The 115343-nt window shown below is 38.9% G+C and carries 95 protein-coding genes (2 of these 95 running past the window's edge); 58 read left to right on the plus strand and 37 right to left on the minus strand.

Translation table 11 applies throughout. The features are described from left to right. From ACIQXP_RS08125 to ACIQXP_RS08150, 6 genes are all read right to left on the minus strand, one after another. A protein-coding gene (locus ACIQXP_RS08125; protein WP_387505174.1) for a hypothetical protein crosses the window boundary here: on the minus strand, nt 1-514 show its beginning. The gene continues 617 nt to the left of window position 1, outside the view; only the first 514 of its 1131 coding nucleotides appear in the window; it begins with the start codon at nt 512-514; its stop codon lies beyond the left edge, outside the window. After that, entirely contained in the window at nt 511-1449 is a 939-nt protein-coding gene (locus ACIQXP_RS08130) for a hypothetical protein (protein WP_387505175.1), read from the minus strand. The genes ACIQXP_RS08125 and ACIQXP_RS08130 overlap by 4 nt, the downstream gene beginning before the upstream one ends. Before the next feature lie 3 nt (nt 1450-1452). Then, complete coding sequence (locus ACIQXP_RS08135; RefSeq protein WP_387505176.1) at nt 1453-3258, minus strand: type VI secretion system Vgr family protein; 1806 nt, start codon at nt 3256-3258, stop codon at nt 1453-1455. Nucleotides 3259-3291: 33 nt separating this feature from the next. Continuing rightward, nucleotides 3292-4008, minus strand: coding sequence for a hypothetical protein (locus ACIQXP_RS08140; RefSeq protein WP_387505177.1), 717 nt, complete (start codon nt 4006-4008; stop codon nt 3292-3294). A gap of 5 nt (nt 4009-4013) precedes the next feature. Then, complete coding sequence (locus ACIQXP_RS08145) at nt 4014-4583, minus strand: hypothetical protein (protein WP_387505178.1); 570 nt, start codon at nt 4581-4583, stop codon at nt 4014-4016. Between the two features lie 787 nt (nt 4584-5370). Beyond that, nucleotides 5371-6813: an APC family permease gene (locus ACIQXP_RS08150; protein ID WP_387505179.1), complete on the minus strand. Its 1443-nt coding sequence runs from the start codon at nt 6811-6813 to the stop codon at nt 5371-5373. Nucleotides 6814-7128: 315 nt separating this feature from the next. On the opposite strand from ACIQXP_RS08150, the gene ACIQXP_RS08155 reads away from it, so the two are divergent. The 4 genes from ACIQXP_RS08155 to ACIQXP_RS08170 all read left to right on the plus strand — a co-directional run bounded on the left by ACIQXP_RS08155 (nt 7129) and on the right by ACIQXP_RS08170 (nt 13040). Next, nucleotides 7129-9375 carry a sodium-translocating pyrophosphatase gene (locus ACIQXP_RS08155; RefSeq protein ID WP_387505180.1) on the plus strand — a complete coding sequence of 749 codons (2247 nt, stop codon included), beginning with the start codon at nt 7129-7131 and terminating at the stop codon, nt 9373-9375. A 130-nt stretch (nt 9376-9505) separates the two neighbouring features. Further along, nucleotides 9506-10963 carry an amino acid permease gene (locus tag ACIQXP_RS08160; RefSeq protein ID WP_387505181.1) on the plus strand — a complete coding sequence of 486 codons (1458 nt, stop codon included), beginning with the start codon at nt 9506-9508 and terminating at the stop codon, nt 10961-10963. Between the two features lie 99 nt (nt 10964-11062). Then, complete coding sequence (locus ACIQXP_RS08165) at nt 11063-12394, plus strand: porin (protein WP_387505182.1); 1332 nt, start codon at nt 11063-11065, stop codon at nt 12392-12394. Nucleotides 12395-12473: 79 nt separating this feature from the next. Next, the gene (locus tag ACIQXP_RS08170; protein ID WP_029274105.1) at nt 12474-13040 is read left to right on the plus strand and encodes a MarC family protein; all 567 of its coding nucleotides are present in this window, start codon (nt 12474-12476) and stop codon (nt 13038-13040) included. A 489-nt stretch (nt 13041-13529) separates the two neighbouring features. Here the strand turns inward: ACIQXP_RS08170 and ACIQXP_RS08175 are convergent, their stop codons facing one another. From ACIQXP_RS08175 to ACIQXP_RS08195, 5 genes are all read right to left on the minus strand, one after another. After that, nucleotides 13530-14696, minus strand: a complete 1167-nt coding sequence (locus ACIQXP_RS08175) for an RsmB/NOP family class I SAM-dependent RNA methyltransferase (RefSeq protein ID WP_387505183.1) — start codon at nt 14694-14696, stop codon at nt 13530-13532. 28 nt (nt 14697-14724) lie between these two features. Then, complete coding sequence (locus tag ACIQXP_RS08180) at nt 14725-15936, minus strand: type 1 periplasmic-binding domain-containing protein (protein WP_387505184.1); 1212 nt, start codon at nt 15934-15936, stop codon at nt 14725-14727. 119 nt (nt 15937-16055) lie between these two features. Next, nucleotides 16056-17585 carry a glutamine-hydrolyzing GMP synthase gene (gene guaA / locus ACIQXP_RS08185; RefSeq protein ID WP_145860314.1) on the minus strand — a complete coding sequence of 510 codons (1530 nt, stop codon included), beginning with the start codon at nt 17583-17585 and terminating at the stop codon, nt 16056-16058. A 151-nt stretch (nt 17586-17736) separates the two neighbouring features. Next, a complete protein-coding gene (locus ACIQXP_RS08190) occupies nt 17737-18195 on the minus strand; it encodes a deoxycytidylate deaminase (protein WP_293744353.1) in 459 nt (152 codons plus the stop codon). 64 nt (nt 18196-18259) lie between these two features. Beyond that, the gene (locus ACIQXP_RS08195) at nt 18260-19696 is read right to left on the minus strand and encodes an MFS transporter (RefSeq protein ID WP_293744352.1); all 1437 of its coding nucleotides are present in this window, start codon (nt 19694-19696) and stop codon (nt 18260-18262) included. A 143-nt stretch (nt 19697-19839) separates the two neighbouring features. On the opposite strand from ACIQXP_RS08195, the gene ACIQXP_RS08200 reads away from it, so the two are divergent. After that, nucleotides 19840-20466 (plus strand): LysE family translocator, encoded by a 627-nt coding sequence (locus ACIQXP_RS08200; protein ID WP_387505185.1) that lies wholly within the window; start codon nt 19840-19842, stop codon nt 20464-20466. Nucleotides 20467-20838: 372 nt separating this feature from the next. Here ACIQXP_RS08200 and ACIQXP_RS08205 read toward each other — a convergent pair whose 3' ends face one another. Continuing rightward, entirely contained in the window at nt 20839-22740 is a 1902-nt protein-coding gene (locus tag ACIQXP_RS08205) for an amidophosphoribosyltransferase (protein ID WP_293744351.1), read from the minus strand. A 222-nt stretch (nt 22741-22962) separates the two neighbouring features. Here ACIQXP_RS08205 and ACIQXP_RS08210 point away from each other — a divergent pair, with 222 nt between their 5' ends. From ACIQXP_RS08210 to ACIQXP_RS08225, 4 genes are read left to right on the plus strand one after another with little or no spacing between them, the layout of a single operon-like run. Next, nucleotides 22963-25743 carry a TonB-dependent receptor domain-containing protein gene (locus ACIQXP_RS08210; RefSeq protein ID WP_387505186.1) on the plus strand — a complete coding sequence of 927 codons (2781 nt, stop codon included), beginning with the start codon at nt 22963-22965 and terminating at the stop codon, nt 25741-25743. Between the two features lie 3 nt (nt 25744-25746). Continuing rightward, the gene (locus tag ACIQXP_RS08215; RefSeq protein ID WP_293744349.1) at nt 25747-27078 is read left to right on the plus strand and encodes a DUF4876 domain-containing protein; all 1332 of its coding nucleotides are present in this window, start codon (nt 25747-25749) and stop codon (nt 27076-27078) included. A gap of 35 nt (nt 27079-27113) precedes the next feature. Then, the gene (locus ACIQXP_RS08220; protein ID WP_387505187.1) at nt 27114-28673 is read left to right on the plus strand and encodes a DUF6850 family outer membrane beta-barrel protein; all 1560 of its coding nucleotides are present in this window, start codon (nt 27114-27116) and stop codon (nt 28671-28673) included. A 2-nt stretch (nt 28674-28675) separates the two neighbouring features. Then, nucleotides 28676-29815, plus strand: coding sequence for a cytochrome-c peroxidase (locus ACIQXP_RS08225; protein ID WP_293744347.1), 1140 nt, complete (start codon nt 28676-28678; stop codon nt 29813-29815). Nucleotides 29816-29996: 181 nt separating this feature from the next. Here the strand turns inward: ACIQXP_RS08225 and murI are convergent, their stop codons facing one another. From murI to ubiE, 13 genes are all read right to left on the minus strand, one after another. After that, nucleotides 29997-30812: a glutamate racemase gene (murI, locus tag ACIQXP_RS08230; RefSeq protein WP_293744346.1), complete on the minus strand. Its 816-nt coding sequence runs from the start codon at nt 30810-30812 to the stop codon at nt 29997-29999. 218 nt (nt 30813-31030) lie between these two features. Next, a complete protein-coding gene (locus tag ACIQXP_RS08235) occupies nt 31031-31609 on the minus strand; it encodes an OmpH/Skp family outer membrane protein (protein ID WP_293744345.1) in 579 nt (192 codons plus the stop codon). A gap of 64 nt (nt 31610-31673) precedes the next feature. Beyond that, the gene (locus ACIQXP_RS08240; protein WP_090986068.1) at nt 31674-32204 is read right to left on the minus strand and encodes an OmpH/Skp family outer membrane protein; all 531 of its coding nucleotides are present in this window, start codon (nt 32202-32204) and stop codon (nt 31674-31676) included. A gap of 187 nt (nt 32205-32391) precedes the next feature. Next, a complete protein-coding gene (bamA, locus tag ACIQXP_RS08245) occupies nt 32392-34935 on the minus strand; it encodes an outer membrane protein assembly factor BamA (protein WP_293744344.1) in 2544 nt (847 codons plus the stop codon). 149 nt (nt 34936-35084) lie between these two features. Next, nucleotides 35085-35825, minus strand: a complete 741-nt coding sequence (locus ACIQXP_RS08250; protein WP_090986071.1) for an isoprenyl transferase — start codon at nt 35823-35825, stop codon at nt 35085-35087. 19 nt (nt 35826-35844) lie between these two features. Further along, the gene (gene porG / locus ACIQXP_RS08255; RefSeq protein WP_387505188.1) at nt 35845-36657 is read right to left on the minus strand and encodes a type IX secretion system protein PorG; all 813 of its coding nucleotides are present in this window, start codon (nt 36655-36657) and stop codon (nt 35845-35847) included. A gap of 2 nt (nt 36658-36659) precedes the next feature. Further along, nucleotides 36660-37541 (minus strand): NAD kinase, encoded by an 882-nt coding sequence (locus ACIQXP_RS08260; RefSeq protein ID WP_293744342.1) that lies wholly within the window; start codon nt 37539-37541, stop codon nt 36660-36662. A 9-nt stretch (nt 37542-37550) separates the two neighbouring features. Then, on the minus strand, nt 37551-38213 hold the full coding sequence (locus tag ACIQXP_RS08265; protein WP_387505189.1) for a CBS domain-containing protein: 663 nt from the start codon (nt 38211-38213) through the stop codon (nt 37551-37553). Then, nucleotides 38214-38978, minus strand: a complete 765-nt coding sequence (locus tag ACIQXP_RS08270) for an alpha/beta fold hydrolase (protein ID WP_090986078.1) — start codon at nt 38976-38978, stop codon at nt 38214-38216. A gap of 173 nt (nt 38979-39151) precedes the next feature. Then, complete coding sequence (locus ACIQXP_RS08275) at nt 39152-39598, minus strand: GatB/YqeY domain-containing protein (RefSeq protein WP_145860293.1); 447 nt, start codon at nt 39596-39598, stop codon at nt 39152-39154. Nucleotides 39599-39682: 84 nt separating this feature from the next. Then, nucleotides 39683-40450: an SDR family NAD(P)-dependent oxidoreductase gene (locus tag ACIQXP_RS08280; RefSeq protein ID WP_293744340.1), complete on the minus strand. Its 768-nt coding sequence runs from the start codon at nt 40448-40450 to the stop codon at nt 39683-39685. A gap of 89 nt (nt 40451-40539) precedes the next feature. Next, the gene (gene porT / locus ACIQXP_RS08285) at nt 40540-41337 is read right to left on the minus strand and encodes a type IX secretion/gliding motility protein PorT/SprT (RefSeq protein ID WP_387505190.1); all 798 of its coding nucleotides are present in this window, start codon (nt 41335-41337) and stop codon (nt 40540-40542) included. Next, nucleotides 41334-42065, minus strand: coding sequence for a bifunctional demethylmenaquinone methyltransferase/2-methoxy-6-polyprenyl-1,4-benzoquinol methylase UbiE (gene ubiE, locus ACIQXP_RS08290; protein WP_208864415.1), 732 nt, complete (start codon nt 42063-42065; stop codon nt 41334-41336). The genes porT and ubiE overlap by 4 nt, the downstream gene beginning before the upstream one ends. 154 nt (nt 42066-42219) lie before the next feature. Here ubiE and yihA point away from each other — a divergent pair, with 154 nt between their 5' ends. From yihA to ACIQXP_RS08305, 3 genes are all read left to right on the plus strand, one after another. Beyond that, nucleotides 42220-42843 carry a ribosome biogenesis GTP-binding protein YihA/YsxC gene (gene yihA, locus ACIQXP_RS08295; RefSeq protein WP_387505191.1) on the plus strand — a complete coding sequence of 208 codons (624 nt, stop codon included), beginning with the start codon at nt 42220-42222 and terminating at the stop codon, nt 42841-42843. Between the two features lie 84 nt (nt 42844-42927). Continuing rightward, entirely contained in the window at nt 42928-43785 is an 858-nt protein-coding gene (locus ACIQXP_RS08300) for a UbiA-like polyprenyltransferase (protein ID WP_293744338.1), read from the plus strand. Nucleotides 43786-43880: 95 nt separating this feature from the next. Continuing rightward, nucleotides 43881-45584, plus strand: coding sequence for a M3 family oligoendopeptidase (locus ACIQXP_RS08305; RefSeq protein WP_293744337.1), 1704 nt, complete (start codon nt 43881-43883; stop codon nt 45582-45584). A 442-nt stretch (nt 45585-46026) separates the two neighbouring features. On the opposite strand, the gene ACIQXP_RS08310 is transcribed toward ACIQXP_RS08305, so the two are convergent. Beyond that, on the minus strand, nt 46027-47250 hold the full coding sequence (locus ACIQXP_RS08310; protein ID WP_387505192.1) for an MFS transporter: 1224 nt from the start codon (nt 47248-47250) through the stop codon (nt 46027-46029). A 292-nt stretch (nt 47251-47542) separates the two neighbouring features. Between ACIQXP_RS08310 and ACIQXP_RS08315 the strand changes: the two genes are divergently transcribed. Further along, nucleotides 47543-49492, plus strand: coding sequence for an amino acid permease (locus tag ACIQXP_RS08315; protein WP_387505193.1), 1950 nt, complete (start codon nt 47543-47545; stop codon nt 49490-49492). Nucleotides 49493-49502: 10 nt separating this feature from the next. Beyond that, entirely contained in the window at nt 49503-50054 is a 552-nt protein-coding gene (locus ACIQXP_RS08320) for a hypothetical protein (protein WP_387505194.1), read from the plus strand. A gap of 155 nt (nt 50055-50209) precedes the next feature. Here ACIQXP_RS08320 and ACIQXP_RS08325 read toward each other — a convergent pair whose 3' ends face one another. Further along, a complete protein-coding gene (locus tag ACIQXP_RS08325) occupies nt 50210-50362 on the minus strand; it encodes a hypothetical protein (RefSeq protein WP_387505195.1) in 153 nt (50 codons plus the stop codon). 3 nt (nt 50363-50365) lie between these two features. Continuing rightward, a complete protein-coding gene (locus ACIQXP_RS08330; RefSeq protein WP_293744333.1) occupies nt 50366-52324 on the minus strand; it encodes a KUP/HAK/KT family potassium transporter in 1959 nt (652 codons plus the stop codon). A 368-nt stretch (nt 52325-52692) separates the two neighbouring features. Here ACIQXP_RS08330 and ACIQXP_RS08335 point away from each other — a divergent pair, with 368 nt between their 5' ends. The 13 genes from ACIQXP_RS08335 to ACIQXP_RS08395 all read left to right on the plus strand — a co-directional run bounded on the left by ACIQXP_RS08335 (nt 52693) and on the right by ACIQXP_RS08395 (nt 63804). Beyond that, nucleotides 52693-53034: a T9SS type A sorting domain-containing protein gene (locus ACIQXP_RS08335; RefSeq protein WP_387505196.1), complete on the plus strand. Its 342-nt coding sequence runs from the start codon at nt 52693-52695 to the stop codon at nt 53032-53034. A 73-nt stretch (nt 53035-53107) separates the two neighbouring features. After that, nucleotides 53108-53719: a fumarylacetoacetate hydrolase family protein gene (locus tag ACIQXP_RS08340; RefSeq protein ID WP_293744331.1), complete on the plus strand. Its 612-nt coding sequence runs from the start codon at nt 53108-53110 to the stop codon at nt 53717-53719. Nucleotides 53720-53722: 3 nt separating this feature from the next. Next, on the plus strand, nt 53723-55456 hold the full coding sequence (locus tag ACIQXP_RS08345) for a M23 family metallopeptidase (RefSeq protein ID WP_387505197.1): 1734 nt from the start codon (nt 53723-53725) through the stop codon (nt 55454-55456). A gap of 122 nt (nt 55457-55578) precedes the next feature. After that, on the plus strand, nt 55579-56043 hold the full coding sequence (gene bcp / locus ACIQXP_RS08350; protein WP_145860265.1) for a thioredoxin-dependent thiol peroxidase: 465 nt from the start codon (nt 55579-55581) through the stop codon (nt 56041-56043). A gap of 57 nt (nt 56044-56100) precedes the next feature. Then, entirely contained in the window at nt 56101-56946 is an 846-nt protein-coding gene (locus ACIQXP_RS08355; protein WP_293744329.1) for a transketolase, read from the plus strand. Between the two features lie 88 nt (nt 56947-57034). Further along, nucleotides 57035-57991, plus strand: a complete 957-nt coding sequence (locus ACIQXP_RS08360) for a transketolase family protein (RefSeq protein WP_057932755.1) — start codon at nt 57035-57037, stop codon at nt 57989-57991. Between the two features lie 77 nt (nt 57992-58068). Continuing rightward, entirely contained in the window at nt 58069-58629 is a 561-nt protein-coding gene (locus tag ACIQXP_RS08365; RefSeq protein ID WP_090986117.1) for an RNA polymerase sigma factor, read from the plus strand. A gap of 15 nt (nt 58630-58644) precedes the next feature. Continuing rightward, nucleotides 58645-59322 (plus strand): hypothetical protein, encoded by a 678-nt coding sequence (locus tag ACIQXP_RS08370; RefSeq protein WP_391527761.1) that lies wholly within the window; start codon nt 58645-58647, stop codon nt 59320-59322. A gap of 7 nt (nt 59323-59329) precedes the next feature. Further along, nucleotides 59330-59770: a hypothetical protein gene (locus ACIQXP_RS08375; RefSeq protein WP_387505199.1), complete on the plus strand. Its 441-nt coding sequence runs from the start codon at nt 59330-59332 to the stop codon at nt 59768-59770. Between the two features lie 69 nt (nt 59771-59839). Further along, nucleotides 59840-61030, plus strand: a complete 1191-nt coding sequence (locus tag ACIQXP_RS08380; protein WP_387505200.1) for an aspartate aminotransferase family protein — start codon at nt 59840-59842, stop codon at nt 61028-61030. A 58-nt stretch (nt 61031-61088) separates the two neighbouring features. Further along, nucleotides 61089-61766 carry a response regulator transcription factor gene (locus ACIQXP_RS08385; protein WP_293744321.1) on the plus strand — a complete coding sequence of 226 codons (678 nt, stop codon included), beginning with the start codon at nt 61089-61091 and terminating at the stop codon, nt 61764-61766. 108 nt (nt 61767-61874) lie between these two features. Next, the gene (locus tag ACIQXP_RS08390) at nt 61875-63185 is read left to right on the plus strand and encodes a sensor histidine kinase (protein ID WP_387505201.1); all 1311 of its coding nucleotides are present in this window, start codon (nt 61875-61877) and stop codon (nt 63183-63185) included. A gap of 145 nt (nt 63186-63330) precedes the next feature. Then, a complete protein-coding gene (locus tag ACIQXP_RS08395) occupies nt 63331-63804 on the plus strand; it encodes a hypothetical protein (protein ID WP_387505202.1) in 474 nt (157 codons plus the stop codon). A 171-nt stretch (nt 63805-63975) separates the two neighbouring features. Here the strand turns inward: ACIQXP_RS08395 and ACIQXP_RS08400 are convergent, their stop codons facing one another. Beyond that, a complete protein-coding gene (locus ACIQXP_RS08400) occupies nt 63976-64662 on the minus strand; it encodes an RluA family pseudouridine synthase (RefSeq protein ID WP_387505203.1) in 687 nt (228 codons plus the stop codon). 158 nt (nt 64663-64820) lie between these two features. Next, complete coding sequence (panB, locus tag ACIQXP_RS08405; protein WP_090986131.1) at nt 64821-65636, minus strand: 3-methyl-2-oxobutanoate hydroxymethyltransferase; 816 nt, start codon at nt 65634-65636, stop codon at nt 64821-64823. 272 nt (nt 65637-65908) lie between these two features. Between panB and carA the strand changes: the two genes are divergently transcribed. The 5 genes from carA (at nt 65909) to ACIQXP_RS08430 (ending at nt 71213) form a co-directional block, all read left to right on the plus strand. Continuing rightward, nucleotides 65909-67021 carry a glutamine-hydrolyzing carbamoyl-phosphate synthase small subunit gene (gene carA, locus ACIQXP_RS08410; protein ID WP_293744318.1) on the plus strand — a complete coding sequence of 371 codons (1113 nt, stop codon included), beginning with the start codon at nt 65909-65911 and terminating at the stop codon, nt 67019-67021. 417 nt (nt 67022-67438) lie between these two features. Further along, nucleotides 67439-68203 (plus strand): ABC transporter ATP-binding protein, encoded by a 765-nt coding sequence (locus ACIQXP_RS08415; RefSeq protein ID WP_293744317.1) that lies wholly within the window; start codon nt 67439-67441, stop codon nt 68201-68203. 77 nt (nt 68204-68280) lie between these two features. Continuing rightward, entirely contained in the window at nt 68281-69402 is a 1122-nt protein-coding gene (locus ACIQXP_RS08420) for an ABC transporter permease (RefSeq protein WP_387505204.1), read from the plus strand. A gap of 115 nt (nt 69403-69517) precedes the next feature. Continuing rightward, nucleotides 69518-70474, plus strand: a complete 957-nt coding sequence (locus ACIQXP_RS08425) for a Fic family protein (RefSeq protein ID WP_387505205.1) — start codon at nt 69518-69520, stop codon at nt 70472-70474. A gap of 55 nt (nt 70475-70529) precedes the next feature. Next, the gene (locus ACIQXP_RS08430; protein WP_293744314.1) at nt 70530-71213 is read left to right on the plus strand and encodes an XAC2610-related protein; all 684 of its coding nucleotides are present in this window, start codon (nt 70530-70532) and stop codon (nt 71211-71213) included. Nucleotides 71214-71445: 232 nt separating this feature from the next. Here the strand turns inward: ACIQXP_RS08430 and ACIQXP_RS08435 are convergent, their stop codons facing one another. The 4 genes from ACIQXP_RS08435 to kbl all read right to left on the minus strand — a co-directional run bounded on the left by ACIQXP_RS08435 (nt 71446) and on the right by kbl (nt 74809). Next, nucleotides 71446-72021, minus strand: coding sequence for a TetR/AcrR family transcriptional regulator (locus ACIQXP_RS08435; protein ID WP_090501759.1), 576 nt, complete (start codon nt 72019-72021; stop codon nt 71446-71448). Between the two features lies 1 nt (nt 72022). Continuing rightward, complete coding sequence (locus tag ACIQXP_RS08440; RefSeq protein ID WP_293744313.1) at nt 72023-72433, minus strand: Rieske (2Fe-2S) protein; 411 nt, start codon at nt 72431-72433, stop codon at nt 72023-72025. After that, entirely contained in the window at nt 72433-73473 is a 1041-nt protein-coding gene (gene pheS / locus ACIQXP_RS08445; RefSeq protein ID WP_387505206.1) for a phenylalanine--tRNA ligase subunit alpha, read from the minus strand. The genes ACIQXP_RS08440 and pheS overlap by 1 nt, the downstream gene beginning before the upstream one ends. 148 nt (nt 73474-73621) lie before the next feature. Further along, on the minus strand, nt 73622-74809 hold the full coding sequence (kbl, locus tag ACIQXP_RS08450) for a glycine C-acetyltransferase (protein ID WP_293744311.1): 1188 nt from the start codon (nt 74807-74809) through the stop codon (nt 73622-73624). A gap of 244 nt (nt 74810-75053) precedes the next feature. Between kbl and ACIQXP_RS08455 the strand changes: the two genes are divergently transcribed. The 11 genes from ACIQXP_RS08455 to ACIQXP_RS08505 all read left to right on the plus strand — a co-directional run bounded on the left by ACIQXP_RS08455 (nt 75054) and on the right by ACIQXP_RS08505 (nt 95997). Next, nucleotides 75054-77501 (plus strand): DUF5686 and carboxypeptidase regulatory-like domain-containing protein, encoded by a 2448-nt coding sequence (locus ACIQXP_RS08455; protein WP_387505207.1) that lies wholly within the window; start codon nt 75054-75056, stop codon nt 77499-77501. 233 nt (nt 77502-77734) lie between these two features. Next, entirely contained in the window at nt 77735-78670 is a 936-nt protein-coding gene (gene trhO, locus ACIQXP_RS08460; RefSeq protein WP_387505208.1) for an oxygen-dependent tRNA uridine(34) hydroxylase TrhO, read from the plus strand. A gap of 389 nt (nt 78671-79059) precedes the next feature. After that, nucleotides 79060-81939, plus strand: a complete 2880-nt coding sequence (locus ACIQXP_RS08465; RefSeq protein ID WP_387505209.1) for a triple tyrosine motif-containing protein — start codon at nt 79060-79062, stop codon at nt 81937-81939. Nucleotides 81940-82310: 371 nt separating this feature from the next. Then, entirely contained in the window at nt 82311-85334 is a 3024-nt protein-coding gene (locus ACIQXP_RS08470; RefSeq protein WP_387505210.1) for a SusC/RagA family TonB-linked outer membrane protein, read from the plus strand. A 13-nt stretch (nt 85335-85347) separates the two neighbouring features. Beyond that, complete coding sequence (locus ACIQXP_RS08475; RefSeq protein ID WP_293744306.1) at nt 85348-86832, plus strand: RagB/SusD family nutrient uptake outer membrane protein; 1485 nt, start codon at nt 85348-85350, stop codon at nt 86830-86832. A gap of 20 nt (nt 86833-86852) precedes the next feature. Then, nucleotides 86853-87677, plus strand: a complete 825-nt coding sequence (locus ACIQXP_RS08480; RefSeq protein WP_293744305.1) for a LamG domain-containing protein — start codon at nt 86853-86855, stop codon at nt 87675-87677. 66 nt (nt 87678-87743) lie between these two features. Then, the gene (locus ACIQXP_RS08485) at nt 87744-89408 is read left to right on the plus strand and encodes a glucoamylase family protein (protein WP_387505211.1); all 1665 of its coding nucleotides are present in this window, start codon (nt 87744-87746) and stop codon (nt 89406-89408) included. Between the two features lie 15 nt (nt 89409-89423). Further along, entirely contained in the window at nt 89424-90797 is a 1374-nt protein-coding gene (locus tag ACIQXP_RS08490) for a glucoamylase family protein (protein WP_293744303.1), read from the plus strand. Nucleotides 90798-90812: 15 nt separating this feature from the next. Further along, nucleotides 90813-92552 carry a discoidin domain-containing protein gene (locus ACIQXP_RS08495; RefSeq protein ID WP_387505212.1) on the plus strand — a complete coding sequence of 580 codons (1740 nt, stop codon included), beginning with the start codon at nt 90813-90815 and terminating at the stop codon, nt 92550-92552. A gap of 171 nt (nt 92553-92723) precedes the next feature. Further along, nucleotides 92724-95021 (plus strand): beta-glucosidase BglX, encoded by a 2298-nt coding sequence (bglX, locus tag ACIQXP_RS08500; protein WP_387505213.1) that lies wholly within the window; start codon nt 92724-92726, stop codon nt 95019-95021. 196 nt (nt 95022-95217) lie between these two features. Next, a complete protein-coding gene (locus ACIQXP_RS08505; RefSeq protein WP_387505214.1) occupies nt 95218-95997 on the plus strand; it encodes a carboxylesterase family protein in 780 nt (259 codons plus the stop codon). Between the two features lie 510 nt (nt 95998-96507). Here the strand turns inward: ACIQXP_RS08505 and ACIQXP_RS08510 are convergent. Further along, nucleotides 96508-97236 carry a YebC/PmpR family DNA-binding transcriptional regulator gene (locus tag ACIQXP_RS08510; protein ID WP_090986162.1) on the minus strand — a complete coding sequence of 243 codons (729 nt, stop codon included), beginning with the start codon at nt 97234-97236 and terminating at the stop codon, nt 96508-96510. 66 nt (nt 97237-97302) lie between these two features. Then, nucleotides 97303-98247: an NAD-dependent epimerase/dehydratase family protein gene (locus tag ACIQXP_RS08515; RefSeq protein WP_293744299.1), complete on the minus strand. Its 945-nt coding sequence runs from the start codon at nt 98245-98247 to the stop codon at nt 97303-97305. A gap of 494 nt (nt 98248-98741) precedes the next feature. Here ACIQXP_RS08515 and ACIQXP_RS08520 point away from each other — a divergent pair, with 494 nt between their 5' ends. The 15 genes from ACIQXP_RS08520 (at nt 98742) to ACIQXP_RS08590 (ending at nt 114190) form a co-directional block, all read left to right on the plus strand. Continuing rightward, nucleotides 98742-99329 (plus strand): gluconate 2-dehydrogenase subunit 3 family protein, encoded by a 588-nt coding sequence (locus ACIQXP_RS08520; protein WP_293744298.1) that lies wholly within the window; start codon nt 98742-98744, stop codon nt 99327-99329. Between the two features lie 18 nt (nt 99330-99347). Then, on the plus strand, nt 99348-101048 hold the full coding sequence (locus ACIQXP_RS08525) for a GMC oxidoreductase (protein ID WP_293744297.1): 1701 nt from the start codon (nt 99348-99350) through the stop codon (nt 101046-101048). A gap of 84 nt (nt 101049-101132) precedes the next feature. Then, nucleotides 101133-102290, plus strand: coding sequence for a Gfo/Idh/MocA family protein (locus ACIQXP_RS08530; RefSeq protein WP_090986169.1), 1158 nt, complete (start codon nt 101133-101135; stop codon nt 102288-102290). Nucleotides 102291-102299: 9 nt separating this feature from the next. After that, nucleotides 102300-103352 (plus strand): sugar phosphate isomerase/epimerase family protein, encoded by a 1053-nt coding sequence (locus ACIQXP_RS08535; protein WP_293744295.1) that lies wholly within the window; start codon nt 102300-102302, stop codon nt 103350-103352. A gap of 28 nt (nt 103353-103380) precedes the next feature. Further along, nucleotides 103381-103767 carry a c-type cytochrome gene (locus ACIQXP_RS08540; RefSeq protein ID WP_090986173.1) on the plus strand — a complete coding sequence of 129 codons (387 nt, stop codon included), beginning with the start codon at nt 103381-103383 and terminating at the stop codon, nt 103765-103767. A gap of 32 nt (nt 103768-103799) precedes the next feature. Then, on the plus strand, nt 103800-105257 hold the full coding sequence (locus tag ACIQXP_RS08545; RefSeq protein WP_293744294.1) for a Gfo/Idh/MocA family protein: 1458 nt from the start codon (nt 103800-103802) through the stop codon (nt 105255-105257). A gap of 53 nt (nt 105258-105310) precedes the next feature. Next, a complete protein-coding gene (locus ACIQXP_RS08550; protein WP_090986178.1) occupies nt 105311-105991 on the plus strand; it encodes a 3-keto-disaccharide hydrolase in 681 nt (226 codons plus the stop codon). Nucleotides 105992-106143: 152 nt separating this feature from the next. After that, nucleotides 106144-107376 (plus strand): nucleoside permease, encoded by a 1233-nt coding sequence (locus ACIQXP_RS08555; RefSeq protein WP_293744293.1) that lies wholly within the window; start codon nt 106144-106146, stop codon nt 107374-107376. Nucleotide 107377: 1 nt separating this feature from the next. Continuing rightward, nucleotides 107378-108268 (plus strand): hydroxypyruvate isomerase family protein, encoded by an 891-nt coding sequence (locus ACIQXP_RS08560; RefSeq protein ID WP_387505215.1) that lies wholly within the window; start codon nt 107378-107380, stop codon nt 108266-108268. 8 nt (nt 108269-108276) lie between these two features. Further along, the gene (locus ACIQXP_RS08565; RefSeq protein WP_293744290.1) at nt 108277-109152 is read left to right on the plus strand and encodes a sugar phosphate isomerase/epimerase family protein; all 876 of its coding nucleotides are present in this window, start codon (nt 108277-108279) and stop codon (nt 109150-109152) included. An 8-nt stretch (nt 109153-109160) separates the two neighbouring features. Then, nucleotides 109161-110030 carry a sugar phosphate isomerase/epimerase family protein gene (locus ACIQXP_RS08570; RefSeq protein ID WP_387505216.1) on the plus strand — a complete coding sequence of 290 codons (870 nt, stop codon included), beginning with the start codon at nt 109161-109163 and terminating at the stop codon, nt 110028-110030. Nucleotides 110031-110648: 618 nt separating this feature from the next. Further along, on the plus strand, nt 110649-111638 hold the full coding sequence (locus ACIQXP_RS08575) for an aspartate-semialdehyde dehydrogenase (protein WP_293744286.1): 990 nt from the start codon (nt 110649-110651) through the stop codon (nt 111636-111638). Nucleotides 111639-111697: 59 nt separating this feature from the next. Then, a complete protein-coding gene (locus tag ACIQXP_RS08580) occupies nt 111698-112300 on the plus strand; it encodes a CDP-alcohol phosphatidyltransferase family protein (RefSeq protein WP_387505217.1) in 603 nt (200 codons plus the stop codon). Nucleotides 112301-112405: 105 nt separating this feature from the next. After that, the gene (gene dacB, locus ACIQXP_RS08585) at nt 112406-113815 is read left to right on the plus strand and encodes a D-alanyl-D-alanine carboxypeptidase/D-alanyl-D-alanine endopeptidase (RefSeq protein WP_387505218.1); all 1410 of its coding nucleotides are present in this window, start codon (nt 112406-112408) and stop codon (nt 113813-113815) included. A 15-nt stretch (nt 113816-113830) separates the two neighbouring features. Next, nucleotides 113831-114190 (plus strand): hypothetical protein, encoded by a 360-nt coding sequence (locus ACIQXP_RS08590; RefSeq protein ID WP_387505219.1) that lies wholly within the window; start codon nt 113831-113833, stop codon nt 114188-114190. Nucleotides 114191-114266: 76 nt separating this feature from the next. Here ACIQXP_RS08590 and ACIQXP_RS08595 read toward each other — a convergent pair whose 3' ends face one another. Beyond that, on the minus strand, nt 114267-115343 hold the 3' portion of the coding sequence (locus ACIQXP_RS08595) for a hypothetical protein (protein WP_387505220.1). The gene runs 54 nt beyond the window's last position; the window shows 1077 of its 1131 coding nt (coding positions 55-1131); its start codon lies beyond the right edge, outside the window; the stop codon is at nt 114267-114269.

The following is a 115343-nucleotide window of genomic DNA, read 5'->3' on the forward strand; positions in this document are numbered from 1 at the left end:
TAATTTCTTTTGCGGCTGCCATTGCAATAACCGGATCTATAATAATAGAAACCACACCTCCCTTAGGGCAGTTCATCAATGATTGATTAAGTAAAGCTTGTTTTTTATCAATTTCAACCCCTCCATGGGGCAGCATCCACTTTCCTTCTAAAGTAGCATCACAATCGTGCGCCATCTTATACAAGCCAGTCACTCCAGCGCCGATACTTGTTGCCGCAGCCGCAAACATCACCCCTGCCGCCACCAATGCCAGCCCACCGGTTGCTACTGTTGCAACGGCAAGTGCAGCTACGGCAATTACTGCCGTTAAAATCTGCAGGCCACCCCAAAATTTACCTGCAACTTTACACGAAAAAGTATCACTAATTTTTTTATCATCGATATTTAGTAACGGCGCTTTTTTGCTTGATAATATTACCGTGGAGACCCTCGTAATACCTATTTGAAGAGGTTTCCCATTAGTCATATTGGTACAGATAACATTGGCACCCTCATGCACATAAGAATAACTCATTCTATCCTCCTTAATTTATAATCTACAACAATTTCAACATTGTTTTTAACTTCTTCAGCCAAAAAAACATCAGCTTCTTCAATCAACGACAAATCTGTATTAATAACTTGCCTTACCTGGTATTGAAAGTCATAACTAGAAAACTTATATCCAACAATGGGCTGAAATTTCTGATGATATTGCTTTTTTATAGTGTTAGTATCAATTTCTTTAAGATCAATTTTACTTTGTTTTTTAAGTTCAACAAACTCAGGTTTTTCAAAAACAATTTCTGAAGAAACATGTAGAGGAACCGAAACGCCTTCAAAAAGCTGAGAATTGTAATTTAAAGTGTAAGGTTTGTAAACTTCAGACAGATTTACCAGATACCTATCGAAAAAAAGATCAAAAAATAGCTTTGTATGTATATCTTCAATGAGAAGTTTTTCGTCTCTAATTTGCGCTTCTGCTAAATAAATAAATTTTTGAAGCTCAATCTCAGCATTGCCAGATCTTAAAAAAGAATATCGCTCTTTGATATTGTTTTTAAAGCTTTCCCAATTTTTTAGCACTTCCTCGTAGTTTAATATCTTGTTTATTTTCCCTGTCTCACTATCAACACGTACAGTTACATTACACTTAATGAGATCCAAAGATGAAAACAAGTCCATTGCTTCAGAAAGATTAGAAGGATTTATCTGAATAATATTATCGAAAAGCAAAACCTCTACAACTAAATCCCCATTTTTAATCTTATTTTTAACATGAAACTCACGCTTTGTGGTTGCATGGTTAGTAATCACGTTATTAAATTTAGTCGCAACAGTTTGTTCGCAACGATACTTCAAGATAATTGGCTCAGCCTGCTCATTATCAATTACCTCATCAATCTTTACATCAACTTTATTTTCTAAATGGACAGGCTCATCCTCATCAAAAAATTTAAATCTGCTCATATTTTAATTAATTTTAACTGGACTACCTGTTATTTTTTGTTCACTTCCCGAAGTTTGAGAAATGGTGGCATCAGAACATACTACAATAGCATCCTGCGATTCCAAATTATAAGTTTTGCTACCTACATTTACCCCGGTTGTTGCAACTGTACCAATATTCACCGCTGTACCTGGTTTTTCACTCGCATTGGCATTAATTTTTTCCGTACCCTGAATATTAATCACTTTACCAATAATATCAATCGTTCCATCGTTTTTTAAGGTGATGCTACTTTGACCGGTTTTAATCACAATTGTCTCAGCAGATTGCGCGGTAATTGATCCCGGACCGTTTTCTATTTTAACGAAATTTGCCGCATTGGTACCAAGATTTAATGCATGGTTAAGGTCATCAAAACTTAAACTACTTCCCTTTCTCGAAGTAAGCCCTTTGGTATTGCTGTTTTTAAAGCCACTGCTATCTCCACTGTTACCGTGGTACACACTCCCCATTACCACCGGCCTCGCCACGTTCCCCTCTTCAAAGGCAATAACTACCTGGTCGCCTTTTTCCGGTATAACATGAAAACCTCTGTTCTTCCCGGTATCACCACTACCGGCATTAGGGCTTACGACCCTCAGCCATTCAGTAGGATCGTTTGTTTGGCACTCCCATTTAAATTTAACTTTCACCCTGCCCTGCCCTTGCGGATCATCATTATCAATTACATCGGCCAGTTGCATGTCTGATTGTGGCTTTTGGTAATTTTTAACCATTATACGCTCGGTGGTGGCCACTAAACCTTCAAAACTATTGCTGTATTTACCCGTACCATCTATCTGGTGATTGATGTTGGTAATCAAAAATTTACCCAGGCTCTCTGTTGCAAAAGCAAGCTCTTTCCTGATACTCATGGTAATCTCAGCAATACTACCGATACTAAGCTGTGCATTATCGCCACTGGCATTAATTTTTAATAGTTCGCTGATTTGCGCTTTCTCTTCGTTTTCTACATGGCTTTTGATATCGCTGCTGTTATCAACCCTAATTAGAGAGGGCTGATTAAAGGTTTTACTGTACATCGTATTTGATGCCTTGATGGCATGTGCCAGATCTGGATTTCCGTCGGCTTTTCCTGTGCTTTCACTGTGAAGCATTTCATCCTGTTTCGGATTATAAGCAAAGCGTTTATATTTGATGGGCGAAACCTCCATCGCATACTGCAGGTTGAATACATCACGACCATAAAAAAGCGATACTTCTTTTTGCTTGTCCGGTTTACCAAAATTAAGCTGCTTACCATCATAGTAAAACCACTCATGATACTCGCCAGATAAACGGTTCAGAAACTCGAAATCACTTTCGCGGTACTGTATCAGGTAATCAATGGGTGCTTTTCTTGAGGCATTGCTTACTATGGTGAGGTCGTTAGCTGGCGTATCATTCGTAGCCAGCTTAATAATGGTATCAAGGTCTTTATCCAGATATGAACCCAAATCTGGTCCCCGGTCTATTAATATGGTAGGACTATAGCCACTTACAATAAGTATTCCATGGTAACCATGACTTTGCGAGAGTTCCACTTTTGTAACCAATCCTGCAAAATGCTGAAGGTTTTCTGGCGAATAGCCAAATGAAGCAGTTAAGGTTTTGCCTACAAAATCGCGACTATCGTCTAAACTGATCAAACCAGGTGCACCTAGTTGATCGTGATTAAAATGAAGCTCAAAATAATGGTGCTGGTTAAAAGCTTGTAGCAGATTAAAAGAAGCAAAATGAGCAATCGCTGCATCTTCTATACTGATTTCTACGATAAGTTTATTTTCCATAATATCATATTACTGTTGCAGTAGCATTCTTGGCTACATTGTTCTATAAACTGCAATTTTATAAAGGCCAGGGTAGAAATGCACTTCAAATTGCGTACCCGATGCATTTCTCTTAAAAGATGCGTCTATAACCTTTTTCGTATAGGGGTGCACTTCAATAGTATTGCCTTTTTTTAAATAACCATTGCCGATCATGGTATCAATATCCTTAGGCCTAACATGGATGCAACCATGTGATTCTGACAATAGAAAAGGCAAACCCGCAGCGGTTGCTGCTTCATCAGGCGGCGTAGTGTGGATAAAATCGCCCATAATATATTCCTTACCATTCATTTTACGGTCATTGTTCAGGTCTTTAAAATATTTAACCGATACATGCCCAAAATCATTAAAAAACCATTTTGTTGGAATAGGTGATTTGGGGTAAAGATCACGCTGGTATTTAAGAATAAAATTTTTGACGCCTTTCTGATCGTTTTTATATTTACCCCATGCTGCGTTTACATCAGTTAACTTTTTCCAGGTACCCATATGTTTCACCATCACAACGTCTCCATTTATTTTAACTTCGGTACCCCATGCTATTCCTGACCATTCGGCATATTTTCCATAACTCACATGTTTTTCTATACTTTTGATCACAAACCTACCCGTAGTTGTAGAGGTTTGTGCATGGCCATCATCTCCCATTTTAACGTTTGATGGTCCGCCATGCGCATCATATTCCTTAATTTTTACGAGCGTATTCATTGCTATTATCTATATTTTAAAACCTCAACCATGGTGACATGGGCAAGCGCTAACTTTTTATTACTATTAAACGTTAATTTTAGTGCGGTATTGGCATCAACAGTAATTTCAACCGGTAGCGGCGTTTCGGTATTGCCGATCAACGGTTTTTCTTTTTTGATATCCCCAAAGTACCTGGTAAAATCTCCTATGGTTAAGGAATCTGTAATCGACTGAGCTACCAATAATCTAATCGCTGCTTTAATGTTAGCCACTTCACTATTTTTATAGGGATGGACGATGATGCTATCATGCCCAATCGCTTCACCTTTGTAAATGCTGATGGGCAATTTATGGGCAAATGCTTTGTTAGTTGTAACAATACCCAGACTGTTAAATTTGCTTAAAGGCAATTTGGTTAAAGCATCTGTGTAAGCAAGAAAATTTTCGGTAGAACTGGCTTTCTCTACCAACTTATGGCCTTTTTGTTGATCTGGCTTTTGATCACCTCCACTACAGCCTGAAAAACACCAAACTATTGCAGCAGTTAAAACAAGAAATGAATAAAGGCGAACAGATAAGCGAATCATTTTCATTTAACTAATTTATGTTGAAGAAATAATGTAAATATTGAAGACAGGGATACAGAATTTTCGTAATCCTTGAGCCTGATTGATTAAAGTTTATATATTCCTTTTCCTGGGGCAGTTAGAAGCGCAGCACGGGGGGAAATCTATATTAAGTTGTAATATGTGGGCATACTGAAGTACCTGGTACCTTTTGCCTGAAAAATTTAAGCCAGCTTTGAAAGCCATAGTTTTAAAATTTAAAGGTTAAAATTTGATTAGTGCAGCGCCGGGCTACAATCTCATCAACCAAATATCAGGCCAATTGAAAGTCATAAGACTCATTAACAACCACTAAGGAAAATCTAAAAAGAGAAAAATAAATGAATATATATACTGAAGATGGTTTTAAACTAATCATAAAGGTTAATATGATTGCTTATTTTTTTACCAACACCCAACGCTAATATGCAGTTTTGCCACTATAAGTATACAAGATGATACAGTTTATGCTTAGGCTAGCATTAATGGGAACAAACCGTTCAAAAAGCATCATTATTGCAGGAAGGCTTGTTCATGCGATAGCCTTTTCCGATTTTCAGGAAAGCAATCTTTATAACAAGGATCAAAGCATGATGGATTGCTTCGTCGTTCCTCCTTATAATAACAACTTTTTTAAAGGGATGCTGTGAATGGCAATTTGTTTCAGGATTTCTCGGCGATTAAGATACTGCCTATATAGTAGCTACAAGACAATCAAAATGCTGTAGCTACCTTTAAAACGAGTTCGATAGCTATAGCATTCGCAAACTGAACGCTAATCCTTTTGTTCTTTTTTATTGATCAGAAAATAAACAGGAACTCCCAGCAAAACAATGATAAGTCCTGGCCAGGTATATTGTTGTTTATAAATTAAAAGCAGGATACAAAATGCTGCGCCGATTAAAAGGTAAATAATTGGCGTGACTGGATATAACCAGGTTTTGTAAGGTCTTTCGATTCCAGGTTTTTTTATCCTTAAGTAAATGACACCGAAAACGGTGATCATGTAAAAAAGCACGATCACAAAAGAAATCATATCTAATAGATTGCCGTACTGACCGCTTAAGCATAAAACTGCTGCCCAAATGCCTTGCATCCATAACGACCTTTCTGGAACACCATTTTTATTGTTTTTAAGTGCTGCCTTAAAAAACATACCGTCTTGTGCCATGGTCTGAAACACCCGTGCTCCCGCCAATACGATTCCGTTAACACAACCGAAAGTAGAAATCATCACCAGCAACGCAATAATTATTGTACCCGCACCACTACCAAAAATTTGCTCTGAAGCGGCAACCGCAACCCGATCATTAAGGGCGAAAGCAATACTATCTCTGTCTAAGGTATTAAGGTAAATAAAATTAACCAGTATATAAAGAATCATTACCGCAGATGTACCCAAAACCATTGAACGTACCACATTTTTTTTAGGGTTTTCGATTTCTCCGGAAACAAAAGTTACGTTTTCCCAGGCCACACTCGAAAATACCGAGCCTACCATTGCTGCTGCAATGCCACCCATTATGGTCATTCCTGAAATAGATTCCCATCCCGATTTCAGGAAATTACCGCCTGGATCTGTTTCCAGGTTATTGAAAGCATTCCATCCAAAGCTCATATTTCCAGACCAAAAACTATTTTTCACCAAAAGAAAACCTAAAATAATCAGACCGATCAAAGCAACAATTTTAGAACCTGTAAAAATATTCTGCAGTATCTTGCCACCCTCAACACCTTTTGTATTGATATAAGTTAACAGCAGGATCACACCAATGGCTAAGATCTGGATCCAGGTAATTTTATAACTCCCGGCTTGGAAAATCGGATCAGCATCGTTTAAAGCGGGAATCAGGTAGGCCGTAAATTTACCAAAAGCTACCGCTACTGCGGCAATTGTACCCGTTTGGATTACGGTAAAAAGACCCCAACCATAAAGGAACCCCATCATTTTACCAAATATCTCTTTCAGGTAAGTGTATTGTCCGCCTGCTTTAGGAAACATAGAAGAAAGCTCTCCATAAGAAATTGCGGCTGCAACTGTCATTATTCCTGTTATGATCCATACCACAATTAACCAATAACCAGAGCCTAAATTTCTCATGATATCGGCACTTACGATAAAGATACCGCTACCAATCATCGAGCCCATTACCAGCATTGTGGCATCAAAAAGGCTTAACTTTCTTTTAGCGGATCCACCTTCTTTTTCCATTTTCATCTTTTAGTTTGGTTTAGTCGGTGGCTAATTTATTTAAAAAAAAGAAATTAGGCGCGCTTCGCCTGTATTATTTTAATTGAATAAAATTTTATTTACGCTGGCCATGAAAATTTTAATCACTAGAAGAATATTTTATTAACTTGCTATAAATAAGCCAGAAGTATGTAGTTCTAAGTTTGAAGACATTAACGGATTAGCCATTTGTGGATTTTAGAGCAGGTGCCTATTCTAAATAAAACAGCTTAAACATTTAACAGATTCAAACAGTTGATCAATAAGTAAACACTAACCAAATATAAAAACCAGTTATTAACTATGAACTTTTTACAAAACAATTTAATTTACTGTATTCCGGCGCTGGGCCTTGTTGGCATTATAGTTATGATGATTAAAAGTGCCTGGGTAAACAAGCAAGACGCGGGTGACAAGAACATGCAGGAACTTGCGGGCCATATAGCCGATGGTGCCATGGCATTTTTAAAAGCTGAATGGAAGGTATTGAGTATTTTTGCTGTTTTTACGGCTGCGCTTCTGGCTTATTCGGGAACCATTACCGAGATTAAAGGCATCCCGATGCATTCGAGCTGGATTATTTCTATCTCTTTTATTATTGGAGCGGTATTTTCTGCTACAGCAGGTTATATCGGTATGAAATCGGCTACCAAAGCCAATGTAAGAACCACACAGGCGGCCCGGACGAGTTTAAAAAAAGCCCTGAAAGTCTCATTTACCGGAGGTACAGTAATGGGCTTGGGCGTTGCCGGCTTGGCTGTTTTAGGCTTAGGCGGCCTATTCATTATATTTCTTAAGCATTTTAATGTGGTTTCGGTTAACAGTGCCGAAATGAAAACTGCGATAGAGGTTTTAACCGGATTTTCTTTAGGCGCTGAATCCATTGCGCTGTTTGCACGTGTCGGCGGTGGTATCTATACCAAAGCTGCCGATGTTGGTGCCGATTTAGTGGGTAAGGTGGAGGCTGGTATCCCTGAAGATGATGTGCGCAACCCCGCTACCATTGCCGATAACGTGGGCGATAACGTAGGTGATGTTGCCGGTATGGGGGCAGATTTATTCGGCTCCTACGTAGCCACCATTTTAGCTACTATGGTTTTGGGCCAGGAAATTAATGTAACCGATAATTTTGGTGGAATGTCTCCTATTCTGTTACCGATGGTGATTTGTGGGCTGGGTATTATATTTTCGATCATTGGAACCTGGTTCGTCACGATCAAGGATGAAAAATCAAATGTTCAGAATGCATTGAACCTAGGTAACTGGTCATCGATTGTCATCACTGCTGTAGCTTCATTCTTTATCGTGAAATGGATGTTGCCTGAAACGCTTAATTTGCGTGGATACGAATTCTCAAGCATCAATGTTTTTTATGCCATTATAGTAGGCTTAGTAGTCGGAACGATTATGAGTGTTGTGACCGAATATTTTACGGCGATGGGCAAAGGGCCTGTAAACTCGATTATCCAACAATCGTCTACGGGACATGCTACCAATATTATTGCAGGTTTATCTGTTGGAATGAAATCTACTGTAATTCCTATTCTGGTGCTGGCCGGAGGAATTATGGCTTCCTATCATTTTGCAGGTTTATATGGCGTTGCCATTGCTGCAGCCGGAATGATGGCCACTACAGCTATGCAACTGGCTATTGATGCTTTCGGGCCGATTGCGGATAATGCAGGTGGTATAGCAGAAATGAGTCAATTACCTCCTGAGGTACGCGAACGCACTGATAATTTAGATGCTGTAGGTAATACCACCGCAGCAACAGGTAAAGGTTTTGCCATTGCTTCGGCTGCACTTACCTCATTAGCTTTATTCGCTGCCTTTGTTGGTATTGCCGGCATAACTGCGATCGATATTTATAAAGCACCTGTGCTGGCAGGTTTATTTGTTGGAGGAATGATTCCTTTCATTTTTTCTGCTCTGTGTATCCAGGCAGTTGGTAAAGCCGCAATGGATATGGTGCAGGAAGTACGCCGCCAGTTTCGTGAAATACCTGGCATTATGGAATACAAAGCAAAACCTGAATATGAAAAATGTGTGGCCATTTCTACCAAAGCCTCTATCCGCGAGATGATGATGCCTGGGGCTATTGCTTTGATTACCCCGGTGATTGTAGGCTTTACCTTTGGACCTGAAGTTTTAGGCGGTTTATTGGCCGGCGTTACCGTTACGGGCGTATTAATGGGGATTTTCCAGAGTAATGCCGGTGGTGCCTGGGATAATGCCAAGAAATCTTTCGAACAGGGGGTGATGATTAATGGCGAAATGCACTACAAAAAGTCAGAACCGCACAAAGCATCGGTAACAGGAGATACGGTTGGTGATCCTTTTAAAGATACTTCCGGCCCTTCAATGAATATTCTGATTAAATTAATGTCTATTGTTTCACTGGTTATTGCTCCTTACATCGCAGTTAAGGCAATTGAAGGCGAACACAAACAGGAAGTTCGGAAAGAAATCAGGATTGAACAAAAAACCGATGCTTTGGGAAACATAAAAACAGACACTTTGATAAATACAACCGATTCATTGAGCCGTTAGTTGTAAAATCATAGATATAAAGACTCATAAAAGGGATTTTAACAGAATCCCTTTTTGTTTTTGGTAATTTTTATTTAGGTTTACTGCTTATTATCATAAAAATCAACAAACATAAAAGACTAAACAACTTATGAATCTAAAAAAGCCTATTGATGTGCTTATAGCAGAATCTGCTGAAAGCGGTGAAGGCACGTTGAAACGGACACTGAGCAGTACAAGCCTCGTCGCGTTGGGCATTGGGGCTATTATTGGCGCAGGTTTATTTTCGTTAACGGGTATTGCTGCTGCCGATCATGCCGGACCTGCTGTAACTTTATCATTTGTATTAGCGGCAGTTGGCTGTGCTTTTGCCGGATTATGTTATGCCGAATTTGCATCAATGATACCGGTAGCAGGAAGTGCATATACCTATTCTTATGCTACCATGGGTGAATTTATGGCATGGGTTATCGGATGGGATTTGGTTCTCGAATATGCTTTAGGTGCCGCAACCGTCGGTGTTTCTTGGTCTGGATACTTTAATAAATTATTGCACGAGTTCGGACTCGAAATGCCCCTCTACCTAACTAAATCATTTGCAGAAGTAGATGGAGGAGGAATCAACCTTCCTGCTGTAGTAATTGTTTCCTTACTCTCTTTAATGTTAATCCGCGGTACCAAAGAATCGGCGAGTCTTAATAACATTTTAGTAATTGTGAAAGTAGCAGTAGTGATCATTTTCATTGCACTGGGATGGAAATTCATTAACCCTGCTAACCACACCCCTTATATTCCTGAAAACACAGGTGTTAAAGGAGAGTTTGGTATCTCAGGTATAGCAGCCGGTGCAGCATTGGTGTTCTTCGCATTTATCGGTTTTGACGCCGTTTCTACAGCTGCTCAGGAAGCTAAAAATCCTCAAAAAGGCATGCCAATTGGTATATTAGGATCACTTGTGGTTTGTACAATATTATATGTATTGTTTGCACACGTAATGACAGGATTAGTACCTTACACCGTTTTCAAAGGTGATGCCTCTCCTGCTGCTACAGCTTTTAAAGTAACCGGTTACAGCTGGTTGCAAATGGGTCTGATCATTGCCATTTTAGCAGGTTATACTTCAGTAATATTAGTGATGCTAATGGGCCAGTCAAGGGTATTCTATACCATGTCTAAAGACGGGCTATTACCAAAATTCTTCAGCACTATCCACTCTAAATTCAGAACACCTTTCAAAACCAATATCTTCTTTATGCTTTTTGTAAGCATCTTTGCCGGTTTTGTTCCGGTTACCGATTTAGGGCACATGGTTTCTATCGGTACCCTGTTTGCATTCTCTTTAGTTTGTATTGGTGTAATGTTATTGCGCAAAACAGATCCTGACCGGCCACGTCCTTTCAAAACGCCATTAGTGCCTTTCGTGCCGATTATGGGCATCATTGTTTGCGTTTATTTAATGTCATCACTTCCATTAGAAGCTTGGATCAGGTTAGCAATCTGGATGGGATTAGGTATAGCAATTTATTTCTTATATGGCAAAAAGAACTCGGTTCTTAGAAACAGCGGTAGTACGGTTAAACCTGTTGATCCTCCGAAACCAGAATTATAAAAAAAACTATCTTTTTTAATTAAAGCCCCGATCAAAAGTCGGGGCTTTTTTGTGTTAAATAATTGTTAATAAAGTTACCTTTGCAAAAAAATTAACAAAATGTACCGCCATCCTGCTAAACTTAAAAGCACTTATCTCTTTATCACTGCTTTTTTATTATTCATTTCCACATTGGTGCATGCCCAACGGACGATTAATGACGTAATGGATTCTACAACAGTAAATCATTTACTCATCATATCAAAGAAATACGGCTCATTATCATTTAGTGGATATTTGCAGCCACAATTTCAGGTTGCTCAATCAAATGGGGCACAGGCAGAATACCAGGGAGGTAACTTTGGCGAATTCACCAATAACCGGTTCAGATTGAGAAGGGGCAGATTACGGGCTGACTACATGATGTTAACAGAAGATGGTAGTCCATCTACCTATTTTGTACTCCAGTTTGATGGTACCGAACAGGGTGTAGCCATACGCGATTTCTGGGGCCGTTATTATGAAAACAAATGGAAAATATTAGCCGTAACGCTTGGCCTTTCAGGCCGTCCTTTCGGGAACGAGCTGCAGCTGTCTTCTTCTGTCAGGGAAGCACCGGAGCGTGGACGGATGTCGCAGATTTTAATGAAAACGGAACGTGACCTGGGGGTTACGTTTACGCTAAATCCACGATGGAAAGATGCAACACTTAAAAATCTGGTGTTTGATTTCGGTATTTATAATGGTCAGGGCTTGGCTGGTCCTGGTGAGTTTGACAATAGCAAAGATTTCATCTTCAGGTTAAGCCATAAAACTTATGCATTTAATCAGTTTACCATTGCAGGTGGCATTAGTACACTCCAAGGCGGTTTAAACCATCGTTTGCCTGTTAGCTATAAAATGAACAGGATCAACGATCAATGGAGAATGGAAAAGGATTCAACTGCTTCGACAGTTAATAAAGTAGCACCCAGAAGATATTATGGTGCAGATATCCAGTTGGCCACAAAAACCAAAAGCTGGAAATCAGAGCTTAGGGCAGAAGTAATTTCGGGCTTACAAACCGGCACTTCAACTACCTCGGCCACACCAGGTACCTATCCTGTTGATAATAAATCGGTAGCCTTGCCTTATTACACCAGAACTTTTAATGGTGCTTACCTCACGTTTGTACAAACTTTAAATAGTACCGATAACCAGCTCATTCTAAAATACGACTGGTATGACCCAAATGCTAAAGTTAAAGGCATGGAAATATCTGCCGATAAAGGACTCTCGCCTGCTGACGTTCGTTTTGACACTTTTGGTTTTGGCTTTTTACATCATTTTAACCCACACTTTAAAGCAGTATTGTATTACGATATCGTCAGAAATGAATCCACTCAGCTTTCGGGTTACACTGCTGATAGAAAAGATAACGTGCTTACCTTGCGTACGCAATTCTATTTCTAATAAATCACCTTACCATTGAGGAATTGATACAAATTCCACTACCTTTGCTTAAAATTGCGCTGCTATGAAATCTGATTTTATGACATTCAACTTAAGCCAGATCCTATCAACAACGATGGTGTTGTTTGCGATTATTGATATCTTAGGTGCGATACCAGTGGTGATCGAACTCCGTAGAAAGGCTGGTCATATCGAATCAGAAAAGGCTTCGCTGGTAGCAACAGGTCTAATGATCCTATTTTTGTTTGTTGGCGAGTCGCTCTTAAAAGTAATCGGTTTGGATGTTGAATCTTTTGCCATTGCTGGCTCTTTCGTTATCTTCTTCATCGCCATGGAAATGGTGTTGGGTTTAACCATTTTTAAGGAAGAAGCACCTGAAACAGTTTCCATAGTACCATTGGCTTTTCCTTTGATTGCCGGGGCAGGAACGATGACCACTTTACTTTCGCTAAAAACAGAATACCATACCCAAAATATTTTAGTAGGGATTATACTCAATATGTTGTTTGTTTACTTTGTATTGAAAAACACCAACAGACTGGAAAAACTTTTCGGTAAATCTGGTCTGAATATTTTACGTAAAGCCTTTGGCGTTATTTTACTGGCCATTGCCATTAAATTGTTCAGGAACAATACAGGACTTTAAGAAACCGTCAATTAAGCCGTTATTTCGCCTGAAGCTAATTAGTCTTCATGGGTAGCAAAATGGAGAAATTTATTGCTGTGCAATTAAAGATTTCGTTTCGAAGATCCTTATGGTTGTCCAATACAATGGAAGTGAAGGTCTATTTAGACAATTGACAATTCCCGCACTAATCTGTAACAATAATTTCGTATATTCATCTAAACATAAAGCTTACACAATGAACAGCTTTGAAGAATATACCCTGATTATCGGAGCAATAGCCGTTTTAATCGAAGCGGTTAAGTACGTCAAGAGGAATTTTGCATCCTGGTTTGAGCATACTTAAATTGTGGTCCTCGACCGCAGCAATGTGGAGCGGAGAGATCTAACCTGAGATAGATTTAGCTTCGCTGAGCGCTTCGTGGTTCTCGAATGCGTTGCACTCCGCTCGAAAGGATGGAGAGAACGATAAGCATCCAAATCTTAACAATCTTACAATCCAAAGACCTGTTATTCATTTTGCTTAATCAACCTGGCTACAAACATCGTATCGGCGTTATTTTCAAAGCCTTTTATCAATTCCATTTCTTCCAGTTCCAACGGCAATGTATCAATCATATGCTGTACAACAGCCTCATTTTCGGCTTCAAAAGCTGAACAGGTAATGTAAATTAAAGGTTTTCCTGGTTTAAGGTATTTTACGACGTTTTGGGCAATCCCCTTTTGTATCGATGCGAACTGATCAATCTTACGTTCTTCGAAAAAAGTGAGCATCTCAGGTGTTCTTCCCCATGTTCCTGAACCTGTACAAGGCGCATCCAAAATAATTCCATCAAACTGGTAATGGTGTAAAACCTGATCATTGTTCTTTAAAAGATCAAGCTCTTTTTTATGGTATTTTTTAATTCCTGCCGAGCGGAAACGTTCATCCAGATTTAAGAGCACGCTCTCCCGCAAATCTGAAACCAAAAGTTCAATTACCGGCTCCAAACTGTGCAGCAATAGAGTTTTTCCACCTGAAGCTGCGCAACAATCCCACCATTTATCCCATTTATTAGGCTTAAAATATAAACCTGTGTGTTGTGATGATAAATCCTGAACCTGGTAAGTCCCTTCCTTTAAAATGGTTTCAAGCTTGGTTCCATTGGGCAAAGCCAGGGCAGTATCCGTAATTACTTTAACAGCTATACTTTCAGCTTCCAGTTTGGCAGTCACTGCTGCTGAATCTTCAGCCTTTACCCTAATAAACAGATCTGGTTGTTTAAAAAACGATGCAAAAAAATTATTTTTATTAACGCCGGTAGAAAGTGCCTTATGAAAAGGATAAGCCTGTTCGACATCAAAGCCCGGATATTTAGCTTTAATCAGTGCTAATTTTTCTTCCAATGGCAAATTCATACTTTCCCTTAAATCTGGCAGGCTCTTTTCTACTAACAGGCTTAACGTATCGTGGCATAGAAAATCGGCAATACTTAACCTTTCTTCAGCAGGTAATGATGGTAAAGCCTTACCGAGTCTAAAAAAGCTGTAGATATATCTTGTTGCCCATCTCCTGTCTGATGAGCCCATCTGCTTGTGCTGTTTAAAATAAACAGGCAGAAAACGATGTAAAGGTAAATTTCCATCGTAACTGCTCAAAATTTGTTCAAAGGCCCTTAACTGGTGATCTGCTTTCATGCGATAATTTAAAAAGAAAAATTATTGATTACTCAACCGGGCTTAGTGCAAAGTTTTTATACTTCAATAACATTAAACTGGTATTAATGTAGCCTGATTTTTCATCAAGGATAAACGAAAAGTTATTATGCAAGCCTTTGTATTTATCTTTCACGATATAATCCCGATAATCTTCACCATGGGTTGCCAGTAACCTGCCAAAATAATAACCAACATCGAAACCTTTAAAAGCATACTCCCCAGGCTCAAAGCCATATTTATAGCGATACTTTTTGATAAAGGTGATCACATTGCCGTTTTTATAGTCGATTTTATAAGAAGAACTGATAATGGTGCTCAGATCCTGTAATTTATCAGCCGGATAATTCTGTTTTACCCAGTTAGGGTGACCAAAAAGCGAGATATTATATCCTCCGGTCCGGAGATGTTTTAGTTTGTATAGTTTTTCTACAGTTGGTAATACAAAAGCGCGGTCGGAAGAAGTCAGCACTACGGCATATTGTTTACCTTTGATCATCCTTGTTTCAAAAGCATAGGCTGATGCATATTCCTGTATAACAAATTTGCTATTGGCTTGAAGATAACTTCTTATCGGTGCTGCAAAAGCCTCGTCTTCTGTTTTTTTTGTGTTGATAAACACCACTATCGTATTAGCGGGATTGTAATTTTTAGCAATATAAGTGGCTATCTTTTTTCCATGTAATCCTATATTATTTACAATGGATACCAAATTGGGATTATTGAATTCAGTAGGTTCTGATGCCGCTAATGGAGATACAATAATTGCATTATTTTCTCTGGAATAAGCGGAGATAAATCTTAATCCTTCCGGAAAAACAGGGCCAATAATTAAGTTGCTTTGTTTAAAGCGTTCATTATTATATAGAAGTGATATATGCGCATTATCATCTTCTGTATCAAAGACATTTAGTTTAAAGTTTAAACCCTGTGCTGCGACAGAATCCAATCCCAGTTTAAAGCCCTGATAGAAATCGATAGGCATCGCATATTTTTCGATCTCAGCCTTTGTAGCAGTTTTTAAATTAAGCTGGTCGAGCTTAAATGGAACCAGCAGAGAAACGCTTGCCTGCGAAAACTTCTTGAGAGGTTTTTTATCTGTAGGTTTTTCTTTTTCGACCGGCTTACTGGTTTCAGGCTTAGGTGTCCTGATTTTAGGCGAACAAGCACCTAAAACAATCGTAAACAAAACCAGCAACCCATAAACTTTCTTCAAATTCATACCTATCTTTTTTAACAAAATATGCTAGCAAAGTTTATTCCACCTTGCTAGCATAAGCCTATTATTTATATTGTTTGGAATAAAAACTCCAAACTAAAAACTAACAACTCCAAACTGGGCTATTCCCATTCAATGGTTGCCGGTGGTTTAGAGCTGATATCGTACACTACCCTATTGATTCCCTTAACTTTATTAATAATTTCGTTTGATATTTTAGCCAATACCGGGTAAGGCAGGTGACACCAATCTGCAGTCATGCCATCAAGCGATTCTACAGCCCGTAAAGCAATTACATTTTCGTAGGTACGCTCGTCGCCCATTACCCCTACTGATCTTACAGGTAGAAATATAGCTCCGGCCTGCCACACTTTATCGTACAAACCCGCTTCTTTCAGATTATCAATATAAATTTTATCAGCATCCTGTAAAATGGCCACTTTCTCAGGAGTAACCTCTCCAATGATGCGAATGCCGAGGCCAGGACCTGGAAACGGGTGTCGACCTAAAATAAATGATTCTAAACCTAATGCCGTGCCTACTCTTCTCACTTCATCTTTGAACAGCGTTTTAAGTGGCTCTACCACTTTAAGCTTCATAAAATCTGGCAAACCACCAACATTATGGTGTGATTTAATGGTAGCTGACGGACCTTTTACCGATACTGATTCGATAATATCCGGATAGATAGTTCCCTGAGCCAGCCATTTTACATCCTGGATCAGGTGAGATTCTTCATCGAAAACTTCGATAAATACACGGCCAATGATTTTACGCTTAGTTTCAGGATCTTCTACGCCGGCCAACTGACCTAAAAATTTGTCTTTCGCATCAACGCCCTTAATATTTAAGCCAAAATCTTTATACTGTTCTAGAACACTTTCATATTCATTTTTGCGCAATAAGCCGTTGTCAACAAAGATACAGTGAAGGTTTGTACCAATAGCTTTGTGCAGAAGTACCGCAGCAACACTGCTATCCACACCACCTGAAAGTGCCAGAACAACTTTATCATCACCCACAGTGGCTTTAATATCTGCAATAGTTGTTTCAACAAAAGCAGCCGAAGTCCAGTCCTGGCTACATCCACAGATATCAACAAGGAAGTTTTCTAAAAGAATTTTTCCGTCAATACTATGCGTTACTTCAGGGTGAAACTGGATGGCATAAGTATCAGAATCTTTAATGTGGTAAGCAGCCACCCTTACGCTATCGGTACTTGCTATCAGCTCAAAGTTTTCAGGAATATCGGTAATGGTATCACCATGGCTCATCCAAACCTGCGAACCGATATTGATCCCTTTAAATAATTTGTTTTCCTGATTTACAAAATTCAGGTTAGCCCGGCCATATTCGCGCGTTGATGAAGGCTGAACGCTACCGCCTGAATGTTGGGCAATATATTGTGCGCCGTAACAAACAGCCAGTAAAGGATATTTTAAATGGTATTTTGATAAATCAATCTGAGGTGCATCTTCCTGGCGAACAGAGTAAGGGCTACCCGAAAAGATAACGCCTTTTACATCAGGTGTAACCTCAGGAAGATTGTTGTATGGATATATTTCACAGTAAATATTTAGTTCGCGAACCCGACGGGCAATGAGTTGTGTAAACTGCGAACCAAAATCGACGATAATGATTTTCTCTTGCATCCGCAAAAGTACCAATTAGATATGAGATTTGATATGGAAGATTAGAGATTTTTAGCGGAAAAATCAGAAGTAAACAGTTCGAAGTCGGCAGACACTTTTCGTTTAGCAGTTTGCGTGGTAACGAACCTATGGCAAATGAATCAATTAACCGCTAAGATTCCATCAAAAGTACTTCCACTCCAAATTTCCTTAAAAAATCAACCCCCTCATCACTTGGTAAACCTTTGTAAGCTGCATAAGATTTAGAGTAATATACCAGTTTGATCCCTGATGACAAAATAAGGCGGGCACAGGCAATACATGGCGACAAAGTAGTGTATAAAGTACATCCTTCTATTTTTGATCCGTTTTTTGACGCATATAAAATCGCATTTTCTTCAGCATGTAAGGCCAGAGAGCAACTTCCTTTGCTATCCCGAGTACAACCATGCTCCGGCCATTCCTCATCACAATTATGTGTGCCGGCCGGCGGGCCGTTGTAACCGATCGAAATAATGCGGGTATCTTTGGTTAAAACGGCACCAACATGCGCACGCACACAGTGTGAGCGGGCAGCCAAATCGGTTGCCAGGTTCATAAATATGGTATCGAAACTTGGTTTATCTGTCATGTGCTAAAATAAAAAAACCACAAAGAACTTAATCTTTGTGGCTGCTAAAATACTGGAATAAAAATTAATGTCCGCCAGAAATTTTCTGATCGAAATTAATTCCCTGCGATCTTAATATGGAAGCTACCCTCCAGGCGTAAAATGCCAGGTAAGCGAAGCAAATAATACCCACAATATAACTGTATTGAATGCCGGTGAATTCAGATACCAAACCTTGCAACCAGCTGATGATCCCACCGCCCATAATCATCATAATCAAGAAACTACTTCCCTGACTGGTATGTTTACCTAAACCACTAACGGCTAAAGTGAAGATACATGGCCATAAGGTACTGCAGAACAAACCAACACTGGTAATAGCATATACACTCGTCATGCCGGTAGTAAACATACCAATTAATAAAGCGGTAATGCCAATAGCAGAAAAAATCAATAACATTCTGGCCGGATTACCTTTGCTGGCCATATCGGCTAAAATTAGCACCAAAATAATTACTGCATAAATATAAAATGGTGCCAGATCGTGTTTTGCAATTGCATTTACAACCAGGAAAATACCAAAAGCCAAATAAGGTGCAATAAAGCGCAATACTTTTTGTGTGCTTACATTATCGGTAAAAGCTTCAACAGCACCTGTCCAACGGCCGATCATCATACTTGCCCAGTATAATGAAATATAGGGTGCAATATCTTTGATTTCAAAGCCTAAGTCTTTCTCCATGTAAGCCGGTAGGTTACTCGCTGTTGAAACCTCAACACCCACATAAACGAAAATGGCGATCATACCCAAAACCAGTTGTGGGTAATTCAAGGCTGATCCCTTAATCGATTTAGTGTCATCCGCCGAAGCTTCCACCAAAGCAGGTCGATCAGGCAACGACGACATTTTTAAGAAAATGGCAACGGCTATAAAAGCCACTCCTAAAATTAAATAAGGAATTTTAACGCTTTCTACGCTAATGTTGGTATTGGCATTCGCCGCCGAACCGAAAATGGCAAAACTTACAATAAGCGGCCCAATGGTTGTACCGAAGTTGTTGATACCACCCGCAAGTGTTAAACGTTGTGAACCTGTTTTAATCGGTCCTAAAGCAATGGCTAACGGATTGGCAACAGTTTGCTGTAAAGAGAAACCCAAGGCCACGATGAACAAACCGGAAAGCATTAATGGGAAAGAATGTAAATTGGCTGCCGGATAAAAAAGTAAGGTTCCTGCTGCCGAGATAACTAAACCAAGAGCTAATGAATTTTTATAACCAAGCTTATTTACAATATCTTTTCCCATAATAACTGAAATGAGGTTATAAATTAACGCCCCCACCGTATATGCGATGTAAAATGCCAATGAAACCAATTGACTTTCGGCCTGCGATAAATCGAATGCCTTTTTAAATACCGGGATGAGGATGTCATTACTGGCGGCTACAAAGCCCCAAAAGAAGAATACAGTGACCAGTGGAATAAACTGCGCCCACTTGGTTTGCGTTTGTTCTGAATTCATATTATAAATCTAGTTTTAGTGGGGCTAAACATAAATAAAAAAAACTAATAACCAGTATTTTTTATGCAACCTATGCAACAAAAATAAATGTTACATCTTTAGGTATAAAATTGCATATTCGCATATCATAAACAATACAATGCATGTTTGAAGCTATATTACTAGGTATAGGAGCAGGGATTATTTCATCGTTTTTAACAGGGCCGGTATTTTTTGCAATGATTAAAACCAGCATCGAACGGGGTTTCAAGGCTGGTTTCTCTTTAGCCATTGGCGTAATTATAAGTGATATTATTCTGATTGGACTGGTTCTTTTTGGTAGCCAGTTTTTTAATTATAAAGCAGAATTTGATAAATACGTAGGCAGTATTGGCGGTGTGTTTCTTCTGGCAGTGGGGATTTATTACCTGGTTTCAAAAATTACTGTGCATTACGATAGCAATACACTCCAAAAAGTAAGCAAAAGAGGTTACGTGCTCAAGGGTTTTTTAATGTGTATCCTCACTCCTTCTACCCTCATGTTCTGGATTATTGTGAGCGGAATCATCTCTGTCAAGCTCAACAATATGCTTAACGAAAAACTGGTCTGCTTTTTTATTGCCATGGCCACACAACTTGGCATTGATGGCGCCAAAAGTTTTTACTCTAGCAAACTGCGTTATAAAATAAAAGAGGACGCGCTTAAAAAGCTGAATAAAATTGCCGGTGTAATAATAATCTTTTTCGCCTTCTGGCTCATTATTAAGACTTACCTGAAGTTTTACACGTAAAACTTAACATTCTGGCAAATTAATACCCACCAGTGTCCTAAACACTTTAATGATTAGTAGCTTTTTTTTTGGAAAGCAATGCCAGTGCTGCTATTAAGGTCCGTCCTGCCAATGCTGCAAGTCCTCACCCGGTGAAAAACCGGGTTCCGGGCTTTCCGCTTATATCAGGTTTAGATGGGAAAAGTCTGTAACATCAAGAGACAACACTTTCATAACCAACTTACAATCAAAAATAACTGTTTCTTAGCGATCAATATTTGTTTTTACACGCCGCAGCCGTGTTCTCACGAACCGCAGCAAATAAACAAAAAATAGCCCATATCAGCGATATGAGCTATTTTATCTTGTTCCTCAAGGGAAATTTTGAAGCTACTAATAAGCCCTTTGGTTATTTCCTTCTTTCCAGTTCACAAAAGCTTTGTTAACTACCTTGTTTCCTCCCGGCGTAGGGTAATTTCCAGAGAAATACCAGTCGCCTTTATTTTTCGGACAAGCTTCGTGCAGGTTCTCTAAACTTTGGTAAATTACTTCAACCTCGGCTACAGTACCTTTAGGGGTAATGATCTGTGCAATCTTGGCCGAAATTTCTTCAGGCGTAAACGGCTTGTATATCTCTTTAACGTGATTTACAATTTCCTCTTTAGGCAACAATAACGAAGCTTTACATTTTGCGTAAACATCTTCTATTACCTGCCACATGCCGCGCTCAGTTAACAATTGAATAGCTGCATCAAAAGCCACAAACTGTCCCATCCGGCTCATATCTATACCATAACAATCGGGATAACGAATTTGAGGTGCAGAAGAAACAATAATAATTTTTTTAGGATGTAAACGGTCTACAATTTTAATGATACTCTGTTTTAAAGTGGTACCACGTACAATTGAATCGTCCAATGCCACCAAAGTATCCTGATGATTGTTGATAATACCATATGTAGTATCATAAACGTGTGCCACCATTTCGCTTCTATCTGCATCCTGCGTAATAAACGTACGCAATTTCACATCTTTAACCGCTAGTTTTTCCACCCTGGGCGCCATCGATAATAACTCGTCCAGCTGCTCGTCGTTTAGCTGCTCTTTTTTATGCAAAAGGGTGTCTTTCTGGTGCCTGCGTACATATTGCTGAACACCATCAACCATTCCGAAAAACGCAACTTCTGCTGTATTTGGAATAAACGAGAATACCGTATTCTTTAAATCGTAATTAACGGCCTGAAGAATTTTTTCACTCAATAAACGACCCAGCTGTTTACGTTCACGGTAAATCTCCACGTCACTTCCTTTTGAGAAATAGATGCGCTCGAATGAGCAAGATAGTCTTTCAGTAGGCTCGCGGAACTGCTCCATGCTTACCTCGCCGTTTTTCTTGATAATTAAAGCATGACCTGGATCGATCTCTTTAACATCTTTAAAAGGGATATTAAATGCGGTTTGTAAAGCAGGTCTTTCAGAAGCCGCAACCACGATCTCATCATCGTAATAATAATATGCCGGACGGATACCTGCCGGATCGCGCATGATAAACGAATCACCATTACCTACCATACCACAGATCGAATAACCTCCATCCCAGGTTTTGGCTGAGCGGCGAAGGATGTTGGCAATATCCAGGTTATCAGATATTTTGTGCGTAATGGCAACGTTATCGTGTCCTTCTTTTTTGTACTGATCAAAAAGCTCCTGGTTTTCATCATCCAAAAAGTGACCGATTTTTTCCAGTACGGTTACCGTATCTGCTTTTTCTTTTGGATGCTGCCCCAATTCGTACAACTGTTCCAATAACTCATCCACATTGGTCATGTTAAAGTTACCGGCAATAACCAGGTTGCGGGTCATCCAGTTGTTTTGCCTTAAAAAAGGGTGGCAATTTTCGATGCTGTTTTTACCATGTGTACCATAACGCAAATGGCCCAATAAAACTTCGCCAATAAAGCTGACATTGTTTTTGAGCCATTCTGTATCCTGCATTAATTCAGGCGTGTTTTCCTGTATATCAACAAATTTGTTCTGCACATATTCGAAGATATCGGCCACTGCATTAGAAGCCATGCTTCGATATCGGCTAATATACCTGCTGCCGGGTTTCATATCCAGTTTAATGGTGGCAATACCTGCGCCGTCCTGGCCCCGGTTATGCTGTTTTTCCATTAAAAGGTATAATTTGTTAAGGCCGTAAAGTGCTGTACCGTACTTTTGCTGGTAGTAAGAAAGTGGTTTTAACAGGCGAATAAAAGCGATTCCGCATTCGTGTTTTATCTGATCACTCATTATATGGATTTGAAGGCGCAAAGTTATCCTTTTAAATATTCAGAACCTAAACAAAAGTGTTTTCTTTTGTGATGATGAGTTTTATCTGACAGATGATACAAATAGACCACTTCTGCATTTCCCAAGTTAAAAACCTGTATTATTAATTAGAATAATTCTAAATAACTTGCAAAAACGAGTTGAAATTAACATTTTTGTGATATTATTAATATTTAGTCTAAATTGAAACAAATTTACACATCATTGTTATTATTCTTTATTTGTTCGTCGGCAATGGCGCAGGTAAGAAATGGGATAATTGGCACTGTAGTCGATCCGCAGAACAAGCCTTTGGAACTTGTTAACATTAAAATTTTAGAAACCAATCAATATACAATTACAGACAAAAATGGTTTGTTCAGGATTAACGGCTCTGAAACCAATAATATCCTAACCCTCGAATTTTCCTATATCGGTTATAAGAAGTTAAGCTTACCCGTAACCGTTAAAGCAGGAGGAACCAATCTTGGCAACATCCGGTTAGAGGTTTTAGATCTAAGTTTGGAGAACATTGAAATTAACGCCAAGCGGAATTATTCTGGTCAAACCAACTCTTCGCTGATTGTTACCAGGGATTTAATTGAACAAACTCCGGCATTGAGTGTAAACGATCTGTTGAATCAGATTCCGAACAGAAAAATCCAGCCGCCTTCTCTTCAAAATGTACAAAACATCAATTTAAGGGCTGCTTATGCACCTACTACTGATGGGAAAGGCGCTTTCGAACTAAATAATGCATTTGGAATTGCTATAGTTATGGATGGGAATACCATTAGTAACAACGCAAACATGCAAAGTTTTAATGCTGGCAGGGCCGGTGGCGTAGGCTCATCATTTGTAAAAAGTGGAAGTTACGGAATCAGGGGGACTGGGAATGATAAAACAGGTTATACTGGTGACTATACTTTTGGAGGTACCGATTTAAGGCAAATTCCAGCTGATAATATTGAAAGCATAGAGGTAATACCTGGGGTTGCACCCGCAAAATATGGTGACTTAACCGATGGAGCAATTATTATTGAACGACAAGCGGGTAAATCTCCAGCCTATATCAGAATGCAGTTGCGTGATAATGCCACGTCATATAGTTTCTCCAAAGGCTTTGAAATCAGTCCAAGATTCGGCGCTGTAAATGTGGGCGTTAATTATGTTAATTCCTTCGAGGATAACCGCGATAAATTAAAGGCTTACCGAAGGATCAATACAAATGCAATGTGGACAAATTCTTTTGGCAATACCAGGCAATTAAAAAACACCTTCAGCATAGATTATGGCAGAAACCTTGATGGCATAAAATTCGACCCGGATGACGAAAAAAGTACCCGAACAAAATTCGATAGCTGGAATTTTAGTGTTGCAAACAGAAGCAACTATCGTTTTAATAACTGTTTCCTAAAAAATATTGGACTAAATTTAAGATATGCAGAGGGACATCAGGTTAGTTATAAGGAAGAGTTAGTTAATGATGCATATGTATTATACAGTACGGCAACAACCACCGGAATACACGAAGGATACTACGATTCAGGTATCTACACTGCAAAATCATTAATAGATGGTCGTCCGATAAATGCAGCTGCTAATTTGGATTTTACCGGAGGGTTTGTAACAGGAAGTCTTGTGCACAACCTATCTTTCGGCACCAGTTTTAGCTACAGTGCAAACAAGGGATTGGGCCAAACGATTGATCCGAACGAGCCAAGGGGCACCACAAGAGTTGCAAACACATCGCTGGGCACAAAAAGCTCAGAACGTTATTATGACTTCAGATTGGCCCTGGCACAAAAAGACCTTGGTTTTTATATCGAGGATCTCTTTACAGCGACAGTACTAGGCAAGCCATTAAATGTAAGAGCAGGGATGAGAACTGATATACAAAATGGCTATACATCTTTTTCTCCACGAACAAACATCAATTACGAGGTTAATAAGAACTTAAGATTCGGTGTCGCCTATGGTTTATCATATAAATCGCCGGGCTTAGCACAGCGTTTTCCTGGACCAACCTTTTTTGAAATACCTTTACTAAACGCATATAACGGAAAGGTAAATGAAAGTACCTATTTGGTTTATGTAGAACGTTACGAACCTACAAGTGTGGGATTAAAACCGTCAAAAAGCGAGAGTATTGAGCTATCAGCCCAATTAAAAATCAATAAATTTAGTCTTTCACTGACAGCCTTCAACAAAAAATCCAGAGACGGAATATCTACTGTACAAAATTTACAGAGCATTTTCCTTCCTAGCTATACTGCAACCCTCAATGCGGATGCGAAGCCAACAATCAATCAAACAGGAACAAAAGCTTACGCAATTAATTATTCAACATTTAAAAACGATCTTTTATCTGATAATCAGGGATTTGAAGCCATTTTAAATACACCAGAAATCAGGGAGATTAAAACCTCTTTTAATATTAGCGGCGGACTTTTCAAAACTAAATCGCGTTCGGTTCATAATTTGTTAAGCAGTGAAATCCCCAACACAATTACAACAGACCCGAACTATGCTTATATTGGCGTTTATGAGCCAAAAAATACCAGAGCTTATTTCAGCAACGGTAGAATTACCAGCTTAACCCATATACCCAAATTAAGCCTCGTGGTTTCATTTATTGCCGAATTCCAACTACTGGATAAGGTTATCAATACCGAAAGTTCAAGAATCCCATTAGGTTATTACACCAGTACCAATCAGTATGTAGCCATTACAAATTTCGATAGGAATAACCCTTCTTATGGCCATTTGTATAAAACGCCAGAGCAACAGGCCGAAGCCAATCTTCCCCGTATATTCTCTAACTACCACATGAGCATTGCAAAAGAGATTAAGAAACGTTTCAAATTCGCATTTAACGTTTATAATGTGTTCAATTATCAGCCCTATTATGTTACTCCTGCGGGAACATATAACTATCCAAACAGCAGCCCGACTTTTGGTGCTGAATTATCGATTAAACTTTAGACGATGAAAAAAACTATATTCGCAATCGCTGTTATTGTATTTCTTTTCTCTGCCTGCAGAAAATACCAGGGCGATATACCGGAAATCCGTCCGGTTCAGTTTAAGGTGATCACCTCATACGCTTCAGATAACCTGGCAAAGGCTTTACCTTTAGCCAAAGTGAAGTTGACTTTCAAGAACAATAAAAATAACAAAGAAAATATTTATTCTACCCAAACTGATGGCACGTTTTCTTTAGATTCAATTTCACCGGGAAGCTATGATATTTCAGCCTCCATAGAAATTTCAGCTTCTGAATATTCTACTCTTACAGGAGAAACCGTATCTAAAAATGTGGTTTTTAATGCTTCAGAAAAAGCAAGGACTATTACCATTGAAAACGGTCAAAGTATTCATTTAAAACTTATCGCAGGCCCAACAGGCCCATGGGTAATCAAGCAAATCTATTTTGCAGGGTCTAATACCACAATCGGTGCTTCTTTTAGGGATCAATTTATTGAGATTTACAACAACTCTGATTCTGTATTATATGCTGATAGTTTGTATATCGGGGAAGCACTGGGCATCCAAAACTTCACTGCCGTAAATATTTACAGGCAACCGAACAGCCAGTATGACTGGAGTAAAGCGCAAGGTATGCCTACAAATATTGATGCCAATAATGATTATGTTTATACGAGAGCACTATTGATGATACCTGGAACTGGAAAGCAATATCCGGTTCAACCGGGCAAAAGTATTGTACTGGCACAAACTGCTGTAAACCACAAAGCACCTTTTACCGGTTCTGACGGAAAGGTAATTGCAGCGCGAGACCCCTCTTTAACGATCGATTTGAGTGGTGCAGATTTTGAAGCCTATTATGCCCCTTTCCTACCCCGACCTCTCGCTTCAGATATAGATAATCCCTTGGTGCCTAATGTTGACGTTTTATCTTACAACGGAACTGATCTGATTTTAGAAACAAGTGGCAGAATGGGGTACATCATATTTAAAAACCCTGGTACAACAGCTATTAAAGATTTACCAAAATACCCATATCCAACCATTGCTCCGCCAAGTGCTAGTGCTGACAGATATTATCAAATTCCCCGGTCCTTCATCATTGATGCTGTAGAGACGCAAACCAATGTAGCAACATCAAGAGTACCTAAAAAACTTATTGCAAGCCTTGATGCATTATATACCTACGTACCCAATGGGATATATTCTTCTCAATCTGTAATCAGAAAAACACAAGCCATCGTGAATGGCAGGATCATTTTAAAAGACACCAATAACTCAGCAGAGGATTTTGACTTCCTTCCACTTGCTAATCCCAGGGGATTTAAATAATTATTACATGGGTCAAAATAACCCACAACATAAAAATGAAGCACAACAATATTTTATATATACTTTTAATTTTTGGCACTGTATTCAGGGCATCAGCGCAAATTAACGATGCGCAGCATACCGCAACAGATGCCAAACAATTCTCTGCAGACTCAGTGCAATTTGGTGCCTATGATTTCGCAAAAATCAGCCCTTTTTTCATTAAAAAGTTAATGCCCGTAACTTTTAATAGTTTAAAGCTTAACCAGGTTTTTGAAAAAGGTACTTTGATGAAAGCCCAGGATGCATTAAAGGTAAGTACCACTTCGTTAAGCACGGAGGGAGTTTCACAACTTAATTCGATCACATTGTGGGGATTATTCTCATACAACAGATCGGTAGAAGACAGCACATCGTTTTCTCATCAAACCCGGAATAATTTGGCAAACCCTTATTATTTTGGTTCAGTTAAAAATTTAAATTATCAAAGAACAGTTTATAATCTGAAGGCTTCAGCAAGTAAAAATTTACTGAATGATCATTTAAGCGTTGGCCTAGGAACCGATTATAGGATAGGCAACCATTACTCTACGAATGATCCACGTGGAGAAATCAGCGACTACCAATTAAATTTACTTGCCTCAGTAGGTTATCATATTACAAAAGAACTAGCCCTTGGTACAGCTTACAGACATGGCTACGGATTGGAAAAGGTTAACGTTGCATATAAAAACAGTAGTCTTTCTCAAGGCAAAGTAATTCCTGAATTTACGAACTATTTAATAAACGGGTATGGTGAAGGCGAAGAGTATAATGAAAGAAGAACCGTTCAAAATAACCAGATAAGGAACGGCTTTGATGCTTATTTAAGCTTTGAAAATAAAAAGTTGGGGAGCTTTAATTTTATCTTCCAGACATCTAGGGAGAAACAAAAATTTGATTACAGAACTTCACTGGCGATTACTGAATATATCAATTTTAACCTGGTAAGTGAAAACTATCGTCTTTTTTGGTTAAAGAAAACAGCTTCAAATGCATTAAGTATAAACGTTAGTTATAAATCAAATACCGGCGATAATTACATTAATGTTTATTTAGCAAACAGTTACCTATTTAGGAACAAGTCATTGGGTACACAGGCTTACTACAGCATAAGAAAGAACCAATTTACCCATAACTTTGGTTTGGGTCTGAAACAGTATGAAGAACGTAAACAAGATGGCATTGCCGGAAATGATATTAGATTTAACCAGCTAAACTACTCACTTAGTTATGGTGTAAACCATCAAAACAAAAACAACCACAATTGGGGCATCAGCTTAACCGGTTTATACAATCAGTACCTTAATTCTGATTTCAGTGTACTGCTGGCTAACGAAGGTGTTTTTACTAAAAGTGTAATTTACTACGACTATGCCTATAATACGACCTCAAAATTTGGTGTTGGCTTATCAAGTGATTATAGTATCCCGATGTTCAAACAAATCCAGGCCGGAATTAAACTTGGGCTTAGCTATTGGAGAAGAGACGAGCTAAAGGATTTCGGTAGAATATTAACAAATACTCCCGGCAAAGACCGCTTTTCTTCCAACATCAGCTTAAACCTTTATTTTTAACCATGAATAAAATTTTTGTCATCCTTTCCTTAATCCTTAGTGGGTTGATCTTGTTTTCATTTCAATCGGCCAATTTTAATGATGACGATGAATTGAGTATTGATAGCCTGCGCAAAGTTTATTCAAAACCGACCAGCCAATGGCCCAAACCTACGGTAGATGCAGGCGCCGTTTTTCAGGAACTTGGTGAACTTCCTCCCTCGCCTGTCGATTTAAAAAACGATTCGGTGAAAAGTGTGGTGGAGTTAGGAAAAATTTTATTTTTCGATCCACGTTTATCAGGCTCAAACCAAATCTCCTGCTCGAGCTGCCATGCGCCAGATTTACACTGGACTGATGGCCGCCAGGTATCTATTGGACACGATCATTTGGCCAATATCCGCAATGCGCCGTCTTTAGAGAATGTTTGGTTTTACAAACGCCTGTTTTGGGATGGCCGTGCAAGCAACTTAGAAGAACAAGCTGGTAGTCCGGTAGCTGCACATAATGAAATGCACCAGGATATGAAAGCACTATCTAAAAAACTGAGTAAGATAAAAGGTTATCAACCTTATTTTAAATCTGCATTTGGTTCAAAAGAAATTACCAATAAACGTATCTTCGAAAGCCTGGCCACTTTTCAGCGTAGTATTGTAAGCCGCAGAACACCTTTCGACCGTTTTTTAGGAAAAGATAAAAAAGCGCTTACTGATCAGCAATTGGTGGGTTTACACCTGTTCCGTACTAAAGCACGTTGTATCAATTGCCATAATGGTCCCTTATTTACGGATAACGAATTTCATAATGACGGTTTAACTTATTATGGGCGTAAATACGAAGATTTAGGATTATATAACGTAACCAAAAAACCGGAAGATGTGGGCAAATTTAAAACCCCGGGTTTAAGAAATGTAATGAAAACTGCCCCCTGGTTCCACAATGGCCTATTTCCTGATATGGATGGCGTAATGAACATGTACAATGTGGGCATGCCGGTACAAAGGGTAAAGCCGGAACAGGTAAACGATCCGCTTTTGCCTAAAAACGATAAATTGTTAAAAGGTTTAAAACTGAGCAAAGCTGAGAAAGATGCTGTTGTTGCCTTTTTAGATGCCTTATCATCGCCAGCGGTATTGGTTAGGGTTGAGCAGTTACCGCAATAGTTGGTTTGGAGTTGGGAGCTTACAGTTAGCAGTTGACAATCTCTTAACCACTTTGAACAGTTGAAAAATTAACTCTCGCCTGAGTTAGCCCTTTAGCGTTTGGTACACGAAATAAACAACTTACCGATGAACTAATCACCCAATGGCCTAATGACTAATAACCAATGACCAATAAACTACCTTACATCTTACCCGATTTCAATGCTTCGCCAAAAAAGATAGAAGCATGCTCGTCGAATGCAACCGGATCTCCGCTGGTGTAAAAAGAACGCTCACCCTCTTTGCCCAGCTTTTGTTCAATTTCTGGATGCCTTGCCAAATAATCTACCAAACTATCGGCTACAATATCACCTTGTGCCAAAATGTTGATGTAATCAGGAAATATGGTCTTTAATTTAGGCAATAATAAAGGGTAATGCGTACAGGCCAGCAATACACAATCGATATCGGCCGATTGTTTTAGCAGCTGACTACAGTATTCATTGATAAAGAAATCGGCCCCTGGCTCTAAATGCTCATTATTTTCGATCAATGGTACCCACATTGGGCAACTTTGCTGGTACACTTCTATATCAGGAAAAAATTTATTGATTTCCAAAAGGTAGGATTTCGAATTAACGGTTCCTCTCGTACCCATTACACCTACTTGTTTGGTACTTGTGTACTGGTCTATTACTTCGGCTGTAGGTCGGATTACGCCGAGTACGCGCCGATCTGGATACTTAGCAGGTAGATCGCGCTGCTGAATGGTTCGAAGTGCCTTAGCTGAAGCGGTATTGCAGGCGAGTATTACTAAATGGCAACCTTTGGAAAAGAGCCATTCTACACATTCTAAAGTGTATTTATAAATGGTATCAAAAGCATGATCGCCATAAGGCGAACGGGCATTATCACCTAAATAAATATAGTTGTAATCTGGTAACTGATCGGCAATAGAGCGGAATACCGTTAAACCACCGTAACCTGAATCGAAAATACCTATTGGCGATGCCTGCATGGTTGAAAGTTAAATGGTGAAATGTTGTAAAGTTAATTGAAAACTGGAACTTTATAAAGGTAGCTTAAATGTTAGAAGGATGAATGTGGGAATGCTTTCGATGCCCTGAAATTCAGCCTTTCAACTTTACAACGTCCAACCTATGGTAAATAAAAAAGCGGAACTAAGTTACACTTAATTCCGCTTTGTCATTCCGACTAAAGACTTTTGACTGAAGACTATTTCTTAGGCGCAGCTGGTTTTGCAGCAGTAGCTGAAATACCTAATTTAGTTTTAACTGCAGCGGTAATATCATCGCCACCATCCCAGAATACTAAATTGTTACCACCTTGACCGTTTGCAATATCAAACACGTAAGCCAAACCTTTTTCTTTAGCGATAGCAGAAATTGCATTTGCAACTTTAGCCTGGATAGGTTGGAATAACTCACCTTGTTTGGTACCTATATCTTGTGATGCTTTAGTACGTGCATCGGTAATGCGTTTTTCTAAGTCCTGTAATTCCTGACCGGCAGCTTGTAATTCTTTACCTACTGTTTCTTTATTCGCCTCACTTAACGTTTTTTGTTTAGTCTCTGCAGCAGACATTTTAGTCTGATATTCTTTGATCATTGCATCAATATCAGCTTGCTTTTGTTTACCTAAAGTTTCTAAGGTAGTTTGAGCTGTTTTAGCTTCAGGTAAATTTGCAAAAACCTCTTCAGAATTAATGTGACCTAATTTTTGTTGTGCACTTGCCATATTCGCTGTAAACAATAACCCCGCTGCTACAAAGAATACGTTAATTAACTTTCTCATCGTTTTACTTTACTTTTTTTATTTTTTTCTGTTTGTTTTTCTTCAAAAATCAGGGACGAATATACTAATTATTTACGGTCCCTGGTTTATAACCTAATTTTACAATTACATCATTACTCACATCGTAACTGCTACTGGCATAAATCATCATTGTGGCCTCACTGCTTTTGTCGAAAATGAAGTCTAAATATTTAGATTTTGCAATTTGTTTAATGGCTTCAGCTACTTTATCCTGAATAGGCTTAATCAGTTTAACCCTGCTTTGAAATAGATCTCCGTCTGGCCCAAACTTAGAGCGTTGAAACTCTTTAGCTTGTTTTTCTTTTTCTATAATCTCGTTTTCACGACGTTTACGCATATCATCAGTTAATAAAACCTGATCTGCCTGATAAGCCTTATACATCCTGTCGATTTCTGAAAAATTCTGATCAACCTGCTGCTGCCATTGTTTAGATGCCACATCCAACTGGCTAAGTGCCGATTTATATTCTGGCAAATGTTTCAATATATACTCGCTGTCTACGTAAGCAAACTTTTGCGCAAAAGCACCAAAAGAAGTGCAAAGCAGGAATGCGATAAAAAGATACTTTTTCATCATATTAATGTTTTTTTAAAGGTGATTAAGCTATCATGATTTTATCTTCTTTATTGCCAAGTAGGCAAAATCCTGATGGTTTCATTTGTGTATGTGTTTTAATAATATAGTTAATAACCTAAGCTTTCTTTAAACTCTTATTGCAATGATTTATTGCATAATTAGTTATTTTTTTGTTCTTTATCAATTAAAATCCACCTAATTGTTGTGCGATACTGAAAGTAAAGTTTTGTTTACCGCCGTCCTGAACGCCAGGGATTCTATCAAATGCATGTCCGTAATCGATACCCAATAAACCAAATATAGGTAGGAAAATACGTGCACCAACACCAACTGATCTTCTCACATTAAAAGGATTAAAATCACCAAATCTATTCCAGGTATTACCAGCTTCAGCAAAGGCTAAAACGAAAGCTGTTGCCTGCTGACTCGCAATTACCGGATAACGGGCCTCCAATACATATTTGGTATAAATCGGGCTACCAGATTGTTGTGCAATTCTTGGGTCAGAACCATTTGGTATCACAGCGTTGTTGGCATAACCGCGCATAGCAATTAACTCAGACCCCTGTAAGAAATCGAATCCCTGCATACCATCACCCCCTAGTTTGAAACGTTCGAATGCAGACTGGCCAACGGCTTTGTTATACTGCCCCAGGAAACCAAATTGTGCCTGGGCCTTAACTACCAGGTTGCCCACTACTCTCTGATACCATTGCGAATCAAATTTCCATTTATGGTATTCTGTAAAACGGTATTTCTCTTTGTCAGATGCCGTAGCATAGTTTGTTTTATTCAACAATGAAAACGGTGGTGTGGCCTGAACGGTGAAACGTAAAAACGATCCTGATTTAGGAAAAATCGGCGAATCTCTTGAATCACGGCTAATCTCTTGTGACAAACTCAAGTTATAAGATGTACCTGTATTAAATAAATATCCTGAATAATTGTTCAAAATATACTGTTGTAAACTTACCGCATGAGACAACTGGAAATAGTTATCAGGCCAGTTTAATCTTCTTCCGAGACTCACGGTTACCCCGTTTAAACGGATTTTTTGAAATAGAGCGTCTCCGTTACTTAAACCGTTCGATTGCAATGAAGTAAATGCACTTACCCCAAAGCTTACCGGTTTCTCACCGCCAAACCATGGTTGCGAAAACGAGAAGCTATATGATTGGTAATATTTACCGTTGGTTTGCCCACGTAAGCTTAATTTCTGTCCATCGCCTTTTGGCAATGGTTTATATGCTTTTAAATTGAACAGGTTACGTAACGAAAAGTTATTGAAAGTTAAACCTAATGTACCAATGATCCGGCCGCCGCCAAACCCACCAGATAGCTCGATCTGATCCGAAGGTTTTTCTTCTACCGCATATTCAATATCCACAGTACCGTCAGCCGGGTTAGGGCGAGGTGTAGGTACCGTTTTAGACTCATCGAAGTTACCTAACTGACCAATTTCGCGAATGGTACGGATCAAATCACTTTTGTTAAATTTCTGTCCCGGTTTAGTACGGATCTCACGTAAAACAACTTTGTCATTTGTAATGGTATTTCCTTTCAGCGTGATGCGATTGTTGGTGTACTGCGGTCCTTCATACATACGTAATTCCACATCTACGGTATCTCCGTAAATTCGGGTCTGTACCGGATCGATATTAAAAGTTAAGTATCCGTTATCAGTATACATACTGTTAATGTCTCCACCGTTTTCACCACCCCCATTTAATTTTTTATTTAATCTTTCTTCGCTAAAAACATCACCTTTCTCAATCGTTAATACTTTATTTAAGATACTATCCGGATAGATGGCATTACCTGCCCAGGTAATGTTACCGAAATAATACTTTTTGCCTTCGTAAAGGTCCATTCTGATGTTAACCTTTTTATCATTATATTGGTAAATGGTATCTTTTAACAATTCTGCATCGCGATAACCTTTCTCGTGCATTTTAGCAACCATTTTTATCTTGTTCTCTTCATATTTCTCTTTTGAGAATTTTCCGGAACCCCAGAAACGCCACCAGGCAAATTGTTTAGGGTTTTTAAGGAACTTTCTGAGTTTTGCTGATTTGAAATCCTTATTTCCGGTAAAATCGATGTGTTGTACTTTAACACGGTGTCCTTTATCAATATAAGCTTCCAGGACTACACTGTTTTCTGCATTCGGATCCTTGCGCGTTTTGTAATCGATTTTTGTAAAGAAAAAGCCTTTATCCAATAAATATTTCTTAACAATAGCAGATGTGGTATTGTATAGGTTATCGTTTACGATTTTACCTGTTTTATCGTTAAGTTTTTCCTGAATGGCAGTTTTTTCAGATTTGCGAACACCTTTTAAATCGATAGAACTTAAACGCGGACGTTCTACTACTTCAATTTCAAAATAAACAGAATCCTGAACAAATTTTTCAACGTTAAGTTTAACATCATCAAACAGGCCCTGCGCCCACAATGTTTTAATCGCATCAGAAGTAGCTTCGCCAGGAAGAACGATTTTATCGCCTTTGGTCAACTTAGATAAGGTGATTAATACCTCTTTATCTAAATACTGGGTACCTGTTACAGTTGTACCTCCAATAATATACTCTTTCGGACTAAAATAATCGAGATCTAAGCCACCAACCTTTAACGAAGGGGTTACCGGAGCCTGACCTTGTGGACGTATTTGAGCGAAGGCCGGAGCGGCTAAAATGAGTAGGATTAAAACCTGAAATATTCTTTTCATTAAAATTATTTGTTCAGTAATGACCAAAAGGTAACGATGTTTTATAAAGCAGATTGACTTTATCTTGTTCCCTTATTATGGTTTCATTTATCGTATAAAAGTGGTGCTAAGTTAGTTTAAACGCTTGTTAAAAAGTGTTAAAAGAAAAATTAGTTTAACTGTTCACTAATTTTACCAAAACGGCGTTCGCGTTTTTGATAGTCAACAATAGCCTCGAAAAGATTTTCACGTCTGAAATCCGGCCATAAAACATCAGTAAAATAAAATTCGGTATAAGCCATTTGCCAAAGCAGGTAATTGCTGATCCGGTGTTCGCCACTGGTCCTGATCATGAGTTCAGGATCGGGTATATTTACGGTTGTGAGTTTAGATGCAAACAGGTCTTCGTTAATATCATCCAGTGAAATGACATTTTCTTTTACAGCTGATGCAATTTTTTTTGCGGCTTCGATAATCTCCCATTTTGCACTATAACTTAAAGCAAGTGTTAAAGTACATTTTTCATTATGGGCGGTTTTCTCCATCGCTTCTTTTAAATCATCAATACACTCCTGAGGCAAAGATGCAATATTGCCAATGGCATTCAGCTTAACATTGTTTTTATTAAGTGTTTCGGTTTCTCTGTTGATGGTTGAAATTAAAATCTGCATCAAAGCATCTACTTCTTCTTTGGGTCTGTTCCAGTTTTCGGTAGAAAAAGCATACAAGGTAAGGTATTCGATACCCACTTCCACACAACCTTCTACAATATCTTTTACAGAAAGTACACCATGCTCATGTCCGAAAACCCGCACTTTACCCTGGCCTTTAGCCCATCTTCCATTACCATCCATGATTACGGCAATGTGCTTTGGCAGGCGGCTATAGTCTATTTGTTCTTTAAATCCCATTAATTATGTCAAAATCAGCTTAAAAGGAATAGCATTTTGAGGATACAAAGGTAAAAGATATGCCAATACTAACAAATAGATAAGTATCCCTTTTTCTAAAATCGCCTCTTTGGGTGCCCGGCATTCCAATCTGGTTAGCTGAAGGATCAGATAAATTAACCCAGTAATCTCCACTTTTAACATAAGCTGGATTAGTTGGATATCTCCCGCTTACGTCATCAATATAATCTGTAAAAGGCGTTCTGTACCCCAATTCGGTAAAAACACTCCATGTAGATTTGTAATTATACCGTAGCCCAAGGCCATACGGAATAGTTAACACTGCATTATTATAGCCATTTTCCTGACCTTCGGTGGCTAATCGGTCTAACCGGTATTTTTCACCATAAACATTTACAGTTGGTTTAAACACAAGAAAACCCAGCCCAGTAAAAAGGTAGGGCGTAAACTGACGCGTTCCGCCGCCCAGGTTAAAATTAAAAAAATTGAAATCTACCAGTCCGCTAAACTCATTTAGCGTTGTTTTAAAACGCAGGTTTCTTTGGCGGAACTGTTCATTACGCGAATCGGCATCATCTGCCCTTATCTGTCCGTAGGTATAATTTAGGCGGATGCCAACATATTGATTAAAATTCCGTTTTACATAAGCACCGCCTGAGAAACCACTTACCTGCAAGGGATTATTCTGGTTAAGATCGCCCATATAACCTGCTCCGCCAACCATCATCCCAACTTCCCAGGAAGGGTCGCCCACCACTGTACGCTGTGCGCTAACCAGCTGCGTATTAACAATGAGAAGTAGAATAATTAACAGCTGTTTGCCTGGAGTCATACTCAATAGTTACGGGTATCTATACCCCACAATAATTTATTCCTTAACGTGTTTAAATAGGTTTCATTATTAAGGCGAATAAGATTTAAGCAAAAATCTGCCTTTTTAATGCTAATTTTTACTGAACGCTCTACGGTAACTGTCCGGCTATCACATGAAACCAAAAATTTTGATTCTCTGGCTTCTACCTCGAAAGAGAGCTTATTGCTATCCGGCACGACAACCGGCCGTACATTTAAATTATGTGGCGCAATAGGTGTAATGACAAAGTTTTTAGAATCCGGATAAATAATTGGTCCACCGCAACTTAAAGAGTAAGCTGTAGAACCTGTTGGGGTTGCAATAATTAATCCATCGGCCCAGTAAGAGTTGATGAACTCATTATTCATTGAGGCATGAATAATCATCATCGCCGAATTATCGCGGCGGTGAATGGTTATATCGTTCAAGGCAAAGTTCTCTTCACCAAATAAACCATTATCTGATTCTAGCCTTAAGAGCGATCTGGAATCTAAGGTATATTCTTTATTAATCAAGGCATGGAGTGCCGATCCGATTTCATTTTTATTGATACTGGCCAAAAAGCCAAGGCGGCCAAAGTTGATGCCTATTACAGGGATGCCTGAATTGCGAATCAATGATAAAGTATCAAGCAATGTACCGTCTCCGCCCAAGCTTAACAACACATCTGCACGTTCCTTTAGTTCGGTATGGTTATGAAAAATAATGGTATTGGCCGGAAGTTTTATCTTCCCATGTAGCGATGTTTTAAATTTAGCATATAAAACAGGCTGAATATGATGTTCGGCTAAATGATTAAAAACCTCTTGTACATAGGGCAAAACCGTATCATTAAAATCCCTTCCGTAAATTGCAATCCTCATAAAGCAGGTTTATACATTTAAATAGTTCATGAAAGAATCGTAACGCTCCTGCGATCCATCATCAATCTGGGTGTTATTGTATACCTCTTTAACCAGATAATCATATCTTTCGAAAGCGGCTACCAATGAAGTAATTTCTGTTTTATTTACTTTGAGCGTTACCTCTAAACGCGTAGAATCTTCGAAAGAATTTACATACGAAGAGAGCACCTGTGTATTATCGGCTTCAACAATCTGGGCAATGTGGGCCAATGAATTATCACGGTTACCGATTTCCAGAACAATAATTCCGCCTGCCTCGTTTACGGCATACTGTTCGGCCATGGCATTCACCATACTGATTACAGGGATTAAGCCGGCGTAGTTTTTATGCTGATCCAAAACCGGAACGGCTGTTAAATTTAACTGGTTGAACAACCGGAGTACATCGTAAGCATGAGCATTACTAAACACAAATACATGAAGTATGTTTATGGCATTATCGGTTAGAAGCGTATCGTGATTAACAATGTTCAACAAATCATCTTCAGCTACCAACCCCAATAAAGTTCCCTCGTTAACAACGGGCAAATGCTTTAGTTTAAAATCGTTCATACGATCTAAAGCTTTCTGTACCGTGTCATCGGCGCTTAATGATGGAATTGCATCTGATATGATTTCTGCTGCAAACATTTATTTTAACAATATTCTATCTAAAAACTTTTCTAAAAATGCATTAAATATCTGTGGGTGTTCCATCATAGGCGCATGCCCGCATTTATCAACCCAGTTTAATTCGGAGTTAGGCAACAGTTGGTGAAATTCTTCTGCCACTTCCGGTGGTGTAACTTTATCGTTTTTGCCCCATATCAATGAAACCGGTATGGTAATTTTGGAAAGGTCTTTAGCCATGTTGTGGCGTATTGCCGATTTTGCCATGGTCAAAATACGGATCACCCTTGATCTATCGTTAACTGTTTTAAAAACATCATCAACCAGTTCTTTAGTTGCCGTCGCAGGGTCGTAAAAAGTAAACTCTACTTTTTCCTTGATATAATCGTAGCTTTCTCTACGCGGGAAAGACCCTCCAAAAGCATTTTCATATAAGCCAGAACTACCTGTAAGTACCAACGCCTTAACAAACTCCTGATGTGCCACTGTAAACACTAAGCCAACATGACCGCCAAGCGAATTGCCGATAAGCACTACCTGGTTTAAATTTTTATATTTTAAAAAGCGGTGAAGGTATCTTGATAATGCTTTTACGCCCAATGTTAAAATGGGCAGTTCGTAAATTGGTAAAATTGGAATAATTACCCTATAACGATCTTTAAACTGTTCTATAACCTGCTCCCAATTGCTGAGTTCGCCCATTAGGCCGTGTAGCAATACCAGTGTCTCGCCTGTTCCAGCTTCAATGTATTTAAATCCGTCTTCTTCTTTTATCGGGTAAGTCATATCTATTTTAGATGGTATTGTAATACTAAGTTAGTAGAGTAAAATTAAATTTATGCATTTATCAGCCATTTTTCTGAAATAAAATCGAAAACGGTATAAAAACGTCTTTTGCACAGCGTAAAGCGATAAGCGTTGGCAATTGTTAACCTTCTGCCTTTAGACTTTTACCTTAATTAAGCGAGTTTTTCTTTAACGATCTCTGCAATTAATTTACCATCAGCTTTACCGGCAAGTGCTGCATTTGCCATCCCCATTACCTTACCCATATCTTTAACCGATGTGGCGCCAGATTGTTTGATTACCCCTTCAATAATTGAGGCTACTTCTTCCCGGTCTAATTGTTTTGGCAGGAATTGATTAATAACCTCAATTTCCTCGTTTTCTACCTGGTATAAGTCTTCACGGTTTTGTTGCTTATAAATATCAGCCGATTCACGGCGCTGCTTAATCAGTTTCTGAAGAATTTTAATTTCCGCTTCTTCTGTAATTTCTTCTGAAGATCCTTTTTCTGTTTTAGCCAACAGTAAAGCTGCCTTTATTGCTCTTAAGCCTCTTAACTGTGCATTATTTTTAGCCAGCATGGCTTTCTTAATTTCCTGATCTATTGTATTTGATATCATCTTTAACCCCAAACCCCTAAAGGGGCTTTCCTTTAATTAGTTATTAATTATTTAATTCATTAATACCCCATTTATAATCCCCCTTTAGGGGTTTGGGGTTCTATTTACTATCGTTGCGGTAGCTTGTGCAGTTGGCATAATGAGCATGTCGTTGATATTAACATGTTTTGGCCTGCTCACAACGTACCAGATGGCATCGGCAATATCATCGGCAATTAGTGGTTCCAGGTTTTCGTATACCTTTTTTGCACGGTCTTCATCACCTTTAAAACGCACTACCGAAAATTCAGTCTCTACCATACCGGGATTAATTTCAGTAACCTTTATGCCATGGGGCAATAAATCGATACGCATGCCTTTGCTCAAAGCATCTACCGCATGTTTACTGGCACAATATACGTTTCCGTTTGGATAAACTTCTTTACCGGCAATAGAACCAATGTTGATAATATGTCCTGACTGATTGGGAATCATCCAATTGGAAACAATTTTAGTTACATAAAGCAAACCTTTCACATTGGTATCAATCATGGTGTCCCAATCATTTGTGTTACCTTTATCAATAGGATCTAAACCCTGGCTTAAGCCCGCATTGTTGATCAGAACATCAACCTTTTTCCATTCTGCTGGCAAAGCTTCTAAAGCAGCCGTGAGGCTTTCGTTATTGCGGACATCAGACAAAACCTGCTGAATGTTAATGGCATATTTATCTGCTAAATGATGAGCAATTTTAGCCAGACGATCATTTCTGCGGGCCAGTAATATCAGGTTGTAACCTTGCTGAGCAAATATATGGGCACAAGATTCACCAATACCAGAGGTTGCACCTGTAATTAATGCGATTTTAGACATTTCTATGAATTTTAAGTCTCGGTAAAGCTTTTTAAAAAAAGCTTTAATTTACCTATACCAACAAAGGTAAGTTTTTTTGGATTGCCTGACTATTGAAAAATCAAACTGAATGTTAATTGACGTAATTTCAACTTATCTATCGGATTGGCATAAACGGTATTGTCATGCTGCAGCAAATCGTTGGCCGAATAGGAGAGTTTTATTTCGGGCGACATTTTAAAATACTCAAAATAAATATCAAAACCAATACCTGTTTCGTAGGACAGGTAATTTCTTTTATTTTTTAAAAACTTGTTTACGGCCGCCTCTCCTTCATCGAAGGTTTTCTTTTTCGAAGCGATATCAATTGAATATTTAGCTCCGCCAAGCCAATACACCCTCAAATTATTCAACCTGTTCGATTTAACCTTTATGCCTAAGGGAAATTCGAACATGGTTGCCTGTACTTTCTTGTCAACTACTGTCTGGAAGTTTTTAGTTTGCCCGTTGCCTACATCAATCGGGGCCATAGGCTCATACTCATAAGTGACTACCCGATCACTAAAAATAAGCGAAGGTGTTGCACGGATATCAAAGTTGTCTGATATCATTCTGTTCATCACAAACCCTAATCCAAAGCCTGGAGAGGGAGCACTGGAAATAGCATTTAAGTTTGGAGTAATTGGAATGCCCGAATTTGGATCATATGATGGATCAAGCGCGTTTGGCACTTCATAAAAAGGCGATCGCCAATTCGGCTTTTTAAGAATTTTGTATTCGGCCGATATGTACTGAAAATTAAAACCAAAACTCCAGTCTTCATCATCTATCCCCCCGCCCCAGTTTTGCGCAAAGGTGGCTGTAGAGACCATCAAAAGTGGAATAATGAAGCTTAATTTTCTGATCATTTAGTTCCTACATATATCGAACTTATTCCAAACGTTAAGATTCTTTGTTTGGTACTTTTAAACCCAACTTTTTCCATCAGGCTGGTAAAATCCTCTCCGTCTGGGAAAGCGGCTACCGATTCTGGCAGATAAGTATAGGCCCTATGGTCTTTCGAAAAAAGTTTTCCAAAAAAAGGCGTTACCTGCTTAAAGTAAAAACTATACAACTGTTTTACCGGAAAAACTTTTGGTTTCGAAAATTCCAGAATCACCATTTTACCGTTGGGTTTTAATACCCTGTACATATCGGCTAATCCCTTTTCAAGATTTTCGAAGTTGCGCACCCCGTATGCGCAGGTAATGGCATCGAACGTATCGTTTTCAAAATGCAGCCCCTCAGAATCGCCAACCTGAACGGTAAAAACCTCATTTAAAATGCGTTCGTTAATTTTCTTCCTGGCCACGTCTAACATGCCTTCCGAGATATCAACACCAATTACGCGTTCCGGATGAAGCTTTTTTATGGCCTCAAAAGCAAAATCACCAGTTCCGGTGGCCACATCAAGTAAAGTTCTTGGATGGATAGATACCAGTTCTTTAATGGCTTTTTTGCGCCATAACACATCAATCCCTAAAGAAAGAAAATGGTTTAAAAAATCGTAAGTACCAGAAATGTTGTTGAACATGGTTGCAACCTGCTCTTTTTTAGTTGCATCTTCTACCTGGTATGGAGTAATATTCTGATTCATGATATGAAGCAAAGATAGATAAAAGAGTTTGCAGTTGGGAGTTTAGAGTTTGCAGTTTAGCGATTCCTGTAAACTTTACGAATTGCTGACGACGGCAGATTTTCAACTCCGAACGCCCAACTCCCAACTCAAAACTAATTCATACCTTTGCATTATGATTATCAAAACGGCAACATTTGTTTGCAGCAACACACAGATTTCGGCATTACCGGCACCACTTATGCCTGAATATGCTTTTATTGGCCGCTCTAATGTGGGTAAATCTTCATTAATCAACATGCTGGTTAATCAACATGGATTGGCCAAAACTTCTCAGCGCCCCGGAAAAACACAGTTGATTAATCACTTTTTAGTTAACGAAGCCTGGTACATTGTCGATTTGCCGGGTTATGGTTATGCAAAGGTTTCTAAAACCAGCAGAGAGAAATGGGAGAAATTTATCCGGGCATACATCACTAAAAGAGAAAGCTTACAATGCGTTTTTGTTTTGATAGACAGCCGTTTAGAGCCGCAGGGAATTGATATTGAATTCTGCTACTGGTTAGGTGAAAAGCAAATTCCATTTTCACTGATTTTTACCAAAGCAGATAAACAAGGGATGACTACCACCCAGAAAAACGTTGCGGCCTTTAAGAAAAAGCTGGGCGAATTTTTTGAAGAAATTCCAGCTACTTTTATCACTTCTGCTGAAAAAGGAACCGGAAAAGATGGAGTTTTAAACTTCATTTATGAGGTAAATAAAGACTTCGTCGTTCCGACAGACTATAAGAAGTTTTAAACAGTTTCCAGTCTGCAGTACACAATTTCAGTTTAACGTCTAAAATCTGTGTAATCAAATAATCTGTGTAATCATCTTTAAAAAATGAAAAAATACTTTTCACTCGTATTATTCGCTCACTCTGTCTTTGCGCTGCCATTCGCCATGATCGGTTTCTTCTTAGGCGTAACTACAACAGAAAATCCATTTTCATGGTATAAACTTATTTTGGTTTTGCTTTGTATGGTTTTTGCCAGAAATTCGGCCATGGCTTTTAACCGCTACCTCGACCGGAATATTGATGCGAAGAACCCAAGAACCAAAATGCGCGATATCCCGGCAGGAAAAGTTTCGGCCAATGAGGCACTTACTTTTGTCATCATCAATTGCCTGCTATTTGCCATTACCACTTATTTTATTAATCCACTTTGTTTCTATTTATCTCCCGTGGCCTTATTTGTGGTTTTGTTTTATAGTTACACCAAACGTTTTACTGCACTTTGCCACCTGGTATTGGGCCTTGGACTCGCCCTTGCCCCTATTGGTGCCTATATAGCCGTAACCGGACATTTTGCACTGGTGCCTGTACTTTACTCGTTAACCGTATTGTTCTGGGTAAGTGGGTTTGATATCATATACGCGCTTCAGGACGAAGAATTTGACCGAGAAGAAAAATTACATTCCATCCCATCGGCACTTGGCATTAAAAATGCTTTGAATGTTTCTGTGCTATTGCATATACTTTCGGCTACCTGTGTTATTTTGCCTGTGTTTTTTTCATCCTTTAGCTGGGTTTATTACGTAGGTATTGTGTTTTTCTGTTCAATGCTTGTTTATCAGCATTTACTGGTAAAACCAAATGATATCAGCAAAGTAAACAGGGCATTTCAAACCTTAAACGGTTATGCCTCTGTAGTGTTTGCCATATGCTTTTTAATAGACGCGTATTTAAGACATAAATAATTGAGTGAATGATTGAATTTGAATGAGAGATTATAACATTGCGTCATAAAGCCATTCACGCCTTCAATCATTCCAATATCAAATAATTAATTACTATGATCACTAAGAAACCAAGAACATATATTCCTCAGGAACTAAACATTACCTGGGAAAATTTAGCACCACTTTTTACTGAACTGCAAAACCGCGAAATAAAAAGTACCATTGAGTTAGAGCAATGGTTAAAAGACCGTTCGGAACTGGAAGCTGCCCTGGAAGAAGATTTTGCCTGGAGATACATTAAAATGAGTTGTGATACGGCGAATGATGAATTGGTCAAAAACTTCCAATATTTTGCGACGGAGATTGAGCCAAAGATTTCTCCGCTATCGAACGAACTGAACAAAAAATTTGTCGAAAGCCCATTTATGGATGATCTGGACAAAGAAAAATATTTCGTGTACAGTCGTGCCATTAAAAAAGCCTTAGAACTTTACCGCGACGAAAACATTGAACTCTTTACCGAGCTTCAGGTAAAACAGCAAAAATACCAAAGTGTTACCGGCGCCATGAGTGTGGAGTTAAAAGGGCAAGAGTATACTTTGGAGCAAGCCTCTATTTTTATTAAAGATTTAAACCGCGAGGTGCGCGAACATGCCTGGAAGACGATCCAACAACGCCGTTTGGTTGACAAAGATGATTTAAACATTTTGTTTGATGAGCTGATCAGGCTGCGCAATCAGGTTGCTTTAAATGCAGGCTTTGAAAACTACCGCGATTATATGTTCCAGGCATTGGGACGTTTCGATTATACCCCACAAGATTGTTATGATTTTGCCAATGCAATTGAAAAGGAAATTGTCCCGATTTTAAAAGAACAGGCCGAAAAACGTAGAGAGGCACTAGGTTTAGAAACGCTAAAGCCCTGGGATCTGGAAGTTAGCGTAAGTGGTAAACCAGCCTTAAAACCGTTTAGCAACGGCGAGGAACTGATTGATAAAAGCATTGCCTGCTTTAATGCCATTGATGAAAAACTGGGTTCAAAATTGGCTACCATGAAAGCCAATAATCTTTTTGATGTAGAGAGCAGAAAAGGTAAAGCACCGGGCGGTTACAATTATCCACTGGCCGAGACAGGGGCACCATTCATCTTCATGAATTCGGCCAATTCTTTACGCGATTTGACGACTATGGTTCACGAAGGCGGCCATGCCATCCATACTTTTTTAACCGCAAATTTAGAGCTCAATGATTTTAAGCATTGTCCATCTGAAGTAGCAGAACTCGCATCTATGAGTATGGAGTTAATTTCAATGGACAAGTGGGATGTTTACTTTGATAATGAAGAAGATTTAAAGCGTGCCAAAAAAGAACAGTTGGCCGACGTTTTAAAAACATTGCCCTGGGTTGCGGTAATTGACCAGTTTCAGCATTGGATTTACACCAATCCTAACCATACAGCGGCCGATCGTGAAGAGACATTTAAACAGATTTACAGCCGTTTTGGTGCCGGTTTTGCCGATTGGACAGATCTGGAGCAGCAATTTGGAAACGTATGGCAAAAACAACTGCACTTATTTGAAGTTCCATTTTACTATATCGAGTATGCAATTGCCCAGTTAGGTGCCATAGCCGTTTGGAAAAACTATAAAGAAAATCCGGAAAAAGCTTTAGCACAGTATTTGGAAGCACTTTCTTTGGGTTATACCAAACCTATAAACGAGATCTATGAAACTGCAGGAATTAAATTTGATTTCCGTGCTGAATATGTAGAAGAACTGGCCGGTTTTGTGAAATCGGAACTTGAAAAATTAGGATAAGGAAAGGTAGAAGGTTTAAAGGTGGAGGATAGAAGGCTTCCCTTCAATAAATATAATAAAGGTCGTGGTATTTACCGCGACTTTTTTGGTTTATAACCACGGATAAAAAGGATGAACACAGATTAATACTTACCTTACCTGGTCTTAGCTTCTCGCTAAGACTTGATTGCGGTTCTTTGCCACGGAAACACAGAAGACACGGAACTAAACAACAATGCAGAACCTTAATGTATAAAAATGAGTTTTGAAGACTAAAATTATGTTTTACCCGATTTAACCAAGTAAACAGACTGGATGGAAATGGATTGCCTTTTGGAAAAGGATATTTATTTTTAGCCAAAACTTTCCAAAAGGATTGTAATATACAGCAGAATTAAAACATACCTATACCGCCCAGCCTTTGCTCTTCAAAAAATAAACTTCACATAAATGCAGATAATCATTAATCTACAGCCTGATCCTTTTTGCTGATCCTAAGAATCACAAACATCACTAAAACCGACAGCAAGATCATGATCAGATAACTATAACTCAGGTTACGTTCATCTTTTGCGGGGATCAGATTTACAATTCCGTAGCTCAAAAATGAAACAATTACATATGTGATGCCTCCCGTTAATCCACCTGCAATGCCTGCATTTTTCGGGAATTTGCTCAGGCAGAAAGTAAAGTAATTGTTAAAGGTAAAACCAGCCCCTATATGGATCAAAAAAGCGAAGAAAATTAACGACCAAAGGTTGGAAATAAAATTTAAACTTACGATCATTAAAGCTACAAAAACGACCTGCAACAGCGAGTTGATCATTAATCTTTTAAAGAAGGGCCTGTTGATGGTGGCCTTACCGATAAAGCCACCTACCATCCACGCAAAACCTAAAAACAACGAGCTGTAACCGGCAATAACGGGAGAGAACTTAAAATGGTGTTCGATAATAAACGGACCGGTCATGTTGTAAACCATCACCATACAATAGGCTAGACCTAACATTACGATGCCTAAAGTAAAAATGGGTGTTTTAATCATTTTAATATAGATGCCTGTAATCTTTTTCAGCTGAAAAGCGGTAAAGTGCTTTAGGGTTTCACCACTGAACAGCAACTCCAGTAAAGCAAAAACAAGGGCAAAACCAGCCAGGAAATAGAAATTAGATTCCCAACCAAATACCGTTTGATGGTAACCGCCAATAAAAGGTGCTACAATTGGCCCTGTAGACCAAATAATAGAAAACAGACTGAGGTAGTGTTTTAACTGATTGCCTTCAAAAAGATCAACAAAGTATGCCCTTTTGGCTACGACAATTGCGCCTACAGTAAACCCATGGATAATGCGCATTAAATAAATAAGGTAAATTTGATGTGTTGTAGCAATGACTATACTTGCTGCTGCAAAAATCAATAACGAATACAGGCAGATTTTGTATCTGCCAAAGCTATCAAGCACGCTCCCGATAAAAAGTTGCGCAACACCATAACTAATTAAAAAGATGCTTAAAGTAAGTTGAACCTGAACACTGCTTACCTGCATTTCGCCTGCCATTGTTGGTAAGGAGGGGATATAAATATCGGTAGCAAAACCCGATAATGGAATTAAGGCAAAGGCCAGTATAGTGGCCAGGCCCTGGTGACGCTCTTTAATATATTTTATTTGTTTGGTGTCAGCATTCATCTTAATATTGTTATCGTAAAAAATGGCCAGATCAAAATCTAATTAATAGCGTATATTGATCTGATTGATTTTCGGCAACAAACTTAGCACTTTTAACCACCGTAAAATTTTACCAATCGACCAAAGGTCAATTCAAGGCAAATAATTTTAAATTTTGACTTTAATCCCATAAACAGGCTTCTTTTTCGCTGCATTTTGATCGTGTGATGGTATGGTGTATTGAAAATTATATCTTGCTTTAAACGTTTTTAGCCAAACTTTTTATAAGTTTGAGCAAACAAGCAAACAAAAGATGTTCGAAAAGCTATTCAGAAAGAAATCTATTTCCAAGATATTACAAGATGCGGCAAAAGGCTATGGCGATCATGAAAATACACTACATAAAACACTCGGTGTACGCGATTTAACAGCTTTTGGAATTGCAGCGATTATTGGAGCGGGCATTTTCAGTACGATTGGCAAGGCAAGTGCAGATGGCGGCCCTGCAGTAATCTTTTTATTTATTTTTACCGCGGTTGCCTGTAGTTTTGCGGCCTTTGCTTATGCCGAGTTTGCATCAATGGTACCTGTTTCGGGTAGTGCCTACACTTATTCTTATGTAGCCTTTGGCGAACTGGTGGCCTGGATTATTGGATGGTCGCTCATTATGGAATATTCCATTGGTAATATCACGGTAGCCATCTCCTGGTCTGACTACTTCACCGGCTTACTCTCCACGATCAAAATACCTCCGCTCGGCATTGATGGCATCCATGTACCTGATTGGATGACCATGGATTATTTAAGCGCCTACAACGGACATCAACATGCCGAAGCGCTATTAGCTGCAGGCAAAAACCTGGCAGATTTGGATCCGGCTATAGCCCTGGCCAATAATGCCTGGCTTACAGCCCCAACTATCGGTGGTTTTCATATTGTAGCAGATATTCCGGCTCTTGGCATCATTATTTTAATTACCTGGTTAATTTACCGTGGCATGAAAGAAAGTCGCAATGCCAGTAACGCTATGGTGGTAGTTAAACTAGCAGTAATTCTTCTGGTATTGGCGGTAGGCATATTTTATGTCGATACCAAAAACTGGAATCCATTTGCTCCAAATGGAGTTTCAGGTGTTTTAAAGGGCGTTTCAGCGGTATTTTTCGCCTACATCGGTTTCGACGCCATATCTACAACAGCTGAAGAATGTAAAAATCCTCAACGCGATTTACCGCGTGGAATGATGTGGGCGATTATTATCTGTACCCTTCTTTATGTAGCAATTGCATTGGTTTTAACCGGTATCGTTAAATCAGATACTTTAGCTGTTGGCGATCCGTTAGCATTTGTTTTTGACCAGATTGATTTAAAATTAATGAGCGGTATTATTGCCGTAAGTGCGGTGTTTGCAATGGCCAGCGTACTTTTGGTATTTCAGATGGGTCAACCAAGGATCTGGATGAGCATGAGCAGAGATGGATTGTTACCGAAATCTTTTTCGAAAATCCACCCGAAATACAAAACACCTTCATTTGCAACCATAGTAGTAGGTTTTGTAGTAGCTGTACCATCATTGTTTATGAACCTTACCATTGTGACCGATCTCTGTTCTATCGGAACGCTCTTCGCTTTTGTATTGGTTTGCGCAGGGGTTTTAGTGTTACAGAACAGGCCCGACGTTCAACGCGGAAAATTTAAAATACCTTATGTAAACAGTAAATTTATTGTTCCATTTGTTTTAATTGGTGCCTTGATTTTCGCATTCACCAAATTTGGTAAAGAAACCAAAGCATTCTTTTTCAATTCACCTAAAACCATTCAAACCGTAACTTTTGTGACCTCCTTAAGTGGCGATGAACTGAAAATTGTTAAAGAAGAAATTGTCAAAAATGCTGTGCCACAGATTGTACTGGCCGAGAAAGTAGATGCAGAATCTTACCTGAGTGCATTACCAGCTGATCGTTATGAACAGTTTATTTCTGCCTCTAAAGTTCCAGTAGAAAAAAAATACGAAAGCGGCTGGGGTTTATTTAAGCATAAAATTCCGATGTGGATTTTCTTAATCATCTGTGTAGTGATAACTTACTATTGCATTACCAAAAACTTATCGTTGATTCCGGTTTTGGGCTTAATTAGCTGCTTATATATGATGTGCGAGCTTGGCATTTCAAACTGGATTGGCTTTGGTATCTGGCTGGCAGTAGGCCTGGTGGTTTATTTTGCCTATGGATATAAGCATAGTAAATTGGCAAATCCGAATATGTAAGTGTATCAACATGACAATTTTTGAAAAAATACAGAAACATCAATCTGAGAAAAACTATGTTAAAATCAAAAGAGATGTCGGCAACAAATCCTATGAGCTTTCTCATGGTTATATTTTAGATTTTTCTTTTGAGTTTGTCCTCCTTAAGGAGAATGACGATTTTGTATTTAATGGATACAAAATCTTTAAAATATATTCAATTGTTAAAATAAGACATAACAACTGTGATCAGTTTTTTGACTCTATTATGGAACGAGAGGGGCAGAAAAAATTTATTAATACCCCCTATCAAATTGATCTGGAAAGTTGGGAAACCATTTTTGAATCCATAAGAGAATTGAAGCTAAGCTCTTCAGTAGAAAATGAAAATCATAATAACTTCTTCTTCAAGATAGGGAACATTGTTAAGGTTAAAAAAAGAAGTCTAAAAATTCTGAATTTCAATCCTGCAGGATATTTGGATAAAGAACCAACCGAGATAAAGTATAATAAAATTTCTGCTTTAGGCTTTGATGACAATTATACTAATATCATGAGCAAGCACCTAAGGATGAGAAAGTAATACACTAATAACCGGCATTACATCGACCTAAAAATATTTTGCGAATCACTGTATTACTCCACCGATCGGTGAGACACCAACAGATAGATGTGGAATGAGGATAAGTTTTACTGAAAAATGAGAAATCCTCCTTCTTTTACAGAAAGAGGATTATGTTACTTCTTCTTTATAAATGCCAGCGAGGTGATCATCACGAGGCCTAATCCAGACGCGATCATGTAGCTATTCGCATGATCAAGGTGGTATATTTTGGCTGCGGGACCTGCTATAAATAGCACAGTACCCAAAATCAATAATGCTGTTCTCATTGCTTAAACTGGTAATCTATGCAATTCAATATCATCCGGTGTCACAAAAATTAACGGAACTTTCTCTACATCCACATAACTGCTATCCAGACCAAAACTTCGCTCTTCAGATAAACTTAATTTTTTAAGGATAAAATAGTAATCCATAATCTGCCTTTCATAGAAACTCAGTTTAGTAAACTTCGATAAATGCTTTTCTAACAGTACAAATCTGAAATCGCCAGCAATTTTATGCTTGTTTAAAGAGGTGTACTGACTGGTGATGTCGATCTCTCCATTTTTCACCAACTCCTCAACCACTTTACGGTATAATAAATTTACCCGTTGTTCAATCCTGAAACCCAGCCTGAAATCAATCCTGATCAATTTACCCGGGATCAGGAATTCAACCTTATAGTCCATCGTATACGGCTCATCCATTACGTCAACATGTACTAACCAATACACATCAGCACGTTTCGGCTCTTTTTGGATAATGGAATAAATAATTTTCGACTCAATTTCTGTTTTGAAGTTGGCACTGGTTAAATAAACCAACTGTGAGGAGTATTTGGGAACAGATTCATCACTGCTCAATTCGGTTAAAATCTCATAGTAATCTTCTATTTCGACATATTTAACGAAACGGTTTTTAATTTTACGCGCCACAAACCAGCTCCACATCACCGTAAACAATAAAGAACCAATCATTACCGTTACCCATCCGCCATGTAAGAACTTGGTTAAATTACTGATCAAAAATGTGCCTTCAATAATGACATAGGTAAAGAAAAATAAGGCAATTAAATATTTCGGAAAACGCCTGCTTCTTAAATAAAAGCTCACCAGAATTGTTGTCATCAGCATGGCAATAGTGATGGATAAACCATAAGCGGCATCCATTTTTTCTGCCTTTTGAAACAACAGTACAATACCACAGCATCCAATCCACAACATCCAGTTGATCGATGGCACATATAACTGGCCCTTTGAAACTGATGGATAAATAATTTTAATTTTTGGCCAAAGGTTTAAGCGTACCGCCTCTGCAATTAGCGTAAAAGAGCCACTAATTAAAGCCTGGCTGGCAATTACCGCAGCCATTGTAGCCAATATCACCATCGGAATTTGAAACTGACTGGAAACAATCTGGAAGAACGGATTCATTTTTGCGCCCGGAACATAGCTGCCGCTGTTCTGCAAAATCCAAACGCCCTGCCCTAAATAGTTTAAAATAAGCGTGAGTTTTACAAAAATCCAACTGATCCGAATATTATTTCTACCGCAGTGGCCCAGATCAGAATATAAGGCCTCTGCCCCGGTGGTACATAAAAATACGCCGCCCAAAATTAAAAATGCCAGTTTATTGGTAGCTAATAAATGTATGGCATAATAAGGATTAAATGCCTTGAGAATGCTAAAATCCTTAATTACATAAGATACGCCTACCACACCCAGTACCGCAAACCAAACAAACATGACCGGACCAAATAGTTTACCGACCATATTGGTACCGAACTGTTGAATAACAAACAGGATAGTTAAAATGGTGAGCACAATAGGAATAACCGGCACATCGAATTTGCTGGTAAGCCCTTCAATGGCTGATGTAACGGTGATACTTGGCGTAATAATACCGTCTGCAAGCAAGGCACAGCCACCTACAACGGCCGGAACAACCAACCACTTTGCCTTTTTACGCACCAGAGAAAATAAAGAGAAAATACCACCCTCGCCCTTATTATCTGCCCTAAGGGTAATGATAACATACTTAATGGTGGTTTGTAAGGTTAATGTCCAAATTATACAGGATAAAACGCCCAAAACATTTAACGGATTGATATCCTGCTTCCCTCCTAAAATTGTGGTAAAAATCGCATTTAGGGTATAAAGGGGTGATGTACCAATGTCTCCAAATACAATTCCTAAACTAATTAGAACACCGCCGGCGGTTAACGCGTTGACATTTTTATGATTTGACACTTCGTTGATTATTTAGTGCGGCAAAAGTAAACTAACTATAACAATTTAACAACCAAATTATTGTGTATTTTTAACACTATGAAAATTAAATTTTATTGTTAAATTGTGTTAAATTATGGGTTTTAAACAAAATGTTTAATTTCTTTGTTTTAAATTAATACATTTGCTATACCAATTTGATGAAACTCTACACTAAGATAACGTTGCTCACAAAACTTGTATGCACATGGTGCATTGTTTTGTTATGCAGCTCAAATTCTTGGTCGCAACAAACGGATAGCATCCACATCAGCCTAAAAAGCCGGACAAAAAAAGCTAGTCGGATTCCTGAAATTAAAGCTAATATTACCCCTTATAAGCCACTATTTATGACTACTGGTGGTTCAGGAATGTTCAATACTTACTCTACAGTTACTAAAAGCACAACTGTTGCAGCTAAAGATAAGCTTTTGAATATTTTAAAAATATATCCTAATCCGGTAGAAGATCAGTTAAATATCATCCTGTCTATTGGAAAAGACGGCACTCAGACTACGATTAAAATTATCGATTTATTGGGAAATGAAGTAGCAACGCTTTTGAACGAACGTTTAAATGCCGGTGAGCATACCAAGAACTTTGTTGTTCCCAGCAGGATCAACCCTGGCATCTACTTTTTAAGGGTCATTGCAGGTTCAGAAAGCCAGGTAAAACGGATCTCAGTTTTATAACACCATTTTCTTTTCTATTTTTGAGTGATGCGGGTTAATTCCCCAGTTACTTTCACATATATTATAATTAAGAATGAAAATCATAGCCATTGGCAGAAATTATGCAGAGCACGCAAAAGAATTGAACAACCCGGTTCCAACTGCTCCTGTAATTTTCCTGAAGCCAGATACAGCCGTATTAAAAGACAATAAGCCCTTTTACCTTCCCGATTTTTCTGATGATGTGCATTACGAACTAGAAGTAGTTCTAAAAATCTGTAAGGAAGGAAAACACATTGCTGAAAAATTTGCGGCTAATTATTACGATGAAGTGGGTCTGGGTATTGATTTCACCGCACGCGATATCCAGGCAAAACACAAAGAAAAAGGATTGCCATGGGAGCTGGCTAAGGCTTTTGACAATTCGGCACCAGTTAGTATTTTCCTGCCCAAAAGCGATTACAAAGATCTTTACAATCTGAATTTCGAATTAAAGGTCAATGGCGAAAGCCGGCAGATTGGACATACCAAAGATTTGTTATTCTCGTTCGAAAAGATAATCAGTTTTGTTTCTCAATACATTACATTAAAAAAAGGCGATTTGATTTTTACCGGAACACCTAAGGGTGTAGGAAAAATAAATAGAGGGGACAAACTGGAAGCCTGGTTGGAAGAAAAACAACTTTTAAATTTTGATGTTAAGTAACGAATGACTAACAACCCGATCCCATACGAATTAAAATTTTACATTTCAGTTTGCCTTTTAGCCGCTTCTACTTTCGTTCAGGCACAACAGATTTTCAGTAACAACAAATACCCGATTACCGATTTCAGACAACCGTTGGATATTACCCCTCCTGCCCTGGCAGGTTCTTTTGGAGAAATCAGGGCCAATCACTTTCATTCAGGAGTCGATTTCAGGACCAACCAGCGTGAAGGTTACCCCGTTTATGCGGTTGCAGACGGATATATATCGAGGTTAAGGGTACAAAACAGCGGTTTTGGACAGGCGCTCTACATTAGTCACCCCAATGGTTTTACCACCGTTTATGGCCATTTACAGCGCTTTGCTCCGAAAATTGCTACGATTGTTAAAAACCTTGAATATGAAAAGAAATCATTCGAAATTGATGAATTTCCTGATGCCACATTAATTCCTGTACATAAGGGAGAAATCATTGCCTGGTCTGGTAACCGTGGCAGCTCTGGTGGCCCGCATTTGCATTTCGAAATCAGAGATACCAAAACTGAAGAAACCATTAATCCCCAGTTTTTCGGGATCATCATTCCCGATAATATCCCCCCTGTAATCCATGGATTGTATGTATATCGGTTAAACGGCAAAACTTTTAATGAAAATACACCAAAACAGGCTATTGGCATTAGTGGTGCCAACGGCAGTTATAAAACCGTTGCGCCCATTAGTTTAACCGGTGAGGTTGGTTTCGGCATTGTGGTAACCGACAGGCATAACGGTTTGTCAGGCACTAATGGCGTTTATTCCATTGAGTTGGAAGTTGATGGAAAAAAGGTATATACTTCGGCTTTAGAACGTTTTGCTTTTGAGAACAGCAAAGCCATCAACTCACATATTGACTATCCTACCTATCTCAATACCAAAAGAAGTATCCAGAAAAGTTTTATTGAACCTGGCAACCCATTAAAAATTTACAGTGGTTTGGTAAATAGCGGCAGGATAAACTTCAATGATGGTGCTTCACATCAGCTTCGCTATATTATTACCGATTCAAAAGGAAATACTTCTGTTCTCCCGTTTACAGTAAATGCGGGCGCAGCAACTGCTACAGTTCCTATTGTCCCTTCCGGAACAATTTTTCCCTACAATAAAACAAACGAATTTACTACTGACGATATCAAGGTATTTTTCCCGCTTGGAACATTGTATAGCGATTTAAACTTCACCTATAAAAAATTATCAAAACCAACAGGTAATGCCTGGTCGGCTGTTCATCAGATTCACAACAGATATACACCATTGCATATCGGATTTGACATCTCCATCAAGGCTGATCAGCTTCCGGAAAACCTCAGAAGTAAAGCACTGATTGTAAATGCAAACGGTTCATCGCAGGGTGGTTTTTTCGAGAACGGTTATGTTAAGGCCAGACCAAAAAACTTTGGTAGCTTTTATATTGCCATTGATACCATTGCGCCAAGAATATCGCCTGTAAATATCTCAGAGGGAAAAAGTATGGCAGGTTTATCTAAAATCATTTTAAAGATCAGCGATAATCTATCCGGAATAAAAAGTTTTGATGGTTATATCGATGGTCAATGGGTATTGATGGAATTTGATGCCAAAACTGCAACACTTTGGCACAGCTTTGATGAGCGAACGCCATCTGGCAAACATTCGTTTGAACTGGTGGTTACGGATATGAAAGAAAACATCAGACGATATCCGATACATTTTTCCAAATAAGTGGTAAAAATGTTTTAAAATGTCATCTTTTAAATTCACACGAACAGGATAGTAATTTAAACTGTTTACATTGCAGCATTAATTAATAAATCCATGAACATAAAAATTGAATCATTTTATATATGGCAGAGTTAAAAGAAGGTGATCAGGCACCTGCAATTACATCAAAAGATCAAAATGGAAACGAAGTTTCGTTAAGCGATTATAAAGGCAAAATAGTTGTACTTTATTTTTATCCAAAAGATGATACTCCGGGGTGTACTGCTGAGGCCTGCGATTTTAGAGACAATTATCAAGGCTTACAGGACAAGGGAATTGTCGTTTTAGGCGTAAGTGTTGACGATGAAAAATCGCATCAAAAGTTTGTAACCAAACACAATTTACCATTTACCCTCCTGGCTGATACCGACCAGAAAATTGTAAATGACTATGGCGTTTGGGCAGAAAAAAATATGTATGGCAAAAAATACATGGGCACGGTTCGCAGCACTTTTATAATTGATGGCGATGGAAAAATTATCCATATCATTAAAAAAGTTGATACCAAAAACGCCACCCAACAAGTCCTCAATTTAATCAATAACTAATTATGATATAGCAGGTAAAATATTACCTTTGTTATACAACAACAACCTCTTATTTTAATGAAACACACAATTAAAGAGCTAGAAGATATTGCCTCTCAAATCAGAAGAGATATCGTAAGAATGGTTCACGGATGCCAATCTGGTCACCCCGGCGCTTCGCTTGGATGTACAGACTTTTTTACTGCTTTGTACTTTGAAGTGATGAACCACAAAACCGACTTCACGATGGAAGGTGCAGGTGAAGATTTATTCTTCCTTTCGAACGGCCATATTTCTCCGGTTTGGTACAGTACATTGGCTCATGCCGGTTATTTCGATAAAAGCGAACTGTCGACATTCCGTAAACTGGATTCAAGATTGCAGGGTCACCCTACCACGCACGAACATTTACCGGGAATCCGTATTGCTTCAGGCTCATTGGGTCAAGGGCTATCAGTAGCAATTGGTGCTGCCTTGGCTAAAAAGTTGAACGGCGATAAATCTTATATTTTTGCCCTATTGGGTGATGGGGAATTACAGGAAGGACAAAACTGGGAAGCTGCTATGTTTGCCCCTTTTAATAAAGTTGACCATTTAATTGCATCAGTTGATTATAACGGACAGCAGATTGATGGTCCTACCAGCAAAGTGCTTGCCCTGGACGATCTACAAGCTAAATTCGAAGCTTTCGGCTGGCATGTAATCAACACTGATGGAAATGATATGAAGGCCATAGTTGAGGGTTTACATTATGCAAAAACCTTAACAGGAAAAGGTAAACCGATCTTAAATTTAATGAGCACACAAATGGGTGCCGGGGTAGATTATATGATGGGTACCCATAAATGGCATGGTACAGCGCCAAATGATGAACAATTAGCTGCTGCATTAGCGCAACTACCAGAAACTTTAGGGGATTACTAAATTAGATTGGAGACAACAGATATGAGATTTGAGACGAATTGTCGCCTGATCTCACATCTAAAATCTCATATCTCATATCTAAAACAAAATGAAAAAATATACATATACAGAAAAAAAAGATACACGTTCGGGTTTTGGAGCTGGCTTACATGAAGCTGGAAAGAAAAACGAAAATGTGGTTGCCTTGTGTGCCGATTTAGTTGGATCGCTTAAAATGGACGCTTTTATTAAAGATTTCCCTGAGCGTTTTACACAGGTTGGTATCGCGGAAGCAAATATGATCGGTATTGCAGCGGGTATGACCATTGGTGGTAAAATTCCTTTTACCGGTACTTTTGCCAACTTCTCTACCGGCCGTGTTTACGACCAGATCCGTCAATCAGTAGCTTATTCGAACAAAAATGTAAAAATTTGTGCATCTCACGCCGGATTAACACTGGGTGAAGATGGTGCAACACACCAGATCCTGGAAGATATCGGTTTAATGAAAATGCTGCCAGGTATGGTCGTAATCAATCCTTGCGATTATAACCAGACGAAAGCAGCTACCATCGCCATTGCAGAGTACGAAGGTCCGGTTTATTTGCGTTTTGGCCGTCCGGTAATTCCTGTATTTACAGATCCGGATCAAAAATTTGAGATCGGTAAAGCCTGGATGGTGAACGAAGGCACGGATGTAACCATTATTGCTACCGGTCATATGGTTTGGAAAGCAATTGAGGCGGGCGAAAAATTAGCTGAATTGGGGATAGATGCCGAGATTATTAACATACACACCATTAAACCTTTGGATGACGAAGCCATCTTAAAATCAGTTAAAAAAACCGGATGTGTGGTTACTTGCGAAGAGCATAACAAATTTGGCGGATTGGGCGAAAGCGTAGCACGTTTGTTAACAACCGAACTGCCAACTCCACAGGAGTTTGTAGCCACCAACGATACTTTTGGCGAAAGCGGAACACCAGATCAATTAATGTCTAAATATGGTTTGGATGCCGTAAACATTGTTGAAGCAGTTCAAAAAGTAATTGGCAGAAAAAAATAGATTTGAGATATTAGATATGAGGTTTGAGACACTATCAAATCTCATATCTCAAATCTCACATCTCAAATCTATATGTAATGAAACAAGTTGAAGATTCAGAAATTCTTGCCATGTTTGCCGTTGAGCAAACGCGTAATGAAGCTTTTAACCTGTTACTAAAAAAATATCAGCAAAAAATATATTGGCACATCCGCAGGCTGGTTTTAAACCATGATGACTGTGATGATCTTTTGCAGGAGGTATTTGTTAAAGTCTGGAAGAATCTTGATAAATTTAGAAATGATTCCCAGCTTTATACCTGGATTTACCGCATTGCCACTAACGAATCCATCACTTTCCTTAACAAACAAAAGCAGCGAAACAATACACCTTTGGATGAGGTATCGTCCGAACTTGCCGATAATTTGGTAGCAACATCTTATTTTAACGGCGACAAACTCCAGCTCAAACTACAAAAAGCAATCCTCACCTTACCGGAAAAACAGCGCATTATCTTCAATATGAAATATTTTGATGATATGAAATATGAAGAGATTTCGGAAGTATTAGGAACCTCTGTAGGGGCGTTAAAAGCTTCATTTCACATTGCTGCAAAAAAAATTGAAGCTTTTATTACAAATGATGAAATAGACTATTAAACCTTTTCATGATAATTGAATCATATATCTGTGATGAACGAAAATATAGAAAATAACGATTGGATGAATGAAGCTCCTGCACTTGCTGCTCTGGAGAAGCGTAATCCTTTCTCCGTTCCTGATGGATATTTCGAAAATTTTGAAGATGGCGTTTTTTCTGCCATATTTTTAGATGGATTAAAGCAGAAAACAAGTAACAACGATTTTGAAATTCCGCAGCTGTATTTTGAAGATTTAGCGGAACGCATACAAATCCAAATTACCCTTTCTGAAATACCTGTTGCAGGAAAGGCTTTCACCGTACCTGACAATTATTTCAACACACTGCAAAGCAGAATTACTGACAGAGTTGCTACATTAGAACCTAAAAAGGAAGCCAAAGTTATTCCTTTATGGAGAAGAAACATGGTTAAATATGTGAGTGCAGCCTGTTTCCTGTTAATGGCCTCTTTTGGTATTTATTTTTATCAGAATAACTCAACATCTGCCAGTTTGCAATTACCCGCAGCAGAAGCAATGGCAAACGAACAGTTATTATATGATATAGACGAAAGTACGATCATTGACCATTTAGAAACGCAAAACACAACCTCATCTAATATAAAAACAAATTCTGCGTCAGATACAGAAATGGAAAACTACATTCTGAGCAATTTCTCATCATCGGATTTAGCCCAGGAATTAAACAATTAATACAGAAATGAAGAATTTACTTTTTGTTGCTTTAATGTTTTTGTTGCCCACTACCTTACTGGCACAAAGACCAAGGGGAGAAGAAATAGAATCGCTTAAAATAGCTTTTTTTACTCAAAAGCTGGATTTATCACCAGAGGAAGCCAAGGTTTTTTGGCCGATTTATAATGATATGCAGGCAGAGCTTAATACTTTGCACAAAGAACGCATGCAGAAAATGATCTCTTTCAGAAAGGTGGATGAAATTGATAACTTAACAGATGCGCAGGTACAGAATTTAATTACCAGTGAATTTGATTTCAGACAAAGAGAACTGAATCTAAATAAAAAATATTACAACAAATTCAAGTCTTCTTTGCCTATAAAAGTGGTAGGTAAGTTCTACAGGGCGCAGGAAGGTTTTAAGCGTGAGTTGCTTAATAGATACAGGGGCGGGCAAAAGCCTTAACAAAAAAACTTACAGCAATGTAGGTCTTTTTTGTTTTAAAGCACTCTTTCATTTCCGTAATTTTGTACCATGCTTACCCAACGTCAGTTGTTTTTACAACACAATGCACAAACCTCTCCGGAACCCCTGATGCTCGAATTCGTAAAGGCAAAAGGCATCTACATTTACGATACGCAGGATAAAAAACACATTGATCTTATTGCCGGCATCGGCGTAAGCAATGTTGGCCATTGCCACCCTGCTGTAGTGAAAGCCATTCAGGACCAGGCAGCAACCTATATGCACCTGATGGTTTATGGTGAATATATTCAAACACCCCAGGTTAATTTTGCAAAGGCACTTGCCGAAATCTTACCCGAAAGTTTAAGTTGCACCTATTTTTTAAACTCTGGAACAGAAGCTGTAGAAGGTGCCATGAAACTGGCTAAACGTTATACCGGACGCAAAGGTTTTATTGCCTGTAAAAATGCTTATCATGGCAGTACCCAAGGCGCGGAAAGTTTAATGGAAAGTGATTTTTATTCTGCTGGATACGGTCCTTTCCTACCGCACGTAAGTTTTATTGAACATAATAATCTTACTGACCTTGAAAAAATCACTTCAGATATTGCTGCTGTTTTTATTGAGCCTATACAAGGTGAAGCTGGAATACGTGTGGCCGATTTAAGTTACATGCGGGCTTTGCGGGCAAAATGTACAGAAACAGGCACCTTGTTGATTTTTGACGAAATACAGTCAGGTTTTGGCCGCAGTGGCAAAATGTTTGCCTTTGAACATTATCAGATTGTACCAGACGTGCTGTTACTGGCAAAAGGAATTGGTGGCGGGATGCCAATTGGCGCTTTTATCAGCTCATTAGAGATTATGTCGGTATTATCCCATACGCCAATCTTGGGCCACATGACTACCTTTGGAGGTCATCCGGTTTGCTGTGCTGCAGGCTTAGCGACTTTACGCACCCTGGTTGATGATCATATTGTTGAGGAAGTAGAAGAAAAAGGCCAGTTATTTAAACAGCTTCTAAAACATCCGGCTATTAAAGAAATCAGGGGCAAAGGTTTGATGCTCGCTGTTGAGTTTGAGAATTTCGAACTTAATAAAAAAATTATCGATGCCTGTATTTTAGACGGCGTATTGTCAGACTGGTTTTTACATTGCAGCAATTCTATGCGGATAGCCCCGCCACTAATTATTACCAAAGAAGAAATTAAAGATGCTTGCGAGACCATCTTAAAAAACATTAACTTAGTTGCAGGGTAAACGCATAGCGCTGAGTGCAAAGCGCATGGCGGTAAAAAATAAAACAAAGTTAGCTGAAATGAATGTATTAATCGTTGAAGATGAAAAAAGCCTCGCGCTTGAAATGGATGAATTCCTGAGCAAAGAAGGATTTATTGTAGAGCATGCCTGGAAAAAATCTTCTGCTGAAGAAAAGATTTTTGTAAATAATTATGATTTCATTTTATTAGACCTGGGCTTGCCGGATGGCGATGGTTTTGAGATTTTAAAACAGCTGAAAGCGACGAAAGACCGCGACGATGCCGTAATTATTTTAACAGCTCGTAGTGCCGTTGATGACCGGATTAAAGGCCTTGATGAGGGTGCAGACGATTATCTGCCAAAGCCATTTTCACTAAATGAACTTTTAGCACGTATACATGCCATTACGCGTAGAAAACATAAATTAGAAAAAAACGAGGTAAACATCCACAACTTTTTGCTCAATATTCAGAACAGAACGGTTTCTTATGGCGATGAAAGATTAAACCTCACCAAAAAAGAGTTCGAAATATTTAACTATTTGGTGTTGAACAAAAATCGCGTAGTATCGAGAATGAGTTTAACGGAACATGTTTGGGGCGATATTTTAGAGGTCAACTCTGACTCAAACTTTGTGGATGTACATGTTAAAAACTTACGAAAAAAACTCGCTGGGGTTACGCCAATAGATTGGTTTGAAACGGTAAGAAGTATAGGTTATCGAATCAATTGCTAGTGAGTTTTAGGGTTGGGTGTATGGCGCAGGGCGTCAGTTAACCAATTAGCCAGTTCACCCAACCAAAATGACACCTCATCCATCTTACATAAACCATCATCCATCTAAATGAAGCTACAGGTTAAGTTTTCTTTATATAATGCCGTAACCAAGGTTGCCATCATTCTGGTATTGGGTGCTATCATTTTATTTTCATTAGATAGACTGGCTTACAACCAGCTTGATAACCGTTTGATTAAAAAAAAGAACAAAATCATCAAACACCTGAATGATAATGAAATCGACAGCCTTTTAAATAAAGAACAATCATTTACTGATTATAATATTTTGAAGGAAGAATTTATTGTATTAACAGTTCTTCCCGACAATCAAAAGGATTCAACTGCAAAGGTATTTACGGAAAAAAGAGAGATTGAAGGTGATATTGAAGTATACCGCATTTTAAATTATAAATTCTCTTATCACAAAAACTGGTATAACCTGGAGATTGGTGAAACCATGACAGCACTTCAGTCTATCAAAAATTCGATCCGTTTTTATATGCTGATAGTACTTGTGGCTGCATTGCTGATTACATTGATAGCCGATTACACTTTTTCTAACTTTTTACTCAAACCGTTTTATCGGATTATTGATAAAAAGATTAACCTGGTTGATGATCCCAGCCATTATAATTACCAGAACATCCCAACCAGCACCAGCGATTTTAAAATCCTTGACAACAGCATAAACTCTTTAATGCGAAAAATAAATACACTTTTCGCCTTAGAAAAGCAGTTTATTGCCAATGTTTCGCATGAGTTGCTCACCCCTATTTCGATTTTAAGTACACGATTTGAAAATATGCTTAATACACCGGATATTCCAGTTGAGCATGAAAATAAAATATACGCCTCATTAAAAACCCTGAACCGCTTAAAGCTGATTATCAACAGTCTGCTACTCATTTCAAAAGTTGAAAACAATCAGTACCTAAAAACGGAAGAAATCAGCCTTAAACAAGAAATTGATGATATACATGAGGATCTGGAAGATCGGATAGCGGATAAAAACATTAGTTACAGTGCCCGCCTTTCAAAAGATTTTCATTTTACAGGAAACAAGGCACTGATACATACGCTTTTAATCAACATCATCAACAATGCCATTAAATACAACGTTGATAATGGAACGATTACCATAACTGATAAAACCGAAAGTGACAGATATATCCTCACCATCAGCGATACCGGAACAGGTATGAGCAAAGAACTGGTAGAAAATGCTTTTGATCGTTTTAAAAGAGGAAATTCAGAAGAAAATGGATTTGGCCTGGGCCTGGCCATTGTACAAAGTATTGCCCGGTTCCATAAAATAGATGTTGATATCAAATCCGAAGAACAAAAAGGTACCAGCATTTCCCTATCCTTTTCAATATAAGACTTTATTCATCAACTTATTAAACCAAATAAAATACGTTTGTGTTGCCTGGCTTAAAAACCAGCGGTACCCTGCAAACGGTATAAAATTTTGGCAGGGGCTTTGCTTAATGTTAATTCATTTTTAATAAGTAAAACGTATTGTAATGAAAAACATTATCCCCATACTAGGAGCCGCCACCTTATTGATGGCATCATGCCAGGGCGGAACAGCTAAAAAAACACAGGCCAAAATAGATTCCACTATTGTAGCCAATGCAGCCGTGACAACTGATTCGGTTCAGTGTTACCAATATATTAAAAACCGTGATACCGCTACCCTATCGTTAAAAACAGTGGATAATAAATTAACAGGTACGCTAGGCTATAATTTATACGAAAAAGATAAAAATGCGGGTACGATAGCCGGTATTATCAAAGGCGATACCATCATTGCAAATTACACCTTTCAATCTGAAGGCAAAACATCGGTAAGAGAAGTAGCCTTTTTGAAAAAGGGTAATCAGCTAACAGAGGGATTTGGTGATGTACAGGAAGTAAATGGAGAAGGCAAGTTTAAAGATCTGAGCAAACTAAAGTTTGATGGATCAATGACTTTCGAAAAAATTGATTGTAAATAAGACTTCGTCATCTTCATTCAAAAGTTGTCATTTCGACCGCAGTGGAGAAATCTGTTGTCTGGTACCATAGATTCTCGACTGCGCGGCAATCCGCCCGAAACGAGGGTAACTCCAAGGAAATTATTAAATAAATATCCCGGGAAGTAATGAATTACTTATCCCGGCATTGAACTAAAAATCCTCAAATCTTTCCCAAAATCCGTCAATAGGTAATTTGGCAAATATGTTTACCGGTTCCTTTTTTACGGGGTGTATAAACTGTAATCTACGGGCATGCAGGCAAATACTTCCTTTTCTGCTTCCGCGTGGATAACCATATTTGTTATCACCCATAATTGGACAACCCATTGAGGAGAGCTGAACCCTAATCTGGTGTGAGCGGCCTGTTAAAGGATCAACTTCCAAAAGATAATAATCGCCTACTTTAGCTTTTACTTTATATGAAAGCTCGGCACGTTGACTGCCCGTAACTTCTGTGTTATAATAAGAAACCACGTTTTTTTGTGGATTTTTAACCAGCCAGTGTACCAATGTAGCCGATTCTTTCTCCGGTTTATTCTTCACCACAGCCCAATACGTTTTCTTTACCTCCCTGTTTTTGAATACGGCATTCATACGTTCTAAAGCCTTACTCGTTTTAGCAAATAAAATTACGCCGCTTACTGGTCGGTCTAAACGGTGTACTACCCCTAAAAAAGCACCATTTGGTTTATTGTATTTTTTAGCGATATACTTTTTTACCTGCTCGTCTAATGGCTCGTCGCCAGTTTCATCAACCTGCACAATATCACCTGCTCTTTTATTAATAGCGATTAAATGATTATCTTCAAAAAGGATGTCGTTATCAGTAATGGGCATCGGTTAGTTCATTGGTTCATCCGTCATTAGTTCATTTGATAATACAAATCGTGTAATGCGAAAGTGTATTGGTTAATCGGTTAGCTGCTTAATTATTAAAGGTTGGACGGTTATCTGCGCCTTAAGAAACGCCAAACTCAAAACGCCCTACTCCCAACTTAATACTGTTCTTTTTCGTTCGGGAAATCATTTCCTTTTACATCGCGGATATAAGACTGCGCTGCACCTAAAATTTCATCGTAAAGGTTAATATATTGGCGTAAAAAACGTGGTTTAAATCCTTTGGTTAAACCAATCATATCATTTACCACCAAAACCTGTCCGTCGCAGTCTGGTCCGGCACCAATACCAATAGTTGGAATATGTAGACTTTCTGTAACTTCTTTACCTAGTGCAGCAGGAATTTTTTCCAATACAATGGCAAAACACCCCGCAGCCTGCAAAGCCAAAACATCGGTTTTCAACTTATTAGCCTCTTCTTCTTCCTTTGCACGAACGGTGTAAGTTCCAAATTTATAAATAGACTGGGGAGTTAAACCCAGGTGCCCCATGACAGGAATTCCTGCCGTAATAATTCGTTGAACAGACTCGATAATTTCTTCTCCGCCTTCCAGTTTAACACCATGAGCACCTGATTCTTTCATAATCCTGATCGCTGAATTCAAAGCTTCCTTTGAATTTCCCTGATAAGAGCCAAAAGGTAAATCAACCACAACAAACGCTCGTTTAACGGCTCTGATTACAGATGCAGCGTGGTAAATCATTTGATCTAACGTGATGGGCAAAGTTGTTTCATGACCGGCCATTACATTTGACGCAGAATCGCCAACCAATAAAACGTCCAATCCTGCATCATCCAAAATGGTTGCCATCGAATAATCGTAAGCCGTAAGCATTGATATTTTTTCACCACGCTCTTTCATTTCCTGTAAAATATGCGTGGTAACTCGTTTGATTTCTTTATGTACCGACATGGGATTTGTTTTGTGTTGCCAAAAGTATTGTTTTTTCTTTAAAAAGGTATAAGGTTTAAGGCTGAAGGTTTAGGGCCAATCAACCTTATACCTTACACCTCCAAACCTTATTTCACTTTTCTCTTTACATTACAAATCTTAACCACTATCTTTGTACCCCGAAATGGACGGGATATCTTCATCTTTTTTTGTACCCTGCAAATACGGTTTTAATGCCGAAAGCCATTCTTTTTTCAACTCTTTTTTAAATCAAAATCCATATTGTAATTACCATGACTAACTACACCAAGTTACCTGCGATTTTATTACTGGCCGATGGCACGGTTTTTTACGGCAAAGCGGCCGGCAAAATTGGAACTACTACCGGCGAAATTTGTTTTAATACCGGGATGACAGGTTACCAGGAAATTTTCACCGATCCAAGTTACTTTGGACAGATAATGGTTACCACAAATGCACATATTGGTAATTATGGTATCCACAAAGATGAAATCGAATCGGGATCGATCAAAATTGCTGGTTTGGTTTGCAAAAATTACAATATCATTTACAGCCGTAAAGAAGCTACCGAATCTATTCAGGATTATTTCCAGAACGATAACCTGGTTGCTATTGCAGATATCGATACACGGGCATTAGTGCGCCATATTAGAGATAAAGGTGCCATGAATGCGATTATTTCTTCAGAGATCACTGATTTAGAAGAATTAAAACAAAAATTAGCTGAAGTACCTTCAATGGAAGGTTTAGAGCTTTCTTCTAAAGTAAGCACCAGCGAACCATACTTTTATGGCAATCCTGAGGCGAGCTTGAAAGTAGCAGCACTTGATTTAGGCATCAAGAAAAACATTTTGCGCAGCTTTGAAAACCGCGACATCTATGTTCAGGTTTTTCCGGCTAAAACCACTTTTGCCGAAATGGAAAAATTTAGCCCTGATGGTTACTTTATTTCAAACGGCCCCGGCGATCCTTCGGTAATGCCTTATGCAGTGGAAACGATCAAAGAAATTCTAGCAGTTGACAAGCCATTATTCGGAATCTGTTTAGGCCACCAACTATTGGCCGAAGCTAACGGTATCGGCACCATGAAAATGTTTAATGGTCACCGTGGCTTAAACCACCCGGTTAAAAACATCATCAAAAACCACTGCGAGGTTACCTCACAAAACCATGGTTTTGGTGTAATACCTGATGAAGTTAGAAACTCTGACAAGGTAGAAATTACACATATTAACTTAAACGATAAATCAATTGAGGGCATCCGTGTTAAAGGCAAAAAAGCATTCTCAGTTCAATATCACCCAGAATCTTCTCCAGGTCCACACGATTCACGTTACTTATTCGATGATTTTGTTGAAGTAATGAAAGGTGAATTAGCCTGGTAAAAAATTAGTTTTTAATTAAAGCATCAAAACACTGCTCATTTCTATTGGCAGTGTTTTTTTATTTAAATTAGAATTCTCTAGGCACTCAATTTGGAAAAAAGATACCGGGTTATCAAAATCCCAGGAAACAAAGGTTGCAATATGAGTGCATTTATAGAAAATCATATGCTATGCCCAGCAATAGAATCCAAACCGGTGATACATTCATTTTTTCAAAAAATAATATTGTTTTTGATGAAGCTTTTAATTAACCAAAAACAACTATAAAACAGATTTGATAAATTAAAACATTATCATTGTAACCCTAAAAATATTAAGTGATGGTTTTACCTACCTTAAACATCATTTTACCGACATTTTCATCAATGTATTCAAAAATTCATTCCCTATTCATTTAAAGCTCCTTACATTCGCAATATGGAAACAAAAAAAGCCATTATCAGTGTTAAAGACCTGGTAAAAAAATATGATGATTTTGTAGCCGTTCAAGGGCTTAGTTTTGAGGTGTACGAGCATGAAATTTTCGGACTGCTTGGTCCTAATGGTGCCGGAAAAACCACAACTCTCGAAATTATCGAAACATTGAGAGACAAAACATCTGGTGAAATTATTGTTGATGGTTTTTCTGTTGACAAACATCCACAGGATATCAAACAGATCATTGGTGTACAACTACAGGCAGCCGGTTATTATCCAAATCTAAATCTGATCGAACTCGTTGAACTTTTTGCCGGTTTATACGGTGCCAATATTAAACCCATGGAGATGTTGGAAAAAGTAAATCTTCAGGATAAGGCAAAAGCCAAATACAAAGCACTTTCAGGTGGGCAAAAACAACGCTTCTCAATAGCTACGACCCTAATCAACCAACCAAAAATTATTTTTCTGGATGAGCCCACAACGGGTTTAGATCCACAGGCACGCAGGAATCTTTGGGACCTGATTACAGAAATCCGGAATGCAGGTACAACGGTTGTTATTACCACACACTACATGGATGAGGCTGAACAGCTTTGCGACCGCGTTGCCTTTGTGGAACGCGGACAGATTATTGCGCTGGACACGCCTGATAACTTGATAGATAATTTAGTAAATAGTGGTTTTGAACGTAAAAAAGAGGTTAAAAAGGCTAACCTGGAAGATGTATTTATTCATCTTACAGGTCAGGAATGGCGTGAATAGCCCCCTTTTCCCAAAAAGGGAAGCTTGAAACCTAATGTGCTTCATAAATTTTTTAAATAAAATCCAGCGAAACCAATATGCAAACAGATATACACAAAAAAAAATCAAACTCTCCTTCAGGGGCTGGGAGTTACAATAATCTTAAAGCAACTCTCGCCCTTGCCAAAGCAAGTTTCCGTTCTATTATGCGGAGTCCCTCGGCAGTGGTTTTCACCCTTGCTTTCCCCCTGATATTTATCCTCGTTTTTGGCTTTTTGGGTGGCGGCGGAACCCGTATCGATGTTGGAGTAACGCCAGGTTCGGATGTAAACAACCCGGTAATGGGTATGCTGGAAAAAACAGGCATGATCCGTTTGGTAAAAGATAAATCAAAAACCGAGTTTGATAAGTTACTGGAAAAGGGCAATGTTGATGCCATGATTGATGTACACAGAAAAGTAAATTCTGCCGCCTATTCGGTTAATGTGGTTTATACTTCAGCATCGAGAGATAAAGGTGGAATTTTAAAATCAGTTTTAAACAACATCTTTTACGACAAGACATTAAAGCCCACCGTTGCAGAAATTAAAGAAAGCACCATTACGGGCCGTGAATATAAAACGATTGACTTTATCCTTCCCGGCCAATTGGGCTTTTCGCTATTAAGCACGGGCGTTTTCGGAACGGCATTCGTATTTTTAAGTCTGCGCCAAACCTTAGTAATCAAACGCTTTTTTGCTACTCCTGTGAGGCGATCAAGCATTGTTATCGGCGAAGGCATTGCGCGTATCGGCTTTGCCTTGATCGGCGCCTTATTTATCATTTTAATTGGCCATTTCTTTTTTGGCTTCACACTTGTCCACGGAGCGCTTACGGTCGTCAACATGCTTATACTGGCCACCCTTGGGGTCATCGTTTTTATGGGCTTTGGTTTTATTATTTCAGGCATCGCCAAAAGCGAAAGCATGGTACCTCCAATATCAAATATCATTACCTTGCCACAGTTTTTACTATCGGGTACATTCTTTTCTATCGAGGCTTTCCCGGGTTGGCTACAGCCAATCAGCAGGGCGTTACCACTTACCTATTTAAATGACGCCATGCGCAAAGTAGCCTTCGAAGGTTTAGGATTATGGGATGTTAAGTTTCAGATTATGATTCTATTGCTCTGGGGAATTGGCATTTACGCCGTCGCGGTAAAAGTATTTAAATGGGAATAAGACAGCCTGAAAGCATTTTGAAATGATAACACACCGTTATCATTTTTTTTGAAGAAAAAATTTTAATATCGGATAATTTAATTTTTTATATCATCCGATATTATTACCTTTGGGTATGTGGGATTTTGATTTAAGCGATTTAGAAGAGCTATTACCGCAAATAGAAAGGTTATATGAGAAAAAGGCCAGGTTAGAAACTTCAAGGCCTTTGCCTAATAGCGCCCTGCACCGCATTAAAGAAGACCTCACCCTCGAGTGGACGTATAACTCCAATAGCATAGAGGGAAATACTTTAAGTCTGAAAGAAACCCAGATGGTTTTACAGGAGGGTATAACGGTTAAAGGCAAATCGTTACGAGAACATTTCGAAGCTTATAACCACGAAAAAGCTATCGATTACCTGTACACTTTGGTTAATAAAGATTATACCCTCAGAAGCATTGACATTTTATCGCTTCATGGCCTGGTACTTAGAAGTATTGAAGATGATTATGCGGGCCGTTTAAGAAATGGCGGTGTGCGCATTGTAGGTGCAAATTTTACGCCACCCAGTGCCAATAAGGTTTCCGATTTGTTAGATCAATTAATCACCTTCATAAACGATAACCCACTAGGTTTAAGTGATATCATATTAGCCAGTATTTTTCATCATAAACTCGTTTGGATACATCCTTTTTTTGATGGAAATGGGCGTACCGTTAGGCTTGCCATGAATTTATTACTTATGCGAAGAGGCTTCCCCCCTGCTATCATCCTCAAAAACGATAGAAAGAAATACTACGAAGCGCTTAACCAGGCAAATAAGGGCAATTACTATAAACTTTGTTTATTGATGTTGCAAGCCCTGGAACGCTCATTAAATATCTATATAAATGCATTACCAGGAAACCATTATGGTGATTATGAACCCATCTCCAATATCGTTTCAGAACCTGATGTTCCTTATGGCCAGGAGTATGTGAGCCTACTGGCCAGGCAAGGAAAAATAGATGCTTATAAAGAGGGTAGAGATTGGCTAACCACCAAAGCTGCTGTACAAAGCTATATCAAAACGAGAAAAAGAAAATGTTAACCTTTTTTAACTTTTAAGTAGATGATATTGGCGTAATTTTAACCAAAAATAGTTAATGAAAAGTCTGTTCATCTTTTGTGGTATTTTGCTCCTTTTCAGTAGTTCACAAGCTCAATTTAAGTTTCTGGCAAACAACAGTTCTGACCAATACAAGGCCAAAATTTTTGTTGAGAAATGCGAAGGAAATGCCTGTAGCGGAAAAGCCACAATTATTATTTATGAAAAAGTTACAGACAGGGAAACAGATATTTTTCACTCTGGAGACCTGGACTTCGGCTTAACAGCAACTCAAAATGCCAAACTTGGATGGCTGGAACTTGGCAAATACCAAACGCCTTTAATTTTCGGCGATTTTAATTTTGACGGTCTTGAAGATCTTGCCATCAGAAACGGCAGTAATGGCGCTTATGGCAGCCCCTCATACGACGTTTATTTATCATCAAAAGAAAATAAATTTTTAAAAAGCGAGGAACTGACCAAACTGGCCAGCGAAAACCTTGGCATGTTTGATTTTGACAAAAAAACAAAGCAAATTGCTACCCATCAAAAAGATGGTTGTTGCTTTGATAAAACCATAAACTATAAATTTAACGCTAAGAACCTACTTTACGAAGACTCGTCAGTTATTGAAGACTCCAGCATTGCCGATATTGTGACGGTAATTACTCAAAAAAATATTGATGGAAAAGTAAAAAGAACGGTGCAAAAATTTAAGATGAAAGATTATTATAATCAATAAGTTAACTTATTTTAAACATCAGTTTAAAATTAATAGCTTACCTTAATAAACAATGCACTAAAAATGTAAAACTAACTGGAGCCATTACCCTGATCCGAGAGCTATAGGATTTATTTCAGGGTCTATTGCAGGAAAGATGCTGAACACGAAGTAGCTACAAGGAAATTGAAAATAATATTTCTTCCTTGTAAAATAAATTCAGCATGACGATCGCTTGTATAACTAAAATAGTTTACAGTGCTGCTTTTACTAAAAATGGCAATATTTCTTTCTGAAAACTCACAAAATTCTTACGCACATCAGAATCGCTAACTGAGGTAAAGGCAAATGAAAATACAATACTTTTACTTGCTTTAAGTAAAAATGCCAGTCCTTCTCTTCTTGCCGGATTGTTTTTAAAGTTATCCAGTTGCAGGTAAGCAGCCAACAATAAAGCCTCTAACTGGTCTGATAGATGTTTCAAAAACTCTTGCGAATTTGCATTTTCACGAACAAAATCCCAGCCGATAAACTCATTACAGGCAGTAAATGACAAACGGCTCGTTTTCATTACCAATGCTTTCAGGTGTTCTTCTTCTGAAGCGTAACTTACTTTATTGTTTAATATCTCATAAAGGTTCTGGTCCAGGTAATCCATCAGAATACTATCTAAAACCTGTTCCTTACTCTCAAAATATTTGTAAATGGTTGCTTTGGCTATACGGGCCTTTTTTGCAATTTCATTTACACTGGTTTTATGGTAACCATATTTTCGAAATAATTCTTTGGCAGCTTTTTTTACTGTTTCTTTTATTTTTTCAGCTTCCATCTTAATTGCTTACGTGTAATAATGTGTTGCCTTGCAAAGAAATATTATAAGCTTTCAGGCTTCTTTCGGCAGGCGCTTTTTGTGGACTGCCATCAAGCAGCGAAAATTTGGCGCCCGAACACGGGTCAGTAGCGGTTACACCACTATCGTCAGGTGTTACTTTGCAAATCTTTTCCGGGTTTACCGTGCTGCATCGATCAAAGGCAACATATCCACCGAGCGGCGTTTTTACAATCAACAATCCACCCACTCCATTGTTTGAAACAACCAAGACATTGTTTACTGCCTTTAAGCTAAATTCCGTTATCGTTACGTTATAGTTTACAGGTACCTCAGGAATAAAACCCTGGTTTTTACCACAACCTGTAACCATAACGAGTACAAACAATATGCTATATAGATATTTCGTCATTAAATTAAAGCAGATTTAAATTGCTTTAAGAAACGTGCATCATTTTCAGAAAATAAACGCAAGTCTTTAATTTCATACTTTAGATTGGCAATACGTTCAATCCCCATTCCAAATGCAAAACCACTATATTTTTTTGAGACGATACCACAGTTTTCCAGCACATTCGGATCTACCATGCCACAGCCTAAAATTTCTACCCAACCACTGTATTTACAAAGCTGGCAACCGGAGCCTTTACAAATGGTACAAGAAATATCCATCTCTGCAGATGGTTCGGTAAAAGGGAAATATGATGGACGGAAACGCACCTTTGTACCTTCTCCATATAATTCCTGCACGAAATAAAACAAAGTCTGCTTTAAATCTGCAAATGAAACATTTTCATCCACATATAAACCTTCTATCTGGTGGAAAAAGCAGTGTGCACGGGCAGAAATGGCTTCGTTTCGGTAAACACGGCCTGGCATAATTGCCCTGAATGGCGGCTGGCCTTGTTCCATCATTCGTACTTGCACCGAAGAAGTATGTGTACGTAAGGCAATATCTCCTTTCTCACCTCCCTTTTTAATAAAGAAAGTATCTTGCATATCTCTTGCAGGATGCTCTTCCGGAAAGTTCAGGGCCGAGAAATTATGCCAATCATCTTCAATTTCGGGCCCTTCTGCTACAGTGAAACCCAGTTTGGCAAAAATCTCAACAATTTCTCTACGCACCAGAGCCAGAGGATGGCGCGAACCGATCTCGAAACCTTCGCCAGGCAAAGTTAGATCCAATTGCATACTTTCACTTTTAGCATCAGTACTTTCGGTTGCTTCTTTTAGTGTAATGTATTTTGATTCGGCTAATTGTTTAAATTCATTTAAAACCTTGCCCAACGATCTTTTTTCTTCAACAGAAACAGATTTGAATTCATCGAAAATCTCCTTAATGATGCCTTTGCTTCCTAAATATTTAATGCGGAACTGCTCTAACTCGTCTGCCTTTTCAGTTACGAAAGCGTTAATTTTCTCGGTATACTGTGCTATTTTGTCCTGTAACATGGCATCAAATATACAGCAAATTATCCAATAATTTTAAGCTTGACCGGTTCAAATAATCTGTTTACAATGCCATTATAAAAGAAAATGAACCCATAAACAACAAAAGCCGCTTACGGCGGCTTTTGTTGTTTGCATAAATTTATGGATTTTAAATTACCCCTAATTCTTTTCCAACTTTAGTAAATGCGGCAATGGCTTTATCTAAATGGTGTTGCTCGTGCCCGGCAGATAATTGTACACGGATTCTGGCTTTTCCCTGAGGCACAACCGGATAAAAGAACCCGATTACATAAATTCCTTCTGCTAACATTTTAGCAGCAAACTGTTGTGCAATTTTAGCATCATACAACATTACCGGAACAATTGGATGGAAACCAGGTTTAATATCAAAACCTGCTTCTGTCATTTTCTCCCGGAAATATTTGGTATTTTTTTCTAATTTATCCCTTAATGATGTGGTTTCGCTCAGCATATCTAATACCGCTATAGATGCTCCTGCAATTGCCGGTGCCAAAGTATTAGAGAACAAATACGGACGTGAACGCTGGCGTAACATATCAATAATCTCTTTCTTGCCTGAAGTAAAACCACCCGATGCACCGCCTAAAGCCTTACCCAATGTACCGGTAATGATATCGATACGGTCCATTACATTAAAATGCTCATGAGTTCCGCGACCGTTCTTACCAATAAAACCAGTACAGTGCGATTCATCGATCATAATCAATGCCTCGTATTTATCAGCCAAATCTGCAATCTTATCCAGTGGTGCTACAGAACCGTCCATAGAGAAAGCGCCATCAGTTACAATAATCCTGTGCCTGCAATCTTTAGCCGCGATTAACTGTTTTTCCAAATCGTCCATATCGGCATTTTTATAACGGAAACGTTGTGCTTTACACAACCTTACCCCATCTATAATTGATGCATGATTTAACTCATCAGAAATAATAGCGTCTTCAGCATTAAACAATGGCTCAAAAACCCCTCCGTTTGCATCAAAGGCAGCAGCATACAAAATAGTGTCCTCAGTGCCTAAAAATTTAGAGATCTTTGCTTCAAGTTCTTTGTGCACATCTTGTGTACCACAGATAAAACGAACTGAAGACATTCCATAGCCATGATCGTCGATTGCTTTCTTAGCTGCTTCTATCACTTTGGGATGAGAAGAAAGGCCTAAATAATTATTAGCACAAAAGTTAACCACTTCAGTACCACCGCTTACTTTAATGTCGGCACCCTGAGGGGTGATGATGATACGTTCGCGTTTAAATAATCCAGCGTTTTCGATTTCTTCAAGTTCCTTTTGGAGAACAGGTTGTAATGTTTTGTACATGGCCTTTTTTTAATGGTTGATTTGGCACCAAAGTTATAAAAAAAAGTCTTTTCCGACCTTAAAGGGCAATTTTATCCCAACATTTTAAATACAAATATTTGACTGATCAGCTCAGCATTTCTATGACGAATCTTTAAACAACATCTATCCTGATTATTTTTTTTTCCATCTTAACAAACTTTAACACTCACCTATGTGTATAGTGTTAAAGTTATTCGATATTTATAGCTTACTAACCCAACATATGATAAGAATTTTATCGCTCCTGCTTTTTTGCGGATTTACCAATATTATTTTAGCTCAGCAATCTACCATCACCGGAATGGTTAAAGATAATAGCGGCCAACCTATTCCTTTTGCAACTGTTTATTTAAAAAATACCACCAAAGGAACATCAGCAAATGTTGATGGAAAATATGCGTTAAAACTCAAAAATGGTCAATACACTTTAAGTTTTAGGGCTGTTGGTTATAAACAACAAGATCATATTGTCAATTTATCTGCAGATCAATCGCTCAACGTTATCTTAACTTCAGAAAGTTACACGCTAGAAAACGTGAATATCACGGCCAGCGCTGAAGATCCGGCCCATGCCATTATCCGAAAAGCCATTAAGGAACGAAAAGCACACTTGAATGAAGTTAAAGCGTTTAGCTGTGATGTATACATTAAAGGAGTGCAAAGGTTAAAAGGTGCACCTAAAAAATTCTTCGGTCAGGATATACAGAAAATTTTGGAACTTGACACTAACCGGAGGGGTATTATTTACCTTTCAGAATCACAGAGCAAATTTAATTTCAGACGGCCCAATGAGGTACACGAAGAAATGATTTCATCAAAAGTTGCCGGCCGAAACAATACATTCAGTTTTAATAAGGCATCCGATCTGATCATCAATTTTTACGACAATTACCTGCTTGAAAACAAATTGAGTACGAGAGGATACATTTCACCTATCGCGGATAATGCCCTTTTTTATTATAAATATAAATTATTAGGCGAAAGCAATGAAAACGGGGAAACTATCCATAAAATAGAAGTGATTCCACGTCGCGAGAACGACCCTGTTTTCAGAGGAATTATCTATATTATCGATAATAGCTGGAGAATTTACAATACCGATGTTTACCTCACCAAAAAAGCAGGCATCAATTTCATTGATACGCTGCACATCAGCCAGCAGTTTACCAAGGTTAATGAAGCGTATATGCCTACTGCCATTAATTTTAAATTTGGCGGTAACGTGCTTGGATTTAAAATAGACGGTTATTATGTTGGTATTTATAGCAATTATAACCTAGACCCTAAATTCCCAAAACACTTTTTTAATGGGGAGATCTTAAAAGTTACCGAAATGGTAAATAAAAAAGATTCCATTTATTGGAAAAACAACAGGCCTATCCCGCTAACGGAAGACGAAAAGATCAACTATGTCAAAAAAGATAGCATAGCGAAACTAAAAGAATCGAAAAAATATCTCGATTCTCTTGAAAGAGAAAATAACAAATTCGGAATAGGTAAGCTTTTGCTCAGGGGTGTAAGTATCAATGATCGGTACGATAAAGAGTATTGGAGTTTCGACCCCGTATTAAAAGCCATATTTTACAATACAGTAGAAGGATTTGCCATAAAATATGGTGTTACCTATCGCAAGGATTTTGAGAACAGAAGATCTTATTCCATCCGACCTGAGTTGAGATTTGGTTTCGCCAACCAGAATCTTACCGGAAGTCTGAGCGGCAGTTATTATTACGACCCACGTAAGCGGGCCAGTGTTGGCGCATCATTCGGAAATGGGATATTCGATCTGAACAATCTGGGCTCTATGACACAGCTGGGCAATACCATTAACTCATTATTTTATGAAAAAAACTTTGCCAAATTTTACGAAAAGAGCTTTATAAATATTAATACCACCCGCGAGCTCGTCTCCGGCCTTCAGGGAAGTTTGGCCTTGGATTACAGCAGGAATAAAAACCTCACCAATAATACCAATTTCAAATTTATAGACGTTAAGGACCTCGAATTTACTTCGAACAACCCTTTCAGTCCAAATGAAGAGATACCGCTGTTCCCTACATATAATTCTTTCAGCGCAACGGCAAGTTTAACCTATACCTTCGAACAGCAGTATATCACCCGTCCGGATGGCAAGTTTTATACCGAATCGAAGTTCCCAAAAATTACATTATTATATAAAAAAGGTTTTAACGGTGTATTGAATAGCGATATTGACTACGATTTTGTGAAGCTGGAAGTTTCTCAAGACAGGATCGGGATGGGACTCTGGGGCTATACCTCATTTTTGGCCGGTGTGGGTAAATTTTTGAACAACAAAAACATGTATTATCCTGACTTTAAACATTTCGCGGGTAACATCTCCACTATTTTCCCTCCTAATATCAGAAAATTCCAGTACCTCGACTTCTATCAGTTTAGCACCAATCAACAATATTTTGAAGCCCACTTAGAACATAATTTTGCAGGTTTCTTTATGAATAAAATTCCCTTGTTACGTAAAGCAAAACTGGAGGAATTTATTGGTGGAGGTTATTTATCATCTCCCGAAAAAAGGAATTATAAAGAATTCTATTTCGGTATCCAACGCCTGGTATTGCGTGCCAGCTACGGCTTTGCCTATGACGGCGGACGTAAGTTGACGCAGGGATTCAGGATCGCGTACGGATTCTAATATGGAAGATGTTTTATATAAGATGGATGATGGCAGACAACACATTTTCCATCTTACTTTTTTATATAATTTATCTATTCAGTAAAGAAGTTGTTGAGAGGGCGGCTCGCAATCCATTCCACATTTTCCATTTTACATCATAAAAAACCTTCCTTCTTAAGCCTTCTACCTTCAACCTTTTTTACTATCTTTGCACCGCTTTAAACGCCGTTTGCAACGGTATCAACAGCGTTATGAAAAAATATCAGACACTACTTTACTATTGCTATAGCTACATAGCAGAGGCAGAGCAATTTGCAGCCGATCATCTTAAATTTTGCAAGTCTTTAGGTTTTGTTGGACGTATCATCGTGGCCGACGAAGGTTTAAACGGCACCATATCGGGCACTCCGGAAGCCTGCGAAGCTTATATGAAAGCGATACATGCTGATGAAAGGTTTGCCAAAACAGAATTTAAAATTGACGACGTAGAAGAGCTTTCATTTTTGAAAATGCATTGCCGTTACAAATCGGAAATTGTACATTCTGGTTTAAGGGACACGACAATTATCGATCCCAACAAACAAACCGGTAAACATTTAGAACCGGTCGATTTCATGAAAATGAAGGATGACGAGGATGTAGTAATCTTAGATGTACGTTCTAATTATGAACATAATCTTGGCAAATTTAAAAATGCGGTAACCCTCGACATAGAGAATTTCCGTGATTTTCCTGAGCAGATTAACCAGCTTGCCCAATATAAAGACAAAAAAATACTTACTTATTGCACGGGTGGGATTAAATGCGAAAAAGCATCTGCTTTATTGTTACACCACGGCTTTAACGATGTTTATCAATTACATGGTGGTATCATCAAATATGGTAAGGAAGCTGGCGGAAAAGATTTTGAAGGTAAATGTTACGTATTTGATAATCGAATAGCGGTGGATGTGAACCAGGTTAATCCAACAGTGGTTTCAGTTTGTTATAATTGCGGAGTTACGACGCCAAAAATGATTAACTGTGCTAATCCTGAGTGTAATGAGCATATTACCCAATGCGATGCCTGTGGAGAAAAGCTTCAGGGCTGCTGCTCGGTTGCATGTACTACCAATCCCCGCAAACGCCCTTACGATGGTACAGGTTACTATGTGAAGGTTCCGCAGCCGGTAGCGATAAAAGGGTAGAGAAATTAATAGAAAGATCGTCATTTCGACTGGAAAGCAGTGAAATGCAGAGCTCTGTTGAGGCAGATTTAGCTTCGCTGAAGCACTTACGGGGTTCTCGACTTCTTCGCACACGATTTGCAAATAAAATATTTTATTTTTGTTTCATGGGCGGTCAAGAACTAGCCAGTGTAGCGTGCTGATCCTTTAGGTTTAGTGCGCTACTCCCTTAAATTTTATATCACTTATATCGATTAATGTAATAAATTACCCTTCGAAATGTCGGCAATTTTAGGAACATTAAAATTTCGATCTTTTTCATGCTAGAATCCTTAACATCCATCACCTCTCGCATGTTCTAACAATTTTTCTTTACTTTGTGGCATTATGGGTATACCCAATATCACTTTATGCTAAACTACTTCAGGCTTTTATTATTATTATCCTGCGTTACTATAACCAGCGCCGCATCAGAAATTAAAAGTATTGGCGTTCCTTACATTGAAAATTATCCAAAAGCGGTTTATGCGTCAGGAAATCAGAACTGGAGCATAGCCAAAGATAAAAATGGTGTAATGTACTTTGGCAATGCGGAAGGATTGTTAACTTTCGATGGACGTTACTGGCAGAAATACCAAATGCCTAACAGGCAGATTGTTAGAGCTGTAGCAACCGATAAAAGTGGAAAAATTTATACCGGTAGTTTTGGCGAATTTGGTTACTGGGCAATTAAAAACAATAAATTAAGCTACCATTCACTTACCAATCTGCTGCCGAAAGGGATAAAAATAGATGATGAGGTATGGAAAATCTATGTTGATCCGGATAGGGTAATCTTCCAGTCCTTTTCCAAAATATTTATCTATAGAAATAATAAAATAGAGGTGATAAAGTCACCGGCATCATTTCTATTTCTGCATAAGGTAAATAACAGGTACTTTATAGAAGTGCTGGAAAAAGGCTTATTTGAACTGCTCGGCAATAAGTTAGTCTATATTCCCAACAGTGACAAACTAGGCAACGAGGGTATATTATCTATTCTTCCCTATAAGCATACTGGCCTGATCATCGGGACAAGCAAACAGGGATTGTTTACATATGATGGTAAAGATTTTACGCCTTTAAATACTCCCGCTAATAATTACCTGAAAACCTACCAGCTCAACAATGGAGTAAGTTTGTTAGGCAAGTACTTCGCATATGGCACCATTCTTAACGGTTTGATCATAATCGATGAAAATGGAAAAATTGTGCAGCGGATCAATAAATCTAGCGGTTTGCAGAATAATACGGTTTTAAGCTTATACGCGGATAATGAGCAAAATCTCTGGACAGGACTTGACAACGGAATCGACCGGATAGAACTGAATTCGCCCTTATATTTCTACTTCGATAAAACTGGTCAGTTTGGAACGGTCTATTCCAGTATTATTTTCAACAATAAAATCTACTTAGGTACCAATCAAGGGCTGTTTTACAGCGAATGGTCGCCAGACAATCTTTTGCCTTTCAATTTCCGTTTAATTCCTAATTCGCAGGGTCAGGTTTGGGAGCTGACAGTTATCGATAATGAGCTAATTTGCGGTCATAACAGCGGTACCTTTAAAGTTTTGGGCGATAAAATAGAATGGATATCGAGGTCCGCAGGTGGCTGGACCATCAAAAAACTAAATTCAAATCCAAATTACCTTATTCAGGGAACTTATACAGGCTTATCTTTATTTGCTAAGTCGCCAGGTTCTGGATTAAAGTTCGCGACTAAAATAGCTGGCTTTGAAGCGCCTTCGAGATATGTTGAACAGGATAACAGAGGAGACATCTGGGTTGGACATGCCTATAAAGGTTTATTTAAATTAAGCCTTAGCCCCGATTACACCAGGGTGACGAGCACGAAATACTTCGATGAGAAAAATGGCTTACCCGGTAATTATAACATTAACATTTTCAATCTGGAGAATAAAATTGTTTTTTCGTCTGATGCAGGCTTTTATACCTATGATGAACTCAGCAACAAATTCACCAAATATGAGGCACTCAATAAAAGCCTGGGCTCATTCGAAACTTCCAACAAAATCATCCCCGCAGGCAGTAAAAAATACTGGTTTATTAATCATGGCAAAACGGCAATGGTTAACTTTAGTGAGCCGGGCAAGGTAGAAATAGATTCTAATCAATTCAGCATTTTGGATGGCCGGATGGTGCAATACTATGAAAATATCAGTCGCATCAGTAACTCCATTTATCTCATCAGTGTTGATGATGGTTTTGTAATCTATAATCCTACTGAACAGCTCAACCAGGAAAAGAAAAAACTACCTTCTGTTTTAATCAGACGCGTAGAAGATATTACTGACAAATTCTCACTAATCAGTGAAGGTGGAAATAGCAACGAAGAAGCAGAAATCCATAATAGCAGAAACAATATCCGCATCTCTTATGCGCTTCCTTATTACAGACAAGCTAAAGTGAAATATCAGTTTTATCTGGAAGGCTATTCACACAGATGGTCTGATTGGTCTTCGGCTACGCAAAAAGATTTCACCAATTTAAGCGCAGGCACCTATACTTTTAAAGTGAGGGCAAAAGTTGACGATAATACAGTTAGTAATGAAACAATTTATACATTTACGATCCTACGACCATGGTATTTGAGCAATTGGGCTATTTTATTATATACCATCCTGTTTGTGGCAGTTTTAATTTTGGGTAAAAAAATATACGAAAAGAAACTGCAACGTGATAGTCAGAAAATTACCGATCGTTTAAAAGCAGAGCAGGAAGAAAAATTGAGGCAGGAAGCTGAAATAAGCGAAAAGCAGATTATTAAATTACAAACGGAAAAACTCCAGGCTGAACTGGCTTCGAAAAATAGGGAGTTGGCTAATTCTGCAATGACATTGGTATACAAAAACGAGTTGCTTCAAAAATTGGCTGACGACATTACCAAGTTAAAGGATGAAAACGGTAAGAAACTTTCGGAAGAGCAGACCCGTAAAATACAAAAGGTGATCAACGACGGGATGAATGATGAACGCGACTGGCACCTGTTCGAGAACAGTTTTAACGAAGCCCATGAGAGCTTCTTTAAAAAGTTAAAAGCCCAGCATCCTGATCTGGTTCCGAATGATTTAAAACTATGTGCTTATTTAAGGATGAACATGAGCAGTAAGGAAATGTCGTCGTTATTGAATATCAGTTTAAGAGGAGTTGAAATTCGCCGGTACCGTTTACGTAAAAAACTCGAGGTGCCACACGACAAAAATTTAACCGAATTTTTAATGGAACTTTAGCCTTTTGATTTCATTTTTTTAGTGATCATCCATGCAAAGACAACACATCATCATTAAACGATTATTATTTTAAGAAATCGTTTTCGCGGCTTTTTACGATTTTTCAGTTCGTCAGGGACTACATCATTACCTCTCATCACAATTTTGCAACCCCCACAAAATACTTGGTGTACTTTTTACACAAAGCAAGAGGCTAACATTCTATTAAAACTGAAAAAAACTCTGTTTTTGACCTGAAATCGCATTTGGTTTATTTGCCTTCGAAACTCCAATGGCTATGATGATGTATTAATGTAGAGGTAAAATCACTTGCACATCTACCAAAACAACCCCACATTTAACTAACAATTAAACTAAATTTATAATAAAGCATGAAAAGAATCTTTACAAGAATTTCTGTTCTCGCTGCATTTTGTTTGCTAACAATTAACGTAGCATTAGCGCAAAACATTACTGTAAAAGGTAAGGTAATCGATGGCGGTGACAAGACCCCATTACCTGGCGTATCTATTTTAATTAAGGGCACACAAAGTGGCACCCAAACAGATGTAAATGGCAACTACTCTATTAGCGCGCCGGCTAACGCTACATTAGTATTCAACTTTGTAGGTTACACAGCAACTGAGCAAGCTGTAAACAATCAAACTACCATTAATGTATCATTGGCATCTTCTACACAACAATTAGAGCAGGTTGTGGTGGTAGGTTATGGTACACAAAGAAAAATCGATGTAACTGGGTCTGTGGCAACCGTAAAAGGGGAAGATGTTGCTAAGCAGGCTTCTGTTAATCCGATAAGTGGCTTACAAGGAAAAGTAGCCGGTGTAAACATTACCAATTCCGGCGCGCCAGGGTCATCACCAAAAATTACGATCCGTGGTACTGGTACAGTTTACGGCAATACTGGCGTATTGTATGTAGTAGATGGTGTATGGTTTGACGATGTAAGCTTCTTAAATCCGAGTGATATTGAAAATCTAAGTATTTTAAAGGATGCTTCTTCTCAATCTATTTATGGTATCAGAGCTGCAAATGGTGTTGTATTAATTACCACAAAAAAAGGTAAAACAGGCGATCCCGTTATTAGCTACAATGGTTCCGTAGGATATAAAAAAGTAACCAATCAGGTTAAAATGGCAAATGCTACCGAATATGCAACAATTATTAACGAGTTGATCAAGTCTAACGATCCTACAGCAACTCCACTTTTTGCTAATCCTGCTAGCTATGGCGAAGGCACAAACTGGTACAACCAGGGATTAAGAAATGCATTACAAACCAATCACCAGGTTTCTGTTAACGGTGGTAGTGAAAAAACAACTTATAATTTTTCATTGGGTTACACCGGGGAAGACGGTATTGTGAAAACCCAGAACTACAAACGTTATACGGCAAAGTTTTCTAATGATTTTCAAGTACTTAAACCATTAAAAATTGGTTATACTCTTTCAGGTACAGCCATAAAAACAAATGATATCAGTGATGGAATCTTCCGTCAGTTATATGCGGCTGGACCAGTTGTACCTGTTTATTATGCTGACGGATCCTACGGTGATGCAAACGATTTTGGATTAGGTGGAGGTAACAATTTTAACCCTCAAGTTACTTTGGACTATTTCAATCAAAAATCTAAAAATTACCGCTTTACTGGTAATGTTTACGCCGAGCTTACACTTGCAAAAAACTTTACTTTTAGAACCAGTATGGGGGGTGAGTTTGCGCAAAACGAGGTTAGGGCCTATATACCTGTCTATCAAGCTACCCAGGGACAGAGAAGTACCCAAAGTACTTTAAATATCAATAGGGATGAAAACAGAAACTGGATCTTTGAAAATACCTTAACTTACAAAAATACTTTTGGCGACAATAACCTAACCGTATTGGTGGGAACAACTGCTCAAAGGAGAAAGAATTATTTTATAAATTCAACCGCTTACGATGTTCCTTATTCAAGTGAAGGCGACCTATACCTTGCTTTGGGTACTGCATCAACCCGAGTAGTGGGTGATGGTGGTAGTTTGAGAACATCAGCTTCTTATTTCGGACGTGTAAATTACTCCTTTAAAGACCGTTATCTATTGAATGCAACTATTCGTAGAGATGGTGCTTCGCAGTTTTTTAATGGCGGAGACCTCTGGGGTAATTTCCCCGCAGTTGGTGCAGGGTGGGTTATTAGCAATGAGAACTTCATGAAAGAACAAAACATTGTTAATTACCTAAAACTTAAAGGATCCTGGGGTAAGGTAGGTAATGCAGGCGTTCCGGTAAACCCTACTACCTTAACTATTGCCCAAGGTGGTAATCTTGTAGCGTTTTATAATGGCGTAGGTTATACAGGCGCCAACGTCAATTCGATTGTTCCGTCATTTCTGAATTGGGAGCGTACAGTTGGTACGGATATAGGTTTTGAAGCAAAGTTTTTGAAAAACCGCTTAAGTGTTGAAGCTGGTTTTTATAACAAAAAGACAGAGCAAGCCATTTTTGATATCAACGTACTAAAGTCGATCGGTACAGCATCTGGAAAACTAATTGGCAATCAGGCCGATTTCCAAAATAGGGGTTTTGAGTTTTTAGCTACTTTTGCCGATCAGTCAAAAAATGGCTTCAGCTATTCTGTTAGTGCAAATGTTGGCATTAACAATAACAAAGTTCTTTCTGTAATTACGGGACTTAACCCGATTTATGCGGGAGGTGCTGGTATTGCCAATGGAGCATTGGCAACACGTACGATTCAGGGTGGACCTATCGGAGCATTTTTCGGATATCAGGTTGCAGGAATTTTTCAAAATACAGCTGAAGTTGCTGCATCTGCACAAAAAACATCAGCAAGACCAGGAGATTTCAAATATGTTGATATTAATGGCGACGGTGTAATCGACGGTAAAGATCGCGTTGTACTGGGTAATCCAAATCCAAAATACAGCTATGGTCTGAATGCAACTTTCGGGTATAAACAGTTTGATCTTGCCGTGGATATTCAAGGTGTTGCCGATGTGGATGTTTACAATGCCAATATTGCATATCGTTTTGGAAACGAAAACTTCAGTAAAGATTTTTACGACAACAGATGGCATGGGGAAGGAACTTCAACAACTTATCCTTCAGCAAACGTTGGTTCAACAGCAAATGCTGCTCCAAACTCATTTTTTGTTGAAGATGGTTCTTACATCCGTTTAAGGAACGTTCAGCTTGGATATACTTTAGCTCCAAGTTTGATGACTAAGTTTAAAATGCAAAAAATTAGAGTGTTTATTGATGCCCAAAACGCAATCAACTTGTTTGGCTACAAAGGCTTTACCCCAGAAATTGGAGGTACTCCTACCAGTGCTGGTATAGATGCAAATGTTTATCCGTTATCTGCAACTTACAGATTAGGTCTACAAGTTACTTTCTAACACCGATAAAAACATGAAAACAAATTATAAAAACAACTACATACAAAAATTTGGGCTGATTATTTTATGCTCAACTATTTTGATAATGCCTGCATGTAAAAAAGATTTTTTAGATGTTGATCCCCAAGCGCAACAGCCTGCTGTTACTTTTTGGAAATCTCAGGACGATGCTACCAAAGCCGTTAACTCCATTTATGCCAACTTGCGATCGTGGGAAAATACAGCTTTCCCTGCACTTGCAGTAGAAAGCATTCCAGGCGATGATGCAGAAAAAGGCAGTTCGGTAAATGATGCCAGTTATTTAAATAACTTCGATAACTACACGGCATCATCAACTGAAGGACAATTTGATGGTTTCTGGACAGGACAATATCAAAACATTAATCTGTGCAATCAGGTATTAGATAACATTCCGGCAATTAATATGGACGCCAGTTTAAAAGCGCGTTATTTGGCTGAAGCAAAATTTGTACGGGCATACTCTTACTTTAGGTTAGTACGCGCATTTGGCGATGTCCCTTTGCGTTTAAACGTGCCGAAGGATGCATCAGAATTTAACATTCCAAGAACTCCAAAAGCTCAGGTTTACGCTGCAATTGAGAAAGACCTGGATGATGCGGCTGCTGTACTACCTCAAACCTACCCTGCTGCAGATAAAGGAAGAGCAACTAAAGGCGCCGCTTTAGCTTTACACGCTAAAGTAGCTATGTATTTAGGTAAATGGGATCAAGTTTTGTCATTAACCAATACAGTTATGGGTTTAGGTTATGATCTTTTTCCAAATTATGAACAAGGTTTTCGTTTAAACAACGAAAACAATATTGAATCTGTTTTTGAAATCCAGTGCGAAATAATTCAAAGTATTGCAGGATCTGCAACATCACAATACAGTCAAGTTCAAGGCGTAAGAGGTACTGTAGCCGGTTGGGGCTTTAATGTTCCTACCGCAACATTGGCAGCAGCCTACGAAACCGGAGATGTAAGGAGAGATGCTACAATTATTTTCAGAGGAGAAACTACTCCACAAGGGGATGTTATTCCGGCAACTGGTGACAATCCGATGTATAACCAAAAATCATATGTACCATTTAGCTTAATTATTACCGGATTTAATGAAGGTGCTCAACAAAATGTAAGGGTGCTTCGTTTTGCAGATGTTTTATTAATGAATGCTGAAGCTGCAAATGAAACAGGCAACGCCACCTTGGCTAAAACTTCATTAAACAGGGTTAGGGCGCGTGCCCGTGGTGGTGTAGCTGGCGTATTACCTGATGTTACGACCAGCGACAAAGAAGCACTTCGCCAGGCCATCTGGAAAGAGAGACAAGTTGAATTAGCAATGGAATCAGACCGTTATTTTGATGTGATACGCCAGGGCCGTGGTACTGCCGTATTTGGACCTAAAGGCTGGAAAGCAGGCAAAAATGAAGTCTGGCCAATTCCATCGACTGAAATTGATTTAAGTGCAGGAACACTAACGCAAAACCCAGGTTATTAATCGCTTTAAATTTTACAAAAATGAAAACAAAATATTTCTTATGGATGGCGGCATTAACCTTGGGGTTATCATCATGCCAAAAAGAATTTGATCCTGCAAGCTATGCACCGCCATTGAACATTGGTGGCTACACCAGCTCCAAGCAAATTGCTACCAGCAATTTGGTAGCCTACTGGGCGTTTGATGGCAGCTATGCGGATAGCATTTCCAATACTGTCGGTGTTAATACCGGAACATCTTTCGCAAAAGGAATTAAAGGACAAGGCTTACAGGGTGCTTTGAATGGATATGTAGTATCGAATACCCCGGCGGCAGTTCAAGGCTTAAAAAGTTTTACGCTTACCCTGTGGGAGAAAATGCCCTTAAACGATAAAGGTATTGTTGGTTTGGTAGATGTATCAAACAGCACTTCTTTTTGGGGTAATATGACGGTTTTCTTCGAAAATGGAGGTACAGCTGCATCAGGTAATCTTAAATTTCACTTAAATAATGCGGGTGCAGACAATTGGTTAGGCAATTATGCGTTAACTAACCCATGGGATAAATGGAACCAGATTGCCCTAAGTTACGATCAGGCGACATCAACTTATAAAATTTACATGAACGGTGCTAAAATTGCAACCCAGGTAATTGCTAACAATGGCCCATTAACTTTCCAAAATGCCAGCAAAATGGTTTTTGGAACAGTGCACTTCCAAACTACACCTAGTTTAACAACTGCTACAGGTAAACAAGACTGGGCCAGTTACCTAGTGGGTCAGTTGGATGAAGTTCGTATCTACAATAAAGCTTTAACGGATACAGAAATCAGTTCATTACAAAAACTAGAGGGAAGAGGAAAATAGTTTTCCCATTCTGATAGCCAAACTTAAAAAGGGCTGCCAAATGGTGGCCCTTTCAACTCTCCTACTATGAACAATAAATATTTTTATATTTTAATCTTATCAATTGTTTTTGTTTCTTGCAAAAAAAGCGATACGCCTTCTCCAATCGATCCACCCGTTACCCCAAGTTCATTTGCTTTTAGTGATTTAAAGGTAAACGATACTTATAGTGGATTTACCTATTATGGTTTAAATAGCAGTCCAGTTATTAAAATCACATTTTCATCACCAATTAACGTCACTTCAGTTGGTGCCAACATTACCCTTAATGATGATGCTGGAAATTCAGCCACATTCACATCCAAACTAGAAAATAACGATAATACAGTTGTAATTACGCCATCGGCGCTTCAACCTATCACTAAATATACCTTAAATATCAATACCGGCCTATTGTCGAAAACCGGAAACAAGCTACTTTCGGCCATTGCAGTAAGTCTGATTACCGCCGTTGATGATATGGACAAATTTGCCCGCATCAGCGATGATGAACTATTAACATTAGTTCAAAAACAAACCTTTAAATATTTCTGGGACTTTGGCCACCCTACTAGTGGCCTGGCCAGGGAAAGGAACACGTCTGGCAATACAGTAACCTCAGGAGGTTCGGGCTTCGGAATCATGGCTTTGATTTCAGGTATCAGCAGAAATTTTATCAGCCGTGCCGATGGTCTGGCCAGGATACAAAAAATGGTAACTTTCTTAAAAACTGCTGACCGTTTTCATGGTGCTTACCCACATTGGTTGGATGGCAATACAGGAAAGGTAATTCCGTTCAGCACCAAAGATAATGGTGGCGACCTTGTAGAAACTTCATTTTTAATGGCAGGCTTAATCACCGCGCGTCAATATTTTAATGGAACTGATGCAGCAGAAACGGCATTACGAGCCGATATCAATACCCTTTATAATGGCGTAGAATGGAACTGGTATAGGAAAGATAACAGTAATACGCTTTACTGGCACTGGAGCCCAAATTACAACTGGGAAATGAACTTGCCAATTAAGGGCTGGAACGAATGCCTAATCACCTATGTGATGGCAGCAGCCTCTCTTACTTATTCCATTCCGAAATCAGTTTATGATGCCGGTTGGGCTCAAAATGGTGCGATGAAAAACGGGAACACCTATTATGGTGTCCAACTTCCTCTAGGTGTAGCCAATGGCGGTCCATTATTTTTTTCTCATTATTCTTTTCTGGGTATCAATCCTACGGGTTTGAGCGATGCTTATGCCAATTACGAAACGCAGACTAAGGCGCACACACAGATCAATTATAACTATTGCAAGGCCAACCCGCTCGGAAACTACGGCTATAGTGAAAATTGCTGGGGATTAACGGCTAGCGACATTCCAAACGGCTATACAGCTAGCGCACCTGGCAATGATGTCGGCGTAATTGCCCCTACCGCAGCTTTGTCATCTTTTCCCTATACGCCAACCGAATCGATGCAGGCGCTAAAATACTTTTACTATAAACTAGGTAACAAAACCTGGGGAGATTATGGTTTTTACGATGCATTCTCCTTAAAAGATCAATGGTTTGCCTCTTCTACCCTGGCGATAGATCAGGGGCCAATTGTGGTGATGATCGAAAATTATAGGACCAAATTAATCTGGAACTTATTTATGTCTGCCCCTGAAATTAAAACAGGCATGAAAAATCTTGGGTTCAGCAGCCCCAATCTTTAACATTATACATCTGCAATGAAATTTATATTCCGAAACTTACTCTTTGTATCATTTACCTTTTTCACATTATCTTCATGTGCACAGCGTGAGAAACAGACTTACAATCCAGACCTAAAAATCAAAAAAAACCTTTCCGACGTCGAATTATTGGACCTCGTTCAAAAACAGACTTTCCAGTATTTTTGGGATGGTGCAGAACCGACATCTGGTGCCGGTCGCGAACGTTATCATGTAGATAATGTTTATCCCGAAAATGACAAGAACACCGTTGCAACCGGTGCTACCGGTTTTGGCTTGATGGCTATTTTAAGCGGGATTGACAGAAATTATGTGTCTAAAAAAGAAGGTTTAGACCGGTTAAATAAAATATTGGATTTCCTATCAAAAGCAGATCGCTTTCATGGTGCCTGGCCACACTGGATTTATGGTGAAACCGGTAAAGTACGTCCATTCGGACAAAAAGACAACGGGGGCGATCTTGTAGAAACATCATTTGTTGCCCAGGCTTTAATTTGCATTAAAGAATATTATAAAAACGGATCAGATGCCGAAAAAGCTTTAGCTGAAAAAGCTAACGAACTTTGGAAAGGCATTGATTTTAACTGGTACCGCAATGGTAGCCAGAATGTATTGTATTGGCATTGGTCGCCAAAATACCAGTGGGAAATGAATTTTCCTGTTAAAGGCTATAACGAATGTTTAATTATGTACGTATTGGGAGCCTCTTCCCCTACCCATAGTATACCAGCCGAAGTTTACCATGAAGGCTGGGCAAGAAATGGAGCAATCAAGGCAAATTTTGATCTATACGGGCATCACATCCCGTTAGATTATCAAGGTGCAAAAAATTCTGTGGGTCCGTTATTCTGGGCGCACTATTCCTATTTAGGTTTAAATCCAAAAGGGTTAAAAGACCGCTATGCCGATTATTGGCAAAACAATGTCAATCAAACATTAGCCATACATGATTATTGCGTAACTAATCCAAAGAAATTTAAAGGCTATGGCCAAAATAGCTGGGGTTTAACGGCCAGTTATTCTGTAAAAGGATATGCTGCTCATAGTTTGCAGGAAGATTTTGGCGTAATCTCTCCTACCGCAGCTATATCCTCTATCCCCTATACCCCAAAAGAATCAATGAAAGTGATCAGGCACCTCTATGAAGATCTGGGCGACAAAGTTTGGGGAAAATACGGTTTCTACGATGCCTTTTCAGAGACCGATAATTGGTATCCTAAAAGATATTTGGGTATTGATCAGGGACCGATGGTGGTAATGATTGAAAATTACCGGTCGGGATTACTTTGGAAACTGTTTATGAGCAATCCAGACGTACAGAAAGGCTTAATTAAATTGGGATTTGAAAGCCCGGCATTGAAGAAAAATTGATAATCATTACATCAAATGAAGAATATCCTATTCATCATATTAATCAGCTTAACTATTACATCAAGGGCCCAGCAAAAAACCTACTGTAATCCCATCAATGTAGATTACGGCTACACCCCCTTCGAGTCTTTTACCGAATGGGGCAAGCACAGGGCTACAGCCGATCCGGTTATTGTAAACTATAAGGGCGATTTTTACCTGTTTAGTACCAACCAATGGGGTTATTGGCATAGTGCCGATATGCTGAACTGGAAATTCCACGAAAGAAAATTCTTAAGACCATGGAACAAAACCAAAGATGAACTCTGTGCACCCGGCGTGGGCATTGTTGGCGATACCATGGTGGTTTTTGGCAGCACTTACACCAAAAACTTCACTCTTTGGGGCAGTACAGACCCTAAAGGCAACAAATGGTTTCCTTTGGTTGACTCCTTGGAAATTGGCGGTTGGGATCCAGCCTTCTTTACCGATGATGATGGTAAATTTTACATGTACAACGGCAGCAGCAATAATTACCCAATGTATGGTGTAGAGCTTGACCGCAAAACTTTTAAACCCAAAGGCACCCGTACACCAATGTATTTACTCGAAAGCTGGCGCTATGGCTGGCAGCGTTTTGGGGAGTATATGGACAACACCTTTCTTGATCCCTTCGCCGAAGGTGCCTGGATGACCAAACATAATGGTAAATATTATTTCCAATATGGCGCACCGGGAACCGAATTTAGTGGCTATTCAGACGGTGTGGTTGTAGGTACCAAACCGCTGTTTTATGATACGCCTACCACACCGCAATCTGATCCGTTAAGTTATAAAGGTGGGGGATTTTCACGCGGTGCAGGTCATGGCGCAACTTTTCAGGATAACAACAAAAATTACTGGCACATTTCTACCAGCATTATCTGCGTAAAAAACACATGGGAACGCCGCATGGGCATCTGGCCAACTGGTTTTGATCAGGACGATGTAATGTGGACCAATACCGCATTTGGTGATTATCCGCTTTATTTACCTGCCGAAAGGAAAGAAAGTGGACCTGCCGGTCCAGGATGGATGCTCATTAACTATAAAAAACCGGTAACTGTATCTTCTACCCTTGGCGGCTTTAATGCCAATAATGCGGTTGATGAAAATATTAAAACGTATTGGAGTGCCAAAACAGCTGATAACGGCGAATGGATCCAGACTGATTTAGGGAGCCTTGCAACCGTTAATGCCATACAAATTAATTATGCTGATCAGGATGCCGAGTTTTTAGGAAAACAGATCGGAATTTATCATCAATATAAAATCCTTTCATCAGTTGACGGCAAGAAATGGACGACTTTGGTTGATAAAAGCCAAAACAAAACAGATGTTCCGCATGATTATATCGAATTGCCAAAACCGGTTAAAACCAGGTTTATCAAAATGGTAAACATCCATATGCCTACCGGGAAATTTGCCATTAGTGGCTTACGCATTTTCGGCAATGGGAATGGAGAAAAACCCACTCATGTAAAAAACCTGATCGTTTTAAGAACAGAAAAAGATAAACGTAGTGCCTATATCAAATGGGAACCTGTTGATAATGCCTTTGCCTATAACCTTTACTATGGTACTGCCCCGGATAAACTGTACAACTGCATCATGATCCACGATTTTAACGAATACTGGTTTAAGGCAATGGACAGTAAGAAAGCATATTATTTTGCTATGGAAGCCATCAATGAAAATGGCGTTTCGGTAAAAACCGAAGTAAAAAAAGTTGATTAAAATAAATGTTCGCAAATAAACAGCTCGCGCCCGTTTCTAACGAGCGCGGACAAAGCCAATCGTTTTGAACGATTAAAAGTAAAACAATAGAATCGTCAATTTATTCAGGCATCGATTTTAACGAGTGCCGGCAAAAATTTGATCAATAAAGAATAATAAAACACATATATAATGAAGAGAGCGAATATCCTGGTTGTTTTTTTAACCCTTTTTGTGCTGAACGGATCGGCACAGACCAAAAAAACTGTTTCGGCAGAAGAAGCAAAGATGAATACCTTCATCAGCAACCTCATGGCGAAAATGACCGTTGATGAAAAAATAGGTCAGTTAAATTTGCCAAGTTCGGGTGATATTACTACAGGACAAGCTAACAGTAGCGACATCTCAAAAAAAATTAAAGCCGGACAAGTTGGGGGGTTATTCAACATTAAAGGTGTAGATAAGATTAAAGCGGTGCAAAAAATAGCGGTAGAAAGCAGCCGTATGAAAATTCCATTGCTATTCGGAATGGATGTGATCCATGGGTACAACACCGTTTTCCCGATTCCTTTAGGTGTTAGCTGTATTTGGGATATGGCAACCGTACAAAAATCGGCCCGTGTAGCTGCTATAGAAGCCAGCGCAAGTGGAATTAACTGGACCTTCTCCCCTATGGTCGATATCTCCAGGGATCCACGCTGGGGACGCATCTCTGAAGGAAGTGGGGAAGACCCTTATTTAGGTTCGCAAATTGCCGCCGCTATGGTGAAAGGTTATCAGGGAAAACTCCGGGCCAATAACGAGATTTTAGCCTGTGTAAAACATTATGCGCTTTATGGTGCTGCTGAAGCAGGCAGAGACTATAACACAACTGATATGAGCAAAGTGCGGATGTACAACGAATATTTCCCACCCTATAAAGCTGCTGTTGCTGCCGGTGCAGCAAGCATTATGGCTTCCTTTAACGAAGTGGATGGTATCCCTGCTACGGGAAGCAAATGGCTAATGACAGATGTTTTGAGAAATCAATGGGGTTTTAAAGGTTTTGTGGTTACCGATTATACCGGAATTCCTGAAATGATTGCACATGGTATGGGCGATCTGCAAACTGTTTCCGCCCTGGCGCTGAATGCCGGCATTGACATGGACATGGTAGGTGAAGGCTTTTTAGGCACTTTAAAAAAATCATTGGCGGAGAAAAAAGTAGACATCGCACAAATAAACCGTGCCTGCCGCTTAGTGCTTCAGGCCAAATACAAACTGGGGCTGTTTACAGATCCTTATAAATTTTGCAATACAGAAAGAGCAGAAAAAGAGGTTTTTAGCCCGGCTAACCGTCAGGTGGCACGCGAAGTTGCAACAGAAAGTTTCGTGCTGTTGAAAAATAACAATAATCTACTTCCCTTAAAAAAATCAGGTACCATTGGTTTAATCGGTCCTTTGGCAGATAATACCGCTAATATGTATGGTACCTGGAGTGTTGCCGCACTTTTTGACAAGTCGGTAACGGTACTACAAGGTTTAAAAAATGTATTGGGTGATAAAGCAAAAATATTAACTGCACGCGGTGCAAACTTCCTGGCAGATTCTGCTATGGAGCAGCGTTATGTAAACATCCACAACCCAACATACAAACGTGATCCACGTACCGAAGCTGAAATGATTAAAGAAGCTTTAGAAGTGGCAAAAAAATCGGATGTTATTGTAGCCACTATTGGAGAAGGTTCTGAATTTACAGGCGAAAGCAGCAGTGTAACCGATATCCAGATTCCTGAAACACAGAAAAACCTTTTAAAAGCTTTGGCTAAAACTGGTAAACCTGTGGTATTGGTCCTGTTTACAGGTCGTCCGTTGGCATTAAATTGGGAACAGCAAAATATACCGGCAATTTTAAATGTTTGGTTTCCGGGTAGTGAGGCAGGAAATGCAATTGCCGATGTCCTCTTCGGGGATGTTAATCCCTCAGGCAAACTGAGCGCAACTTTTCCTCAAAATGTAGGTCAGGTGCCGTTGTATTATGCCCATAAAAATACCGGCCGCCCATTGGCTGAAGGTAAATGGTTCGAAAAATTCCGGTCCAACTATTTAGATGTAAGTAATGATCCATTGTATCCTTTTGGTTTTGGTTTAAGCTATACAACATTTAATTATAGCGATGTTAAACTGAGTGCCAATACCTTAAGCAAAGGAAAATCGATCACAGCATCGGTTACTTTAAGCAACACCGGTAAATATGACGGTAAAGAAGTTGTTCAATTGTACATTCAGGACCTTGTTGGAAGCATTACCCGTCCGGTTAAAGAGTTAAAAGGCTTCCAAAAGATAAATTTAAAAGCTGGAGAAAGCAAAACGGTTACATTCAATATTTCCGAAAACGACCTTAAATTTTACAATTCTGATTTAAAATTCGCTGCAGAACCTGGCGATTTCAAGGTATTCATCGGTACAAATTCCCGCGATGTAAAAGAAGCATCTTTTACATTGAAATAAAGAAAATTAGGTTCGGTTATCAACCCTGAGCTATTGTAAAGTAGCCAGGGTTTTTTATTTTTGCTGACTGAACGATCAGTATCTCAAAAAGCACAGCTATTAATTAAGCCCTATGATCACTTCGTTTCTAATATAAACCAATCAACTTACACGCTCGAAAACCAGACGTAATCAAGTACAATTAGTAAACAAACAGATGAAAAAGATTATTCTAACAATTTGCATTCTTTTTCCTGTACTCTTTTTAAATGCTCAGGACTTAAAAAAATATGACAGGGGAAGTTTTATTAAAGGAAAGGATTCTATTTACTACAGGGTTTTATTTCCGGAGAATTTTAATCCCGACCAGAAATACCCGATCGTTTTCTTTTTACACGGAAGCGGAGAAAGGGGCAGTGATAACACCAGTCAACTGGTACATGGTGGAAAATTATTTTTAAGAAATGATATAAGGAAAAATTTCCCTGCAATAATCGTTTTCCCCCAATGTCCGCAAAACGATTATTGGGCTAACGTTAATATTGAGAAAAATGCCAATGGCAAAAGAACGTTCAGTTTTGTAGAAGGAGGTAAACCAACCAAAATAATGCATGCCTTACAGGGAATGATCAAAGATTATCTTAAAAAACCCTATGTAAACAAAGATCAGGTTTATGTTGGCGGCCTATCAATGGGCGCTATGGGTACCTATGAATTGTTGAGGAGAGAGAGGCGTAAATTTGCGGCAGCCATTGCTATCTGTGGTGGCGACAATACCAATAATATTAAAAAGTATAGAAAAATACCGCTTTGGATTTTTCATGGTGCTAAAGATGATATTGTAGATCCGGCATTATCTATGGCCATTGCCGAACGGCTAAAAAGTATTGGTGGAGAGGTTAAATTCACGCTGTACCCTAACGCAAACCACAACAGCTGGGATAATGCATTTGCCGAACCAGAGTTATTGAGCTGGTTGTTTTCGCATAAGAAATAATAAGTTAATCGAAAACCCTGCAAGTAACCCTTACCTGTAGCGCAACATAAAGCTTGCGGACTAAACCGAGCCTTAAACGAGCGCACCGAAGGTAATTTATTTCGTTTTTTTTATTTGGCTAGATGCTGATACACCCGTCCAACCGACCAGAAGTTCTGCAGGACGTCTAAATTTAAAAGTCGCAGGTAGAATCACTTTTCAGGTAAAAGAATTGGAAAGCAGGGTTCGGTAAGTGATCGGTTTCGATAGCCCTGCCATCCACTTTACTCGCCCCAATTGAAAAAATTGATGCTCCTGCCCGCTCCTGTCAGGTTTAACTAACCCGGGCTAACCTAAGTAACCTAGACCCGACAAAATGTAAAGCCCGGAGGCTGAGGAACGAGGCCTAGGACTTGAAATGATGGCGGGACTGCTGTAACCGAAATGCACAGGTTTTGCTCTTCAAAAAATAGAAATTATAAAAAAGCCTGAAGAAAAAATCTTCAGGCTCTTGTAAAATATCAATTCCTATTACTCTGCCATATTGTGGTAAACTGCCTGCACATCATCATCTTCTTCCAACTTATCGATTAGTTTCAATACATCAGCAGCCTGCTCTTCAGTCACCTCATGGTGAGATAAAGCAATGCGCTCTAATTTTGAACTTTTCAACTCAATACCTTTCTCTTCCAGCGCTTTCTGCAAAGAACCAAAGTTTTCGAAAGCACCCTGCGCCACCACGATATCGTTTCCTTCCTCGTCGGCCTCCACATAGAGCTCTTCCAAACCAGCATCAATTAATTCGAACTCTAATTCTTCCAGATCCAAACCTTCTACAGGTACAAAACGGAAAATAGATTTACGGTTAAAAACAAAATCAAGCGATCCGGTTTTCCCCAGGGTACCGTTTGTTTTATTAAAATAACTACGTACGTTTGCGACCGTACGGTTGGTATTGTCAGTAGCTGTTTCAATTAAAACGGCTACACCATGTGGTGCATACCCTTCGTATACAATTTCCTCATAGTTAGCCATCGATTTATCAGAAGCACGTTTAATTGCGGCCTCTACCCTATCTTTTGGCATATTTACCGCTTTGGCATTTTGTATCGCTGTACGTAAGCGGGAGTTGGTTTCCGGATGAGGTCCTGATTCCTTTACCGCCATTACAATATCTTTACCAATACGCGTAAACTGAACCGCCATTTTGGCCCAACGCTTAAATTTTCTCTCTTTTCTAAATTCGAATGCTCTTCCCATTATTTTAGTATTGAGATATGAGATGTGCGAGGTGAGGCCTTACGCCTTCAACCTTCTACCTATATCTTATTTTTTTAAATTATTTAACATATCAATTGTAAGTTTCGATAAATCGAATGCTGGTTTCCATCCCCAGTCTTTTGCTGCATAACTATCGTCAATAGAACGTGGCCAGCTGTTTGCAATTTTTTGACGGGGATCGTTATCGCTGTAAGTCAGCGTAAAATCCGGAATATGTTTTCTGATTTCAGCGGCCAAAACTTCAGGTGTAAAACTTACCCCTGCAAAATTATAGCTGCTACGCACTGAAATCTGGTCTGCAGGAGCATCCATTAGCTCAATTGTTCCGCGGATCGCATCATCCATGTACATCATAGGCAGCTCTGTTTCTGCATTTAAAAAACTTTGATAACTGCCTTTTTTTAATGCGTCATGAAAAATGTGGATCGCATAATCCGTCGTTCCCCCTCCCGGAGCAGCTTTCCAGCTAATGAGTCCCGGATAACGGATGCTACGAACATCCAATCCATATTTTTGGTTATAATATTCACACCAGCGCTCACCTGCCAGTTTACTGATTCCGTAAACCGTATTTGGATCCATGATGCAATATTGTGAAGTACGATCTTTTGGCGAATTTGGTCCGAATACAGCGATAGAACTTGGCCAATATACTTTTGCCGTTTTATATTCTAGGGCTAAATCTAACACATTTAACAAACCGTTCATATTTAAATCCCAGGCTAGTTTTGGGTTTTGCTCACCGGTTGCCGATAATAATGCCGCCAGGAGGTAAACTTGTGTGGGTCTGTATTTATGGAAAATGCCATTGATCATTTCTTTATCAAGTACATTCACAAATTCGAAAGGTGCAGAGTTTTTGATATCATAATCCGGCCTGCGTATATCGCACGCCACAACGTGATCATCACCATATATTTTACGTAACGTCGTTACTAACTCGGTACCAATTTGACCGTTAGAACCTAAAACAACAATTTTTTCCTGCATATTTTTTTTGAGATTGAGCAAAGGTAAAAAAATGAGATAAAAGGCAATAAAATATTTTAAGATGACGTTTAAACCTTTAATATATAAACCGGGAAGTTTATTGACCGGATAAAGGATCAGATCAAGAAAAAATGCTAACCAAAAACTACCAACTCAGTCTGATGAACTTTAATCAATTGTGATTTATAAAACCGCTAAATTAAAAGCCACGTTATACCTGATTTTTGCCTGAAAAATCTTCATTTTTTGATTTATAGATCAAAAACCAATTTATATATACTAAATGTATTTTTTACACCAAGTAAAATTTAAATAAAAACACCTTTTAAAACGTCGCTGAGCCACAAATTAAACTCTATTTAGAATAATTCTACTCAGTAACAATCATATTTCATACTGTTAATTTAATTTAAATAATTCATTCTTTACGCTATATTTTTGCTAATATTACTAACTCAACACATAAGTAACCAAAATATAAAATCATAAATACGATGCACAGAAGAGAAGCACTCAAAAACGTTGCATTTTTGCTGGGTGGAGCAATCTCGGCAAGTACAATGGGCGTGTTATTTGAAAGTTTTACGCTCCCCGAAAATGAAAAAAACTTTGTAAACTATTCACTGGAAGACGAAAAGATTTTTGCTGAATTTGCTGATATTATCGTTCCTACAACCAAATCATCTGCAGGGGCCAAAGCAGCGGGATTAGGTAAGTTTATTCCGATGATGATGAAAGATTGTTACCCTGCCAGTATGCAAACTTCCTTTGCAAAAGGCTTTAAAGATCTTCAGGCAAAATCGATGAAAGATTTTGGCAAAAGTTATCTTGCGTTAACACCTGCCGACCGCACAAAGCTAATGATCGATTTGAGAGCTATCGCACTTGCTCAGAAAGAAAGCAAATCAGAAGACAATAAAGATTTAGCTTATTTTTTCATCACAGCAAGAGATTTAACCCTGCTCGGTTACTATTCTTCAGAAATTGGTTGTACCAAAGCAAGGGAATATGTCCTTATTCCGGGCCGCTATGATGGCAACGCGCCTTTAAAACCTGGCCAAAGATCCTGGGCTACCTCCTAACAACAACTACAAAACATCATGAATTTAAATACGAATTTAAAAGCAGAAAATACTTACGATGCTATTGTTATAGGATCGGGGATTAGTGGCGGCTGGGCTGCAAAAGAACTTACCGAGAAAGGTCTACGTGTACTGATGCTCGAAAGAGGAATGAACATTGAGCACATTACCGGTTACGAAAATGCGATGAAAAATCCATGGGATTTTAAACATGCAGGCAGGCTTACCGAAGAGCAAAAACGTACCCACCCGGTACAAAAAAGGGATTATCCATACCAGGAAGCAAACGAAAAATGGTGGGTAAACGATTTAGAATGCCCGTATACCGAAGATAAACGTTTCGATTGGTACCGTGGTTTCCATGTAGGAGGTAAATCATTGATGTGGGGCCGCCAAAGTTACCGTTTAAGCGACCACAATTTTGAAGATAATGCAAAAGATGGTCATGGAAACGACTGGCCGATCCGCTATGCAGAACTTTCTCCTTGGTACGATTATGCAGAACGTTTTGCGGGTATCAGTGGCTCTAACGAAAACTGGCCAACTTGCCCGGACGGGCAGTTCCTGCCTCCGATGGATTTAAACATTGTAGAAAAATCGGTAAAAGCGCGGATAGAAGAACATTATAAAAGAGAACGGATTATGATGATTGGCCGTGTGGCTAACCTCACCGTTCCACACAAAGGCCGTGGCAATTGCCAATACAGAAACCTGTGCAGCCGCGGTTGTCCGTTTGGCGCCTACTTTAGTACGCAGTCTTCAACCCTGCCTGCGGCAATGGCAACCAAACGTTTAACTTTGCGGCCATACTCGATCGTAAATCATATCATATATGATAAAGATACAAAGAAGGCTAAAGGCGTAATGGTTATCGATGCAGAAACCAATAAAACGATGGAGTTTTATGCAAAAATCGTTTTTGTAAACGGTTCTACATTAGCTTCTACATTTATTCTATTAAATTCAACATCAGATGCACATCCAAACGGATTGGGCAATGGCAGTGGCCAGTTGGGTCATAACCTAATGGATCACCATTTCCGTTGCGGTGCATCCGGAGAGGCTGAAGGCTTTGATGATAAATACACCTACGGCCGCCGTGCAAATGGTATTTATGTACCAAGATATCAAAACATTGGTAACGATAAACGTGATTACCTACGCGGTTTCGGCTATCAGGGTGGCGCAAGCAGAAGCAACTGGCAAAATGATGTTGCCGAGTTATCATTTGGGGCAGATCTGAAACAAAAAATGACCACTCCTGGAAAGTGGACCATGGGATTGGGCGGTTTCGGGGAAATGTTGCCTTACTACGAAAACAAGGTTTACATTGATAAAACCAAAAAAGATAAATGGGGTCAGCCTGTGTTGGCAATTGATTGCGAATACAAAGAGAACGAGAAAAAAATGCGTGTGGATATGATGAATGACGCTGCTGAAATGTTAGAAAGAGCAGGCATAAAAAATATCAGAACATATGATAATGGCTGCTATCCGGGCATGGCGATCCACGAAATGGGTACTGCCAGAATGGGTAACGATCCAAAAACTTCAGTACTCAACAAATGGAACCAGATGCACGAAGTGAACAATGTTTTTGTAACCGATGGATCGTGCATGCCGTCAATCGCTTGCCAAAATCCTTCGTTAACATTTATGGCGCTAACTGCGCGTGCTGCTGATTATGCAGTAAAAGAACTAAAGAAAAAGAATATCTAGAAAGGGTTTAAGGTAGAAGGTTTAAGGTGTAAGGTTAAAAACCCTATGCCCTAAACCTTTAGCCCTATACCCCATAATTCAAACATGAAAAGAAAATTAAGAATGGGCATGATAGGCGGTGGAAAAGACGCCTTTATCGGTGCCGTACACCGTTTGGCCGCTAACATGGATGGCCTGATCGAATTATCTGCCGGAGCGCTAAGTGTAAATCCTGAAGTTGGATACGAATCTGGAAAAATGCTTTTTCTTCCCGATAACAGGATTTACAACAACTATGAAGAAATGCTGACCAAAGAAAGTGAGTTGCCAGCAGATGAAAGAATAGATTTTGTAACCATTGTTACCCCAAACTTTGCCCACTTTGCCCCAGCAATGATGGCATTGGACAAAGGATTTAACGTTGTGATTGAGAAACCAATGACGTTAACTTTAGAGGAAGCAAAAGAACTTCATGCTAAAGTGGAAGAAACGGGATTAACCCTTTGTTTAACCCACACCTACTCGGGATATCCGATGGTTAAGCAAGCCAAACAAATGGTAAGCGAAGGCAAATTAGGTGCTATCCGTAAAATTGTAGTAGAATATCCGCAAGGCTGGTTAAGCACACTTTCTGAACGCGAAGGCAATGCGCAGGCAGCCTGGCGTACCGACCCTTCTAAAACTGGTAAAAGTGGTTGTATGGGCGACATTGGTACACATGCAGCACACCTTGCCGAATATATTTCGGGATTAAAAATCACTAAAATTTGTGCCGATTTAAATATTGTAGTACCCGGCAGAGCCATTGATGATGACGGTAACGTACTCTTAAAATTCGATAATGGCGCCAATGGCGTACTGGTGGCCTCACAAATTGCTGCCGGCGAAGAAAACGCATTGAAAATCAGGGTTTATGGCGAAAAAGGTGGCTTAGAATGGCACCAGATGGAACCCAATACCATGATTGTAAGATGGTTAGACGCACCAGCCCAGATCTACAGAACAGGTAACGGCTATATGGATAGTTTTGCAAAACACAATACCCGTACACCGGGCGGCCACCCTGAAGGTTATTTAGAGGCTTTTGCCAATATCTATAAAAACTTTGCACTTACTGTAGATGCAAAATTAAACAATGAACAACCTACGGCAGAAATGCTTGATTTCCCCGGAACCTCAGATGGAATCAGAGGAATGGCATTTATTGAAAATGTAGTGGCTTCTGGCCAATCAGACCAAAAATGGTTCGACTATAAAATATAACAACCCGGCATGACTACAATAAAAGGACCAGCTGTATTTTTAGCACAGTTTATAAGTGACGAAGCGCCATTTAATTCACTAGACAGCATTTGCAAGTGGGCTGCAGATTTAGGATTTAAAGGCATCCAGATGCCGACCCTTGATACCCGCTTTATTGATCTTAAACAAGCAGCAGAAAGTAAAACCTATGCTGATGAGTTAAAAGGTAAGATTGCAACCTACGGTTTGGAAATAACCGAACTGTCAACACACCTGCAAGGTCAGTTGGTTGCCGTTCACCCTGCTTACGATGATTTATTTGATGCTTTTGCGCCAAAAGATGTACATAAAAACCCAAAAGCCAGAACGGAATGGGCTGTACAACAGATGAAATATGCTGCACAGGCATCGCAGAACCTGGGTTTAAATGCACATGCAACGTTTAGTGGCTCATTGTTATGGCAATATTTTCACCCCTGGCCTCAACGTCCGGCCGGATTGGTTGAAGAAGGTTTTGCAGAACTGGCAAAACGGTGGACACCGATCTTAAACGAATTTGACCAATGTGGTGTAGACGTTTGCTACGAAATCCATCCCGGAGAGGATTTATTTGATGGTGAAACTTACGAGATGTTTCTTTCGGCAGTGAATAATCATCCGCGGGCATGCTTATTGTATGATCCATCTCACTTTGTGTTGCAACAATTGGATTACATTCAGTACATCGATTTTTACCACGAACGCATCAAAGCTTTCCATGTAAAAGATGCAGAATTTAATCCTACAGGCAAACAGGGCACTTTTGGCGGATACCAGAGTTGGGCAAACCGCGCAGGTCGCTACCGCTCGCCAGGTGATGGACAGGTTGATTTTAAAACCATTTTTAGTAAATTAGCCCAGTATGATTTTAAAGGTTGGGCTGTAATGGAATGGGAATGCTGCATTAAAAACCAGCAGGATGGCGCCCGGGAAGGTGCAGAATTTATCAAAAAGCACATTATTAATGTAACTGATAAAGCATTTGATGATTTTGCTGCATCGGGCAGTGACAGCGCTTTCAATAAAAGAATATTAGGATTATAAAAATAACAACACACAAAACACACACAACATGAAAAAAACATTTTTAATTTTAGGCGCTGTAGTCATTTTTATGGCGTCGTTTTCAAAGGCTGATTTAGCAAAAGAGAAGGCCGTGCTTGCAACAGCCACAACAACAACCCACGCTGCCTTTCAATCAAATCCGGGCGAAAAGCTGATCAATAAATCAGACTGCTTAGGCTGTCATAATAAAACCAATAAAATTATTGGCCCTGCGTACGTAGATATCGCAAAAAAATATCCGGCTACCGAAAAAAACATCAACATGTTGGCCGATAAGATTATTAAAGGTGGAACAGGTGTTTGGGGCAATATGCCGATGACCGCACATGCTACGCTTAAAAAAGATGATGCCAAACTTATGGTAAAGTATATTTTATCTTTAAAGAAAAAATAGTCGAATTTAGCTAGCAAATCGATTTACTAAATATGAAAACAGAGCATGAAAATAAAAACACGAGTAACCGCCGTGATTTTATTAAAACTTCAGCAATCGCTGCCGCTGCCTTTATGATTGTTCCGCGCCACGTTTTGGGCGGAACTGGCTATCTAGCACCGAGCGATCGCCTATTGGTTGCCGGCATTGGGGTTGGCGGAAAGGGCCAAAGCGATTTGGATATGTTTTACAAAAGCGGAAAAGCAGATATTGCTTTCCTGTGTGATGTAGACGATCGTCGCGCGGCAACTAGCGTAAAAGCTTTCCCTAAAGCAAAGTATTATAAAGATTGGCGCGAAATGCTGGATAAAGAGCATAAAAACTTCGATGCTGTCTCTGTTTCTACTCCCGATCATAACCATGCCATACAGGCTTTAGCTGCCATGCAGCTGGGTAAGCATGTTTATGTTCAAAAACCACTAACACACGATATTTATGAAGCGCGGATTCTGACCGCAGCCGCAAAAAAATATAAAGTGGTTACTCAAATGGGAAATCAAGGTGCATCAAATGATGGTCCACGCCAGATGAAGGAATGGTACGAAGCGGGTTTAATCGGCGACGTGCATACAGTTTATGCCTGGACCAACCGCCCGGTATGGCCTCAGGGTATTCCATGGCCAAATAAAAAAGCAGAAATCCCTAAAGAATTAGACTGGGATTTATGGTTGGGGACAGCTCCGGAAAAGGACTATGTAGATAAATTGGTTCCATTTAACTGGCGCGGATGGTGGGACTACGGAACAGGCGCTTTAGGCGATATGGGCTGTCACTTAATCGAAGCTCCTTTTAGCGTATTAAATTTAAAATATGCCAAAGAGGTGCAGGCCAGTGTAGGTTCTGTTTATGTGGATGAATTTAAACGCGGTTATTTCCCTGAAAGCTGCCCTCCATCAAGCCATGTTACCTTAAAATTTCCTAAAACGAATAAAACCAAAGGTGATGTTACTTTACATTGGATGGACGGTGGGATCCAGCCAGAACGCCCGGAAGAATTAGAAGCAAATGAAACCTTTGGTGATGGTGGCAACGGTACGTTATTTATCGGAACAAAAGGTAAGATGATGGCCGAAACCTATAGTGCAAACCCTAAATTATTGCCTTTAAGTAAAAACAAGGACATTAAAGTTGCACCAAAATATGCCCGGGTACCGGATGGAGCAAACGGACACTACAAGCAATGGGTTGAAGCGGCAATTGCTGGTTATGGAAAACAAGAAGTAAGTTCGCCTTTCGAAATTGCAGGTCCGTTAACGGAAGCTTTATTGATGGCCAACCTGGCCATCAGAAGTTTTGATGTACAAAAAACGGTAAATGGTAAGACCAGTTACCCGGGCCGGTATATGAAAATGCTTTGGGATAACGATAATATGAAAGTGACCAACTTTGACGAAGCAAACCAGTTTGTTAAACGCGAATATCGTAAAGGCTGGAACAATTTAACACTTTAATAATTACAAACCCGCAGATTTTAAAAAACCTACGAGGTTTAATTTAAAAAAAAATGAAAAAAATCTTTCTTTCTGCTTGCATTATGCTCGCAGTTACACAAATATCAAAAGCACAAAAGGGCTTTAAACCACTTTTCGATGGTAAAACCACAACTGGCTGGCATACTTACAACAAAACTACTGTTGGTAGTGGCTGGCAGGTTCAGGATGGTGCATTACACCTGGATTTAGCTAAGAAAGGTAAAGACGGTGGTGGCGATTTGGTTACCGATAAAGAATATGGTGATTTCCACTTAAAGTATGACTGGAAAGTAGCTCCAAAAGCAAATAGCGGCCTTATTTTTTATGTTCACGAAGAACCTAAATACCATGCTACCTATTCTACCGGCTTGGAAATGCAGGTAATCGATAATGACGGCCACCCTGATGGAAAAATCACAAAACACCGTGCCGGCGATCTTTATGACCTGGTAAAAAGTTCGTCAGAACCGGTTAAACCGGTTGGCGAGTGGAATAAAGCTGAGATCATCAGCAAAAAAGGAAAGCTAACTTTAATTTTGAACGGTGTTGAAGTAGTAAAAACAACCCTTTGGGATGATAACTGGAAAAAGATTGTTGCCGGCAGCAAATTTGCCACATGGGAAAACTGGGGAACCTTTAAAACCGGTAAAATCGCCTTGCAAGATCACGGAGACGAAGTTTGGTACAAAAACATCTCTATCAAAGAACTTTAAAAACGGAAAATGTAAGAGGGAAAATGTATAATGTGAATTACAAAATCCCTCTTACCGAATCCAGTTAAAATATTATAAAATTGTTGATGAGTTACAGGGATACGTTTCCATCATCCCTCTTACCTCAACCATCTTACATAACGACTAGCCAAATGAATAGCACTACACGCTTTAAACTTTCTGCCATGATGTTCCTTGAATTCTTTATCTGGGGAGCATGGTTTGTAACTTTAGGAGCATTCTTAAACAATAACCTGAAGGCAACCAATTCTGAAATTGGTTCCGTATTTTCAACTCAATCCTGGGGTGCTATTATTGCTCCATTTATAATAGGCCTCATCGCCGACAGATATTTTAACGCTGAAAGAATTTTAGGTGTTCTACACATTATTGGTGCGATTTTAATGTACCAGATGTATAGTGCGCCGGATGTAAGTGTTTTCTACCCTTACGTTTTAGCTTACATGATTTTGTTTATGCCAACCCTTGCGCTTGTAAACTCTGTTTCATTCAACCAAATGAAAGATGCGGAAAAAGAATTTGCTAACATCAGGGTATTTGGTACAATAGGCTGGATCATCGCTGGTTTATTGATCAGTTTTGCCTTCCACTGGGATTCTCCGGAAGGAATTCAAGCCGGATTATTAAAAAGCACCTTTCTGATGGCTGGCATCGCTTCTTTGGTATTGGGACTGTTTAGTTTTACCCTACCTGCAACTCCGCCAAAGGTTGCCAAAGACGAAAAAATAAAAGTAGGCGACATTTTAGGATTAGACGCATTGAAATTGTTAAAAGATAAAAATTTTGCTGTCTTCTTTATTTCTTCCATCCTGATCTGTATCCCGTTAGCCTTTTATTATCAAAATGCAGGCCTTTTCCTGGCTGACATCAAAGTTTCCAACCCAACAGGTAAAATGGCCATTGGTCAGGTTTCCGAAGCATTATTTCTACTTGCTATTCCTGTGTTCTTTTCAAAATACGGCTTCAAGAAAACCATTATAGTTGGTATGCTGGCCTGGGCGGTACGCTATATTCTTTTTGCTTATGGCAATGCCGGCAGCTTAAGTTTTATGCTCATTATAGGTATCGCACTCCATGGTGTTTGCTACGATTTCTTTTTTGTTTCCGGCCAGATTTACACCAACTCAAAAGCGGGAGAAAAATTTAAAAGTGCAGCTCAGGGTATTATCACCCTTGCTACCTATGGCGTTGGTATGTTAATTGGGTTTAAAGTAGCGGGCTTAATTACAGATATGTATAAAGCAGGTGATGTAACTGACTGGAAAATGGTTTGGATTATTCCAGCGGGAATTGCAGCTGCAGTTTTCTTGTTGTTTGCTTTATTATTTAACGACAAAACCAAATCAGAAGTTAAAACTGTTTAATATGACCTCTAACATCAATAGAAGAAATGCATTAAAGAATATTGTTGCAGGAACCGCAGCAGTTGGTGTTTCTTCAGGCCTCTCCGCCCTAGCCATGAACAAAACAGAATCAAACGAGCCATTCAGGCTAAAAGGAAATATCAACCATGCCGTATGCCGCTGGTGTTTTAGCAGCTTTGATGTTGATGCGCTTTGCATTGAAGCAAAAAAAATAGGAATCAAAGGAATTGATCTGGTTGGCCCGAACGATTGGCCTACATTAAAAAAGCATGGCTTAGAATCAACCATGTGCAATGGAGCCGAGATTAACTTAGTAGATGGTTTTAACGACGAAAAATTCCACGAAAAGTTAGTTCAAAATTATACCAAAATGATTCCGCTGGTGGCTGAAGCTGGTTATAAAAATCTGATCTGCTTTAGCGGAAACCGTCGTGGTAAAGATGATGAAACAGGCTGGAACAATTGCGTTAAAGGATTAAAACAGTTAATGCCACTAGCTGAAAAGCATAACGTGGTATTGGTAATGGAATTGTTAAACAGCAAAGTAAACCATAAAGATTACCAATGCGATAGAACATCGTGGGGGGCAGAGCTTTGTAAACGCTTAGGATCTGAAAACTTCAAATTGTTATATGATATTTATCATATGCAAATTGATGAGGGTGATGTGATCAGTAACATCAGGCAATACCACCAATACATTGCCCATTATCACACCGCCGGCGTACCGGGCCGTAATGAAATAGACGATACACAGGAGTTGTATTACCCTGCCATAATGAAAGCCATTGCCGAAACCGGCTTTAAAGGTTACGTTGCACAAGAATTTATACCTAAACAAGCAGATAAAATAGCGTCATTGAAAAAGGCGGTATCAATTTGCGATATTTAATCTACATTATGATATCAAGAAGAAATTTTCTAATCAACAGCAGCGTGGCTGCAGCAGCGGCACTGATCGTTCCGTCATTTGCTTTCGCAGCGGATAACAAGAGAGTTGTTGGCCTCCAGTTGTATTCTTTAAGAGATGAGTTGCCTAAAGATGTAAAAGGGACGATTGCAAAAATCGCCAAAGCAGGTTTTAAGGAAGTAGAAACCTATGGTTTTTCTATAAAGGATCAGTTTTGGGGTTTAACGCCTAAAGAATTTAAAGCTTTGTTAGATGCTCACGGTTTAAAGGCACCAAGTGGCCATTACGGCTTAGGAACTTATTTAAGTGATGGCAACACCACCGAATTAAAGGCTGCAATTGCAGCAGCGAAAGTACTGAAAAGCGAATATGTAACCATCCCCTGGTTAGATACCAGCCTCAGAAAAAATGCTGAAGATTATAAAAAAATTGCAGCCAGGATTAATGAAGCCGGAAAAATGTGCAAGGCAGCAGGTATCCGTTTGGCTTACCACAACCACAATTTTGAATTCGACAAACAAGGTGATACTACCGGTTACGAAATCCTGTTAAAAGGAACAGATAAAAAATTGGTTGATTTCGAACTCGATCTGTATTGGGTGGTACGTTCAGGAAACGATCCTTTAAAACTGTTTAAAGAAAATCCAGGCCGTTTTACCATGTGGCATGTTAAAGATATGGATAAAGCCAACCCGGCCTTAAATGCTGAAGTAGGCACCGGTTCTATAAATTTTAAACCGATTTTTGCACAAGCCAAACTTTCGGGCATGAAACATTTCTTTGTAGAACACGAAACCAACTACAAACCAAATCCGATGGAATCTGTTGCTGCAAGTTGTGCTTATATTAAAAAAGAGATTATTTAATTTAATAGATGAATTCAAGAAGGACATTCCTAAAGCAGGCAGGATTAGCGGCCGGAGCAGTATTGCTGATTCCCTCTTTTGCCTTTGATAAAGCCAGCAAAAATGTTGGTTTACAGCTCTATACTTTGCGTGGAGAATTACCGAAAGACGTAAAAGGCATTATCGAAAAAGTAGCGCAGGCCGGATACAAAGAAGTGGAAACCTATGGTTTTTCTAATGGAAAATTTTGGGGCTTAACACCTAAAGAGTTTAAAGCATTGTTAAATGCGAACGGCTTGAAAGCACCAAGTGGGCATTATGGAATGGACGAATTCTCTAAAACCGGAAAAACCGACAAATTAAAAGCAGATATCGAATCAGCAGCAGCTATTGGCGGTAAATATTTTACCATTGCAGGTGCCCATGTTGATATGGGCAAAGGTGTAGATGGCTTTAAGAAAACTGCCGACGATTTTAATAAAGTGGCTGAAATTGCCAAAGCATCGGGCTTAAAGTTTGCTTACCACAACCACGATTTCGAATTTAAGAAATTGGGCGATACTACGGGCTATGATGTTTATTTAAGCGAAACTGATAAAAACCTTGTGAATTTTGAAATGGATTTGTATTGGGTTGTCCGTTCAGGTAATGATCCATTGGCTTTGTTTAAAAAATATCCTGGCCGTTTCCCGATGTGGCACGTTAAGGATATGGACAAGGCCAAACCTGAATTAAACACCGAGGTGGGTAAAGGATCAATTGATTTTAAAAGCATTTTTGCCCAGGCAAAACTTTCAGGTATGCAACACTTTTTTGTGGAGCACGAAACCAATTATCAGCCAGATCCAATGGGCTCGATCAAAATCAGCTGCGATTATATCAAAGCCAACTTGATTTAAACTTATTCAAACCCCACAGTTTTTAAAACATGTGGGGTTTATAAAAAACGATTCCCGCTGTAAACTGCATATTGTAAACTGATATGGGCGTTTCCCAATCCCGATAAAAAATCGGGAAAGGGTCGGGCTTTCCAGGGCTCCGCTTCGCTCCGTTACCGATGAAAATATCGGCACTGAACCCTTCCAATCCCTAACGCAGACTCTCTTTCAATAAAAATCTCTTCAATGTTAGAAGGGATGACTTAGGTTAATTAAACCTGATAGAACGGCAATACTTTTTAATTGCTATGCCTATAAGTCTTGTAGCCTGCAACCGATGAAAAAAATTTATTTCGTAAATAAATTTTAGTGAATTAAAAACTGCGAGGAATCGTCATTCCCAATTCGATTGGGAATCTTAAAGCCTTTTGCATTAAGATTCCCGCCTGCGCGGAAATGACGATCTATAAAGCATCACTAAATCGAATTCACGCTTTGTTCTTAACCATATTTTCTATTGCAAACCAAAAAATTCAAACATTAAAAACAAATTTAATTGGCAACAATAGGGATATCAGCTTAATTTTTAGCATATTTGAACTTATATCAAAATAGTATAACTAATATAACAAAATTACAATGAAAGTAGCAGTAGTGGGTGCCACCGGGTTGGTTGGCACTGTCATGTTAAAAGTATTGGAGGAAAGAAATTTCCCTTTAACAGAGTTAATTCCCGTAGCATCAGAAAAGAGTGTTGGTAAGGAAATTACTTTTAAGGGTAAGAAGTTCCCGATCGTTAGCATGGATACTGCGATCAGCATGAAACCAGATATCGCTTTGTTTTCAGCAGGTGGAAATACTTCCTTAGAACATGCCCCACGTTTTAAAGAAGCCGGAACAACTGTTATTGACAACTCGTCGGCATGGAGAATGGATCCTGCAATTAAATTAATTGTACCGGAAGTGAATGCACACGAACTTTCTATCGATAACAAAATCATTGCTAACCCGAACTGTTCTACCATTCAAATGGTTGTAGTTTTAAAACCCTTGCACGATAAATACAAAATCAAACGTGTAATCGTATCTACCTACCAATCGGTTACCGGTACAGGTGTTAAAGCAGTTGAGCAGTTGATGAACGAACGCAAAGGCGTTGATGGCCCTAAAGCTTATCCATACGAAATTGATCTGAATGTACTTCCACATATTGATGTTTTCACCGATAACGGATATACCAAAGAAGAAATGAAAATGGTGAAGGAAACGAATAAAATCATGAGCGATAACAACATTAAAGTTACCGCTACTACGGTTCGGATTCCGGTGATGGGTGGTCACTCAGAATCGGTAAATATCGAGTTCGAAAATGATTTCGATTTAGCTGAAGTACGCAGTATTTTAGAAAAAGCGCCAGGCGTTATTGTTGTGGATGATGTGGCCAACCTAAAATATCCGATGCCAAAAGATGCACATGAGAAAGATGAAGTTTTTGTAGGCCGTATCCGTAGAGATGAATCGGCACCAAAAGCATTAAACCTTTGGATCGTTGCCGATAACTTACGTAAAGGTGCAGCAACCAATGCCGTTCAAATTGCCGAGTACCTGGTTCAAAAAGAACTGGTTTAATCAATAAATAACTTAAGAAAAGCCTCGATTTATTCGGGGCTTTTTTATGCGCTCCAACAATGAAACACATTCCAATTGCTTTAATATTCTCCAGACTACTTATCGGTTTTGGAATTATTCTTTTAAGCGTTTTCCATGTTAACCACTATTCCTTTTTAGCCATCACCTTATTATCCATTGGTTTGCTAACCGATGTGTTTGATGGCATTATTGCACGCAAGCTCAATATTTCATCTGAAAAATTAAGACGCTTGGACTCCAGTATAGATCAGGTATTTTTTATTTCTGTAGCAGTTGCTACCTATATCCAATGCCCGGATTTCTTTAAAACCAATCTCATCAAATTAATTATCCTTGGTGCTTTTGAGGCTTCAACTTATGTTTTAAGTTATATCAAATTTAAAAAAGAAATAGCCACACATTCTATTGGTGCTAAAATCTGGACGCTGACTATATTTGCCACCCTGGTCGAAATTATGGTACATTGCGAATCTTTTGTGCTCTTTGAAATTTGCTTTTGGCTTGGTCTGGTCACCCGCTTAGAAATACTGGCCATCGTTTTCACCCTCAAAAAATGGACGAATGATGTGCCTACCCTTTATCATGCAATAAAATTAAGGCAGGGAAAAGAAATAAAGCGAAATAAGCTGTTTAATGGCTAAACGCGAAAAACAATAAAAAAGAGATCGTAATCACTAAATTATATATAAAAAAGAGATTATAATCACCGAATTATATATAATTTAGTAATTCCCATTGCATCACAAATGAAATTTTTCAAACTCCTTTCCATCCTTCTGTCTCTCTCTTTTACACAAAGCTTTGCACAGAACAGGATTCAAAATTTAGAAAAAGCATTTAATAATCTACTGAACGACGAGCAAGCTAAACATGCCACTGTATCGCTTTGCGTGCTGGATGCCAATACCGGTAAAATGCTTTATGCCAAAAATGAGCAGGTTGGTTTGGCTACCGCTTCAACCTTAAAAACCATTACCGCCGCCACAGCATTCAGTATATTAGGAAAAGATTTTCGATATCAAACCACACTGGCTTATACGGGAACAATTACTACTGATGGAATCTTAAAAGGCAACCTGATCATTATCGGCAGCGGCGACCCAACTTTGGGTTCCTGGCGTTATCAGAACAAAGAAAATACTGTTTTAACCAACTGGGTTACGGCCATAAAAGCTGCAGGCATAAAAAAAATTGAAGGTGCTGTAATTGGTGATGGCCGTATCTTTGGCACACAAACCACGCCTGAAGGTTGGGTTTGGCAGGATATAGGAAATTATTATGGCGCAGGAACATCTGGCTTAGCCTGGCGGGAAAATCAGTTCGACATCCATCTAAAACCCGGAAACAGCACAGCAGACGAAGTAAAGGTTGTAAAAACAGTTCCGGTAACACCGTATGTACAAATTGTAAATGAACTCAAAACCGGAAGTCCGGGTTCGGGTGACCGTGCTTATGCGTTTTTTCCGCCATACAGTAATACGGCTTACCTCCGCGGAAGCTGGGGAATGGGCATTTCCAAAACGGGTATTTCAGTAGCCCTCCCCGACCCTGCTTTTGATTGTGCTTACCGTTTGCAGGATACCTTGAAGAGGCTGGGAATTTCTACCGGTCAGCAGGCCACAACAGCAAGGTTAATGACTTTGAACAATCAGGTTATTCCTTCTATTACACAGAAAATAACCACCATCAGTTCGCCAATTTTAAGCGAGATGACCTATTGGTTTTTAAAGAAAAGCATCAATTTATATGGCGAATCACTTTTGAAAACCATTGCACTCAAAATGGGTAAAGAGGCTACAACAAGTAAAGGTGCAGAAACCGAGATCAATTTCTGGGCCGGTAAGGGTATAGACAAAACGGCACTCAATATCATTGATGGCAGCGGACTTTCCCCGGGCGATCGGATTACAACTTCGGCAATGGCCAATATACTTTTCCAGATCCAAAAAGAAAACTGGTTCCCTGATTATTATAAAGCCCTACCAGAATACAATGGTATGAAAATTAAAAGCGGAACCATTAATGATGTTTCGGCCTTTGCAGGTTACCATACTGATGCGGCAGGCAATAAATACGTGGTCGTGATCAATATTAATAATTACAGCGGAAACAGTATCAACAAAAAGTTGTTTAAGGTGTTAGATGAACTAAAATAACCCCTGTTTACAACTATGACTTTTTTTGTAAAAAACCTGCAAACGGTTGATGGATTGATTTCGAACCTGTACAAAGATATTTCCGTAGCGGAAATGACCAAAAAGATTACCGGGCTTTTTGAATTACAGGGCTATAAAGTAATTGATCAACAATTTGGGAATTTATTTTTAGAAAAAGGTAGCCGTACAAAAAGACTCTTATTGGGTGCATTTGCCACCTATTATAAATTCAGCGTAACCATGATGCCTGGCGAAGAAAACGAACTTACGGTGAATGTTTTTCAGCAATCGAGTGGCATGTCGGGTGGTTTAATTGGCATGAATCAGATTAAAACAGAACTTGCCGGGTTAAACTTTTTGTTTGCGAATATTTAGTTGGGATAAACGTATTAGTAATATCACACTAACCGATACTTCCCCGCACGACGATTGAGATAAATAAACTTTAACTTCAAATACCTAAGCTATTATCATTCAAATAATTCCGTTTAAACAACCTCCAGGCCAAAACCATATTTATCGGGATGAGCATTAGGCCAAAGCCAAACATAATAAACATATAAAAAAGAAAAAACAGACAAAAAACGCCTATTAAAAATCCTTTAATCTGAATACCATTCAACAAAAGCAAACTCCTAAATAAAAGGATAGCGGAAAAAACAAATGCAGCTAGTTCGATTGAAGTTATCAAGCCAAATCGGGTGATTATCCAACACATTTCGGGCAATAATAAAATGAGATAATTTAGGCAGAAGCTGAAAAATAACCTCGCCTCACTAAAAGGCAAATTGGGCAAAAAAGATAAATAAAGGTTGTTAAAAAGTCTTTCCTGATAGATAAGCACTACATGCGCCACAACAATAAAGGATGTAATGAGCATTAATAGTTTCGAATAGTCCTTAATATCCGAGAAAAGCATAACAACACTTGAAATCAATACCCAGGAAAGCAATTTGGTCAATAGATAAGCCAGTTTCGACCGGTTAAAAACCTGAAAGACATACAATAAAAAAACAGGTTTATTCCATTTCTTACTTATCAGGATTACCCAATTAGGTTTGTTGACCTCAATTAAACGATTACTTTCTTTTAGGATGATATAAGCAGCAGTAATAATCAACAGCAGCTGAAAGAGCAAGATTCCAATTGAAATAAAATAATAACCAAATATGCCCCCAATGATAATCGCATATAAAGTATAACACCAAACCGGGATAAATATATAAGCCAAAACCATACACCAGTAGAGAAACTGTTGTTTTTTTGAAGACGCGTTAAAGCTGTAATATAGAAACTCCTGTTGAGGCAGAACAAGCTGGTTGAGTATATATTTTAAGCTTTTATACGCATATAATGCGCTTGCAATAAAATAGAAAGCCATAATGAGTGGATTGCTTACCAAACTGATGGTAAAAAAGAATTGCCAAAAATCAATCTGGTCAGGCATAACCGTACCTAAAGTATTGATGAACAAACAATAACTGATGAACATGACGAAAACAAATACCAGCATGCCTGCATGAGTCCG

This window comes from Pedobacter suwonensis (assembly GCF_044762335.1).
GTDB lineage: Bacteria > Bacteroidota > Bacteroidia > Sphingobacteriales > Sphingobacteriaceae > Pedobacter.

Excerpts from the sequence above, each read along its gene's own strand:
- ACIQXP_RS08130 (WP_387505175.1), bottom strand. The coding sequence starts at position 1,449 with ATGAGCAGATTTAAATTTTTTGATGAGGATGAGCCTGTCCATTTAGAA.
- ACIQXP_RS08135 (WP_387505176.1), bottom strand. The coding sequence starts at position 3,258 with ATGGAAAATAAACTTATCGTAGAAATCAGTATAGAAGATGCAGCGATT.
- ACIQXP_RS08140 (WP_387505177.1), bottom strand. The coding sequence starts at position 4,008 with ATGAATACGCTCGTAAAAATTAAGGAATATGATGCGCATGGCGGACCA.
- ACIQXP_RS08145 (WP_387505178.1), bottom strand. The coding sequence starts at position 4,583 with ATGAAAATGATTCGCTTATCTGTTCGCCTTTATTCATTTCTTGTTTTA.
- ACIQXP_RS08150 (WP_387505179.1), bottom strand. The coding sequence starts at position 6,813 with ATGAAAATGGAAAAAGAAGGTGGATCCGCTAAAAGAAAGTTAAGCCTT.
- ACIQXP_RS08155 (WP_387505180.1), top strand. The coding sequence starts at position 7,129 with ATGAACTTTTTACAAAACAATTTAATTTACTGTATTCCGGCGCTGGGC.
- ACIQXP_RS08160 (WP_387505181.1), top strand. The coding sequence starts at position 9,506 with ATGAATCTAAAAAAGCCTATTGATGTGCTTATAGCAGAATCTGCTGAA.
- ACIQXP_RS08165 (WP_387505182.1), top strand. The coding sequence starts at position 11,063 with ATGTACCGCCATCCTGCTAAACTTAAAAGCACTTATCTCTTTATCACT.
- ACIQXP_RS08170 (WP_029274105.1), top strand. The coding sequence starts at position 12,474 with ATGACATTCAACTTAAGCCAGATCCTATCAACAACGATGGTGTTGTTT.
- ACIQXP_RS08175 (WP_387505183.1), bottom strand. The coding sequence starts at position 14,696 with ATGAAAGCAGATCACCAGTTAAGGGCCTTTGAACAAATTTTGAGCAGT.
- ACIQXP_RS08180 (WP_387505184.1), bottom strand. The coding sequence starts at position 15,936 with ATGAATTTGAAGAAAGTTTATGGGTTGCTGGTTTTGTTTACGATTGTT.
- guaA (WP_145860314.1), bottom strand. The coding sequence starts at position 17,585 with ATGCAAGAGAAAATCATTATCGTCGATTTTGGTTCGCAGTTTACACAA.
- ACIQXP_RS08190 (WP_293744353.1), bottom strand. The coding sequence starts at position 18,195 with ATGACAGATAAACCAAGTTTCGATACCATATTTATGAACCTGGCAACC.
- ACIQXP_RS08195 (WP_293744352.1), bottom strand. The coding sequence starts at position 19,696 with ATGAATTCAGAACAAACGCAAACCAAGTGGGCGCAGTTTATTCCACTG.
- ACIQXP_RS08200 (WP_387505185.1), top strand. The coding sequence starts at position 19,840 with ATGTTTGAAGCTATATTACTAGGTATAGGAGCAGGGATTATTTCATCG.
- ACIQXP_RS08205 (WP_293744351.1), bottom strand. The coding sequence starts at position 22,740 with ATGAGTGATCAGATAAAACACGAATGCGGAATCGCTTTTATTCGCCTG.
- ACIQXP_RS08215 (WP_293744349.1), top strand. The coding sequence starts at position 25,747 with ATGAAAAAAACTATATTCGCAATCGCTGTTATTGTATTTCTTTTCTCT.
- ACIQXP_RS08220 (WP_387505187.1), top strand. The coding sequence starts at position 27,114 with ATGAAGCACAACAATATTTTATATATACTTTTAATTTTTGGCACTGTA.
- ACIQXP_RS08225 (WP_293744347.1), top strand. The coding sequence starts at position 28,676 with ATGAATAAAATTTTTGTCATCCTTTCCTTAATCCTTAGTGGGTTGATC.
- murI (WP_293744346.1), bottom strand. The coding sequence starts at position 30,812 with ATGCAGGCATCGCCAATAGGTATTTTCGATTCAGGTTACGGTGGTTTA.
- ACIQXP_RS08235 (WP_293744345.1), bottom strand. The coding sequence starts at position 31,609 with ATGAGAAAGTTAATTAACGTATTCTTTGTAGCAGCGGGGTTATTGTTT.
- ACIQXP_RS08240 (WP_090986068.1), bottom strand. The coding sequence starts at position 32,204 with ATGAAAAAGTATCTTTTTATCGCATTCCTGCTTTGCACTTCTTTTGGT.
- bamA (WP_293744344.1), bottom strand. The coding sequence starts at position 34,935 with ATGAAAAGAATATTTCAGGTTTTAATCCTACTCATTTTAGCCGCTCCG.
- ACIQXP_RS08250 (WP_090986071.1), bottom strand. The coding sequence starts at position 35,825 with ATGGGATTTAAAGAACAAATAGACTATAGCCGCCTGCCAAAGCACATT.
- porG (WP_387505188.1), bottom strand. The coding sequence starts at position 36,657 with ATGACTCCAGGCAAACAGCTGTTAATTATTCTACTTCTCATTGTTAAT.
- ACIQXP_RS08260 (WP_293744342.1), bottom strand. The coding sequence starts at position 37,541 with ATGAGGATTGCAATTTACGGAAGGGATTTTAATGATACGGTTTTGCCC.
- ACIQXP_RS08265 (WP_387505189.1), bottom strand. The coding sequence starts at position 38,213 with ATGTTTGCAGCAGAAATCATATCAGATGCAATTCCATCATTAAGCGCC.
- ACIQXP_RS08270 (WP_090986078.1), bottom strand. The coding sequence starts at position 38,978 with ATGACTTACCCGATAAAAGAAGAAGACGGATTTAAATACATTGAAGCT.
- ACIQXP_RS08275 (WP_145860293.1), bottom strand. The coding sequence starts at position 39,598 with ATGATATCAAATACAATAGATCAGGAAATTAAGAAAGCCATGCTGGCT.
- ACIQXP_RS08280 (WP_293744340.1), bottom strand. The coding sequence starts at position 40,450 with ATGTCTAAAATCGCATTAATTACAGGTGCAACCTCTGGTATTGGTGAA.
- porT (WP_387505190.1), bottom strand. The coding sequence starts at position 41,337 with ATGATCAGAAAATTAAGCTTCATTATTCCACTTTTGATGGTCTCTACA.
- ubiE (WP_208864415.1), bottom strand. The coding sequence starts at position 42,065 with ATGAATCAGAATATTACTCCATACCAGGTAGAAGATGCAACTAAAAAA.
- yihA (WP_387505191.1), top strand. The coding sequence starts at position 42,220 with ATGATTATCAAAACGGCAACATTTGTTTGCAGCAACACACAGATTTCG.
- ACIQXP_RS08300 (WP_293744338.1), top strand. The coding sequence starts at position 42,928 with ATGAAAAAATACTTTTCACTCGTATTATTCGCTCACTCTGTCTTTGCG.
- ACIQXP_RS08305 (WP_293744337.1), top strand. The coding sequence starts at position 43,881 with ATGATCACTAAGAAACCAAGAACATATATTCCTCAGGAACTAAACATT.
- ACIQXP_RS08310 (WP_387505192.1), bottom strand. The coding sequence starts at position 47,250 with ATGAATGCTGACACCAAACAAATAAAATATATTAAAGAGCGTCACCAG.
- ACIQXP_RS08315 (WP_387505193.1), top strand. The coding sequence starts at position 47,543 with ATGTTCGAAAAGCTATTCAGAAAGAAATCTATTTCCAAGATATTACAA.
- ACIQXP_RS08320 (WP_387505194.1), top strand. The coding sequence starts at position 49,503 with ATGACAATTTTTGAAAAAATACAGAAACATCAATCTGAGAAAAACTAT.
- ACIQXP_RS08325 (WP_387505195.1), bottom strand. The coding sequence starts at position 50,362 with ATGAGAACAGCATTATTGATTTTGGGTACTGTGCTATTTATAGCAGGT.
- ACIQXP_RS08335 (WP_387505196.1), top strand. The coding sequence starts at position 52,693 with ATGACTACTGGTGGTTCAGGAATGTTCAATACTTACTCTACAGTTACT.
- ACIQXP_RS08340 (WP_293744331.1), top strand. The coding sequence starts at position 53,108 with ATGAAAATCATAGCCATTGGCAGAAATTATGCAGAGCACGCAAAAGAA.
- ACIQXP_RS08345 (WP_387505197.1), top strand. The coding sequence starts at position 53,723 with ATGACTAACAACCCGATCCCATACGAATTAAAATTTTACATTTCAGTT.
- bcp (WP_145860265.1), top strand. The coding sequence starts at position 55,579 with ATGGCAGAGTTAAAAGAAGGTGATCAGGCACCTGCAATTACATCAAAA.
- ACIQXP_RS08355 (WP_293744329.1), top strand. The coding sequence starts at position 56,101 with ATGAAACACACAATTAAAGAGCTAGAAGATATTGCCTCTCAAATCAGA.
- ACIQXP_RS08360 (WP_057932755.1), top strand. The coding sequence starts at position 57,035 with ATGAAAAAATATACATATACAGAAAAAAAAGATACACGTTCGGGTTTT.
- ACIQXP_RS08365 (WP_090986117.1), top strand. The coding sequence starts at position 58,069 with ATGAAACAAGTTGAAGATTCAGAAATTCTTGCCATGTTTGCCGTTGAG.
- ACIQXP_RS08375 (WP_387505199.1), top strand. The coding sequence starts at position 59,330 with ATGAAGAATTTACTTTTTGTTGCTTTAATGTTTTTGTTGCCCACTACC.
- ACIQXP_RS08380 (WP_387505200.1), top strand. The coding sequence starts at position 59,840 with ATGCTTACCCAACGTCAGTTGTTTTTACAACACAATGCACAAACCTCT.
- ACIQXP_RS08385 (WP_293744321.1), top strand. The coding sequence starts at position 61,089 with ATGAATGTATTAATCGTTGAAGATGAAAAAAGCCTCGCGCTTGAAATG.
- ACIQXP_RS08390 (WP_387505201.1), top strand. The coding sequence starts at position 61,875 with ATGAAGCTACAGGTTAAGTTTTCTTTATATAATGCCGTAACCAAGGTT.
- ACIQXP_RS08395 (WP_387505202.1), top strand. The coding sequence starts at position 63,331 with ATGAAAAACATTATCCCCATACTAGGAGCCGCCACCTTATTGATGGCA.
- ACIQXP_RS08400 (WP_387505203.1), bottom strand. The coding sequence starts at position 64,662 with ATGCCCATTACTGATAACGACATCCTTTTTGAAGATAATCATTTAATC.
- panB (WP_090986131.1), bottom strand. The coding sequence starts at position 65,636 with ATGTCGGTACATAAAGAAATCAAACGAGTTACCACGCATATTTTACAG.
- carA (WP_293744318.1), top strand. The coding sequence starts at position 65,909 with ATGACTAACTACACCAAGTTACCTGCGATTTTATTACTGGCCGATGGC.
- ACIQXP_RS08415 (WP_293744317.1), top strand. The coding sequence starts at position 67,439 with ATGGAAACAAAAAAAGCCATTATCAGTGTTAAAGACCTGGTAAAAAAA.
- ACIQXP_RS08420 (WP_387505204.1), top strand. The coding sequence starts at position 68,281 with ATGCAAACAGATATACACAAAAAAAAATCAAACTCTCCTTCAGGGGCT.
- ACIQXP_RS08425 (WP_387505205.1), top strand. The coding sequence starts at position 69,518 with ATGTGGGATTTTGATTTAAGCGATTTAGAAGAGCTATTACCGCAAATA.
- ACIQXP_RS08430 (WP_293744314.1), top strand. The coding sequence starts at position 70,530 with ATGAAAAGTCTGTTCATCTTTTGTGGTATTTTGCTCCTTTTCAGTAGT.
- ACIQXP_RS08435 (WP_090501759.1), bottom strand. The coding sequence starts at position 72,021 with ATGGAAGCTGAAAAAATAAAAGAAACAGTAAAAAAAGCTGCCAAAGAA.
- ACIQXP_RS08440 (WP_293744313.1), bottom strand. The coding sequence starts at position 72,433 with ATGACGAAATATCTATATAGCATATTGTTTGTACTCGTTATGGTTACA.
- pheS (WP_387505206.1), bottom strand. The coding sequence starts at position 73,473 with ATGTTACAGGACAAAATAGCACAGTATACCGAGAAAATTAACGCTTTC.
- kbl (WP_293744311.1), bottom strand. The coding sequence starts at position 74,809 with ATGTACAAAACATTACAACCTGTTCTCCAAAAGGAACTTGAAGAAATC.
- ACIQXP_RS08455 (WP_387505207.1), top strand. The coding sequence starts at position 75,054 with ATGATAAGAATTTTATCGCTCCTGCTTTTTTGCGGATTTACCAATATT.
- trhO (WP_387505208.1), top strand. The coding sequence starts at position 77,735 with ATGAAAAAATATCAGACACTACTTTACTATTGCTATAGCTACATAGCA.
- ACIQXP_RS08465 (WP_387505209.1), top strand. The coding sequence starts at position 79,060 with ATGCTAAACTACTTCAGGCTTTTATTATTATTATCCTGCGTTACTATA.
- ACIQXP_RS08470 (WP_387505210.1), top strand. The coding sequence starts at position 82,311 with ATGAAAAGAATCTTTACAAGAATTTCTGTTCTCGCTGCATTTTGTTTG.
- ACIQXP_RS08475 (WP_293744306.1), top strand. The coding sequence starts at position 85,348 with ATGAAAACAAATTATAAAAACAACTACATACAAAAATTTGGGCTGATT.
- ACIQXP_RS08480 (WP_293744305.1), top strand. The coding sequence starts at position 86,853 with ATGAAAACAAAATATTTCTTATGGATGGCGGCATTAACCTTGGGGTTA.
- ACIQXP_RS08485 (WP_387505211.1), top strand. The coding sequence starts at position 87,744 with ATGAACAATAAATATTTTTATATTTTAATCTTATCAATTGTTTTTGTT.
- ACIQXP_RS08490 (WP_293744303.1), top strand. The coding sequence starts at position 89,424 with ATGAAATTTATATTCCGAAACTTACTCTTTGTATCATTTACCTTTTTC.
- ACIQXP_RS08495 (WP_387505212.1), top strand. The coding sequence starts at position 90,813 with ATGAAGAATATCCTATTCATCATATTAATCAGCTTAACTATTACATCA.
- bglX (WP_387505213.1), top strand. The coding sequence starts at position 92,724 with ATGAAGAGAGCGAATATCCTGGTTGTTTTTTTAACCCTTTTTGTGCTG.
- ACIQXP_RS08505 (WP_387505214.1), top strand. The coding sequence starts at position 95,218 with ATGAAAAAGATTATTCTAACAATTTGCATTCTTTTTCCTGTACTCTTT.
- ACIQXP_RS08510 (WP_090986162.1), bottom strand. The coding sequence starts at position 97,236 with ATGGGAAGAGCATTCGAATTTAGAAAAGAGAGAAAATTTAAGCGTTGG.
- ACIQXP_RS08515 (WP_293744299.1), bottom strand. The coding sequence starts at position 98,247 with ATGCAGGAAAAAATTGTTGTTTTAGGTTCTAACGGTCAAATTGGTACC.
- ACIQXP_RS08520 (WP_293744298.1), top strand. The coding sequence starts at position 98,742 with ATGCACAGAAGAGAAGCACTCAAAAACGTTGCATTTTTGCTGGGTGGA.
- ACIQXP_RS08525 (WP_293744297.1), top strand. The coding sequence starts at position 99,348 with ATGAATTTAAATACGAATTTAAAAGCAGAAAATACTTACGATGCTATT.
- ACIQXP_RS08530 (WP_090986169.1), top strand. The coding sequence starts at position 101,133 with ATGAAAAGAAAATTAAGAATGGGCATGATAGGCGGTGGAAAAGACGCC.
- ACIQXP_RS08535 (WP_293744295.1), top strand. The coding sequence starts at position 102,300 with ATGACTACAATAAAAGGACCAGCTGTATTTTTAGCACAGTTTATAAGT.
- ACIQXP_RS08540 (WP_090986173.1), top strand. The coding sequence starts at position 103,381 with ATGAAAAAAACATTTTTAATTTTAGGCGCTGTAGTCATTTTTATGGCG.
- ACIQXP_RS08545 (WP_293744294.1), top strand. The coding sequence starts at position 103,800 with ATGAAAACAGAGCATGAAAATAAAAACACGAGTAACCGCCGTGATTTT.
- ACIQXP_RS08550 (WP_090986178.1), top strand. The coding sequence starts at position 105,311 with ATGAAAAAAATCTTTCTTTCTGCTTGCATTATGCTCGCAGTTACACAA.
- ACIQXP_RS08555 (WP_293744293.1), top strand. The coding sequence starts at position 106,144 with ATGAATAGCACTACACGCTTTAAACTTTCTGCCATGATGTTCCTTGAA.
- ACIQXP_RS08560 (WP_387505215.1), top strand. The coding sequence starts at position 107,378 with ATGACCTCTAACATCAATAGAAGAAATGCATTAAAGAATATTGTTGCA.
- ACIQXP_RS08565 (WP_293744290.1), top strand. The coding sequence starts at position 108,277 with ATGATATCAAGAAGAAATTTTCTAATCAACAGCAGCGTGGCTGCAGCA.
- ACIQXP_RS08570 (WP_387505216.1), top strand. The coding sequence starts at position 109,161 with ATGAATTCAAGAAGGACATTCCTAAAGCAGGCAGGATTAGCGGCCGGA.
- ACIQXP_RS08575 (WP_293744286.1), top strand. The coding sequence starts at position 110,649 with ATGAAAGTAGCAGTAGTGGGTGCCACCGGGTTGGTTGGCACTGTCATG.
- ACIQXP_RS08580 (WP_387505217.1), top strand. The coding sequence starts at position 111,698 with ATGAAACACATTCCAATTGCTTTAATATTCTCCAGACTACTTATCGGT.
- dacB (WP_387505218.1), top strand. The coding sequence starts at position 112,406 with ATGAAATTTTTCAAACTCCTTTCCATCCTTCTGTCTCTCTCTTTTACA.
- ACIQXP_RS08590 (WP_387505219.1), top strand. The coding sequence starts at position 113,831 with ATGACTTTTTTTGTAAAAAACCTGCAAACGGTTGATGGATTGATTTCG.